At 73.1% G+C, this 112,952-nt stretch carries 102 protein-coding genes and 6 tRNA genes (1 of these 108 cut by a window edge); 50 read left to right on the top strand and 58 right to left on the bottom strand.

Annotation, left to right across the window (positions count from 1 at the left end; genetic code table 11):
- From J4G33_RS07165 to J4G33_RS07240, 16 genes are all read right to left on the bottom strand, one after another.
- A protein-coding gene (locus tag J4G33_RS07165; protein WP_208055271.1) for a dipeptide ABC transporter ATP-binding protein crosses the window boundary here: on the bottom strand, nt 1–22 show its beginning. It extends 1,718 nt beyond the left edge of the window; the window shows 22 of its 1,740 coding nt (coding positions 1–22); it begins with the start codon at nt 20–22; its stop codon lies off the left edge, out of view.
- The gene (locus tag J4G33_RS07170; RefSeq protein WP_307793795.1) at nt 19–921 is read right to left on the bottom strand and encodes an ABC transporter permease; all 903 of its coding nucleotides are present in this window, start codon (nt 919–921) and stop codon (nt 19–21) included. Before J4G33_RS07170 ends, J4G33_RS07165 begins: the two co-directional genes overlap by 4 nt.
- Entirely contained in the window at nt 918–1,973 is a 1,056-nt protein-coding gene (locus J4G33_RS07175; RefSeq protein WP_307793796.1) for an ABC transporter permease, read from the bottom strand. Before J4G33_RS07175 ends, J4G33_RS07170 begins: the two co-directional genes overlap by 4 nt.
- The gene (locus tag J4G33_RS07180; protein ID WP_208055272.1) at nt 1,970–3,679 is read right to left on the bottom strand and encodes an ABC transporter substrate-binding protein; all 1,710 of its coding nucleotides are present in this window, start codon (nt 3,677–3,679) and stop codon (nt 1,970–1,972) included. The genes J4G33_RS07175 and J4G33_RS07180 overlap by 4 nt, the downstream gene beginning before the upstream one ends.
- Nucleotides 3,680–3,797: 118 nt before the next feature.
- Nucleotides 3,798–4,934 (bottom strand): acyl-CoA dehydrogenase family protein, encoded by a 1,137-nt coding sequence (locus tag J4G33_RS07185; protein ID WP_208055273.1) that lies wholly within the window; start codon nt 4,932–4,934, stop codon nt 3,798–3,800.
- A 61-nt stretch (nt 4,935–4,995) separates the two neighbouring features.
- The gene (locus tag J4G33_RS07190) at nt 4,996–6,378 is read right to left on the bottom strand and encodes an LLM class flavin-dependent oxidoreductase (RefSeq protein ID WP_208055274.1); all 1,383 of its coding nucleotides are present in this window, start codon (nt 6,376–6,378) and stop codon (nt 4,996–4,998) included.
- Between the two features lie 53 nt (nt 6,379–6,431).
- Nucleotides 6,432–7,001, bottom strand: coding sequence for an NADPH-dependent FMN reductase (ssuE, locus tag J4G33_RS07195; protein ID WP_208055275.1), 570 nt, complete (start codon nt 6,999–7,001; stop codon nt 6,432–6,434).
- Between the two features lie 619 nt (nt 7,002–7,620).
- A complete protein-coding gene (locus J4G33_RS07200) occupies nt 7,621–8,364 on the bottom strand; it encodes an SDR family oxidoreductase (protein ID WP_208055276.1) in 744 nt (247 codons plus the stop codon).
- The gene (locus tag J4G33_RS07205; RefSeq protein WP_208055277.1) at nt 8,361–9,686 is read right to left on the bottom strand and encodes an aspartate aminotransferase family protein; all 1,326 of its coding nucleotides are present in this window, start codon (nt 9,684–9,686) and stop codon (nt 8,361–8,363) included. Before J4G33_RS07205 ends, J4G33_RS07200 begins: the two co-directional genes overlap by 4 nt.
- 124 nt (nt 9,687–9,810) lie before the next feature.
- Nucleotides 9,811–10,977 carry an ABC transporter substrate-binding protein gene (locus J4G33_RS07210; protein ID WP_208055278.1) on the bottom strand — a complete coding sequence of 389 codons (1,167 nt, stop codon included), beginning with the start codon at nt 10,975–10,977 and terminating at the stop codon, nt 9,811–9,813.
- 94 nt (nt 10,978–11,071) lie between these two features.
- Nucleotides 11,072–11,848, bottom strand: a complete 777-nt coding sequence (locus J4G33_RS07215; RefSeq protein WP_208055279.1) for an ABC transporter permease — start codon at nt 11,846–11,848, stop codon at nt 11,072–11,074.
- A complete protein-coding gene (locus J4G33_RS07220; protein WP_208055280.1) occupies nt 11,845–12,690 on the bottom strand; it encodes an ABC transporter ATP-binding protein in 846 nt (281 codons plus the stop codon). The genes J4G33_RS07215 and J4G33_RS07220 overlap by 4 nt, the downstream gene beginning before the upstream one ends.
- Nucleotides 12,687–13,559, bottom strand: coding sequence for an ABC transporter permease (locus J4G33_RS07225; RefSeq protein WP_208055281.1), 873 nt, complete (start codon nt 13,557–13,559; stop codon nt 12,687–12,689). Before J4G33_RS07225 ends, J4G33_RS07220 begins: the two co-directional genes overlap by 4 nt.
- Nucleotides 13,556–14,587: a TIGR03842 family LLM class F420-dependent oxidoreductase gene (locus J4G33_RS07230; protein WP_208055282.1), complete on the bottom strand. Its 1,032-nt coding sequence runs from the start codon at nt 14,585–14,587 to the stop codon at nt 13,556–13,558. The genes J4G33_RS07225 and J4G33_RS07230 overlap by 4 nt, the downstream gene beginning before the upstream one ends.
- A gap of 11 nt (nt 14,588–14,598) precedes the next feature.
- Nucleotides 14,599–16,017, bottom strand: a complete 1,419-nt coding sequence (gene hydA / locus J4G33_RS07235; RefSeq protein ID WP_208055283.1) for a dihydropyrimidinase — start codon at nt 16,015–16,017, stop codon at nt 14,599–14,601.
- Nucleotides 16,018–16,079: 62 nt separating this feature from the next.
- On the bottom strand, nt 16,080–16,928 hold the full coding sequence (locus J4G33_RS07240) for a nitrilase-related carbon-nitrogen hydrolase (protein ID WP_208055284.1): 849 nt from the start codon (nt 16,926–16,928) through the stop codon (nt 16,080–16,082).
- Between the two features lie 245 nt (nt 16,929–17,173).
- Between J4G33_RS07240 and J4G33_RS07245 the strand changes: the two genes are divergently transcribed.
- The 7 genes from J4G33_RS07245 to J4G33_RS07275 all read left to right on the top strand — a co-directional run bounded on the left by J4G33_RS07245 (nt 17,174) and on the right by J4G33_RS07275 (nt 24,680).
- Complete coding sequence (locus J4G33_RS07245) at nt 17,174–18,550, top strand: aminotransferase class I/II-fold pyridoxal phosphate-dependent enzyme (protein WP_208055285.1); 1,377 nt, start codon at nt 17,174–17,176, stop codon at nt 18,548–18,550.
- Between the two features lie 109 nt (nt 18,551–18,659).
- The gene (locus J4G33_RS07250) at nt 18,660–20,324 is read left to right on the top strand and encodes a GGDEF domain-containing protein (protein WP_208055286.1); all 1,665 of its coding nucleotides are present in this window, start codon (nt 18,660–18,662) and stop codon (nt 20,322–20,324) included.
- A 122-nt stretch (nt 20,325–20,446) separates the two neighbouring features.
- On the top strand, nt 20,447–21,490 hold the full coding sequence (locus J4G33_RS07255) for a putative F420-0 ABC transporter substrate-binding protein (RefSeq protein ID WP_307793797.1): 1,044 nt from the start codon (nt 20,447–20,449) through the stop codon (nt 21,488–21,490).
- Nucleotides 21,487–22,569 carry a putative F420-0 ABC transporter permease subunit gene (locus tag J4G33_RS07260; RefSeq protein WP_372435035.1) on the top strand — a complete coding sequence of 361 codons (1,083 nt, stop codon included), beginning with the start codon at nt 21,487–21,489 and terminating at the stop codon, nt 22,567–22,569. Before J4G33_RS07255 ends, J4G33_RS07260 begins: the two co-directional genes overlap by 4 nt.
- Nucleotides 22,566–23,339, top strand: a complete 774-nt coding sequence (locus J4G33_RS07265) for an ABC transporter ATP-binding protein (RefSeq protein ID WP_208055287.1) — start codon at nt 22,566–22,568, stop codon at nt 23,337–23,339. Before J4G33_RS07260 ends, J4G33_RS07265 begins: the two co-directional genes overlap by 4 nt.
- Nucleotides 23,340–23,358: 19 nt before the next feature.
- Nucleotides 23,359–23,937 carry an HhH-GPD-type base excision DNA repair protein gene (locus tag J4G33_RS07270; protein ID WP_208055288.1) on the top strand — a complete coding sequence of 193 codons (579 nt, stop codon included), beginning with the start codon at nt 23,359–23,361 and terminating at the stop codon, nt 23,935–23,937.
- Nucleotides 23,934–24,680 (top strand): 2,3-bisphosphoglycerate-dependent phosphoglycerate mutase, encoded by a 747-nt coding sequence (locus J4G33_RS07275; protein WP_208055289.1) that lies wholly within the window; start codon nt 23,934–23,936, stop codon nt 24,678–24,680. Before J4G33_RS07270 ends, J4G33_RS07275 begins: the two co-directional genes overlap by 4 nt.
- On the opposite strand, the gene cofE is transcribed toward J4G33_RS07275, so the two are convergent.
- The 4 genes from cofE to J4G33_RS07295 form a co-directional block, all read right to left on the bottom strand.
- A complete protein-coding gene (gene cofE, locus J4G33_RS07280) occupies nt 24,662–25,450 on the bottom strand; it encodes a coenzyme F420-0:L-glutamate ligase (protein WP_208055290.1) in 789 nt (262 codons plus the stop codon). The two genes, J4G33_RS07275 and cofE, sit on opposite strands and share 19 nt — an antisense overlap.
- Entirely contained in the window at nt 25,447–26,490 is a 1,044-nt protein-coding gene (locus J4G33_RS07285) for a TIGR03557 family F420-dependent LLM class oxidoreductase (RefSeq protein WP_372435036.1), read from the bottom strand. Before J4G33_RS07285 ends, cofE begins: the two co-directional genes overlap by 4 nt.
- Before the next feature lie 160 nt (nt 26,491–26,650).
- Nucleotides 26,651–29,194, bottom strand: a complete 2,544-nt coding sequence (locus tag J4G33_RS07290) for an ABC transporter permease (protein WP_208055291.1) — start codon at nt 29,192–29,194, stop codon at nt 26,651–26,653.
- A complete protein-coding gene (locus J4G33_RS07295) occupies nt 29,191–30,045 on the bottom strand; it encodes an ABC transporter ATP-binding protein (RefSeq protein ID WP_208055292.1) in 855 nt (284 codons plus the stop codon). Before J4G33_RS07295 ends, J4G33_RS07290 begins: the two co-directional genes overlap by 4 nt.
- Before the next feature lie 211 nt (nt 30,046–30,256).
- On the opposite strand from J4G33_RS07295, the gene valS reads away from it, so the two are divergent.
- Entirely contained in the window at nt 30,257–32,926 is a 2,670-nt protein-coding gene (gene valS, locus J4G33_RS07300; protein ID WP_208055293.1) for a valine--tRNA ligase, read from the top strand.
- Between the two features lie 3 nt (nt 32,927–32,929).
- Nucleotides 32,930–34,729 carry an AMP-dependent synthetase/ligase gene (locus J4G33_RS07305; protein WP_208055294.1) on the top strand — a complete coding sequence of 600 codons (1,800 nt, stop codon included), beginning with the start codon at nt 32,930–32,932 and terminating at the stop codon, nt 34,727–34,729.
- Between the two features lie 68 nt (nt 34,730–34,797).
- Here J4G33_RS07305 and J4G33_RS07310 read toward each other — a convergent pair whose 3' ends face one another.
- The 6 genes from J4G33_RS07310 to J4G33_RS07335 all read right to left on the bottom strand — a co-directional run bounded on the left by J4G33_RS07310 (nt 34,798) and on the right by J4G33_RS07335 (nt 40,841).
- A complete protein-coding gene (locus J4G33_RS07310) occupies nt 34,798–35,997 on the bottom strand; it encodes a baeRF2 domain-containing protein (protein WP_208055295.1) in 1,200 nt (399 codons plus the stop codon).
- Between the two features lie 124 nt (nt 35,998–36,121).
- Nucleotides 36,122–37,393, bottom strand: coding sequence for an ATP-dependent Clp protease ATP-binding subunit ClpX (gene clpX / locus J4G33_RS07315; protein WP_208055296.1), 1,272 nt, complete (start codon nt 37,391–37,393; stop codon nt 36,122–36,124).
- Between the two features lie 152 nt (nt 37,394–37,545).
- Nucleotides 37,546–38,265, bottom strand: coding sequence for an ATP-dependent Clp protease proteolytic subunit (locus J4G33_RS07320; protein WP_307793798.1), 720 nt, complete (start codon nt 38,263–38,265; stop codon nt 37,546–37,548).
- A gap of 41 nt (nt 38,266–38,306) precedes the next feature.
- Entirely contained in the window at nt 38,307–38,882 is a 576-nt protein-coding gene (locus J4G33_RS07325) for an ATP-dependent Clp protease proteolytic subunit (RefSeq protein ID WP_243758767.1), read from the bottom strand.
- Nucleotides 38,883–39,168: 286 nt separating this feature from the next.
- Entirely contained in the window at nt 39,169–40,575 is a 1,407-nt protein-coding gene (gene tig, locus J4G33_RS07330; protein WP_208055297.1) for a trigger factor, read from the bottom strand.
- 192 nt (nt 40,576–40,767) lie between these two features.
- Nucleotides 40,768–40,841: transfer RNA gene (locus J4G33_RS07335), tRNA-Pro, on the bottom strand.
- Between the two features lie 465 nt (nt 40,842–41,306).
- Here J4G33_RS07335 and J4G33_RS07340 point away from each other — a divergent pair.
- From J4G33_RS07340 to J4G33_RS07395, 12 genes are all read left to right on the top strand, one after another.
- The gene (locus J4G33_RS07340) at nt 41,307–42,872 is read left to right on the top strand and encodes a glycosyltransferase (protein WP_208055298.1); all 1,566 of its coding nucleotides are present in this window, start codon (nt 41,307–41,309) and stop codon (nt 42,870–42,872) included.
- Nucleotides 42,865–44,697 carry a glycoside hydrolase family 26 protein gene (locus J4G33_RS07345; protein ID WP_208055299.1) on the top strand — a complete coding sequence of 611 codons (1,833 nt, stop codon included), beginning with the start codon at nt 42,865–42,867 and terminating at the stop codon, nt 44,695–44,697. The genes J4G33_RS07340 and J4G33_RS07345 overlap by 8 nt, the downstream gene beginning before the upstream one ends.
- A gap of 135 nt (nt 44,698–44,832) precedes the next feature.
- Nucleotides 44,833–46,218 carry a UDP-glucose dehydrogenase family protein gene (locus J4G33_RS07350; RefSeq protein WP_208055300.1) on the top strand — a complete coding sequence of 462 codons (1,386 nt, stop codon included), beginning with the start codon at nt 44,833–44,835 and terminating at the stop codon, nt 46,216–46,218.
- 162 nt (nt 46,219–46,380) lie between these two features.
- A tRNA-Gly gene (locus tag J4G33_RS07355) sits at nt 46,381–46,454 on the top strand.
- A 338-nt stretch (nt 46,455–46,792) separates the two neighbouring features.
- Nucleotides 46,793–47,728, top strand: coding sequence for a cysteine synthase A (gene cysK, locus J4G33_RS07360; protein ID WP_208055301.1), 936 nt, complete (start codon nt 46,793–46,795; stop codon nt 47,726–47,728).
- A 6-nt stretch (nt 47,729–47,734) separates the two neighbouring features.
- Entirely contained in the window at nt 47,735–48,319 is a 585-nt protein-coding gene (gene epsC / locus J4G33_RS07365; protein ID WP_208055302.1) for a serine O-acetyltransferase EpsC, read from the top strand.
- A gap of 480 nt (nt 48,320–48,799) precedes the next feature.
- Nucleotides 48,800–49,639 (top strand): ABC transporter ATP-binding protein, encoded by an 840-nt coding sequence (locus tag J4G33_RS07370; RefSeq protein ID WP_208055303.1) that lies wholly within the window; start codon nt 48,800–48,802, stop codon nt 49,637–49,639.
- 92 nt (nt 49,640–49,731) lie between these two features.
- Nucleotides 49,732–50,781, top strand: coding sequence for an aliphatic sulfonate ABC transporter substrate-binding protein (locus J4G33_RS07375; protein ID WP_208055304.1), 1,050 nt, complete (start codon nt 49,732–49,734; stop codon nt 50,779–50,781).
- A 104-nt stretch (nt 50,782–50,885) separates the two neighbouring features.
- The gene (locus tag J4G33_RS07380; protein ID WP_208055305.1) at nt 50,886–51,806 is read left to right on the top strand and encodes an ABC transporter permease; all 921 of its coding nucleotides are present in this window, start codon (nt 50,886–50,888) and stop codon (nt 51,804–51,806) included.
- A gap of 96 nt (nt 51,807–51,902) precedes the next feature.
- On the top strand, nt 51,903–54,020 hold the full coding sequence (acs, locus tag J4G33_RS07385) for an acetate--CoA ligase (protein ID WP_208055306.1): 2,118 nt from the start codon (nt 51,903–51,905) through the stop codon (nt 54,018–54,020).
- Complete coding sequence (locus tag J4G33_RS07390) at nt 54,017–55,375, top strand: O-acetylhomoserine aminocarboxypropyltransferase/cysteine synthase family protein (RefSeq protein WP_208055307.1); 1,359 nt, start codon at nt 54,017–54,019, stop codon at nt 55,373–55,375. Before acs ends, J4G33_RS07390 begins: the two co-directional genes overlap by 4 nt.
- On the top strand, nt 55,372–55,932 hold the full coding sequence (locus tag J4G33_RS07395) for a CoA-binding protein (RefSeq protein WP_243758769.1): 561 nt from the start codon (nt 55,372–55,374) through the stop codon (nt 55,930–55,932). The genes J4G33_RS07390 and J4G33_RS07395 overlap by 4 nt, the downstream gene beginning before the upstream one ends.
- Here J4G33_RS07395 and J4G33_RS07400 read toward each other — a convergent pair.
- Complete coding sequence (locus tag J4G33_RS07400) at nt 55,907–56,260, bottom strand: MGMT family protein (protein WP_208055308.1); 354 nt, start codon at nt 56,258–56,260, stop codon at nt 55,907–55,909. The two genes, J4G33_RS07395 and J4G33_RS07400, sit on opposite strands and share 26 nt — an antisense overlap.
- Before the next feature lie 14 nt (nt 56,261–56,274).
- Entirely contained in the window at nt 56,275–57,450 is a 1,176-nt protein-coding gene (locus J4G33_RS07405; protein WP_243758770.1) for a PP2C family protein-serine/threonine phosphatase, read from the bottom strand.
- Between the two features lie 95 nt (nt 57,451–57,545).
- On the opposite strand from J4G33_RS07405, the gene J4G33_RS07410 reads away from it, so the two are divergent.
- Nucleotides 57,546–58,790 carry a GNAT family N-acetyltransferase gene (locus J4G33_RS07410; RefSeq protein ID WP_208055309.1) on the top strand — a complete coding sequence of 415 codons (1,245 nt, stop codon included), beginning with the start codon at nt 57,546–57,548 and terminating at the stop codon, nt 58,788–58,790.
- Between the two features lie 54 nt (nt 58,791–58,844).
- Here the strand turns inward: J4G33_RS07410 and J4G33_RS07415 are convergent, their stop codons facing one another.
- Nucleotides 58,845–59,294, bottom strand: coding sequence for a ribose-5-phosphate isomerase (locus tag J4G33_RS07415; RefSeq protein WP_208055310.1), 450 nt, complete (start codon nt 59,292–59,294; stop codon nt 58,845–58,847).
- A gap of 38 nt (nt 59,295–59,332) precedes the next feature.
- On the opposite strand from J4G33_RS07415, the gene J4G33_RS07420 reads away from it, so the two are divergent.
- Complete coding sequence (locus tag J4G33_RS07420) at nt 59,333–61,354, top strand: M13 family metallopeptidase (protein ID WP_208055311.1); 2,022 nt, start codon at nt 59,333–59,335, stop codon at nt 61,352–61,354.
- Nucleotides 61,355–61,400: 46 nt separating this feature from the next.
- Here J4G33_RS07420 and J4G33_RS07425 read toward each other — a convergent pair whose 3' ends face one another.
- The gene (locus tag J4G33_RS07425; RefSeq protein ID WP_208055312.1) at nt 61,401–61,982 is read right to left on the bottom strand and encodes a hypothetical protein; all 582 of its coding nucleotides are present in this window, start codon (nt 61,980–61,982) and stop codon (nt 61,401–61,403) included.
- Between the two features lie 72 nt (nt 61,983–62,054).
- Nucleotides 62,055–62,708 carry a mycothiol-dependent nitroreductase Rv2466c family protein gene (locus tag J4G33_RS07430; protein ID WP_208055313.1) on the bottom strand — a complete coding sequence of 218 codons (654 nt, stop codon included), beginning with the start codon at nt 62,706–62,708 and terminating at the stop codon, nt 62,055–62,057.
- Between the two features lie 159 nt (nt 62,709–62,867).
- Between J4G33_RS07430 and pepN the strand changes: the two genes are divergently transcribed.
- Nucleotides 62,868–65,456, top strand: coding sequence for an aminopeptidase N (gene pepN / locus J4G33_RS07435; protein ID WP_208055314.1), 2,589 nt, complete (start codon nt 62,868–62,870; stop codon nt 65,454–65,456).
- A gap of 58 nt (nt 65,457–65,514) precedes the next feature.
- Here pepN and malQ read toward each other — a convergent pair whose 3' ends face one another.
- Entirely contained in the window at nt 65,515–67,641 is a 2,127-nt protein-coding gene (gene malQ / locus J4G33_RS07440; RefSeq protein ID WP_208055315.1) for a 4-alpha-glucanotransferase, read from the bottom strand.
- Between the two features lie 92 nt (nt 67,642–67,733).
- On the opposite strand from malQ, the gene J4G33_RS07445 reads away from it, so the two are divergent.
- Complete coding sequence (locus J4G33_RS07445; protein WP_208055316.1) at nt 67,734–68,723, top strand: mechanosensitive ion channel family protein; 990 nt, start codon at nt 67,734–67,736, stop codon at nt 68,721–68,723.
- Here J4G33_RS07445 and J4G33_RS07450 read toward each other — a convergent pair.
- From J4G33_RS07450 to J4G33_RS07460, 3 genes are read right to left on the bottom strand one after another with little or no spacing between them, the layout of a single operon-like run.
- A complete protein-coding gene (locus J4G33_RS07450; protein WP_243758771.1) occupies nt 68,699–69,187 on the bottom strand; it encodes a PTS sugar transporter subunit IIA in 489 nt (162 codons plus the stop codon). The genes J4G33_RS07445 and J4G33_RS07450 overlap by 25 nt on opposite strands.
- A complete protein-coding gene (locus J4G33_RS07455) occupies nt 69,184–69,654 on the bottom strand; it encodes a PTS sugar transporter subunit IIA (protein ID WP_307793799.1) in 471 nt (156 codons plus the stop codon). The genes J4G33_RS07450 and J4G33_RS07455 overlap by 4 nt, the downstream gene beginning before the upstream one ends.
- A 7-nt stretch (nt 69,655–69,661) precedes the next feature.
- Complete coding sequence (locus J4G33_RS07460; RefSeq protein WP_208055317.1) at nt 69,662–69,892, bottom strand: PTS sugar transporter subunit IIB; 231 nt, start codon at nt 69,890–69,892, stop codon at nt 69,662–69,664.
- 104 nt (nt 69,893–69,996) lie between these two features.
- Here J4G33_RS07460 and J4G33_RS07465 point away from each other — a divergent pair, with 104 nt between their 5' ends.
- The 3 genes from J4G33_RS07465 (at nt 69,997) to J4G33_RS07475 (ending at nt 72,311) form a co-directional block, all read left to right on the top strand.
- Nucleotides 69,997–70,395 carry a globin gene (locus J4G33_RS07465; protein WP_250443718.1) on the top strand — a complete coding sequence of 133 codons (399 nt, stop codon included), beginning with the start codon at nt 69,997–69,999 and terminating at the stop codon, nt 70,393–70,395.
- Nucleotides 70,392–71,258, top strand: a complete 867-nt coding sequence (locus J4G33_RS07470) for an acyl-CoA thioesterase (RefSeq protein WP_208055319.1) — start codon at nt 70,392–70,394, stop codon at nt 71,256–71,258. Before J4G33_RS07465 ends, J4G33_RS07470 begins: the two co-directional genes overlap by 4 nt.
- Before the next feature lie 81 nt (nt 71,259–71,339).
- Nucleotides 71,340–72,311, top strand: a complete 972-nt coding sequence (locus J4G33_RS07475; RefSeq protein WP_208055320.1) for a DNA topoisomerase IB — start codon at nt 71,340–71,342, stop codon at nt 72,309–72,311.
- Nucleotides 72,312–72,400: 89 nt separating this feature from the next.
- Here the strand turns inward: J4G33_RS07475 and J4G33_RS07480 are convergent, their stop codons facing one another.
- Complete coding sequence (locus tag J4G33_RS07480; protein WP_208055321.1) at nt 72,401–75,004, bottom strand: rhamnogalacturonan lyase; 2,604 nt, start codon at nt 75,002–75,004, stop codon at nt 72,401–72,403.
- A 199-nt stretch (nt 75,005–75,203) separates the two neighbouring features.
- Between J4G33_RS07480 and J4G33_RS07485 the strand changes: the two genes are divergently transcribed.
- Together J4G33_RS07485 and J4G33_RS07490 are read left to right on the top strand one after the other, a co-directional pair.
- Nucleotides 75,204–76,682: an SDR family oxidoreductase gene (locus J4G33_RS07485; RefSeq protein WP_307793800.1), complete on the top strand. Its 1,479-nt coding sequence runs from the start codon at nt 75,204–75,206 to the stop codon at nt 76,680–76,682.
- Nucleotides 76,679–77,215 carry a GAF domain-containing protein gene (locus J4G33_RS07490; RefSeq protein ID WP_208055323.1) on the top strand — a complete coding sequence of 179 codons (537 nt, stop codon included), beginning with the start codon at nt 76,679–76,681 and terminating at the stop codon, nt 77,213–77,215. The genes J4G33_RS07485 and J4G33_RS07490 overlap by 4 nt, the downstream gene beginning before the upstream one ends.
- On the opposite strand, the gene J4G33_RS07495 is transcribed toward J4G33_RS07490, so the two are convergent.
- The 5 genes from J4G33_RS07495 to J4G33_RS07515 form a co-directional block, all read right to left on the bottom strand.
- On the bottom strand, nt 77,164–77,652 hold the full coding sequence (locus J4G33_RS07495; protein ID WP_208055324.1) for an acyl-CoA thioesterase: 489 nt from the start codon (nt 77,650–77,652) through the stop codon (nt 77,164–77,166). The genes J4G33_RS07490 and J4G33_RS07495 overlap by 52 nt on opposite strands.
- Nucleotides 77,649–79,358, bottom strand: coding sequence for a GTPase family protein (locus J4G33_RS07500; protein ID WP_208055325.1), 1,710 nt, complete (start codon nt 79,356–79,358; stop codon nt 77,649–77,651). The genes J4G33_RS07495 and J4G33_RS07500 overlap by 4 nt, the downstream gene beginning before the upstream one ends.
- Nucleotides 79,349–81,199, bottom strand: coding sequence for a dynamin family protein (locus tag J4G33_RS07505; protein WP_208055326.1), 1,851 nt, complete (start codon nt 81,197–81,199; stop codon nt 79,349–79,351). Before J4G33_RS07505 ends, J4G33_RS07500 begins: the two co-directional genes overlap by 10 nt.
- A gap of 80 nt (nt 81,200–81,279) precedes the next feature.
- Nucleotides 81,280–82,962, bottom strand: a complete 1,683-nt coding sequence (gene ettA, locus J4G33_RS07510) for an energy-dependent translational throttle protein EttA (protein WP_208055327.1) — start codon at nt 82,960–82,962, stop codon at nt 81,280–81,282.
- A 60-nt stretch (nt 82,963–83,022) separates the two neighbouring features.
- On the bottom strand, nt 83,023–83,568 hold the full coding sequence (locus tag J4G33_RS07515) for a single-stranded DNA-binding protein (RefSeq protein ID WP_208055328.1): 546 nt from the start codon (nt 83,566–83,568) through the stop codon (nt 83,023–83,025).
- A 148-nt stretch (nt 83,569–83,716) separates the two neighbouring features.
- Between J4G33_RS07515 and J4G33_RS07520 the strand changes: the two genes are divergently transcribed.
- Nucleotides 83,717–84,517, top strand: coding sequence for a sulfite exporter TauE/SafE family protein (locus tag J4G33_RS07520; protein ID WP_307793801.1), 801 nt, complete (start codon nt 83,717–83,719; stop codon nt 84,515–84,517).
- Between the two features lie 24 nt (nt 84,518–84,541).
- Here J4G33_RS07520 and J4G33_RS07525 read toward each other — a convergent pair whose 3' ends face one another.
- Complete coding sequence (locus tag J4G33_RS07525) at nt 84,542–86,038, bottom strand: GTPase (protein WP_208055330.1); 1,497 nt, start codon at nt 86,036–86,038, stop codon at nt 84,542–84,544.
- Nucleotides 86,035–87,684, bottom strand: coding sequence for a GTPase (locus tag J4G33_RS07530; protein WP_208055331.1), 1,650 nt, complete (start codon nt 87,682–87,684; stop codon nt 86,035–86,037). The genes J4G33_RS07525 and J4G33_RS07530 overlap by 4 nt, the downstream gene beginning before the upstream one ends.
- A gap of 176 nt (nt 87,685–87,860) precedes the next feature.
- On the opposite strand from J4G33_RS07530, the gene J4G33_RS07535 reads away from it, so the two are divergent.
- Nucleotides 87,861–87,933 (top strand) — tRNA-Arg (locus tag J4G33_RS07535).
- An 11-nt stretch (nt 87,934–87,944) separates the two neighbouring features.
- Here J4G33_RS07535 and J4G33_RS07540 read toward each other — a convergent pair.
- Nucleotides 87,945–88,748 carry a helix-turn-helix transcriptional regulator gene (locus J4G33_RS07540; protein WP_208055332.1) on the bottom strand — a complete coding sequence of 268 codons (804 nt, stop codon included), beginning with the start codon at nt 88,746–88,748 and terminating at the stop codon, nt 87,945–87,947.
- A 163-nt stretch (nt 88,749–88,911) separates the two neighbouring features.
- Here J4G33_RS07540 and J4G33_RS07545 point away from each other — a divergent pair, with 163 nt between their 5' ends.
- Nucleotides 88,912–89,673 carry an SDR family oxidoreductase gene (locus J4G33_RS07545; protein WP_208055333.1) on the top strand — a complete coding sequence of 254 codons (762 nt, stop codon included), beginning with the start codon at nt 88,912–88,914 and terminating at the stop codon, nt 89,671–89,673.
- Nucleotides 89,674–89,714: 41 nt separating this feature from the next.
- On the opposite strand, the gene J4G33_RS07550 is transcribed toward J4G33_RS07545, so the two are convergent.
- Nucleotides 89,715–90,263, bottom strand: a complete 549-nt coding sequence (locus J4G33_RS07550; protein WP_208055334.1) for a MarR family winged helix-turn-helix transcriptional regulator — start codon at nt 90,261–90,263, stop codon at nt 89,715–89,717.
- A gap of 40 nt (nt 90,264–90,303) precedes the next feature.
- Here J4G33_RS07550 and J4G33_RS07555 point away from each other — a divergent pair, with 40 nt between their 5' ends.
- Nucleotides 90,304–91,287 carry a DMT family transporter gene (locus J4G33_RS07555; protein WP_208055335.1) on the top strand — a complete coding sequence of 328 codons (984 nt, stop codon included), beginning with the start codon at nt 90,304–90,306 and terminating at the stop codon, nt 91,285–91,287.
- On the opposite strand, the gene J4G33_RS07560 is transcribed toward J4G33_RS07555, so the two are convergent.
- Both J4G33_RS07560 and J4G33_RS07565 read right to left on the bottom strand, forming a co-directional pair.
- A complete protein-coding gene (locus tag J4G33_RS07560) occupies nt 91,239–92,078 on the bottom strand; it encodes an undecaprenyl-diphosphate phosphatase (RefSeq protein ID WP_208055336.1) in 840 nt (279 codons plus the stop codon). The two genes, J4G33_RS07555 and J4G33_RS07560, sit on opposite strands and share 49 nt — an antisense overlap.
- A gap of 63 nt (nt 92,079–92,141) precedes the next feature.
- On the bottom strand, nt 92,142–92,948 hold the full coding sequence (locus tag J4G33_RS07565) for a phosphatase PAP2 family protein (RefSeq protein WP_208055337.1): 807 nt from the start codon (nt 92,946–92,948) through the stop codon (nt 92,142–92,144).
- Between the two features lie 197 nt (nt 92,949–93,145).
- Between J4G33_RS07565 and J4G33_RS07570 the strand changes: the two genes are divergently transcribed.
- The 3 genes from J4G33_RS07570 (at nt 93,146) to orn (ending at nt 94,555) form a co-directional block, all read left to right on the top strand.
- Complete coding sequence (locus tag J4G33_RS07570; protein WP_208055338.1) at nt 93,146–93,385, top strand: hypothetical protein; 240 nt, start codon at nt 93,146–93,148, stop codon at nt 93,383–93,385.
- A gap of 342 nt (nt 93,386–93,727) precedes the next feature.
- Entirely contained in the window at nt 93,728–93,895 is a 168-nt protein-coding gene (locus J4G33_RS07575) for a hypothetical protein (protein WP_208055339.1), read from the top strand.
- 18 nt (nt 93,896–93,913) lie between these two features.
- The gene (orn, locus tag J4G33_RS07580; RefSeq protein WP_208055340.1) at nt 93,914–94,555 is read left to right on the top strand and encodes an oligoribonuclease; all 642 of its coding nucleotides are present in this window, start codon (nt 93,914–93,916) and stop codon (nt 94,553–94,555) included.
- A gap of 75 nt (nt 94,556–94,630) precedes the next feature.
- Here orn and J4G33_RS07585 read toward each other — a convergent pair.
- Both J4G33_RS07585 and J4G33_RS07590 read right to left on the bottom strand, forming a co-directional pair.
- Nucleotides 94,631–94,703 (bottom strand) — tRNA-His (locus J4G33_RS07585).
- 71 nt (nt 94,704–94,774) lie between these two features.
- On the bottom strand, nt 94,775–95,698 hold the full coding sequence (locus J4G33_RS07590; protein WP_208055341.1) for an ATP-grasp domain-containing protein: 924 nt from the start codon (nt 95,696–95,698) through the stop codon (nt 94,775–94,777).
- Nucleotides 95,699–95,905: 207 nt separating this feature from the next.
- On the opposite strand from J4G33_RS07590, the gene J4G33_RS07595 reads away from it, so the two are divergent.
- Nucleotides 95,906–96,262: an STAS domain-containing protein gene (locus tag J4G33_RS07595; RefSeq protein WP_208055342.1), complete on the top strand. Its 357-nt coding sequence runs from the start codon at nt 95,906–95,908 to the stop codon at nt 96,260–96,262.
- A 97-nt stretch (nt 96,263–96,359) separates the two neighbouring features.
- Here the strand turns inward: J4G33_RS07595 and J4G33_RS07600 are convergent, their stop codons facing one another.
- A complete protein-coding gene (locus tag J4G33_RS07600) occupies nt 96,360–97,436 on the bottom strand; it encodes an ABC transporter ATP-binding protein (protein ID WP_208055343.1) in 1,077 nt (358 codons plus the stop codon).
- A 52-nt stretch (nt 97,437–97,488) separates the two neighbouring features.
- Between J4G33_RS07600 and J4G33_RS07605 the strand changes: the two genes are divergently transcribed.
- The 5 genes from J4G33_RS07605 (at nt 97,489) to J4G33_RS07625 (ending at nt 101,286) form a co-directional block, all read left to right on the top strand.
- A complete protein-coding gene (locus J4G33_RS07605; protein ID WP_208055344.1) occupies nt 97,489–98,154 on the top strand; it encodes an ABC transporter permease in 666 nt (221 codons plus the stop codon).
- Nucleotides 98,151–98,837, top strand: coding sequence for an ABC transporter permease (locus J4G33_RS07610; protein WP_208055345.1), 687 nt, complete (start codon nt 98,151–98,153; stop codon nt 98,835–98,837). The genes J4G33_RS07605 and J4G33_RS07610 overlap by 4 nt, the downstream gene beginning before the upstream one ends.
- Before the next feature lie 96 nt (nt 98,838–98,933).
- Nucleotides 98,934–99,941, top strand: coding sequence for a glycine betaine ABC transporter substrate-binding protein (locus tag J4G33_RS07615; protein ID WP_208055346.1), 1,008 nt, complete (start codon nt 98,934–98,936; stop codon nt 99,939–99,941).
- 19 nt (nt 99,942–99,960) lie between these two features.
- Nucleotides 99,961–100,458, top strand: coding sequence for a DUF2243 domain-containing protein (locus tag J4G33_RS07620; RefSeq protein WP_208055347.1), 498 nt, complete (start codon nt 99,961–99,963; stop codon nt 100,456–100,458).
- A gap of 24 nt (nt 100,459–100,482) precedes the next feature.
- Nucleotides 100,483–101,286: a cytochrome c oxidase assembly protein gene (locus J4G33_RS07625; protein WP_208055348.1), complete on the top strand. Its 804-nt coding sequence runs from the start codon at nt 100,483–100,485 to the stop codon at nt 101,284–101,286.
- Here J4G33_RS07625 and J4G33_RS07630 read toward each other — a convergent pair.
- Entirely contained in the window at nt 101,232–102,746 is a 1,515-nt protein-coding gene (locus J4G33_RS07630; RefSeq protein WP_208055349.1) for a dihydrolipoyl dehydrogenase family protein, read from the bottom strand. The genes J4G33_RS07625 and J4G33_RS07630 overlap by 55 nt on opposite strands.
- Before the next feature lie 135 nt (nt 102,747–102,881).
- On the opposite strand from J4G33_RS07630, the gene J4G33_RS07635 reads away from it, so the two are divergent.
- Complete coding sequence (locus J4G33_RS07635; RefSeq protein ID WP_208055350.1) at nt 102,882–105,239, top strand: ATP-binding cassette domain-containing protein; 2,358 nt, start codon at nt 102,882–102,884, stop codon at nt 105,237–105,239.
- Nucleotides 105,240–105,411: 172 nt separating this feature from the next.
- Here the strand turns inward: J4G33_RS07635 and J4G33_RS07640 are convergent.
- The 3 genes from J4G33_RS07640 to J4G33_RS07650 form a co-directional block, all read right to left on the bottom strand.
- Nucleotides 105,412–105,484: transfer RNA gene (locus J4G33_RS07640), tRNA-Lys, on the bottom strand.
- A 102-nt stretch (nt 105,485–105,586) separates the two neighbouring features.
- Nucleotides 105,587–105,853 carry a hypothetical protein gene (locus J4G33_RS07645; protein ID WP_208055351.1) on the bottom strand — a complete coding sequence of 89 codons (267 nt, stop codon included), beginning with the start codon at nt 105,851–105,853 and terminating at the stop codon, nt 105,587–105,589.
- A 154-nt stretch (nt 105,854–106,007) separates the two neighbouring features.
- Nucleotides 106,008–106,304, bottom strand: coding sequence for a GroES family chaperonin (locus J4G33_RS07650; RefSeq protein ID WP_208055624.1), 297 nt, complete (start codon nt 106,302–106,304; stop codon nt 106,008–106,010).
- Between the two features lie 129 nt (nt 106,305–106,433).
- On the opposite strand from J4G33_RS07650, the gene J4G33_RS07655 reads away from it, so the two are divergent.
- The 4 genes from J4G33_RS07655 to J4G33_RS07670 all read left to right on the top strand — a co-directional run bounded on the left by J4G33_RS07655 (nt 106,434) and on the right by J4G33_RS07670 (nt 108,647).
- Complete coding sequence (locus J4G33_RS07655; RefSeq protein ID WP_208055352.1) at nt 106,434–106,901, top strand: peroxiredoxin; 468 nt, start codon at nt 106,434–106,436, stop codon at nt 106,899–106,901.
- A 72-nt stretch (nt 106,902–106,973) separates the two neighbouring features.
- Nucleotides 106,974–107,054: transfer RNA gene (locus tag J4G33_RS07660), tRNA-Leu, on the top strand.
- A 91-nt stretch (nt 107,055–107,145) separates the two neighbouring features.
- The gene (locus tag J4G33_RS07665; protein WP_208055353.1) at nt 107,146–107,601 is read left to right on the top strand and encodes a DUF4383 domain-containing protein; all 456 of its coding nucleotides are present in this window, start codon (nt 107,146–107,148) and stop codon (nt 107,599–107,601) included.
- A 227-nt stretch (nt 107,602–107,828) separates the two neighbouring features.
- The gene (locus J4G33_RS07670; protein ID WP_208055354.1) at nt 107,829–108,647 is read left to right on the top strand and encodes an ANTAR domain-containing response regulator; all 819 of its coding nucleotides are present in this window, start codon (nt 107,829–107,831) and stop codon (nt 108,645–108,647) included.
- A 34-nt stretch (nt 108,648–108,681) separates the two neighbouring features.
- Here J4G33_RS07670 and J4G33_RS07675 read toward each other — a convergent pair whose 3' ends face one another.
- The 4 genes from J4G33_RS07675 to J4G33_RS07690 are packed head-to-tail and all read right to left on the bottom strand — an operon-like array spanning nt 108,682 to nt 111,364.
- Nucleotides 108,682–109,278: a DUF3618 domain-containing protein gene (locus tag J4G33_RS07675; RefSeq protein ID WP_208055355.1), complete on the bottom strand. Its 597-nt coding sequence runs from the start codon at nt 109,276–109,278 to the stop codon at nt 108,682–108,684.
- Nucleotides 109,275–109,706 (bottom strand): phage holin family protein, encoded by a 432-nt coding sequence (locus J4G33_RS07680; protein WP_208055356.1) that lies wholly within the window; start codon nt 109,704–109,706, stop codon nt 109,275–109,277. The genes J4G33_RS07675 and J4G33_RS07680 overlap by 4 nt, the downstream gene beginning before the upstream one ends.
- Complete coding sequence (locus J4G33_RS07685; protein WP_208055357.1) at nt 109,703–110,458, bottom strand: hypothetical protein; 756 nt, start codon at nt 110,456–110,458, stop codon at nt 109,703–109,705. The genes J4G33_RS07680 and J4G33_RS07685 overlap by 4 nt, the downstream gene beginning before the upstream one ends.
- Before the next feature lie 24 nt (nt 110,459–110,482).
- Nucleotides 110,483–111,364, bottom strand: a complete 882-nt coding sequence (locus tag J4G33_RS07690; protein ID WP_208055358.1) for a manganese catalase — start codon at nt 111,362–111,364, stop codon at nt 110,483–110,485.
- Between the two features lie 318 nt (nt 111,365–111,682).
- Here J4G33_RS07690 and J4G33_RS07695 point away from each other — a divergent pair, with 318 nt between their 5' ends.
- A complete protein-coding gene (locus tag J4G33_RS07695; protein ID WP_208055359.1) occupies nt 111,683–112,447 on the top strand; it encodes a GAF and ANTAR domain-containing protein in 765 nt (254 codons plus the stop codon).
- A 91-nt stretch (nt 112,448–112,538) separates the two neighbouring features.
- Nucleotides 112,539–112,949: an STAS domain-containing protein gene (locus J4G33_RS07700; RefSeq protein ID WP_208055360.1), complete on the top strand. Its 411-nt coding sequence runs from the start codon at nt 112,539–112,541 to the stop codon at nt 112,947–112,949.
- Nucleotides 112,950–112,952: the final 3 nt, after the last annotated feature.

Below are 112,952 nucleotides of genomic sequence, written 5' to 3' on the forward strand. Positions count from 1 at the left end.
CGTCGGTCAGGGCGAGGGTCATGAGGGTGCTCCTTCGAGTCGTTGCTGGAGGGTGCGGCCGAGGGTCGTCAGGGCGACCGCGACCGCGACGATCGCGAGGCCGGGCACCACCTCGAGCCACCACGCCGTCGTGACGTACATGCGCCCGGCCTCGAGCAGGGCGCCCCACTCGGGGGACGGGGGCGCGACCCCCATGCCCAGGAAGGCCAGGCCCGAGGCCCACACGATCGACTGCCCCACACCGAGGGTCGCGATCGCGAGCAGCGGGCGGACGGCGTTGGGCAGGACGTGCTGCAGCACGACGCGGTGGCGCGGGTGCCCCAGTGCCGCAGCAGCCTCGACGTACGGCTCGCGCCGGACCGCGAGGACCTGCCCGCGCACCATCCGGGCGTACCCGGGCGCGGAGCCGATCCCGACCGCGATCACGAGGGTCGCGCTCGACGGCCCGCGCACGGCGACCAGGAGCAGGGCCAGCAGCATCACCGGGAAGGCGAAGGCCACCTCGAGGGCCCCGCCGATGACCCGGTCCGTCACCCTGCCGCCGAGGCCCGAGGCGACGCCGAGGGTCACCGCGAGCGCCATGGCCAGGGCGGTGGCACCGAGACCGATCGTCAGGGACTCGCGGGCGCCGTGGACCACCCGGGTGTACAGGTCCCGGCCGGACTGGTCGGTGCCCAGCAGGTGGGTCGCCGAGGGGGACTGCAGCGCCTGGTCGAGCCGGATGGCCGTGGGGTCCCCGGGGGCGAGGAGCCCGGGGGCCAGGGCGGCGACCGCGACGAAGCCGAGCACGGCGAGGGACAGCAGGGTCGCGAGCCGGGGAGGTCGCGCGGACGCGAACCCGGCGCGGGCCCTGTCGGTCAGGGTCGCGGGGCCCGCGGGGCCCGCGGTGCTGGGGGTGGTCGTGCTCCCGGGGGTGGTCACGGTCGCCTCCTCGGGTCGATGACGGTGTAGGCGAGGTCGACGAGCAGGTTCGCGACCACGTAGACGAGGGCCACGAAGATCACCACGCCGCCCACCACGGGCAGATCCCGGGAGTCGACGGCGGTCACGAGCACCTGGCCGAGGCCGGGGCGGGAGAAGACCGACTCGGCGATGACCGCCCCGGACAGCAGCGAGCCGAGGGCCCAGCCCGAGAGGGTGACCGCCGGGACCACCGCGTGACGCAGGGCGTGGCGGACCCGGACGGCGGCGTCCCCCATGCCGCGGGTGCGGGCCGAGAGGACGAAGGGCTGCTCGAGCACGCGGTCGAGCTCGTCCCGGGTGGCCTGCCCCAGGAACCCGGCCAGCGGGATGGCGAGGGTCAGCACCGGCAGGACCGTGGCGGCCAGGTCCGTCCCGCCCATGACCGGGAACCATCCGGCCTGGACCGCGAGGACGACGAGCAGGATCACCCCCAGCCAGTAGTGCGGCAGGCTCGCGGCGACGGCCTCGAGCCCTGAGCCGAGCCCCGCGATCCAGCGTCGCCGTCCGGCGGTCGCCAGAACGGTGATCAGGGACAGGACCCAGGCCAGGACCAGCGCGCCGAGGGCCAGCTGGACGGTGGGCAGGATCTGGCCCCCGATCACCTGGGTGACCGGCTCGTGCTGCTGGAACGAGGTCCCCAGGTCGCCGCGCAGCAGGCCCCCCACGTAGCTCCCGTACTGCACCAGCACAGGGTCGTCGAAGCCGAAGCGGGCGTTGATCGGCGCGAGCTCCTCGGGGGTGCGCTCGATCGCCTCGCCGGTCTGGAGGTTGAGCAGCAGGGTCGCGCGGTCCCCGGGCAGGAGGGTCTGGACGGCGAACACCACCGTGGCCGCACCGAGCAGCACGAGCGCAGCACCGAGCACCCGGCTCACCAGCCGTGTCAGGACCGCACGCGGCGAGGTGCGGCGTGGGGTACCGGAGGGCTCCGGGCCCCGCGGCGCCTCGCCCGTGCCGCCGCCTGGGGAGGCCTGGTCGGGGCGCTCCGTCGGCAGCGTCGTCGGGGCGCTCACTCGACGAAGTGGGCGTCGTGGAACACGGGCTCACCCTGCGAGTCCTCGAGCCACACGTCCCGGAGCTCGGGGCCGACGGCGATCGAGGTCGTCTGGGTGTAGAGGCCGATGCTCGCGGCCTGGTCGCTGATGATCTGCTGGGCCTGGCCGTAGAGCCGGTCCTGCTCGGTGGGGTCGAGGGTCGAGTTCGCCTCGACGATGATCTCCTCGAGCTCGGGGTCGTTGTAGAAGCTCGAGTTGCTGAAGTTGGGGCTGTCCTCGAGGTGCTGGCGGAAGGTGATGTGCAGGACCCCAGCGGTGGGGCTGGTCCAGTAGCCGGGCTTGGCGTCGTAGGTCTCAGGGCCCGAGTACTTCCCGGAGAAGAGCTCTTCACGGGTGGCTGGGACCAGGGTGACTGCGAAGCCGGCGGCCTTGGCCTGGTCCTGGATGTTCTGCAGCACCGTCGTGCCCTCGGCGGTGATGATCGAGCCGGCCCCGTAGACGATGCTCACCTCGAGGCGCTCGCCCTCGCGGGTCCGGACCCCCTCGGCGTCGACCTCGGTCCAGCCGGCCTCCTCGAGGAGGGCGACCGCCCGGTCGAGGTCGTAGGGGTAGTCGTCGGCGGCCTCGGCGTTGTAGCCGGGTGTGCTCTGGCTGATCGACCCGTTGCCCTCGTAGGGGATCACCCCGTGAAAGGCGCTGGTCACCGCAGCCTCCCGGTCGGTGCCGAAGGCGAAGGCCTGCCGCACCAGACGGTCGGCGAAGGGGCCCTCCACCGTGTTGAGCCCCAGGGCCACCGGACGGCCCGGGGTGATGTACTGCTGGACGTCGAACCGGGCCTCGGCCACCTCCCACTGGGGCGTCGGGACGTCGTACACGACGTGGGCCTCTCCCGTCCCCAGCGCACCGAACCGCGCGACCGGGTCGTGCACGAAGCGCCACTCGATCCCGTCGACGTAGGCGGGTCCCTGGTGCAGGGCGTTCTCGGGGGCCCAGTCGTAGTCGGGGTTGCGGGTGAAGTGGACGGCGTCCCCGCGGTCCCAGCCCTCGACCACGAAGGGCCCGCTGCCGATGGGCGCCTCGCAGATCTCCTCGTCCGGGCGCTCGAGGGAAGCCGGGGACTGGATGCCGAAGTACGCCTGGGAGAGGGCCGGGAGCAGCGGGGCGTAGGGCTCGGTGAGCGTGATCTCCAGGGTGACCGGGTCGATCGCCCGGCTGTCGGCGTAGTACCGCGCCAGGTACGCCGCGACGGTGCTGTTCCCGCCCTCCTCGAGCCAGTACTCGAGGTTGCGGCTCACCGCTGCGGCGTCCAGGGCCGTGCCGTCGGTGAAGGTGACCCCCTCGGCGAGGGTGAAGGTCCAGGTCAGCTGGTCCTCCGAGACCGTCCACGCGGTCGCGAGCCAGGGCACGATCTCGCCGTCCTCGGCCTGGGAGACCAACGAGTCCAGGACCTGCCGGGACAGGTAGGCCTGCTGGACCCAGCCGCCGTAGAGGCAGGGCGGCTCCTGGTCGTGGGCGTACACGATGGTGCCGCCGTCGACCCGGGTCGTCGCCTCACCGGGGTCGGCGCCGGTCGCGGTGGTGCCGCAGGCTGCGAGGGCCACCGGCAGCAGGAGGCCGAGACCGGTTGCCCGACGCGCGCGCCGGGACGGATCAGGTCGGACCCGGCGTTCGTGCCCGGTGAGGGCCGGGTCCGGACGGAGGGTGGTGCTCAGGGTCGGGTACATCGGATACTGCTCCTTGCGTGGAAGGCACCGGCCCCTCGGGGCGGGTGCTGCGTGACCGCCGGCGGCTACCGGCGGGACAGGCGTCGGGTGGACTGCCAGGTCCACCCGACGCCGCTGCTCAGCCCTGGGTGGGGCCGAAGCTCGTCGCGTGCGGGCAGGACCCTGCGGGGCCGGCCCTCGTCGAGGCGGTCACCTCGGGCCCGAGGCCCGCCGCACCTCGCGCGGCCTCGGCGACCCGGGCGACGAGGTCCTCCCGGTCCCCGGGAGTCACGGCACCAGGGATCAGGACGAGATCCTCGAGGAGGTCGCCGGCCCGGTCGGCGAGGGTCGTGACGTGGTCGAGCAGGGCGAGCAGACCGTCGTCGGTCCTGGGCCCCCCGGCCGCGGAGGTCCCGCGCAGCACGGCCCGCGCGGCACCGAGGTGCAGGTTGACCTCCACCAGCTCGAGGGCGAGGGGCGTCAGGGGGCGGTACGGCCGCGGCCGCTGCTCCTTCTCGACCCGGCCGAGGGCCGCCGACCACGGCAGGACCACGCGGTCCACCGTCACGCCGCCCTCCCCCGCGCCCCCGGGACGGGCCTGGACGGCGGTCTCGTCGAAGGTGAGGCCGTGATGGCGGGCGGGCACCAGTGCGAGGACCGGGTCGGCGTGGCCAGCGACCGTGGCACCGAGCCAGATGACGTCGCCGGCTGCGGCCCCCGTCGAGCTGGCCGACCACCCCGAGAACTCCAGGTCCAGGCCGGTGTCGAAAGCCACCAGGCCGCCCTCGCGCAGGTCGATCGCGGCCCCGAAGAACCACCCCGCACGGGTCGAGTTCGCGAGGATCTCCTCGGCCTGTCCGGCGGTCCCCTGGAAGGCGGGCAGACCGGACCACACGTAGTGCTCGCCCAGCGCGCGCCCGACGGACCCGTCGGCCTCGGCGATCCGGCGCACCGCGCGCAGGGCGGTCCCCCAGCCCAGCCCGGCGGCCCCCTGCGCCACCGGGCCGAGCAGGGTGACCAGGCCCGCGCGCCGGAGCAGGCCGACGGCGTCCCCCAGATCACGGGCACCGCCGGGTCCGGGAGCGGTGGCCTCGATCAGCGCCGCGACCTCCTGGACCCGGCGCGACCAGCCCGGGAGCCCGCTCGGCGCAGGCGGTGCGCAGCCCGTCCCAGCCGGTGGACCGGCCTCGGGTCGAGGTTCGGCGAGGCTGCTCCTGGGTGATCGGGCACCGTGACGGCACTGTCGTCGTGCGGTGGTGGTGCGGGTCCTGCTCATGGTTGCCCCCTGCTCTCGTGGCCCCTCGGGGCCAGGTCGGTGCCCCTGAGGGCGCGTTCCCTCAGCCGACGGGTTCGACGGCGGGCCGGTGGGTCGCGGCCGGGTGGTCCGGCAGCGCGCGGGCGTTCCCCGTGCCGAAGAGCCGCTCACGGAGGGTCTCCTCGGGGGTGTAGGCCGTGCGGTAGCGACCACGGCGCTGGAGCTCGGGGACGACGAGGTCGACGAAGTCCGCGAAGGTCGCAGGCGAGAGGTGCTGGATGAGGTTGATCCCGTCGGCGTCGGTGCCGTCGATGATCTCCTCGATCCGGTCGGCGACCTGCTCAGGGGTCCCCGCCACGAAGAACGTGTTGTTCTCGGGCCGCGAGAGGTGCTGCACGAGCTCGCCGACCTTCTTGCGGTCCTCACCCTCGGACCACATCCGCTCGAAGGTCTGCATCGCGTCCCCGCCGCGGTACTCGAGGTAGGAGTCGGTGTCGTCCCCCGAGAGGTCGATGCCGGCCCAGCCGCTGAAGAGCACCAGGTGCCCCTCGACGTCGCGGTGCTCGACGAGCAGGGCGATCTTCTGGTCGACCTCGGCCTGGGTGCGGCCGACGACCACCTCGACGCCGATGAAGGCCTTGACGTGCTCGGGGGATCGCCCTGCCTCGACCGCGAGCCGACGCAGGTCCGCGATCTCCTCGCGGGCCTGGGCGTCGTCCCGGGGCAGGAGGAACACGGCCTCGGCGTGCCGAGCCGCGAAGGCCTTGCCCCGGCTCGAGGTCCCCGCCTGGTAGAGCACGGGCGTGCGCTGGGGCGAGGGCTCGGACAGGTGCGGGCCGGCCACCTGGAAGTGCTCGCCCTCGAAGCCGATCTCGTGGACCTTGTCCGGGTCGGTGTAGGTGTGCTCGGCCCCGTCGAGCACCACGGCGTCGTCCTCCCAGGAGGACTCGAGCAGCCGGTACACGACCTCGAGGTACTCCTCGGCGATGGCGTAGCGCTCGTCGTGCTTGACCTGCTCGGGCAGGCCGTAGTTCCGCGCGGCGTCGGGCAGGTAGCCGGTGACCACGTTCCAGGCCAGGCGGCCCCCGGTCAGGTGGTCCAGGGTCGAGAGCCGTCGGGCGTGGCTGAAGGGTGGCTCGTAGCTCGTGCTCGAGGTGACCGCGAAGCCCAGGTGCCTGGTGACAGCGGCCATGGCCGGGACGACGAAGGCCGGGTCGATGTTCGGGACCTGCATGCCGGCCTTGAGGGCGGCTCGACGGTCGCCGCGGTAGGTCGTGTAGGTGCCGACGACGTCGGCCAGGAAGACCGCGTCGAAGAGCCCGCGCTCGAGCAGCTGGGCGAGGTCGGTCCAGTAGCCGAGGTCCTTGTACTGGGTGCGACGGTTGCCCGGTACCCGCCACAGACCGTGGTTGATGTGCCCCGGGGTGGCCATCTCGAAGGCGTTGACGTGGATCTGCTTGGTCATGGCTGTCTCCTGGTGGTGACGGTCTCGGCAGGGTGGGGCGTGGTCGGGGGCGGTCAGGCGGTCGCGGCGGCGAGGGCGCTGAGCTGAGCGTCCGGCGACCGCAGCTCGGCGCGGAACGCGGCGCTCGTGCGGTCCAGGCAGGCGATGGTCGCGTCGTCGACGATGACGGGCCCGCCCGAGCGGTGGTCGATGTGCGCGTCGAGGACGAAGCGACCGGTGGTGATGTGCCGGGCCCCGAGGGACACGAGCACGGGCCGCAGCGAGTAGTCGATCGCGAGCAGGTGCGCGACGGTGCCCCCGGTCGCCAGCGGCAGCACCGCCTTGCCCTGGAGCGCCGACTGCGGGAGCAGGTCGAGGAAGACCTTGAGCAGCCCCGAGTAGGAGGCCTTGTAGATCGGGGTCGCGACGACCAGGGCGTCCGCCGCGATGACGGCGCGGACCGCCGCAGCGATCGACGGGTGAGCCGTGTCGGCCGTGAGGACCGCCTCGGCAGGAAGGTCCCGCAGGTGCAGGACCTGCACCTCGTGGCCCTCGGCGACGAGGTCGTCGGCCACGTGACCCGCGAGGGCCGCGGTCCGCGAGACCGTGGAGGGACTGCCGGTGAGGATGAGGACGGAGGCCATTCGATCTGCCCTTTCGAACGGTGCGGCTGTCGCCGCGAGGGAGGTGCCGGGATCTTTCGGGTACAGCTGGGTAGGGCCATGTGGTCCGGGTGCGGCCGGGACCGGCGGGGCGCTCGGGTACGTCGGAGCGCTCGCCGTGGTCGGCCGAGAGGCACGTCGAGAGCCGACCGCGACCGGGCGTCAGAGCCCGGCGACGGGGTCGGCGCGTGCGCGCAGGGGTGCGTCCGTCGAGGGAGGCAGGGTGGGGCGGGAGCCGCGGCTGACCGGGAGCTGCCGACGCTGTCGTCGACGCCTCAGCGACGGACGCGCGAGTGCGTCAGTCGACCGGATCCGGTGGGGCGAGCCGTCTCGCCGGGCGTCGTGTCAGAGACAGGACGACGCCGAGGCTCCCGCGGGCATGCACATTCGCGCCGCGACGATGTCGCTGGGCACGAGAAGCAGCCGGGCGGGAGTCATGTCACGACTGTGACAGGCCATCCATGACGTGGGAACCCTCGTCCCACGATCCGGGACGTTGGTCCTGGTTCGTGGTCGGCGGGGGCGGTCCCCTCGCCGGAGACCGGGGCGGCCGTCGGGCCTCGACCTCGAGGACCCACGGCCGCCCCGAACCTCGCGCCGCTCAGGCCCGCCGGGCGATCTGGGTGTTCGAGACCTGTGCCCGCGGCCGGACCACCAGGGTGTCGATGTTGACGTGGTGCGGGCGCGTCAGCGCGAAGGCGATGACGTCGGCGACGTCCTCGGCCAGGAGCGGCTCGTACCCCTCGTACACCTTCGCCGCGCGCTCGGCGTCCCCGCCGAACCGCACGAGGGAGAACTCCTCGGTCGCGACGTTGCCCGGGGCGATGTCGATGACCCGCACCGGCTGCCCGATCAGCTCCAGGCGCAGCGTGGTGGTGAGCATGCGCTCGGCGTGCTTGGCACCGGTGTAGCCCGCCCCGCCCTCGTACGGGGCGATCCCCGCGGTCGAGGTCACCACGAGCACGTCGCCCCGCCCGCTGGCGACGAGCTGGGGCAGCAGGGCCTGGGTCACGCGCAAGGTCCCCAGGACGTTGACCTCGTACATCCGCCGCCACGTCTCGGGGTCCGCCTCGGCCACCGGCTCGAGACCGATCGCGCCCCCCGCGTTGTTCACCAGCGAGGTCACGCCCCCCGTCTGCTCGAGGTGCGCCGCGAGGCGGGCGACGTCCTCCGCGACCGTGATGTCAGCCGCGAAGGGCTCCGCCCCTGTCTCCGAGGCGAGCTCGGCGAGGCGCTCGGCGCGTCGGGCGACGGCCACGACGGCCCACCCCTCGGCGCGCAACCTCCTGACGGTGGCGGCGCCGATGCCCGAGGAGGCGCCGGTGACGACGGCACGTGGGTTCATGGGTGGAGCTCCTTCTCGATCTGGGTCAGGGCAGCGTCGTACACCTCGAGGGCCTCGTGCACCTCGGCGTCGGTCACGACGCAGGGGGGCACCACGTGGACGCGGTTCTCGGCGACGAAGGGCAGCAGCCCCCGCCGGGTGAGGTCCGTCGTGAGGGCGCCGACCGCGGGCGCGGCGAGCGGTTCGCGCGTGGTGCGGTCCGCGACGAGCTCGAGGGCCCAGAAGACCCCCACCCCCCGGACCTCACCGACGACGAGATGCTTCTCGGCGAGGGCCGCGAGCCCCGGACCGAGCACCTGGGCGCCGATGCGGGCCGCGTTCTCGACGATCCCCTCCTCGGCCATGGCGTCCAGGGTCGCGACGATCGAGGCCATCGCGAGCGGGTGACCCGAGTAGGTCAGCCCCCCGGGGAACACGCGGTCCTCGAAGGTGGCGGCGATCTCGTCGGAGAGGAGCACGCCGCCCACCGGGACGTAGCCCGAGTTGACCCCCTTGGCGAAGGTGATGAGATCGGGGCGCACGTCGTGGTGCTCGAGGGCGAACCACGACCCCGTGCGACCGAACCCGGCCATCACCTCGTCCAGGACGAGGGTGATCCCGTAGCGCTCGGTCAGCGCGCGCACCCCGGCCAGGTACCCGGGTGGCGGGACGAGCACCCCGCCGGTGCCGACCACCGTCTCGAGCAGGACTGCGGCGATCGAGCCCGGGCCCTCGGCCTCGATGACCCGCTGGAGGTGGTGCAGGGCGCGCTCGGTCTCCTGCTCGGGGGTCGTGGCCCAGAAGTCGCTGCGGTAGAGGTACGGCCCGAAGAAGTGCACGTGGCCCCGGGCGTACTCGTTGGGCACCCGGCGCCAGTCCCCGGTCGCGACCACCGCGGCGCCCGTGTTGCCGTGGTAAGAGCGGTAGGCCGAGAGCACCTTGTCCCGCCCGGTGTGCAACCGCGCCATCCGGATCGCGTTCTCGTTGGCGTCGGCCCCGCCGTTGGTGAAGAACACCTTGTGGAAGCCCTCAGGGGCCCGCTCGGAGATCCGGCGCGCCGCCTCGCCACGCACCCGCACCGCGTGGGCCGGGGCGATCGTCGCGAGCTCGCCGGCCTGGGCCTGGATGGCTGCGACGACCCGCGGGTGCTGGTGCCCGACGTTGAGGTTGACCAGCTGGCTCGAGAAGTCCAGGTACCGGCGTCCCCCGGCGTCCCACACCTCCGTCCCGCGCCCGTGGTCCACCACCATCGGGGCCAGGTCCCCCTGGGCCGACCACGAGTGGAAGACGTGCGTGCGGTCGAGCCGCCGGGCCGTCTCGCCGGCGTCGTCGATGTCGTTCATGTCCCAACCATTCCAGAGCAGTGCAGGGCAGGGTGGGACCCACCGGCTGGCCGTGACCGACCGTGGGCCCCACCCCGAGGGGCTCGGCAGCGCGACGCCGAGGAGGCGTCGACGTCGCTGCTGGTCAGGCGCCGCCCGGGTTCAGCGCGACCTCGATCGGCTCGAAGTCCTCGCCCACCACGTCCAGGCCCTCCTCGGCGAGCTCGGCCAGGGCCTGCTCGACGTACTCGTTGGTGTACGCGTCCTCGGCGGGCTCCTCGGAGATGATCGTGGCCCCGGTCTCGTTCGAGGTCTCGAGGGCCATCGCGACGGTCGCCTCCCACGCGGCCGGGTCGATCGTGCCGATCCCGCCGGTCGAGCTCGGCCAGATCAGCTTGTTGACCTCGTTCGTCATCCACAGCTGGTGGCTGGCACCGAGGGTCGACCCCGCAGCCGTGACCGTCTCGGCCGCGGCCGCGGCGTCGTCCCGGGCGTCGATCCACCCGCGGATCGAGGCCTTGAGGAACTTGACGGTGGTCTCGGCGTACCCGGGGTCGGACTCGAGCCGCTCGGCGTCGGCCCAGATCGCGTCCTGGAGCATCGCCGTGCCGACCTCGTTCCAGTCGATCACGACGAAGTCCTCGGGCTGGTACAGCTCACCCGTCTCGGGGTTCTCGGCCTCGAGGAGCTGGGCGTACTCGTTGTAGGTCATGGCCTGGGCCGCATCGATGTCGCCGGCCAGGAAGGCGTTCATGTCGAAGGCCTGCTGGACGATCTCGACGTCCTCGACCCCTGCCTGGTTGAGCCCGGCGAAGAGCTCCCACTCGTTGCCGTAGCCCCAGCTGCCGATGACCTTGCCGTCGAGGTCCTCGACGCTCTCGATGCCGGCGTCGGCGAAGGCGACCTGGAGGGTGGCCGACCGCTCGAAGATCTGGGCGACGTTGACGACGTCCGCGCCCTGCTCGATCGTGCCGAGCACCTTGGGCACCCAGGCGATCGCGTAGTCGACCTCGCCGCCCGCGAGCGCGTCCTGGGGGACGATGTCACCTCCGCTGGGCAGGATCTCGACGTCGAGGCCCTCCTCCTCGTAGTAGCCGGCCTCGAGAGCGGCGTAGTAGCCCGCGAACTGCGCCTGGGTCAGCCACTGCAGCTGCAGGCTCACGGGGGTGAGCGCCTCGGTGCTCTCCCCCTCGGTGCTGGGCGAGTCCGCGCCGCCACCGTCCTCGTCCGCGACCGTGCACCCGGCGAGCACGAGCGCCGCCGCGAGACCGACAAGTCCCACCCGGGTGGGGGTCCGCCTGTGGTTCGTCATGTCAACCCTTCCCTTGCCTCTGCTGTGCCTGCGTGCCTGCTGATGACCGACCGACCTGGCGTCCTCGACAGGTGGACCTCTGGGGGTGGCGACGTCACCGCGCCCGTGGTCCCGCACGGCGTCGCACGAGGTGCTCGGCCGCGAGGGTGACGCCGTAGAACGCGAGCCCGACGAGGATCCCGCCGACCACGAAGGCCCAGGCCCGCGCGTAGTTGCTGCCTGCGGCGGCGGTGGTGATGAAGGATCCGATGCCCGTGCGTGGCCCGCCGAAGTACTCCGCGACGATCGCCGAGATCACCGCGAGGGAGGAGGCCAGACGCAGCCCGGTGAACACGAAGGGCACGGCCGTCGGCACCGTGACCGTGACCGTGGCCTGGCGCGGGGTCGCCCCGTAGGCCCGCATGAGGTCGCGGTGGACCGGCCGCACCTGGCGCAGGCCGCGCGTGGTGGTGACGAAGACCGGGACGAAGGCAGCGATGGCCGCGACGATGACGCGAGCGACCTCCGAGGCGGCGCCGTACATCGTGTAGAGCACGGGGGCCAGGGCCACGATCGGCACGACGGCGAGGCCCGCGACGAAGGGCTGGAGCATCCGGTCCGCCGACGGGAGCAGGCCCGCGACCACGGCGACCGCGACGCCGGTCAGCGCTCCGAGGAGCAGCCCGAGCAGCGAGTTGCCGCCGGTCACGAGGATGGCCGAGCTGATGGTCGGCCACAGCGCCACGAGCTCGGAGCCGATCGCGCTCGGGCTGGGCAGCAGGAAGGCCGGGACCTGCCCGACGACGACCACCGTCTGCCACGCGGCCAGGAGGGCCACGAGGAGCAGCACGGGGGGCAGGCCCCGGGCTGCGGCGGTGCGCGCAGCCGTCATCGCAGCTCGACCCCCTGGGCCGGGGCGGGCGAGCCGTGGTGCAGGGCCTCGCGCACCCGGGTCACGGCAGCGAAGTAGGCCGCGTCCTCCCGCAGCCCCTCGTCGCTGCGGGCCGCCCGGGTCAGGTCGATGTCGACGACCTCGCGGATCCGCCCCGGGCGGGCCGACATCACGACGACACGGTCGGACAGGAACACCGCCTCGGGGATCGAGTGCGTCACGAAGACGACGGCGGCCCGGGTCTCGGCGCAGATCCGCACCAGCTCACCCTGCAGCCGCTCGCGGGTCATCTCGTCGAGGGCACCGAAGGGCTCGTCCATGAGGAGCAGGCTGGGCTCCTCGGCCACGGCCCGAGCGATCGCGACCCGCTGCTGCATGCCCCCCGAGAGCTGGTCGGGGTAGTGGTCGGCGAACTCCGCGAGCCCGACCAGCTCGACGAGGTAGTCGGCGCGTTCCCGGCGCGCGGCCCGGCCGGTGCCGTGCATCGCGAGGGGCAGCTCGATGTTCGCCCGGACGGTACGCCACGGCAGCAGGCCCGCCTGCTGGAAGGCGATGCCGTAGTCGTGGGCGAGCCGCGCCTGCTCGGCGGTGCGGCCGAAGACCTCGATGGTCCCGGCGCTGGGCCGGTCCAGGTCCGCGATCAGACGCAGCAGGGTGCTCTTGCCGCAGCCCGAGGGTCCGATGAGGGAGACGAACTCCCCCGCACCGACGGTCAGGTCGACCCCGTCGAGGGCGGTCACCGTCCCGGCCGAGCCCTGGAACACCCGGGTCGCCCCGGTCACCTCGACCGCGACGGCACCACGGGGGTGCTCCTCGCGCTGCGGAGCGGTCTGGGTGGTCATGCGCTCACCTCCACACGGCGGAACCTCGACAGGGGCAGGCCGATCAGCGCCACGAGACCAGCGACGACCAGGCCGAGCAGGACGGCGCCCAGCAGCGGGGCCCAGGGCTTGGCCGGGTCGCTGCTCGCGAAGTTGGCGAACTCGAGGATCATCCGGCCCAGGCCGCCGGGGATCCCGGTCGCGACCTCCGCGACGACGGTGCCGACCACGGCGTTCGCCGCTGCGAGCCGCAGGGCGGGCAGCAGGTGGGGCACGCTCGCGGGCAGGCGCAGCCGGAGCAGGGTCGCCCACCAGCCCGCGCCGTAGGAGCGCATGAGCTCGACGTGGATCGTGTCCGGGGACTGCAGCCCACGCAGGGCACCGACCGCCACGGGGAAGAAGGCCAGGTAGGAGGCGATCACCGCGACCGACATCCAGGGCTCCCACTCGACCGGGCCGAGGTAGAGCCTGCTCCCCCAGCCGCGCACCAGCGGCGCCAGGGCGATGAGGGGGATGGTCTGGCTGAGGATCACCAGCGGCAGCACGGCCGACTCGACCACACGCAGCCGCTGCATGCCCAGGGCCAGCAGGATCCCGACGGTGACGCCGAGGAGCCAGCTCAGCAGGGCGATGCCGAAGCTGAACGCGCCGGCCGCGAGGACCGCCCGGGCCAGGCTCGGGGCACCGGGGGCGGCGGTGAGCGGGTCAGCCAGCCGGCTGAGGATCTCCCAGGTGTGCGGCATGGCCAGGTCGCTGGTCCGCGGCAGCACGCGGGCCTCGCCGATCGACCACCCGTCCGCCGGACCGAGCCACTTGTAGAGCTCCCACACCACGGCGAGCAGCACGAGGGTGGCCAGGCCCAGCGCGGCGCCGGCCAGGCGACGGGTCATGCGGTCGCCACCACGTGCTCGCGCATCGCGGGGATGATGCGCTCGCCGTACATCCGCAGGGTCTCCTCCTTGTTGTCGTGCTGGAGGTAGCCCGCGAACTGGGTCACGCCGAGCTCCCGCAGGGCCTCGAGCTTCTCGACGTGCTCGCGCGGGCTCCCGAGCAGGCAGAACCGCTCGACGATCTCGTCGGGGACGAACGTGGCGTGGCTGTTGCCGGCCCGGCCGTGCTCGTTGTAGTCGTAGCTCTGCCGGCCCTCGATGTAGTCGGTCAGGGCCTTCGGGACGCTCGAGCCCGACCCGTACTTGGTGACGATGTCCGCGACGTGGTTGCCGACCATCCCGCCGAACCATCGGCACTGCTCGCGCATGTGCGCCCGCTCGGCCGGGGAGTCCCCGTTGCCCACGTACATGGGGGCGGCCACGCAGAACCTGACCGAGTCCGGGTCCCGGCCGGCCCTCTCGGCCGAGTCCCGCACGGCCTTGATCATCCAGGCGGCGATGTCCGGGTCGGCCAGCTGGAGGATGAAGCCGTCGCCGACCTCCCCGGTGAGCTTGAGGGCCAGCGGCCCGTACGCGGCCACCCACACCTCGAGCTCGGAGCCCGCGCTCCACGGGAAGCGCAGCGTGCGGTCGTTGACCTCGACCGCACGGTCGTTGGCCAGCTCGCGGATCACGTGGATGGACTCGCGCAGGGTGGCCAGGTTCGAGGGCCGCCCGTTCAGGGTGCGCACCGCGGAGTCCCCCCGGCCGATGCCGCAGACCGTGCGGTTGCCGTACATCTCGTTCAGCGTCGCGAACAGCGAGGCCAGGACCGTCCAGTCCCGGGTCGCGGGGTTGGTGACCATCGGTCCCACCACGACCTTGCGGGTCGCCGCGAGGATCGCCGAGTAGATGACGAAGGGCTCCTGCCAGAGCAGGTGCGAGTCGAAGGTCCAGACGTGGCTGAACCCCTGGGTCTCGGCCTGGCGGGCGAGCTCGACCGTGCGCGAGGCGGGGGGGTTCGTCTGCAGGACGACGCCGAAGTCCATGGTGGTGCTCCTCAGATCAGGTACTGGGACAGGCCGCGCTTGACGAACTGCCCGTGGCCGGGCCGCCCGTGGTACCCGGCCTCGTCGACGAGGACCGAGCCGCGCGAGAGGACGACGTCGACGTGGCCGTCGATCTCGAAGCCCTCCCAGGCCGAGTGGTCCATGCTCATGTGGTGGGTCTTGCCGAGGCCGATGCTCGTGTGGCCCTGCGGGTCGTAGACGACGACGTCGGCGTCGGCCCCGGGGGCGATGACCCCCTTGCGGCCGTACATGCCGAACATCCGGGCCGGGGTGGTCGAGGTGATCTCGACCCACCGCTCGAGGGTGATCTCCCCCGTCACGACCCCCTGGTACATGAGGTCCATGCGGTGCTCGACCGAGCCGATGCCGTTGGGGATCTTGGAGAAGTCGCCGACGCCGAGCTCCTTCTGGCCCTTCATGCAGAACGGGCAGTGGTCGGTCGAGACCATCTGCAGGTCGTTGGTGCGCAGGCCTTGCCACATGTGGTCCTGATGCCCCTCGGCCCGCGAGCGCAAGGGGGTCGAGCACACGTACTTGGCCCCCTCGAAGCCCGGCGCCCCCAGGTGCTCCTCGAGGGACAGGTAGAGGTACTGCGGGCAGGTCTCGCCGAAGACGTTCTGGCCGCGGTCCCGGGCGATCGCGAGCTGCTCGACGGCCTGCTTGGCGCTCACGTGCACCACGTAGAGCGGTGCGCCGGTGAGGTGGCCGAGCATGATCGCGCGATGCGTGGCCTCGGCCTCCATCTGCCACGCGCGGGCGACCCCGTGGTAGTACGGGTCGGTCTTGCCCTGGGCCAGGAGCTGCTCGACGAGCACGTCGATCGCGGGACCGTTCTCGGCGTGCATCATCGTGAGCAGGCCGAGGTCGGCGGACTTCTGCATCGCCCGCAGGATCTGGGCGTCGTCGCTGTAGAAGACCCCCGGGTAGGCCATGAACAGCTTGAAGCTGGTGATCCCCTCGTCGACCAGGGAGTCCATGGCCGCGAGGGAGTCGGCGTCGACCCCGCCGATGATCTGGTGGAAGGAGTAGTCGACCGCGCACTGCCCGGCCGCCTTGGCGTGCCACGCGGCGAGCCCGTCCTGGACCCGCTCCCCGGCGCGCTGGACCGCGAAGTCCACGATCGTCGTCGTCCCGCCCCAGGCCGCGGCCCGGGTGCCGGTCTCGAAGGTGTCCGAGGCCGCGGTGCCACCGAAGGGCAGCTCCATGTGGGTGTGGGCGTCGATGCCGCCCGGGACGACGTACTTGCCGGTCGCGTCGATGACGCGGTCGACGCCGACGGCGAGGTCGTGGCCCAGCAGGGTCGAGCCTGGGCTCAGGACGGCGGCGATGGTCTCGCCGTCGACCAGGACGTCGGCCTGGGTGCGACCGGTCGCGCTCACGACCGTGCCGCCCGTGATGAGGGTGGTCATGGGGTGTCCTCCGGGGTCAGACGCTCAGGGGCCAGGGCTGGTCGACCCGGGCCGCTCGACGATCAGGGCGCGACGATCTCGCCGTAGGCGTCGGGGCGGCGGTCGCGGAAGAACTGCCAGCGCTCGCGCACCTCACGGATCTGGCCCAGGTCCAGGTCCCGGATGATCACCCCGGCCTCGGTCGAGCTCGCGACCTCGCCCACGTAGCTGCCGTCGGGGCCGACGACGTACGAGGAGCCGTAGAAGGCCACAGCCTCGTCGCCGTACTCGTTGGTCTCGGCCCCGACGCGGTTGTTCGCCGCGACGAAGTACCCGTTGGCGATCGCCGCGGCGGGCTGCTCGATCTCCCAGAGCTTGTTCGAGATGCCGGGGGCCGTGGCGTTCGGGTTGAAGACGATCTGCGCGCCGGCGAGGCCGAACATGCGCCAGCCCTCGGGGAAGTGGCGGTCGTAGCAGATGTTCACGCCGATGCGGCCGACCGCGGTGTCGAAGACGGGGTACCCGAGGTTGCCGGGACGGAAGTAGAACTTCTCCCAGAACTTGGGCAGGTGCGGGATGTGGTGCTTGCGGTACTTGCCGAGGTAGGTGCCGTCGGCGTCGACCACGGCCGCGGTGTTGTAGAGCACCCCGGGCTGGTCCTCCTCGTAGACCGGCAGGACCATGACCAGGCCGAGCTCCTTGGCCAGGGCCGCGAAGCGCTCGACCGTCGGGCCGGGGACCGACTCGGCGTAGGCGTAGTACGCCGGGTCCTGCGTGATGCCGAAGTACGGCCCGTAGAACAGCTCCTGGAAGGCGATGACCTGGGCGCCCTCGGCCGCGGCCGTCCGGGCGTACTCCTCGTGCCGGAGGATCATCGACTCCTTGTCCCCGGTCCACGGGGTCTGGGTCAGGGCTACGCGCACCACGCTCATCGTTCCTCCGGTCGGTCACGGTTCGTCCGGGGCTCCAGGAGGGCGGTCCGCGCTCCCGGGCCCCCTCGCCAGGTTTGTTATCCTGGCCCTTGAACATTTCTCCGTGGTTTCGCGGAGGACCCCGACCGTTTCCCGGGCGTAAACCTTCGCGACCGCCCCAGCCGCCCGCACCGTGGGCTGCGTCCGACCGCGCGAACCTGGCCGGGGTGAGCATCCCCTGCCCACCCCAGGAGGGAGGAGCCGTCGTGGGAACGACCCTTGCGACCGTCGTCGCCGCGATCGAGGACCCGACCCCGCGCGAGATCGCCGCAGCCATCTCCCGGCTGGTGCACGACGGCACCCTCGCCGCGGGCACCCGGCTGCCCACCGTGCGCTCCCTGGCCGGGGCCCTCGGCGTGAGTCCCGCGACCGTGAGCAGCGCCTGGCAGGCCCTGGCCGAGGTGGGCGTGCTGGCCTCGCGCGGACGGGCCGGCAGCCACGTGCTCGAGCAGACCTCCTGGCTCCCGCCGCGGTACCGGGACCTGGGCGCAGGTCATGGCGGAGCCGGCCTGGACCTGTCCACCGGAACCCCCGACCCCGCCCTGCTGCCCGACCTCGGCGCCGTGCTGTCCCGGCTCGGCTCCCGCGCGCTCACGACGAGCTATCTCGACACCCCGGTGATCCCGCCCCTCGAGGAGCACCTGCGCCGCTCCTGGCCGTACCCGGTGCAGTCCGTCACGGTGGTCGACGGCGCCCTGGACGCCATGGGGCGCTGCCTGGACCTCGTGCTGCGCTTCGGAGACCGCGTGGTCGTGGAGGACCCGACCTTCCCTCCGCTGCTCGACCTCCTCGACCAGCTCGGGGCCGAGCAGGTCCCCGTCCCCCTCGACGAGGAGGGGATCCGCCCCGGGGCGCTGCGCCGGGCCCTGGACCTGTCCCCCGCGGCGGTGGTCCTCCAGCCTCGGGCGCACAACCCCACCGGCATCTCGACGAGCCCGGCCCGGGCCCGCGAGCTCGCGCGCGAGATCGACCGTCATCCCGAGGGGCACCGCGTCGTGGTGATCGAGGACGACCACTCCGGGGAGATCGCCACGGCCCCTGACGTCTCCCTCGGCACCCACCTCGACCGCGTGCTGCACGTGCGGTCCTTCTCCAAGTCCCACGGCCCCGACCTGCGCATCGCGGCGCTCGGCGGCCCCACCGCCCTGGTCGACCGCGTCGTCGCGCGCCGGATGCTCGGCCCGGGGTGGACGAGTCGCATGCTGCAGCAGATGCTCCTGGAGCTGCTGACCGGCAGCGAGGGCCGCGACGCGGTCGCCGAGGCACGGCACGCCTACCACTCGCGCCAGCGCCGCACCCGGGCCGCCCTCGCCGAGCACGGCATCCCCCTCGGCGCCGGGGACGGCATCAACCTCTGGCTGCCGGTCGCCGACGAGCAGACCGCCCTGCTCCGGCTCGAGGCCGCCGGGATCAGGGTCGCCCCCGGTCACCCGTTCCGCGTCGGGCCGCTGGCCGAGGCCCCGGGCGCCCCCCTCGCAGGTCACCGGCCCGAGGAGCCAGGACCGCACGTGCGGGTCACGGTGGGTCGGCTCCGGGAGGACGTCGAGCAGGTCGCCCGGGCGCTCGTCCTGGCGGCACGCTGAGAGCGCATGATCACCCGCTCAGGCTGCTCATCTCCCCGCGGCCGCCGCCGATGAGCAGACGAGAGAAGAGCGTGCCGGACCGACGTCGCGCCTGTGCGAGGAGGGTGAGATGTCCGCGGTGAACGAGGAGGACGTCGTCACGACCGACGTCCTGGCCCCCGACTGGGCAGACCTCGAGGAGGAGCTCGCCTTCCTGTGCGACTCCGACGCGCACCGCTGCGCGGCCACCGCCACCGCGGCCCTCGCCCGGGCCCGGGCCCTGGGGGACGAGGACGCCGAGATGCGCGTCTCCTACTACCTGGCCGTCGCCCACCACCTGCTCAGCCAGGACGCCCCGGCCCTCGAGGCCGCGGCGCGCACGGTCGAGCTCGCCGAGGCCCACGAGGACCTCGTCTGGCAGTCCCGCGCGCTCTCCGTGCGCGGACTCGTCCACCACGAGCTCGGCGACCTCGAGGACGCCGTCGACCTGCTCACCCGGGCGGTCGAGCTCCGTCGGGAGTCCGGGGACGCCGCGGGCACCGCCGAGGTCCTCAACAGCCTCGGCACGGTGTACACCGCGACCACCCGCTTCGCCCCTGAGGCAGCCCAGGTGCTGACCCAGGCACGCCACCTGTGGCTCAGCTCCGGTGACGCCGACCGTGCGTCGATCGCCCAGACCAACCTGGCCCGCACCTCGGTCGCGATGAGCGCGCGGCTCGCCGCGACCAACCCTCGCGGCGCGAAGGCCGCGGCACGCAACGCCCTGCGGATCGCCCAGCAGGCCATCGAGGAGGCCGACGCCGCCGGCCTCAGCCGCACCGGGGTGGACGCACGGATCGCCGCAGCCGGGGCCCACCTGGTGGCCGGGGACCTCGACCGGGCCGAGAGCGTGATCGCCGCGACGGGCGAGATGCTCGACCGGTTCCCCAGCCCCCGCCAGCAGCTCATGCTGCACCGGGTCCGCAGCCAGTGGTTCGTCCGGGCCGGCCGATGGGACGAGGCGGTGCTCGAGGCCTGCGACGGCCTGGACCTCGGCGAGGAGCTCGACCGTCCGGCCGAGCGGGTCGAGCTGCTCCGCACCCTCGTCGAGGCCCACGAGGGCCGCGGCGACCTCGAGGGGGCCCTGCGCATCCTGCACGAGCTCCACGACCACACCGTCTCCCAGCACGAGGCCGTCGCCGAACGTCGCGCGGTCCTGCTCAGCTCCCGCATGGAGGTCGAGCGCGCCGAGCGCATGGCCGAGACCGAGCGTCGACGCGCCGCCGCCCTCGAGGAGCACAACGCCCGGCTCGCCCACGAGGCGAACCACGACGCCCTGACCGGCCTGGCGAACCGGCGCGCCCTCGACCAGACCCTCGAGGCGTGGGTGGCGGAACGCACCCAGGCCTTCGCGGTCGCCCTGATCGACATCGACCACTTCAAGCTCGTCAACGACACGTGGTCCCACCAGGTCGGCGACGACGTGCTGGCCCGGACCGCCGGGGTGCTCCGGCAGGCGGTGCGCAGCCACGACCTGGCCGCCCGCTACGGGGGCGAGGAGTTCGCGATCCTCCTGGCGACCCCCGACGTGCGCGCGGCGGCCGACGCCTGCGAGCGGATCCGGGGGGCGGTCGAGGCGCTGACCTGGGACAGCATGCCGGGGCATCGCCTCACGATCAGCGTCGGCCTGACGGTCTCGACCGAGCACTGCACCCCCGAGCACCTGCTCGCCCGCGCCGACGCGGCCCTCTACGAGGCGAAGACCACCGGGCGGAACAGGGTCCGGGTGACCTCGCCCGACCGCGTCGTCCTCTAGGCTGGACGGGTAGCGGACCCCGGGCCCCTCTTGGCCCCGGACGAGCGGCCTGGACCTGGGCCGTGGTCCCGGTCGGCCCCTTGACCCGACGCGCACCCCACCCTCCTCCCCCTGGAGCCCCCGTGCCCGTTCGCCTGCCCCTCCGCCTGACCGCGCCCCGTCCCGCCCGCCGCGCCGCCCTGGGCCTGGGCGCGCTGGTCGCGGGCAGCGCCCTGCTCGTCGCCTGCTCGAGCTCTGCCGAGGAGGGGACGCCCGACGCCCCGGCCCCGGCCGCCTCGCTCACCTCCTACCCCGTGACGGTCGACAGCTGCGGGACCGAGGTCACGCTCGAGGAGGCCCCCGAACGCGTCGTGGCGATCAAGTCCAGCGCGATCGAGATGGTGCTCGCCCTGGGCGCCGGAGACCGGCTGGTGGGCACGGGCTTCGCCGACGGCCCGGTCCCCGCGGACCTCGCCGAGGCCGCCGCCGACCTGCCGGTGCTCTCCGACGAGGTCCCCGCGGCCGAGGTGGTCCTCGAGACCGAGCCCGACCTCGTCTATGCCGGCTGGGAGTCGAACTTCTCGGCCGAGGGAGCCGGCGAGCGCGGGATGCTCGCCGAGCTCGGCGTCGCGACCTACGTCTCGCCCGCGGCCTGCAAGGACCCCGCCTACCAGCCGGACAGGTTGTCCTTCGAGGACGTCTTCGCCGAGATCACCGAGGTCGCGACCCTGCTGGGCGTGCCCGAGGCCGCCGAGGAGCTCGTGGCCGCGCAGCAGGCCGAGCTGGCCGCCGTCCCCGCCGACGACCGTGGCCTGACGGCGCTGTGGTACTCCTCGGGCACCGACGTGCCGTACGTGGGCGCGGGGATCGGCGCCCCCCAGATGATCCTCGACGCGGTCGGCCTGGAGAACGTCGCCGCCGAGGTCGAGGACACCTGGACCTCCTTCGGGTGGGAGGAGGTCGTCGCGGCCGACCCCGACGTGATCGTGCTGGTCGACGCCGCCTGGAACACGGCCGAGCAGAAGCGTGAGCTCCTCGCCGGCAACGCGGCGACGGCGAACCTCGAGGCGGTGCGCGAGGAGCGGTACCTCGAGATCCCCTTCCCCGCGACCGAGGCCGGGGTCCGCAACGTGGCCGCCACCGCGGAGCTCGCCGAGCAGCTGGCAGCCCTCGACCTGACCCCGTGACCCCGTCCGAGGGCAGCGCCGGGGCGGCGACGGGCCGCGGGAGGCTCCCGGCGTGGGCGGCGACCGTCGCGGCGGCGCTGCTGCTCGTGCTGAGCGTGACGATGGCAGTCACCGTCGGCCCCGCCGAGATCGCCCCGACCGACGTCTGGCGCTCCCTCGTGGACCACGTGCGCGCGGCCCTGGGCGCCACGGTCGACCCGACCGCCACCCTCGGCCTGCTGCACGACGGCATCGTGTGGGACCTGCGCATGCCGCGGGTGCTGACCGCGGCGGCCGTGGGCGCCGGGCTCGGCGTCGCGGGGGCCGTGATGCAGAGCCTGACCCGCAACCCGTTGGCCGACCCGTACCTGCTCGGGCTCTCCTCGGGGGCCTCCCTCGGAGCTGTCGCCGTCCTCGTGCTCGGGGTGGGCGTGCTGCTCCCGGTGGCCGCCTTCGTCGGAGCGGTCGCCGCCCTCGCCGCGGCGCTCACCCTCGCCGGGTCCTTGGGCACCATCACCCCGGCCCGCACGGTGCTGGCAGGCCTCGCCGTGGCCCAGCTCTGCGCGGCCGGGACCTCGTTCGTCATCTTCTGGTCCGCCACCGGGGACTCCTACCGCGAGATCCTCGGGTGGCTGATGGGATCCCTCGGCGGGGCCACCTGGAGCTCGGTCGCGATCTCCCTGGGCGCCGTCGTCGTGCTGCTGCCCGTCCTGCTCGCGAGCGCGCGGACCCTGGACGCCTTCGCCTTCGGCGACACCGCGGCCGCAGCCCTGGGCATCGGCGTCGGGCGCACCCGCTGGGCGCTGCTCACGGTCGTGGCCCTGCTCACCGGCGCCCTGGTCGCGGTCAGCGGGGCGATCGGGTTCGTCGGGCTGATCCTGCCGCACGCGGTGCGGCTCGTGGTCGGCGCCGCCCACCACCGGGTGCTGCCGCTGACGGCCCTGGTCGGCGCCTCGTTCCTGGTGTGGGCGGACACGGCGGCGCGGACGGTCTTCGAGCCCCGTGAGCTGCCCGTCGGGATCGTGACGGCCTTCCTCGGCGCACCCGTCTTCGCGCTGCTGCTCTGGCAGCGACGCAGCGCGAGCGGGGACCTCGCATGAGCCTCCACCTCGACCACCTCGCCTGGTCCGTCGAGGGGCGCCTCGTGGTCGACGACGTCGACTGCACCCCGCCGCGGGGTGCCCTCACCGGCCTGCTCGGGCCCAACGGGGCCGGCAAGTCGAGCCTGCTGCGGCTGGTCGCCGGGGTCCAGCAGGCAGCCCACGGCGCAGCGCTCCTGGACGGCACCGACCTGCTCACCATGCCGCGCCGAGCCCGTGCCCGCCGGGTGGCCCTGGTCGAGCAGGAGTCGAGCGCCACCGCGCCGCTCTCGGTCCGCGAGGCCGTGCTGCTGGGGCGGACCCCGCACGCCTCGCGCTGGGGCGGCTTCACCGCGCAGGACCACGCGGCCGCGACCCGGGCCATCCAGGAGGCCGGGGTCCAGGCCCTCGCGGCCCGCCGCCTCGCGACCCTCTCGGGCGGTGAGCGTCAGCGCGTGCACCTCGCCCGCGCCCTGGCCCAGGAGCCCGACCTGCTGCTCCTCGACGAGCCCACGAACCACCTCGACGTGCACGCCCAGCTCGACACCCTCGCGGCCGTCGCGGGCCTGACCGCCCGAGGGGTCACGGTCCTCGCCGCCCTGCACGACCTGAACCTCGCGGCGGCGGCCTGCGACCACCTGGTGCTCCTCGAGGCCGGGCGGGTCGTGGCAGCGGGCGGGGTCGAGCAGGTGCTGCGGCCCGAGGTGCTCGAGCCGGTGTACCGGGTGCGGTGCCTGGTCCTCGAGCACCCCGAGACAGGGCGACCGGTCCTGACCTTCGCGCCACGGTGACGGGTGGCACCATGGACCCATGGCTGCCCCCCTCTGGATGACCGGTGACCCCGAGGCCGACCGGCTGCTCGACGAGAACCCCTTCGCCCTGCTGGTCGGCATGCTGCTCGACCAGCAGGTGCCGATGGAGACGGCCTTCGCAGGCCCGCAGAAGATCGCCGAGCGCCTGGGCGGCTTCGACGTCGAGCGCATCGCCCGCGCCGACCCCGAGGAGTTCGCCGCGCTGTGCGCGACCCCGCCCGCCGTCCACCGGTACCCGGGATCCATGGCCGGTCGGATCCAGGCCGTGGCCACGGCCGTCCTCGAGGAGTACGCCGGGGACGTGACCCGGCTCTGGTCCGAGGGCGAGCCCGACGGCCGCGAGGTGCTGCGCCGTCTCAAGGCCCTGCCCGGCTTCGGCGAGCAGAAGGCACGGATCTTCCTGGCCCTCCTGGGCAAGCAGCGCGAGGTGCAGCCGACCGGCTGGGCGGAGGCCGCGGGGGCCTACGGCGAGGAGGGGGCCCGCCGGTCGATCGCGGACGTGACCGACGAGCAGAGCCTGCTCGAGGTCCGGGCGACCAAGAAGGCTGCCAAGGCCGCAGCCCGCGGCAGCCGGTGACCGGCGTCCTGCTGCTGCTGCGCCACGGCCAGAGCACCGCCAACGCGAGCAAGACCTTCACGGGGCTCCTGGACGTCGGGCTGACCGAGCTGGGCTCCGAGCAGGCCCGCGCCGCGGCCCACCTGATGACCGCCGACGGCCTGCGGCCCGACGAGGTCGTCACCTCGCCGATGCGGCGGGCGGCGCGCACCGCCGAGCTCGCGGTCGCGGCCGGCGGGTGGCAGGACGTCCCGCTGCGCTCCTCGTGGCGGCTCGCCGAGCGGGACTACGGCAACCTGACCGACGTCCCCAAGGCCGAGGCTCGCGCGGCGCTCGGCCCCGAGGCGTACCTCTCGGTGCGACGCACCCTGCACGGCTCGCCGCCGCCCGCGAGCGCCGACCAGGCCGCGGGCTGGGGGGCGGCGTACACCGATCCCGGCTCGGGCCTGCCTCAGCCTGGGGCCGGGGAGTCCCTGCACGACGTCGTCGAGCGGGTCAGGCCCGAGTGGCAGCGGCTGCGCGTCGCGCTCGACGAGGGCCGCACGGTGCTCGTCGTCGCGCACGGGAACTCGCTGCGGGCCCTGTGCCTCCTGGTCGACGACCTGAGCGAGGACGAGGTCCGTGAGCTCAACCTCCCCGCAGGGCACCCGCTGCGCTACGACCTGACCGCCGAGGGTGCCGTGCTCCCCCGGGGCGGCGCCTACCTCGACGCGGACAGCGCTCAGCGCGAGGCCGAGCGCATCGCTCACGAGGGCGGCACCTGACCGAGCGAGGCGAGGGCCGCGGCCCATCCTGCGGCGTAGGCCTCGGCACTGCCCTGGGCGAACATGTCCTCGGGGCCGAGCCGGACGAGGGCGCGGGCCCCGGGGCCGTCCTCGGGCGTGACGTGCCCTGACCCACGGACGACGGCGACCGGACGCCCGGCGGTCTTGCCCTTGGTGAGCTCGGCGGCCGCAGCGAGCTCGTCCGCGACCGCAGCCATGGTCACCGCGAGGGGCCGCCCGTGGGTGTCCACTCCCCCGCGCAGGTCCTCGAGCACGCGGACCCCTGCGGCACCGATCGCGAGGTCGGTCTGGCCGTGCCGCCAGGGCCGCCCGGCGGTGTCGGAGACGAGCACCCCGAGCCGGGCGCCGAACCGGGCCTCGAGGCTGCGCCGCAGCGCCCGGGCCGAGGCGTCGGGGTCGAGCGGGAGCAGCAGGACGGTGCCCTCGGGGGTGTTCGAGGCGTCGACCCCGGCCGCGGCCATGACCAGGCCCAACCGGTTCTCGACGATCCGGGTGACCCCGCCGGGGTGCTCGCGCGAGGCCACGACGCGGACGGTCTCCGCCGTGATCGCGGCCTCACGGTCCGCCGCGGCGACGACCCGCCCCTCGGCCTTGGAGACGACCTTGCTCGTCACCACGAGGACGTCGCCGTCGACCGGCGGTCCGTCCGGGTGGCCCGTGGCGAGGGCCTCGCCCAGCAGGGCTCCGAGGTCGTCCCCGGGCCGGACCTCGGGGACGCCGTCAGGCGCCCAGACGGTGAGGCGGCTCACCGCGAGAGCTGCGGGAGCACGTCCCGTCCGAAGACCTCGATCCACTCGCGCTGGTTGCGGCCCACGTTGTGCAGGTAGATGCGGTCGAACCCCAGGTCGACGTACTTCTGGATCGCGGCCCGGTGCTCGTCCGGGTCGGCCGAGACGACCATCCGGCCGGCGAAGTCCTCGGGACGCACGAGCTTGGCCATCTGCTCGAAGTCGTGCGGGGAGCGGATGTCCCCCTTGGGGAACTTCATGCCGCCGTTGGGCCACTCGGTCAGCGCGTTGGTCATCGCCTGCTCGTCGGTCTCGGCCCAGGACATGTGCACCTGGAGGACCTTGGGCATGGTCGACGGGTCCTTGCCTGCCTCGCGGGCCCCGGTGTCGAAGCGGTCGAACAGCCCCGAGATCTTCTCGAGGGGCGCCCCGACCGTGATGAGACCGTCGGCGTGGCGGCCCGCTCGCTTGGCGGTGACCGGGCCGGCGGTCGCGACGAGGATCTCGGGCGGGGTCTCGGGCATGGTCCACAGGCGGGTCGACTCGAGCTTGTAGAACGGGCCCGAGTGCTTGACGTCCTTGCCGGCGATCGAGGCCGCGAAGAGCTTGTTGATGATCTCGATGGCCTCGAACATGCGGTTGATGCGCTCGGGGGCCTCGGGCCAGTAGCCCGCCACGATGTGCTCGTTGAGGGCCTCCCCCGATCCCAGGCCCAGCCAGTGCCGCCCCGGGTACATCGCGGCGAGGGTCGCCGAGGCCTGGGCGACCATCGCCGGGTGCCACCGGAACGTGGGGGCCGTGACCCCGGGGCCCAGGTCCCCGACGGTCCGCTCGCCCAGGGCCGAGAGCACGTTCCACACGAAGGCGCTCTGCCCCTGCTGGGGCACCCACGGCTGGAAGTGGTCGGCTGCCATGACCCCGGAGAAGCCGTGCTGCTCGGCCAGCACCGAGAGCTCGATCACCTCGGTGGGGTGGAACTGCTCGAGCATGGCCGCGTACCCGATCGTCAGCCCCGACGTCGCCGACCCCGACCCCGACCCCACCAGTCCAGACTCCGTCACTGCCGCCACCTCACGTCTGCTCGTGCCGCACGTCTGCTCGTGCTTCGCGGGCGCCCGGCCGGGCCCCGGCACCGACACTATCCGCCGTCGTGTCACGGCGGCGTTTCGTGGGATGGGTCACCCGACCGCGGGGACCCCCACGGCCGGGCGACCAGCGCCCTCACTCGTAGGACACCGCGTCCAGGACGTCGAGGCGCGCCGCCCGCACCGCGGGCCACACGGCGGCCAGCACCCCCACGACGACGGCGAGCCCGAGGACCACCCCCAGCTGGGACCACGGCACGACCAGGGTCGTGAGGCCCTCGTCGGCGTAGACCGTAGGCAGGGTCGCCGCGAGGCCCACCCCGATCCCGACCCCGAGCAGAGTCCCGAACACGGCGGTCAGCACCGACTCGATCGTGACCACCGTCGCGAGCTGGAACCGGCCGAGCCCGACCGCGCGCAGCAGCCCGATCTCCCGGGTGCGCTCGGCGATCGACAGCGCCAGGGTGTTGACGATGCCCAGCACCGCGATGACGATCGACAGGCCCAGCAACGCGTAGAGGATCACCAGGATCTGGTCGACCTGGTCGGCGATCTGGTCGGCGAACTCCTCGTTGTCGAGCACCGTGACCACCACGTAGGGCGTGATCACCTCGGTGATCGCGGCCCGCACCTCCTCGACCTCGGCCCCGGTGGCCAGCGTGATGAACACCGAGTCGATGACGGACTGCCCCGCGGGCACGAGCTCGCCGTACTGCTCCTGCGCGAGCACCAGCGGCACCCCGATGGCGCGCGAGTCGATGATCGCCCCCACCGTGAGGCTCAGGGTCCCGGCGGCACCGCGGACCTCGAGCTCGTCGCCCACGGCCCAGCCCTCGTCCTCGGCCGTGCCGCGCTGGACCGCGACCTCGCCGTCCGCGAGGCTCTCCAGAGCCCCCTCGACGACGGTGATGTCGAGGGCGCGCGTGAAGATCCCCGCCTCGACACCGATCGCGGTGCGCGCGTCGCCGTCGACGGTGACCGTCGCGACCTCGAGCAGGTCGGCCGCCCCGACGCCGTCGACCTCGCCGACCTCGCGTGCCGCCTCGGCAGGCACCGCCATCGTGGCCGACTGCAGGAGCAGGTCCGCGGTGGACTCGTTCTCGACGATCGCGCGGGTCGAGGCCTGGGTCGAGGTCGCGAGCACGGCCGCGGCCCCGACCAGCGCCATCCCGATCATCAGCGCCCCCGCGGTGCTCGCGGTCCGACGCGGGTTGCGGGTCACGTTTCCCCGCGCGAGGCCACCGAGCGGGCGCAGCGCCAGGACGGCGGGGGCGGCCAGCACCCGCAGGGCCGCCGGGACCACCGTCGGCGCGAGGAGCAGGGTTCCGATCACGACCCCGGCCGCCCCGGCGCCGAGCAGCATGCCCGGCTCGTCGAGCTCGCCCAGGGTCGCGACCGCGACGGCCGCCACCCCACCGGCGAGGAGGAGCCCGCCGACGACAGCACGGATCACGGACCCACGGTCGTGCGCCGCGACGTCGTCGCGCATCGCCTCCACGGGCGGGGTGAGGGCCGCGCGCCGAGCGGGGACCGCCGCGGCGGCGACGCTCACCACGGTGCCGATGAGCACCGACACCAGCACCGTGAAGCCGTCGAGCGGGATCTGACCCGACAGCTCCATGCCCATCCGGGCGAAGACCTCGCGCAGGCCTGCCACGAGGCCGACCCCCGCGCCGACGCCCAGGGCGGAGCCCAGCATGCCGACGACCAGGGCCTGGACCAGGATCGAGGTGAAGACCTGGGCGGGTGAGGCACCGATGGCCCGCAGCATGGCGAACTCGCGCTGCCGCTGACGCACGGTCATCTGGAAGGTGTTGGCGATGATGAAGGCACCGACGAAGAGCGCGATCGCGGCGAAGACCAGCAGGAAGGTCGAGACGAAGCCCAGGATCTGCTCGACCTGTGCCCGTGTCTCGTCCCGCACCGCCTCCCCCGTGGCGACCTCGGCGTCGAGCCCGTCGAGGGTCGGGCCGAGGGCCGCCCGGAGGCGCTCGACCACGGCCTCCTCGTCGAGGTCGCCCTCGGCGTAGACCGCGATCGAGGTGACCAGACCCTCCGGGGCGAAGACCTCGGTGGCGGTCACGGGGTCGAGGAAGACGATCGTCGCCCCGGCGACCGGGGCGCCGAAGGAGACCTCACCCACGACGTCGACCGGCGTGAGCTCCCCGCCCAGCACCACCTGCGCGCTGTCCCCCACGGCCAGACCCGAGGCCTCGAGGGTCGCCGTCTCGAGCGCCACCTCGCCCAGCCCGGTCGGCGCGCGGCCGGCCACGAGCTCGGTCGAGGGCTCCTCGGGGTGCAGGGCCAGAGCGAAGCTGGGCGGTCCGTTGCCCGCGGCCACGGCGGTGCCGTCAGCACCGACCAGCACGATCGGTCCGGTGATCTCGGGCAGGGCGGTCCCGATGCCGTCGACGGCCGCGACCTCCTCGACCAGGTCCAGGGGCACCCCGGTCCGCACCGCCGCCATGTCGGCGCTCGCGGCCGCAGCGATCTGCTCGGCCCCGCGCACGTAGGCGTCCCCCACGGTCGAGGTCTCGACGAGCTCGGAGAAGGTGCTCGACATCATCGTGCGCAAGGAGAACGTCCCCGCGACGAAGGCGACGCCGAGCAGCACCGCGAGCACCGAGAGCAGGAAGCGCCCGAGATGGCTGCGGATGCCCCGCAGCGCGACCCGCGTCACCGCGGCACCGGGCCTGCGGCGTGCCGGGCCCCGGCGGTCCCGGGCGCTGCGTGGCCCGAGGGCCTGGCGAGGGAGGCGTCGTGGTCGGCGGCCTCCCGGCCGGCACCCAGGTCGCGCAGGGCGTCAAGCACGGTCTCGGTCGTGGGCTGCTCGAGCTCGCCCACCAGGCGACCGTCGGCCAGGAACAGCACGCGATGCGCGTAGGAGGCCGCGGTCGGGTCGTGGGTGACCATGACGACCGACTGCCCCAGCTCGTCCACCGAGCGGCGCAGGAAGCCCAGCACCTCGCCCGAGGAGCGCGAGTCGAGGTTGCCGGTGGGCTCGTCGGCGAAGACGACCGCCGGTCGGGAGACGAGGGCGCGCGCGCACGCCACCCGCTGCTGCTGCCCGCCCGAGAGCTCGGTGGGCCGGTGGTCCAGGCGGTCCCGCAGGCCCACCGCGTCCACGACCGTGTCGAACCATGCCCGGTCGAGGGTCCCGCGGGCGATGTCGAGGGGCAGGGTGATGTTCTCCTCGGCGGTCAGGGTCGGGATGAGGTTGAAGGCCTGGAACACGAAGCCCAGGCGGGTGCGCCGCAGCCGGGTGAGGCGCCGCTGGCTCATCCGGCCGACGTCCTCGCCGTCGACCATGACCGTGCCCGCGGTCGGGGTGTCGAGCCCGGCCATGCAGTGCATGAGGGTCGACTTGCCCGAGCCCGAGGGCCCCATGATCGCGGTGAGCTCCCCGCGTGCGAAGTCGACGTCGACCCCGTCCAGGGCCCGCACCGCCGCCTCACCCTTGCCGTAGGTCTTGACCAGGCCCCGGGCCGAGGCGATCTGCCCCTCGCCTGAGGTGTCCACCAGTGCGCGCATGTGCTTCCCGTCCCTGTGATCGTGCTGTCGTCCCCATCCTGGCCGAGGACGGTGGCCCGCGGGCATCGGGGATCCCCCCGAGACTCCCCTGGTCCGGCGCCCGGCGCACTCAGGTCCCGCTCGGGGTCGTGGCCCCGGTTGCGGTCCTGGTCCGGGACCGCGCGTGGGACGTGGCCGCAGCGTGCGCGGGGTTCTGGGAGAATCGCCGACCATGAGCGACCAGCACCCCACCACCGCCAGCACCCCGACGTCCACGCCGTCGTCCCGGGTACCGGACAAGGTGAGCCTCGAGGGGCTCGAGGAGCGGTGGGGCAGCGCCTGGCACGAGCAGGGCACCTACTCCTTCGACCGCACGCGGACCCGTGACGAGGTCTACTCGATCGACACCCCGCCCCCCACCGTCTCGGGCTCGCTGCACGTGGGCCACGTGTTCTCCTACACCCACACCGACCTCGTCGCGCGCTTCCAGCGAATGCGCGGCAAGGAGGTCTTCTACCCCATGGGGTGGGACGACAACGGCCTGCCCACCGAACGTCGGGTGCAGAACTACTACGGCGTGCGGTGCGACCCGACCCTGCCCTACGAGCCCGGCTACGTCCCGCCCCACGAGGGTGGCGAGGGCAAGAGCATCAAGGCCGCCGACCAGGTCCCGATCAGCCGACGCAACTTCGTCGAGCTGTGCGAGCGCCTGACGGTCGAGGACGAGCAGCAGTTCGAGGCCCTGTGGCGGCGCCTGGGCCTCTCGGTCGACTGGTCGCACCACTACCAGACCATCGACGCCCGCTCGCGGGCCGTCGCCCAGAAGGCCTTCCTGCGCAACCTCGCCCGCGGCGAGGCCTACCAGGCCGAGGCCCCCGGGCTGTGGGACGTGACCTTCCAGACGGCGGTCGCGCAGGCCGAGCTCGAGCCGCGCGAGTACCCGGGGCACTTCCACCGGATCGCCTTCCACCGCCCCGACGGTGAGGCGGTCCACGTCGAGACCACCCGGCCCGAGCTCGTCCCCGCGGTCGTGGCCCTCATCGCCCACCCCGACGACGAGCGCTACCAGCACCTGTTCGGCACCACCGTGCGCTCCCCGCTCTTCGACGTCGAGGTGCCCGTCCTGGCCCATCCCATGGCCGAGCCGGACAAGGGTGCCGGCATCGCGATGTGCTGCACCTTCGGGGACCTGACCGACGTCCAGTGGTGGCGCGAGCTGCAGCTGCCGACCCGGTCCGTGCTCAGCCGCGACGGCCGGCTCGTGCGCGAGACCCCCGAGTGGATCGACTCGGAGGCCGGCCGCGCGCACTACGCCGAGATGGCCGGCAAGACGACGTTCTCGGCGCGGACGGCCGTGGTCGAGGCCCTGCGCGCGAGCGGGGACCTCGACGGCGAGCCCACGCCCACCCAGCGCATGGCCAACTTCTTCGAGAAGGGCGACAAGCCGCTCGAGATCGTGACCTCGCGCCAGTGGTACGTGCGCAACGGCGGGCGCTCCGAGGGGGCCGGCGCGGGCCTGCGCGAGGCCCTCCTCGGCCGCGGGCAGGAGCTCGCCTTCCACCCCGACTTCATGCGGGTGCGCTACGAGAACTGGGTCGGCGGGCTCAACGGTGACTGGCTGATCTCACGGCAGCGGTTCTTCGGCGTCTCGATCCCGCTGTGGTACCCGGTGACCGCGGACGGCGAGGTCGACCACGAGCACCCGATCCTCCCCGACGAGGCCGTGCTGCCGGTCGACCCGAGCAGCGACGTCCCGGCGGGCTACACCGCCGACCAGCGCGGTGAGCCCGGCGGGTTCGTGGGTGAGGCAGACGTCATGGACACCTGGGCGACCTCCTCCCTGAGCCCGCAGATCGCCGGGGGCTGGGAGCACGACCCTGACCTCTTCGAGCGCGTGTTCCCGATGGACCTGCGCCCCCAGGGCCAGGACATCATCCGCACCTGGCTCTTCTCGACGGTGGTCCGCTCCCACCTCGAGCACGGCTCGCTGCCGTGGAAGCACGCGGCGATCTCCGGATGGATCCTGGACCCCGACCGCAAGAAGATGTCCAAGTCCAAGGGCAACGTCGTGACCCCCATGGGGCTGCTCGAGGACCACGGCTCGGACGCCGTCCGGTACTGGGCGGCCTCCGCCCGCCTGGGCACCGACGCGGCCTTCGAGGTCGGCCAGATGAAGATCGGTCGACGGCTCGCGATCAAGGTGCTCAACGCGAGCAAGTTCGCCCTCGGGTTCGGCGCCGCCGAGGCGGGCACCCCCGAGCCCTCGGCAGTCGTCGAGCCCCTCGACCGCGCGATGCTCGCCGGGCTCGCCGAGGTCGTGGAGAAGGCCACGGCCGCGTACGAGGCCTACGACCACACGCGGGCCCTCGAGCTGACCGAGACCTTCTTCTGGACCTTCTGCGACGACTACCTCGAGCTGGTCAAGGACCGCGCCTACGGCAGCGGTGACGTGACCCCCACCGAGGCGACGTCCTCCGCCCGCGCCGCCCTGGCCATGGCCCTCGACACGCTGCTGCGGCTGCTCGCCCCGGTGCTGCCCTTCGCGACCGAGGAGGTCTGGTCCTGGTGGCGCGAGGGCTCGGTGCACCGTGCTCCCTGGCCGACGAGCGACCTGCTGCGCCAGGCCGCGGCCGGGACCGACTCGGCCCACCTCGAGGTGGCAGGTCGCGCCCTCGCGACCCTGCGCAAGGTCAAGTCCGAGGCCAAGGTCTCGATGCGGACCCCCTTCCTCCGCGCGACCCTGGCGGTCCCGGAGACCAGGCTCGCCCTGGCCGAGGCCACTCTCGCCGACCTCCGCTCGGCGGGCCGCGCTCCGACCCTGACCCTCGTGGACGACCCGGGGCTGACCGACGCCCCGCAGATGCAGGACCACGAGCTCGCCGCCCCCGAGCCCAAGGGCTGAGCGGTGCAGGAGAACCACTCCCCGAGCCTGATCACGACCGACCCGGCGATGTCGATACCCGGGTTGCTCGCCGCGCGGCTCGAGCGCGCCCCGGACAGCACCCTCGTCGAGCGGAGCTCGGCCCTGGGCTCGGCCTGGACGCCGATGAGCACCCGGTCCTTCGTCGACGAGGTCACCGCGGTGGCCAAGGGCCTGGTCGCCCGGGGCGTGGAGCCGGGCGACAGGGTCTCCATCATGAGCCGGACCCGGTACGAGTGGACCCTGCTCGACTTCGCGGTCTGGGCCGTCGGCGCGGTCCCTGTGCCCGTCTACGAGACCTCGTCGGCCGAGCAGGTGGCCTGGATCCTCTCCGACGCGGGGGTCCGGCTCGCCGTGGTCGAGACGGCCGCCCATGCCGCCGTCACCGAGACCGCCCGGACAGGGCTCACGACCCTCCAGGACGTGCTCGTGATCGACGAGAACGCCGTGGCGACCCTCGTGACCGAGGGCCGCACGGTCGACGAGGAGGAGATCGAGCGCCGCAGTGCCCTCGCCGGGATGGACGACCTCGCGACGATCATCTACACCTCGGGGACGACGGGCCGCCCCAAGGGGGTCGAGCTCACCCACGGCAACTTCGTCAGCCTGACCCTCGAGGGGGTGGCCGGCCTGGGCGAGGTCGTCGCCCCGGGGTCGCGCACCCTGCTCTTCATGCCGCTCGCCCACGTCTTCGCCCGGTTCATCCAGGTGCTCTGCATCCCCTCGGGGGCCGTGCTCGGCCACACGGCAGACACCAAGAACCTCATCGCGGACCTCGGCACCTTCCGGCCGACCTTCATCCTCAGCGTCCCCCGGGTCTTCGAGAAGGTCTACAACTCGGCCGAGCAGAAGGCTGCGGCGAGCCCGGTACGGCTGCGGCTGTTCCGGTGGGCCGCCCAGACCTCCATCTCCTTCTCCCGGGCCCAGGACGAGCCCGGGGGCCCCGGCATCGGTCTGCGTGCCCAGCACGCCCTCGCCGACCGGCTGGTGCTGAGCCGGCTCCGGGCCGCCCTCGGAGGGGCCGCCGAGTACGCGGTCTCCGGCGGGGCTCCCCTGGGCGAGCGCCTCGGGCACTTCTTCCGAGGTCTGGGCCTGCAGGTCCTCGAGGGGTACGGCCTGACCGAGACCACGGCGCCGACCGCGGTCAACCGTCCCGGCGCGACCCGCATCGGCACGGTCGGCCCGCCCTTCCCCGGGGCGGCGGTCCGTATCGCCGAGGGCGGGGAGATCGAGGTGAGCGGGGCGCACGTCTTCCGCGGCTACCACAACAACCCCGAGGCCACGGCCGAGGCCCTGCGCGAGGGATGGTTCCGCACAGGGGACCTCGGCAGCCTCGACGCGGACGGCTACCTGACCATCACCGGTCGCAGCAAGGAGATCATCGTCACCGCGGGCGGGAAGAACGTCGCCCCCGCGATGCTCGAGGACCGGCTGCGGGGCCACCCGCTGGTGAGCCAGGTCGTGGTCGTCGGGGACGGTCGGCCGTTCATCGGCGCCCTGGTGACCCTGGACGCCGAGATGCTGCCGGGGTGGCTCGCGGGGCACGACCTCCCGCCGATGGACCTCGCGACCGCTGCACGGAGCAACGCTGTCCTCGCAGCCCTCGACCGTGCCGTCGAGCGCACCAACGAGGCGGTCTCCCGCGCCGAGTCGATCCGCAAGATCACCGTGCTCCCGGCCGACTTCACCGAGGCGAACGGCTACCTCACGCCCTCCTTGAAGATCCGCCGGGCTGCGGTCCTGCGCGACTTCACCGAGGAGATCGACGCGCTGTACGCGCGCTAGGCCCACGACGGCGGCGGGTCGGACGGCAGGGACCGGCCGACCCGCCGCAGGTCAGGAACGGTCCGCGATCAGTGGTGACCCTGACGGTGGGAGTCCTCGGTGTAGCTCGGTGCGGCCTCGTGAGGGGTCGCTGCGTCGGACCAGCGCAGCAGGGCGGCCACGCCGTCCACCAGGTCCACGCTCCCCTCGAGGGCGAACGTGACCCCGGCGTCCTGAGCGAGGGCGGCGCGCAGGATCGCGACGTCTGACCGCATCTGCCGGGCGTCCTCCTCGCGTACCCCGAGCGCGTCGAGCTCGGACCGCCGCGCGGCGATCTCGAGAGGACCAGGGCCGACCCAGAGCTCGCCGTCGCCGAGCTGGGCCGGTGCGCCCGCCGCGTCCTCGAGGATCACGAGCTCGGAGACCTGCCCACGCCGCAGGACGTCCAGGACGTCCCCGAGCGAGGTGACGGCGCCGGCACCGCGTCCGAGGCCCTCGCGCAGCCGGTCGGCGACGCCCTCCCGGCGTCGCGCGCGGTAGGCCTCGACCACGCGGTGCAGGTTCTCGGCGAAGGCATCCTCCTTGACGCCGTCGGCCCGGGACCCGCCGGGCACGTCCACGAGGATCTCGGAGGTCGGGCGCCCGACCGCGTCGCGGATGAGCGCGACGGCCCGGACGTCCCCGGTGATCATGACGAGCTCAGGTCGGTGCTCGACGACCGCGCGGTCCAGCTCGGTCGCGACAGCCTCGGCGTTGCGCTCCCAGGAGTCCTCGACCCGCGACTGCATGCGGCGGTGGGACCATCCCCCTGCCCGCACCTTGTGCAGCACGTCGTGGTCACCTTCGACGTGCTCGAGCTGCTCGTCGGGCCGATGGCTGTCGGTGCCCGACCAGGAGAGGTCGGCGCCCTGCCGGTCGACCTCGACGAGCAGGTAGCGCACGGCCTCGTCCGCGGCCTGGGCGGCTGGCATCAGGGCGGGGACCCCGTCGTGGAAGGCCTCGTCCCGGGCCGGGGCGTCCGCGAGGACCCGGTCGAAGAGGATCTTCTCCCCCGCCGCGACGACGAAGCGTCCGTGGCGACCGGGCACGTGGGTGGGCCGCAGCACCGCCTCGGCGACGGCGGCGAGGGTGGCCTCGGGAGCCCCGTCCTGCTCGAGGGAGCGACGAAGCCCCTGCCAGCGGTTCTTGACGTCACGGTCCCCGGCCTCGTCCGCCCGGGTCACGTCCAGGCTCACGGTGGTCAGGGGGCCGCGGTGGTCCAGCAGCGGCTTGAGCGAGTCGAGCTTCATCGAGCACCTCACGATCGGATCGAGGAGGCCGGCGGCTACGCCGACCTGTCGTTCCCTCTCCACCCTGGTTCACCGGGGCGCAGAACGCCACCCCGCAGGGCCGCTGACCCGAGGACGGGCCTGCTCAGGCCGACTTCTCCCGCGGCGTGCGCTTGGCGTCCTTCTCGCGGGGCACGATCGTGGGGTTGACGTTCTCGAGCACGACGTCGCGGTCCACGACCACCCGCGCGACGTCGTCACGGCTCGGCACGTCGAACATGACCTGCTGGAGGACCTCTTCGAGGATCGCCCGCAACCCGCGGGCCCCTGTCCCGCGGAGCAGGGCCTGGTCGGCGATCGCGTCGAGGGCGTCGGGGGTGAACTCGAGCTCGACGCCGTCGATCTCGAACATCCGCTGATACTGCTTGACGAGGGCGTTGCGCGGCTCGCTGAGGATCCGCACCAGGGCCGAGCGGTCCAGCGGGGACACCGTGGTGATCACGGGGACACGGCCGATGAACTCGGGGATGAGCCCGAACTTGAGCAGGTCCTCGGGCATGACCTCCCCGTAGACGTCGGTGTCGTCCGCCGAGTGGAGCGGGGCGCCGAAGCCGATGCCGCGCCGGCCGGCCCGAGAGGTGATGATCTCGTCGAGACCGGCGAAGGCCCCCGCGACGATGAACAGGACGTTCGTCGTGTCGATCTGGATGAACTCCTGGTGCGGGTGCTTGCGCCCGCCCTGCGGCGGGACCGACGCCGTCGTGCCCTCGAGGATCTTGAGGAGGGCCTGCTGCACGCCCTCGCCCGAGACGTCGCGGGTGATCGACGGGTTCTCGCTCTTGCGGGCGATCTTGTCGACCTCGTCGATGTAGATGATCCCGGTCTCAGCCTTCTTGACGTCGTAGTCAGCGGCCTGGATCAGCTTGAGGAGGATGTTCTCGACGTCCTCGCCCACGTAGCCGGCCTCCGTGAGGGCCGTGGCGTCGGCGATCGCGAACGGGACGTTGAGCATCTTCGCGAGGGTCTGGGCGAGGTACGTCTTGCCGCACCCGGTCGGCCCGATGAGCAGGATGTTGGACTTGGCGAGCTCGACCTGCTCGGCGTCGCCCTTGGCAGCCTCACCGGCCTGGACCCGCTTGTAGTGGTTGTAGACCGCGACCGCGAGGGACCGCTTGGCGGGCGACTGGCCGATGATGTACTGCTCGAGGAAGTCGAAGATCTCGCGGGGCTTGGGCAGCTCGACCATGCCCACCTCGGTGGCCTCGGCCAGCTCCTCCTCGATGATCTCGTTGCACAGGTCGATGCACTCGTCGCAGATGTAGACCCCTGGGCCTGCGATGAGCTTCTTGACCTGCTTCTGGCTCTTGCCGCAGAAGGAGCACTTGAGCAGGTCCGCGCCGTCTCCGATGCGTGCCACTGCACTCTCCTTCCCGGGGCCGCCGACGGCGGCCCTCACCTCCACCATTGCACACCACGGTGGTCCTGCTGTCAGCACGACCGGCCGGACCGGGCGTGTCCTTCACCCGGTCCGGGCCCCGCGTCGTGCTGCGAGGCCCGGACCGGACGGGCTCAGGCCTTCGGCTGGGCCGTCTTGCGGCTCTCGAGGACCTGGTCGACCAGGCCGTAGTCGAGGGCCTGTGCTGCGCTGAGGATCTTGTCCCGCTCGATGTCCTGGCGCACCTGGGCGACGTCACGACCCGTGTGCTGAGCGATCGTGTCCTCGAGCCACTCACGCATGCGGATCAGCTCGTTGGCGTGGATCTCGATGTCCGAGGCCTGCGCGTAGCCACCCCCCTCGAGGGCGGGCTGGTGGATCAGCACGCGGGCGTTGGGCAGCGCCAGGCGCTTGCCCGGCGCCCCGGCCGCGAGCAGCACCGCCGCGGCCGAGGCCGCCTGCCCGAGGCACACGGTCTGGATCTCGGGCTTGATGTACTGCATCGTGTCGTAGATCGCCGTCATGGCCGTGAAGGAGCCGCCGGGCGAGTTGATGTACAGGATGATGTCGCGGTCCGGGTCCTGGCTCTCGAGGACGAGGAGCTGGGCCATGACGTCGTCCGCCGAGGCGTCGTCGACCTGCACGCCGAGGAAAATGATGCGGTCCTCGAAGAGCTTGGTGTACGGGTCCTGGCGCTTGAAGCCGTAGGCGGTGCGCTCCTCGAACTGGGGCAGGACGTAGCGCGAGGACGGCGCGCCGTGCGGCATCGCGGGGGCGCCGGCGGGCGAGGCTGCCCTGCCGAAGCCGCCGGCGAGGGCCGACGCGCGGGAGATGAACTGGTGCTCGGTGCTCACGGGGTGCTCCTCGATGTCTGGGTGGGCTGCGGGGGCTCGGCTCAGGAGCCGGTGCCGCCGCCTCCGCTGACCGATCCGGCATGGGTGACGACGTGGTCGATGAAGCCGTACTCGAGCGCCTCGGGGGCCGTGAACCACCGGTCCCGGTCGGAGTCGGCGTTGATCTGGTCGACCGTCTTGCCGGTCTGCTCGGCGATGAGCTCGGCGAGCACCTTCTTCATGTGCAGGATGAGCTCGGCGTGGATGCGGACGTCGGTGGCCGTGCCACCGATCCCGCCCGAGGGCTGGTGCATCATGACCCGCGAGTGCGGGGTGGCGTAGCGCTTGCCCTTCGCCCCCGAGGAGAGCAGGAACTGCCCCATCGAGGCCGCCATGCCCATCGCGACGGTAGCGACGTCGGGCTGGATGAACTGCATCGTGTCGTAGATCGCCATCCCGGCCGTGATCGAGCCGCCCGGGGAGTTGATGTAGAGGAAGATGTCCTTCTCGGGGTCCTCCGCCGCGAGCAGCATGAGCTGCCCGCAGATCGCGTTGGCGTTCTCGTCACGGACCTCCGAGCCGAGCCAGATGATGCGCTCGCGCAGCAGACGGTTGTAGATCGTGTCGTTCAGGCCCATGCCCGAAGCGTCTCCCCGCGCGGCGCGCGGGGGCTGTGCGTGGCCTGTCATCTCGTTCACGGCTCTCCCTCGTCCAGCCTGCCCCGGGCGGCTGTGGCCCGGGTCCTCAACGTGTCCAGCGACCCTAACGCGCTGCGCGCGGCGGGTCGGGCCCCGGCGGGGCCGTTTCGCTGACGGCGCACGCGCCGCGCACCCGTCGCGGGCCTCCCTCGAGCTGCTCCGGTGACGCCGCAGGGCCCCGGCCGACGAGCGTCCGGGGCCCTGCGTGCGGAGCGAGGAGCCTCGCTCAGGCCTTGGCGGCCTCGTCCTCCTCGGCCGGGACGTCCTCGGCGGGCCCGTCGGCCTCGGCCTGGGCGGCGGCGACAGCGGCCTCGACCTCGGCCTGCGCCGCCGCGACGGCGTCCTGGGCATCGTCCTCGTCGGAGCCGATGAACTCGGTCAGGTCGACCTCGGCTCCCGAGCCGTCGACGACCTTGACCTGGCGCAGCGCCACGGCCACGGCCTTGGAGCGGCCGACCTCGGCGACCATCGCCGGGATCTGGCCCTGCTCGTCGACCGTCTTGATGAAGGTGTTCGGGTCCATCTGGTACTGCCGCGAGGCGTTCACCAGGTACTCGAGCAGCTCGTTCTGGGCCACCTTGACCTCGAGCTTCTCGGCGAGGGTGTCCAGGAGGATCTGCGTCGCGAGGGCCTCGCGCGCCTGCTCCGTCACCTCGGTGCGGTGCTCCTCGTCCTCGAGGCGGCTCTCGGACTCGAGGTGGCGGTGCACCTCGGCCTCGACGACCCCGTTCGGGATCGGGATCTCGAGGTCACCCTGGAGCTTCTCGAGGAGCAGGTCCCGGGCCTGGACCGCCTGGTCGGAGGCCTTGGCCTTGCTGGCCTGCTCGCGCAGGTCCGCACGGAGCTCGTCGATCGTGTCGAACTCGCTCGCGAGCTGGGCGAACTCGTCGTCGGCCGCGGGGAGCTCGCGCTCCTTGACGGAGGTGGCGGTCACCGTGACCTGGGCGTTCTGGCCCTCGCGGTCCCCCCCGGCGAGGGCGCTCTCGAAGGTCGTGGTCTCCCCGGCCGAGAGCCCGACGAGGGCGTCGTCGAGCCCCTCGAGCATGTTGCCCGCGCCGATCTGGTAGGAGATCCCGCTGACGGAGTCGACCTCCTCGCCGTCGATGGTGGCCTTGAGGTCCAGCACGACGTAGTCGCCCTCGACGGCCGGCCGGTCGATGCCCACCAGGGTGCCGAAGCGCTCGCGCAGCGCGTCCTGGCGCGCGTCGACGTCGGCCTCGGTGACCTCGACGTCGTCGACCGTGAGGGTGAGGGAGTCCAGGGCGGGGAGCTCGATCTCAGGACGCACCTCGACCTGCGCGGTGAAGCTCAGGCCACCCTCGGGGTCGGTGAGCGCAGGGATCTCGGTGACCTCGATCTCGGGCTGGCCCAGCGGGCGCAGGTCCGCCTCGGTCACGGCCTGGCGGTAGAAGCCGGCCATCCCGTCGTTGACGGCGTGCTCGATGACGGCTGCGCGGCCGACCCGCTGGTCGAGGATGCGCGGCGGGACCTTGCCCTTGCGGAAGCCGGGGATCTGAACCTGCGAGCCCATGTGCTGGTACGCGTGGTCGATGCTCGGCTTCAGCTCGTCGTGGGACACCTCGACGGTCAGCTTGACCGTGGTGGCATCGATGGTCTCGACGGCGCTCTTCACAGCAGTGGTCTCCAACGGCTCGGATCGTCTCCACCGGGTCCTCCCGGCGGTGCGGGAGCGAGGACCGTTCGCCGATCCCCGCTCTCCAGGGGCGTGCAGGCACGCAGGAGCGGCGCGCACGGCCCGTCGATCCTACGGCACGCCCGTGCGCGGCGCCGACCTCGCCGCCGTGGGGCCCGCACCGGCACTGGGTCGGGATGACAGGATTTGAACCTGCGACCTTCCGCTCCCAAAGCGGACGCGCTACCAACCTGCGCCACATCCCGTGCCCGAGCAGCCTAGCCGCCCGCATCCGCGGCCAGCAGCGACCCGCACCGTCGCCGGACGGCGCCCGGTGCCGCCGGTGGCCTCGGATGCCGAGGAGATCCCGCCCGACTCCTGCCCTTCCCCGGGCCGACGGCCGCCGCCCTCCCAAGATCGATCTCACATGCTGGAGTTAACTCTGTGCTCCATCTGCGTGAACAGGCACGCGAACTGTCCTGATTTGCCCGAGGACTAAACGGCCGATCCGGACACCCCCTCAAGATCACCCGATTCATGCCTTGACCTGCGTCTTGAGTTCCTCGACCCGGGGTCACAGGATGTGTGACACCGCCAGGGTCCACCGGGCGGGACCGGTCACGACGAGCCACTGCCTGCCTCGACTGACCTCTGCCCGGGCCCTGCCCGACCCCCCTCGCCGACGGCGCCGAGAGAACCCACCAGCAACTCCGGCCCGCGAGGGGACCCCTGTGTTCATCTTCCTGCTGCAAGTGCGGCACATGCTCGGCGACAGCAACGAGTACTACCTGTTCGCGGCCTTCTCCGCCCTGGTCTGGCTGCTCTGGATCCTCAAGGTCGTCCTGTCCCGGCGGTACCGCCCGTTCGTGGCCGCGCACCACGAGACGACCAGCGTCGTCGTGCCCGTCGTCGACGAGCCCGAGGACCTCTTCCGCGACGTCCTCGGCCGCATGGTCGAGCAGCAGCCGGGCGAGATCATCGTGGTGATCAACGGGGCCCGCAACCCCGTCCTCGAGGCGGTGTGCGAGGAGTTCACCCCGCTCGTCCGGTGGGTGCACACGCCGATCCCCGGCAAGCGCAACGCCGTCAAGATCGGCACCGAGCTGTCGCGGTACGACATCACCGTCCTGGTCGACTCCGACACCGTCTGGACCCCGGGCGCCCTCGAGGAGCTGGTCAAGCCCTTCGCCGACGACCGCGTCGGCGGGGTCACGACCCGTCAGCGCATCCTCGAGCCCGAGCGCAGCTGGATCACCCGGTGGGCGGACTGGCTCGAGAACACGCGCTCGCTCTACTCGATGCCGGCGCAGAGCGTCCTCGGGCAGGTCGGCTGCCTGCCCGGCCGCACGATCGCCTTCCGCCGCAACATCCTCATCCGCGTCATGGACCGGTTCATGACGGAGAAGTTCCTGGGTGTCTTCCTCGAGGTCTCGGACGACCGCACGCTGACGAACCTGACCCTCAAGGAGGGGTACCGGACGGTCTACCAGCACACGAGCCTCGTCTACACGGACGCCCCGCTCAAGATCAAGAAGCTCTTCAAGCAGCAGCTGCGGTGGTCGCGGGGGTCGCAGTACAACACCCTGCGGATGATGCCGTGGATGCTCGGGCACGCGCCCTGGCTGGCGGTCTTCTTCATCGCCGACATCCTGCTGCCGTTCCTGCTCATCGGGACCATCGTCGGCTGGATCTACCGCGCCGTGTCGGGCACCGGGATCAACTTCTACCAGGCCATCCTCGAGACCTACGGCACCCAGGTGGGCTGGGTGTGGGTGATCGGGCTCATGATCGCCTCCTCCGTGCTGAGCATGTCGATCCGCCAGATCCGCCACCTGCAGGAGAAGCCCTCGGACTTCTTCCGCCTGCCGATCTTCATCATCACCGCGACCTTCTTCCTCATGCCGGTGCGCCTGATCGGCTTCTTCCGCCTGGGCCACGTGAGCGGCTGGGGCACCCGGGCCGGGGCGTACGCGGGCGGTGGGGTCGAGCCCGTCACGGACCGCTCCAGCGACGCCCTGCTGGACGAGCTCGAAGGGCTCAGCCAGGACGCACCCGTGGACGTGGTCGACCGGCCGGTCGTCGCACGCGGCACCGACCCGGCCCCCGCCCCTGCGGGGGACCGTGCCGCCCCCGGCCTGGACGGGGTCGCCGTCGCGACCCGTACCCGGCGCGAGACGCGCACGGCCCCGGCTCCGGCCACCGCCCCCGCGAAGTCCCGGCGGTGGAACCCGCTCGCCGGCATCCCGTACCTGATCGGCTTCACGATCTTCTTCCTGGAGGCACTCCTCTATGTCTGAGACCACGACCACCCAGTTCCACCCGAGCCAGTGGTGGACCAGCTCAGGCCTGAGCGCCAAGGGGAAGATCGGCACGGCTGCGGTCGCCCTGAGCCTGCTCCTCGTCACCGCCGTCGTGTGGACCTCGCCCACGATCGACATCAGCTCGGCCGACGAGCTCCTCAGCGTCGAGATGACCGAGGAGGAGCGCCTGCGCGCCGAGGTCGCCCAGCTCCGAGCCGAGCTCGACGCCCAGGACGAGAGCGACTACGTCGCGCTGCTCGAAGGGCCCCAGGAGGGCAAGGACTCCGGCGCGCTGCTCGCGCCGCCGGCGACCTCGCGGTCGGGGTCCCGGTCCGGTGACTCCGGGTCCTCGGGCGCAGGCACCACGACCGCGGGCTTCTCCGGGTCGGGCACCAGCTCCTCGGGCGCCCCGGACTCCTCGGGCGCGCCGGGGGGCGGGGCCTCGTCCTCGGACGGACCTGCCAACCCGAGCAACCCGCCCCTGCCCGACGGGCCGAGCACCCCTCCCGCCACGCCGGGCAAGCCCGGCACGCCGAAGCCCAAGCCCGTGACCGCGCCCTCCAAGGCCGAGCTCGTGTCCCCCTCGGAGCGCTACTACGGGATGTACACCGCGCAGTCCCCCTTCAACTGGGCCGTCTTCGACGACGTCGCCAGCAAGACGGGGGTCCTTCCGGACCTCGTCGGCTACTTCGACGGCTGGGACCGCAACTTCCGGCCGCACGCCGTGACCCGCGCCTGGGAGCGGGAGATGCTCCCCGTGCTGACCTGGGAGTCCCGCCCCTTCTCGGCCGCGAACGACCAGGTCAACGAGCCCGACTACTCGCTGCCCAAGATCATCGACGGTGAGTTCGACAGCTACCTGCGCCGGTACGCCCGCGACGTCGCCGCCCTCGGTCTGCCGCTGGGGATCCGCCTCAACCACGAGATGAACGGCGTCTGGTACCCGTGGTCGGAGGTCGACGGCCAGGGCAACTCGATCAACGGCAACAGCGAGGGCGACTTCGTCGAGATGTGGCGCCACGTGCACGACATCTTCGAGGAGGAGGGCGCAGGGGACCTCGTCATCTGGATCTGGGCTCCCAACATCGTCAACAACCTGCCCGCGGCCCTCCAGGGCCCCGCGACCCTCGAGCGCCTGTACCCCGGGGACGAGTACGTCGACTGGGTGGGACTCTCGGGGTACTACCGGCCGCCGTACCGCGCGGACCAGACGCCGACCTTCTCGTACACCTTCGACCGCAGCCTGGACCAGCTCCGTGACCTGACCGACAAGCCCATCCTCCTGGCCGAGATCGGCGCCTCCGAGGTCGGCGGGCAGAAGCCGGCGTGGGTGACGAGCTTCTTCGAGGGGCTCACCCAGCCCAAGAACGCCGACGTCCTGGGGTTCGCCTGGTTCAACCTCGCGGTCACGACCTACTCGGGTGGTGAGCGGGTGACCAACGACTGGCGGGTCGACTCGCGGCGGGACTCCCTCGCGTCCTTCGTGCGCGGCCTCGCGGACCCCCGCACGCGGATGGGCGGCTCGCCCTTCCCTGCGGTCGCCGCGGCATCGGCACCGGTCGAGGCCCCTCCCGCCGAGGTGGGGACCGCCGCGTCCCCTGGCCTTCCGGCCGACTCCTCCACAGAGGACGAGGACGCAGGACCGGAGGCCGGCCGACCCGCCGGCGAGGACGGGGCACCGGCCGAGGACGCCACGGCCTCGGAGCGCGAGGGCGCGGAGGACGACGAGGGCACGGACCCCACCGGGGACGAGGAGACGGCCCGGGCCCCGGCACCGACCGCGACCCCCGAGGCAGCAGCCACCGCCGGGGCCCGGCCATGAGCGGGTCCGTCGGGGCGAGGGCCGTCCTCGACCCCCGTCAGCCCCGACGCTCTACCACCCGCACGACCACCCGAACCACTCAGCCGCGGTCCGTCACCGGCCGCACCTGCACCACCGCACCCACTGGAGGCTCCTGTGCCTGACCGTCCTGCTCCTGCCCGCAAGTCCACCTCCCGCACCTCGGCCAAGGCCACGCAGCCGCCACGGCTCAGCGTCATCGGCACCGGCTACCTCGGTGCCACCCACGCCGCCGCGATGGCCGCCCTGGGCTTCCAGGTCGTCGGTTTCGACACCGACCCCACCAAGGTCGCGGCCCTGAGCCTGGGCAAGGTGCCGTTCTACGAGCCCGGGCTCGACGAGCTCCTGGTCGAGCAGGTCGAGAGCGGTCGCCTGCGCTTCACCTCCGACGTCGCCGACGCCGTGGCCTCCTCCGACGTGCACTTCGTGTGCGTGGGGACGCCCCAGCAGGCCACGAGCCATGCGGCGAACCTGAGCCACGTGGAGGCCGCGGTCCGCGCGGTGGCCGAGAACCTCGTCGGGGACGCACTCATCGTCGGCAAGTCGACCGTGCCCGTGGGGACCGCCAGCCGGCTCCGTGGGCTCCTCGCCGAGACCGCACCGGCGGGGGTGCGGGCCGAGCTGGTCTGGAACCCCGAGTTCCTGCGCGAGGGCAAGGCCGTCCAGGACACCCTGCACCCGGACCGCGTCGTCGTCGGCGGGGCCAGCGCCCGCGCCGAGGAGCTGCTGCGCACGGTCTACGCCCAGCCCGTGGCCGAGGGAGCCCCCTTCATCAGCTGCGACCTCCCGACGGCCGAGCTGGTCAAGGTCAGCGCCAACGCCTTCCTCGCGACCAAGATCTCCTTCATCAACGCGATCGCCGGGGTCTGCGAGGCGGCGGGGGCCGACGTGACCGTCCTGGCTGACGCCCTGGGGCACGACGTGCGGATCGGTCGGCAGTTCCTCGACGCAGGTCTCGGTTTCGGCGGCGGCTGCCTGCCCAAGGACATCCGGGCCCTGATGCACCGTGCGGGCGAGCTCGGGGCGCACCACGCCTCGCGGCTGCTCCAGCAGGTGGACGAGATCAACATGGGCCAGCGCGAGCGCGTGATCGCCATGGCGACGGAGGCCTGCGGCGGCTCGGTCCTGAACCGGCGCATCGGCGTGCTCGGGGCAGCGTTCAAGCCCGACACCGACGACGTGCGCGACTCCCCCGCGCTCAACGTCGCCGCGGCCCTGCACCTGCGGGGCGCCCAGGTGACGGTCTTCGACCCGCAGGCCTCGGACACCGCCCGCCGGACCTTCCCGACCCTCGGTTACGCGGCCTCGGCCGAGGACGCCGTCCAGGGCACCGACGTGGTGCTGCTGCTGACCGAGTGGCCCGAGCTGGTCGCGCTGGACGCCGGGCGCCTCGCGGCCCTCACGGCCACCGCCCGGGTGATCGACGCCCGCGGCAAGCTCGACGCCCAGGCGTGGCGGGCCGCGGGCTGGGAGTTCACGGGCCTCGGCCGGATCGCAGCCTGACGCCGTCCTCCGGTCCCGACCGAGCGGGACCGCGAGGTCGGCCTGGACGCAGACCCAGGCTCTCGGGCGCCGGGGCGGCTACGGCCCCCCGGCGCTCGGGCGTGGGCACCGGCCTGCACCGGGTACCCTGGTGCGCGCCGTCCTCGGGTGACCGGGGGCAGTGCGGGCGTAGCTCAATGGTAGAGCCCCAGTCTTCCAAACTGGCTACGCGGGTTCGATTCCCGTCGCCCGCTCCACGGACCGTCGTCATTGCCGACGGCGCGTCCTAGCCGCTAGCGTCAGTCATCCCACGACGACGGAAGGACCAGCGATGACCCTCGCCACCTCCGTCCTGGTGCGCGCCGTGGTCGGCGCCCCGTCGTGTCGGTGTCTGTAGAGCGCTGGCCCTGACCCCTGCGGTCACCCTGCCGTCCCGCGACGGCCCACCAGCGCTCGGCCCCGTGCGCGCCCCCGGCGCCGACCTGCAGCCCGAGGCAGGACCCTGCAAGATCGTCCAGGTGGAATGCCCACGCCCGGACGACCGTTCCACCCGACGACCACCGCGCCCCAGGCGCCCAGTGAGACGAGGACTTCCATGGCCCGCATCTACGACGACGTGACCGCGCTCGTTGGCAACACCCCTCTGGTCCGCCTCAACCGCGTGACCGAGGGCGCCGGCGCGACCGTCGCCGCCAAGCTCGAGTTCTACAACCCGGCGAACTCGGTCAAGGACCGCATCGGCGTGGCGATCATCGACGCCGCCGAGGCCTCGGGCCAGCTGCCCGCAGGCGGCACGGTGGTCGAGGCCACCAGCGGCAACACCGGCATCGCCCTCGCGATGGTCGGCGCCGCACGGGGCTACGACGTCGTGCTGACCATGCCCGAGACGATGTCCAAGGAGCGTCGAGCCCTGCTGCGGGCCTTCGGTGCCGAGCTCGTGCTCACCCCGGGGGCCGAGGGCATGAAGGGCGCCGTGGCCAAGGCCGAGGAGATCGTCGGCCAGCGTCCGGGGGCCGTCCTGGCCCGGCAGTTCGCCAACGAGGCGAACCCGGCGATCCACCGCGCGACGACCGCCGAGGAGATCTGGGCGGACACCGACGGCGCGGTCGACATCGTCGTGGCGGGCATCGGCACGGGCGGCACCATCACGGGCGTGGGGCAGGTGCTCAAGGAGCGCAAGCCCGGTGTGCAGATCATCGCCGTCGAGCCGGCCGAGTCCCCGATCCTCAACGGGGGCCAGCCCGGCCCGCACAAGATCCAGGGCATCGGCGCGAACTTCGTGCCCGAGATCCTCGACACCTCGGTCTACGACGAGGTCATCGACGTGGACGCCGAGACCTCGGTGCGGGTCGCCCGGGACACGGCGGCCCGCGAGGGCCTGCTGGTCGGGCTCTCCTCGGGTGCCGCGATCCACGCCGCGGTCGAGGTGGCCAAGCGCCCCGAGAACGCGGGCAAGCTGATCGTCGTCGTCGTGCCGTCCTTCGGCGAGCGCTACCTGACGTCGATCCTCTACGCCGACCTCCTGGACTGAACCCGCATGCTGCGCCTGCGCCGCTTCCTCGCCCTCCTGGGTGAGGACCTCGACGCCGCCCGACGACGGGACCCCGCCGCTCGGTCGCGCACCGAGGTGGCCCTGGGCTACCCGGGGGTCCACGCCGTGTGGGCGCACCGTGTCGCGCACCGCATGTGGCGCGAGCCAGGCCTGCGCCTGCCCGCCCGCCTGCTCTCGCAGGCGGTGCGGGCGGCGACGGGGATCGAGATCCACCCGGGGGCCCAGCTCGGTCGGCGTCTGTTCATCGACCACGGGATGGGTGTCGTCGTCGGCGAGACCTCCCTGGTGGGCGACGACGTCGTGCTCTTCCACGGAGCGACCCTGGGCGGCCGGGCCATGCGCCGGGGCAAGCGGCACCCGACGCTGGGGGACGGCGTGGTGGTGGGGGCCGGGGCCAAGATCCTCGGCCCCGTGTGGATCGGGGACGGCGCCCAGATCGGCGCCAACGCGGTCGTCGTCAAGGACGTCCCGCCGGGGTCCGTCGCGGTCGGGGTCCCGGCCGTCGTGCGGCAGCGCCCCCAGCACTCGCCCGTGGCCGACCTGGTCGAGGACCCGGCCATCTACATCTGAGCCTTGCGCCCGGCGCCGGCGTCCCACCGCCACCGGCGCACCTGGACCGACCGGTCCTCGAGCCCGCCTCCTCGGAGGCGGGCTCTCGTCGTCTCGGCATGTGAGCAGTTCGTTGTCCACCCCTTGCCACACGGCCGCCGACACGGTTACCGTCACAGCGCAGTCTTAAGGACTGAACGAACCGTCTCACTGGGTGGGACCTACGAGGGAAGGAGGCCTGCGCCGATGCTCTGTCACCGTGACATGACGATGGCGCGGCCGATGCTGCCCTCGATGTGTGGCTGCATGCCACGCGCTGGCGCCTGACGCGCTGCCCGCTCCCCCGAGCCCGAGCAGACGTCCGGTCCGACGACGGACCTAGGTGGCCAGCGCACCTCCCCCGCCCCGCCCGCACGCATCCCCGTGCCCGGTGAGCCGGCCGGCCCCCTGCCCTGGAGCCTCGTCGCGCTGCGTCGGTCGCGCCGTCTCCGAGGACCTCTCATGGCGATCACCTCCCCCACCACCGTCCGGACCCACCCCGCGCACCCGGTCTCGATCCGCGACGTCGGCCGGACCTTCCCGGCCCGTGACCGCGGCGGGCGCGACACCCCCGTCCTGGCCGGGGTCGACCTCGAGGTCGAGGCCGGCGAGATCGTCGCCCTGATCGGTGCCTCGGGCTGCGGCAAGTCGACGCTCCTGCGCCAGATCAGCGGTCTCGACACCCCGACAGCCGGGCAGATCCTCGTCGACGGGACGCCCGTGCGCGGCACCGACGAGCGCTCCGCGGTCGCGTTCCAGGAGCCCCGCCTGCTGCCCTGGCGGACCCTGGCCCAGAACGTGGCCCTCGGGCTCCCGCGCGGCACGGACAAGGCCGCGGGCCGCCAGCGGGTCGCCGAGCTGCTCGAGCTGGTCGGTCTGGGCGAGTGCACCCAGTACCGCCCGCGCCAGATCAGCGGCGGCATGGCCCAGCGGACCTCCCTCGCCCGCGCCCTGGCCCGCAACCCCGGCGTCCTCGTCCTCGACGAGCCCTTCGGTGCCCTCGACGCCCTGACCCGCCTGCGCATGCAGGACCTGCTCCTCGACGTGCACGCCGCCGAGCCGACGACCGTCGTCCTGGTCACCCACGACGTCGACGAGGCCCTCTACCTGGCTGACCGCGTCGTGCTCCTCGGTCGGCCCGAGGGGGCACCTCGCGGCACGGCGAGCACGGTCCGCACGATCGTCACGGTCCCCGGCACCCGGCCGCGCGACCGTGGCGACGCCGAGCTCGCACACCTGCGCGCCGGGCTCCTCGAGGGCCTCGGCGTCCATGCCCACCACCAGACCACCCCGACGCCGTGACCCACCGCGCCGTGGTCCGGCACCACCCCCGCACCTCGCACGGCCGACCGGCCGCGCGACCCACCAGCACGACCACCACGAGAGGGACCCTCATGAGGATCCGCACCGCACTGTCCGTCACCGCGACGACCGCCGTCGCCGCCCTGATGCTCAGCAGCTGCGCTGCCGGTGAGGGTTCGGCGACCACCGACGACGCCCCCGCCCCCGGCACGACCACCGAGGGCGGCTGGAGCGCCGACACCCTCGACATCGACTTCGCGACCTACAACCCGCTCAGCCTCATCATCAAGGAGGAGGGTTGGCTCGAGGAGACCCTCGGCGAGGAGGTCACCGTCACCTGGACCCAGTCGGCGGGCTCGAACAAGGCCAACGAGGCCCTGCGTGCCGACGCGATCGACGTCGGCTCCACGGCTGGCTCGGCCGCGCTGCTGGCCCGCGCGAACGGGTCGCCGATCCAGACCATCGGGATCTACACCCAGCCCGAGTGGGCCGCGATCGTCGTCCCGACCGACTCCGACATCGAGTCCGTCGAGGACCTCGCCGGTCGGTCGATCGCCGCGACCAAGGGCACCGACCCGTACTTCTTCCTGCTGCAGACCCTCGAGGAGCACGGCCTCGAGCTGGGCGACGTCGAGGTGCAGAACCTGCAGCACGCCGACGGCCGCGTGGCCCTCGAGAACGGCTCGGTCGAGGCGTGGGCCGGCCTGGACCCGATCATGGCCGACAGCGAGGTCAACGGCGGTACCGAGCTGATCTACCGCAACATCGACTTCAACACCTACGGCTTCCTCAACGCGACCGAGTCCTTCATCGAGGAGTCCCCCGACCTCGCCCAGGTCGTGCTCGACGCCTACGAGAAGGCCCGGGCCTGGGCCCTGGAGAACCCCGAGGAGACGGCCCAGATCCTCGCGGACGTCGCAGGCATCGACCTCGAGATCGCCGAGAAGGTCATCATCGAGCGCACCGTGATCGACCTGGACCCGGTCCCGGGCGACGCCCAGCGCGAGGTCCTCGAGGTGGTCGGGCCGATCTTCGTCGACTCGGGGGACGTCTCCTCGCAGGACCAGATCGACGAGGCCCTCGACACCCTGTTCGACGACACCTTCGCCTCCGCGGCGGACCCGTCGACCATCGCGGACTGACCGCGACCTGATCCCGTGCCGGGAGGCGGTGGGCCTCCGGGCGCCTGACCTCCTGGCACGGGATCGACCCACCGCACGTCGAGCAGGGGCAGAAGGAGCCGATCATGACGATCCTCGGGAGCACCGGGACCGGACCCGTCGTCGACAAGGACGGCAGGCCGCTCCGCGCGTTGAACCAGTTCGACACGAGGGGCGACCAGCCCGTCGACCCGTCCTCCGGCGACACAGGACGCCCGTCCCCGGCCCGCCGGTGGAACCCTCTCGCCACCCGTTGGGGACGGGTGGGCCTCGGCCTCGTCGTGCCGGCCCTGCTGCTGGCCCTCTGGCAGCTCGCGACCTCGGTGCTGGGGGTGTTCGCCCCGCACCAGCTGCCGGCCCCGACCGCCGTCTGGCAGGCCGCCGTCGAGCTCGCGACCTGGGAGGTGGGGCCGACGTTGTGGGAGCACCTCCAGATCTCGACCCAGCGCGTCCTCCTCGGCTTCGCCCTCGGGTCTGTGCTCGGGCTCGCGGTGGGCGCCCTGGTCGGCCTCTCACGGCTCGGCGACGCCCTGCTGAGCGGGACCTTCGGGGCGGTCCGCGCGGTGCCCTCGCTCGGCTGGGTGCCGCTGCTCATCCTGTGGATGGGCATCAACGAGGACTCCAAGGTCACGCTCATCGCGATCGGCGCCTTCTTTCCCGTCTACACCACCGTCGCCTCGGCCCTGAGGCACGTCGACCAGCACCTCGTCGAGGCCGGCCGGGCCTACGGCCTGCGCGGGACCTCGCTGCTGCTCCGGGTCCAGCTCCCCGCCGCGACGCCGGCCGTGGTCTCGGGCCTGCGACTGGCCCTGGCCCAGTCGTGGCTGTTCCTGGTGGCGGCCGAGCTCATCGCCTCCTCGATGGGTCTGGGCTTCCTCCTGATGGACTCGGCGAACAACGGCCGGACCGACAGGATCCTGCTCGCCCTCGTGATGCTCGCGCTCATCGGCAAGCTCACCGACGCCCTCATCGGCGTCGTCGAGAAGCGCCTCCTGCGCCGCTTCTGACTCGCCCGCCCACCTCCCAACCTCGTGTCAGAACGCGGGATACCCAGGGGTATCCCAGCGTCTGACACGAGATGACGACGACCTGAGACGAGCGCGATGACCAGCACCACGGCCCGCACCTCCGCGGCCACCGGCCCGACGATCACCAACCTGCTCACCGAGGCGCGCACGGTCCCTGCTCCGGCAGGTCAGTGGAACGTCAGCCCCTCGGACCACGCCCGGCTGCTCGCCGAGGCCGAGGCCGACCACGTCGCCTTCTGGGAGCGGGCGGCCGAGCGCCTCGAGTGGGCCGAGCCCTGGCACACCGCCCACACCTGGAGCCCCGCCGTCCCCGACCCCGAGGACCCCGAGCGGCTCACCGTGCCCGAGGCCACCTGGTTCTCCGGCGGGCGGCTCAACGTCGCCGTGAACTGCGTCGACCGCCACGTCGCCGCAGGGCGCGGGGACAAGGTCGCGCTGCACGTCGAGGGCGAGCCCGGGGACCGGCGCAGCTACACCTACGCCGAGCTGCAGCGCGAGGTGTGCCGGGCCGCGAACGCCCTGACCGACCTGGGCGTCGTCCGCGGGGACCGCGTCGTGGTCTACCTGCCCGTGCTGGCCGAGACGGTCGTGGTGACCCTCGCCATCGCGCGGATCGGCGCGATCCACTCGCTCGTCTTCGGCGGGTTCTCGGCCGAGGCCGTCCGCTTCCGCGTGCAGGACACCCGCGCCAAGCTCCTGGTGACCAGCGACGGGCAGTTCCGGCGCGGAGCAGCCGTCCCCACCAAGGCCACCGCGGACGAGGCGGTCGCCGGCCTCGACCACGTCGAGCACGTGCTGGTCGTCCGTCGCACCGGCGAGCAGACCCCCGAGGTCCCGTGGACCGAGGGGCGCGACGTGTGGTGGCACGAGGCCGTCGAGACCGCCTCCCCGGAGCACGAGGCCGAGGCCTTCGACGCCGAGACCCCGCTGTTCATCATCTACACCTCGGGCACGACCGGGAAGCCCAAGGGCCTGGTGCACACCAGCGGCGGCTACCTCACCCAGGCCTCCTGGACGCACTGGGCGCACTTCGACGCCCGCGAGGACGACGTGCACTGGTGCACCGCGGACCTCGCCTGGGTCACCGCCCACACCTACGAGATCTACGGCCCGCTCTCCAACGGCCTGACCCAGGTGATCTACGAGGGCACCCCGAACACCCCCCACACCGCGCGCCACCTCGAGATCATCGAGCGCTACGGCGTGACGACGTACTACACGGCCCCCACCCTCATCCGCACCCTGATGACCTGGTTCCCCGACGGGCTGCCGCCCGAGCACGACCTCTCCTCGCTGCGCCTGCTCGGCACCGTCGGCGAGTCGATCAACCCCGAGGCCTGGGTGTGGTTCCACCAGCAGATCGGTCAGGGTCGGGCCCCGATCGTCGACACCTGGTGGCAGTCCGAGACCGGCGCGACGATGATCGCCCCGCTCCCGGGGGTCACGACCCTCAAGCCCGGCTCGGCCACACGACCGCTCCCGGGCATCTCGGCCCTGGTGGTCGACGAGCAGGGCCATGAGGTGCCCCGGGGCGAGGGCGGCTTCCTCGTGGTCGACCGCACCTGGCCGGGCATGGCCCGCACCATCTGGAACGACCCCGAGCGGTACCGGGACGCCTACTGGTCACGCTTCGCCGAGCAGGGCTACTTCTTCGCCGGGGACGGCGCCCGCTACGACGCCGACGGCGACATCTGGCTGCTGGGCCGCGTCGACGACGTCATCAACGTCTCCGGCCACCGGCTGTCGACCATCGAGATCGAGTCCGCCCTGGTCTCCCACCCGGCGGTCGGCGAGGCAGGGGTCGCCGGGGTCGAGGACCCCACCACCGGCCAGGCCATCGCCGCCTTCGTGATCCCCGCCCGCACGACCGCCGCGCCCGACGACGCCGCGGCCTGGGTCCGGCACGCCGCCGAGCTGACCGAGGCGCTGCGCGCCCACGTGGCCCGGGAGATCGGCCCGATCGCCAAGCCTCGGGACGTGGTCGTCGTGCCGGACCTGCCCAAGACGCGGTCAGGGAAGATCATGAGACGGCTGCTCGCCGATCTCGTCGCGGGAGGCACCCTGGGAGACGTGACCTCCCTGCAGGACGCCCGCGCCGTGAGCCGCATCGAGGCCGTGCTCGCCGCGCGGTCCGCCGCGGGCTCCAGCCCCGCCAGCCCGACCAGCCCGACCACCACCGAGGAGTCCACGTGACCGAGGCCGCACCCGAGCGCCGCTGGGGGTTCCGCACCCGGGCCCTGCACGCCGGCGGGGTCCCTGACGCCGCGACCGGCGCCCGCGCCGTGCCGATCTACCAGACCACCTCGTTCGTGTTCAACGACACGGCCGACGCCGCGAACCTCTTCGCCCTGCAGAAGTACGGGAACATCTACTCGCGGATCGGCAACCCCACGGTCGCTGCCTTCGAGGAGCGGATGGCCTCCCTCGAGGGAGGCATCGGTGCGGTCGCGACCGCCTCGGGGATGTCCGCCGAGTTCATCACCTTCGCGGCCCTCGTCGGCGCCGGGGACCACGTGGTCGCCTCGGCCGGGCTCTACGGCGGCACGGTGACCCAGCTCGACGTGACCCTGCGCCGCTTCGGCGTCCAGACCACCTTCGTGCCCGGCACGGACCCCGCCGACTACGCGGCGGCGATCCGGCCCGAGACCAAGGTCGTCTACGCCGAGGTCGTCGCCAACCCCTCGGGGGAGGTCACCGACCTGGCTGGGCTCGCCGAGGTGGCCCACGCCGCGGGGCTGCCCCTCGTGGTGGATGCCACCCTGGCCACGCCCTACCTGTGCCGGCCGATCGAGCACGGGGCGGACATCGTCGTGCACTCGGCCACCAAGTTCCTCGGGGGGCACGGCACCACCCTCGGCGGCGTGGTCGTCGAGAGCGGCCGGTTCGACTGGGGCAACGGGAAGTTCCCGCAGATGACCGAGCCCGTGGCCTCCTACGGGGGCGTGAGCTGGTGGGAGAACTTCGGTGAGTACGGGTTCCTCACCAAGCTCCGGTCCGAGCAGCTGCGGGACATCGGACCGGCGCTCTCGGCCCAGTCGGCCTTCCAGCTGCTGCAGGGCGTCGAGACCCTGCCCCAGCGCCTGGACGCCCACCTGGCCAACGCCCGCGTGGTGGCCGAGTGGCTCGAGGCCGACCCCCGCATCGGGTACGTCACCTGGGCCGGGCTGCCGAGCCACCCGCACCACGAGCGCGCGGCCCACTACCTCCCGGCGGGCCCCGGCGCCGTCTTCGCCTTCGGCCTGCGCGGCACGGAGACCGTCGCCGCGCGGGACGCCGGGCGCACCTTCATCGAGGCCCTGCAGCTCGCGAGCCACCTCGCGAACATCGGCGACGCACGGACCCTGGTGATCCACCCCGGCTCGACCACCCACCAGCAGCTGACGGTCGAGCAGCTCGCCGCGGCCGGGGTGCCCGAGGACTTGGTGCGGATCAGCGTGGGCCTCGAGGACGTCGAGGACATCCTGTGGGACCTCGACCAGGCCCTGACGGCCGCGGTCGGGCCCGCCGACCAGCACGTCGCACCGAACGCCGACGAGGTGACCGCATGACCGAGTCCTGCGCCCTGCCCGGGGCCCCCACGACCAGCGGTGCCGACGCCTCGGGGGCAGCCGGCGACGCCGCGCTGACCCGCACGTGGACCGGCCCGAGCGCCCCCGCGCGCCTCGACATCCTGCGCCGCACGCGCTCGATCGCGATCGTGGGGGCCTCGGCCAACCCCTCGCGGGCGAGCTACTTCGTCGCGACGTACCTGCTGTCCTCGTCACCGTACGAGGTCTACTTCGTCAACCCCCGGGCCACCGAGATCCTGGGGCGTCCGGTCTACCCGTCCCTCGACGCGCTGCCCGTGGTCCCCGACCTGGTCGACGTGTTCCGTCGCCACGACGACCTGCCCACCGTGCTCGACGAGACCCTCGCGGTGGGAGCCCGCACGCTCTGGCTGCAGCTGGGCTCCTGGCACGAGGAGGTCGCCCGGCGGGCCGAGGACGCGGGGCTCGAGGTCGTCATGGACCGGTGCGTCAAGATCGAGCACGCGCGCTTCCACGGCGGTCTCCACCTCGCCGGGTTCAACACCGGCGTCATCAGCTCGCGTCGGGCCCTGGGCTGAGGACGGGCGGGGACCAGCGCGCCTCGCGCAGGTCCACCCGCTCCCCCACGGCGTCCGGGCCAGCGCCGCCCCGCAGCGGGCAGCCCTCCTCGTGCAACCGGCGCAGCGCCTCGGCGCGGTGCCGGGCGGGGGGCTCCCCCGCGGCGTTGACGACCCGCCACCACGGCACGCCGCCACCGGCCCGGGCCATCACCTGCCCGACCTGACGGGCCCCACCTCGCCCCAGGATCTCGCGCAGCACGGCTGCGACGTCCCCGTACGTCATCACCCGGCCCGCCGGGATCGCGTCCACGAGGTCCAGGACCTCCTCGAGGTACTCCTCGTCCACCGCGCCGACGCCCCTCAGGTGCGGTGCACGAGGATCAGCGCACGGTCGTCGCCCTCCCCGGCGCGCACGCCGGCGACCACCGCGTCGGCCCCGCCCGACCGGGTCGCGACCACCCGCTCGGCCTCCCCCATCAGCCGGTCGATCCCCAGCTCGACGTCGTGCCCCGGGCTCTCGACCAGACCGTCCGTGTAGAGCATCAGCGTGTCCCCGGGCTGGATCACCCCCTCGTGCACGGCGAAGACCGGCGCCACGACCACGCCGAGGGCCGGCCCGCCCGGCGTCTCGACGGTCTCGATGACCCCCGAGCCGGCGTGCAGGTGGACCGCCGGCGGGTGACCCGCGGTCGAGACCCAGAACTGCCCCGTGTCGAGCCGCACCGCGAGGTGGATCGCCGTGGCGAAGCCCTCGGGCCAGCGCTGGGCCAGCAGGTACCGGTTCGCGGCAGGCAGGAAGGCGTCCCTGGGCATCGCGCCGAGCAGGCCGCCGAACGCCCCCGAGAGCAGCAAGGAGCGCACGCCGGCCTCCTGCCCCTTGCCCGAGACGTCCACGAGGACGATCTCGAGCAGGGGCGAGCCGGGGGCGTGCGAGGCCACCACGAAGTCTCCCGAGAACGCCTCGGCGTAGGCCGAGCGCACCACGCTGTCGACCCCCCAGCCCTCGGGCAGGTCCGGGATGCGACCGTGGGCGACGAGACGGTCACGCAGGTCGACGAGCATGAGGTCACTCGTGGCCCCCTGCAGCCCCAGGCGCTCGCGGCTGCGCACGAAGGCGACCCCGAGGACGACGGCGAGCAGGATCACGGCGTACCGCGCCGGGCTGAAGGCCTCCTCGTCGAGCAGCTCGAGGGTCAGCACCAGGCCGAGGACGACCACCCCGAGGGTGGTCATCGCCCAGGCCCGCAGGACGAAGACCCCCATCAGGAGCACGAGCAGCACGACCGACGAGGGGACCCAGGCCGGCAGGAGGGCGATCCCGAGGGCCGCGAGCACCGCGAGGGCAGCCAGGACGAGCGTCGTGGAGATCTGGCGGGCCCGCGGGGAGTTCCGTGGGCCGCGGACGACCCGCCGCAGCGCGCGCCGGGCCGAGCGCGCGGCGCCCCGCGCCCGCGGTCCGGGACCGCGGACGGTGCGCGGTGAGCCCGGACGCGCCTGGCGGGTCCGGCGGGGACCGGACGGTGCAGCGACGGTCATGCGGCGAGGCTACCCAAGCCCGCCGACGCGGCCCGTGCGGCACCCCGGACGGAAATGCGCGGGCCTGCGGGCCCGGCCTCGGCCACGATGGACCCATGAGCACCCTGCCCGCGGGCTACCGCGCCGTCGACGTCCCTGAGAGCCGCCGCGACCACCTCCTCGAGGTCGACACCTGGGCCTTCCCCGGCGCGCTGACCGACGACCAGGTCCGCGCGCTGCCCGTGCCGCTCACCTGGGAGCGCACCCGCGGCGTCGAGGCGCCGGACGGCGAGCTCGTCGCGAGCCACGCCTCCTACCCCTTCAGCCGCTTCCCGGTCCCCGGGGCCCGCATCCCCGTCTCGGGGCTGACCTGGGTGGGGGTGCACCCGGGGCACCGTCGGCGCGGCCTGCTGCGTTCGATGATCACCGAGCACGTGAGCCGCAGCCTGGCCCGGGGCGAGGCGGTGTCGGCGCTCTTCGCGGCCGAGGCCCCGATCTACGGGCGCTTCGGCTACGGCCTGGCGGCCCGCGACCTGCGGCTGAGGATCCCGCGCGGTGCCGCCCTGCGTGACGTGCCGGGCGCCGAGGGGGTCCGGGTGCGCGTCGAGCGCCTGGACCCGTCCCGGCACGGTGCGCTGCTGCACGAGATCCACGGGGCCGTCGAGAGACCAGGCTGGGCCACCCGCGAGACCGAGGCCCTGCGCGAGACCTTCCTGGCAGACCCCGAGCCGCTGCGGGACGGCGCCGAGTCGGTCCGGGTGCTGCTCGCCGAGCGCGACGGCCGGACCGTCGGGTACGCCCTGTTCCGGCGTCGCGCGGCCTGGGAGGTCCCCGGGCCCCGTGGGACGGTCAGGGTGCGCGAGGTCGTCGCCCCCGACCCGGCCGTGGCACGCGCCCTGTGGGGGGTGCTGCTCGACCTGGACCTCACGGCGACGGTCGAGACAGGGATGCTCGCCCCCGACGACGCGATCACCCACCTGCTGGTCGACCTGCGCGGCGCCGAGCCCCGCACGACCGACAACCTCTGGGTCCGCGTGCTCGACGTCCCCGCGGCCCTCGCGGCTCGCCGCTACGCCGCCCCGGTCGACGTCGTGCTGGAGGTCACCGACGCGCTGGTGGCGGGCAACCAGGGACGATGGCACCTCCAGGGCGGACCAGACGGCGCGCAGGTCCGGCGGACCGAGGCCGCACCCCAGCTGGCCCTCGACGTGCGCGAGCTGGGCGCGGCCTACCTGGGGGGCAGCTCGTTGACGAGCCTGGCCGGCGCCGGCCTGGTCAGAGAGCTCGAGCCCGGGACCCTCGCCCCCGCGGCGACGGCCCTCGGCTGGCCCGACGCGCCGGTGTGCAGCTGGGTCTTCTGAGGGGCTGCGTCTTCTGAGGCCCTGCGTCTTCTGACAGGCTGGGTCCTGCCGAGCCTAGCGACGGGCCTCGTAGTCGGCGAGGAGGTCGATGCGGCGCTGGTGGCGCGGGTCCCCGCTGAAGGGCTCGGCGAGGAAGGCCTCGACCATCGCGACGGCGTCGTCGACCGGGTGCTGGCGGGCACCGATGGCCAGCACGTTGGCGTCGTTGTGCGCCCTGCCGAGCCGGGCGGTGTCGACGTTCCAGGCCAGGACCGCGCGAACCCCGGCGACCTTGTTGGCCGCGATCTGCTCGCCGTTGCCCGAGCCGCCCAGCACGATGCCCAGGCTCCCGGCCTCGGCCACGACGGCCTCCCCGGCCGAGATGCACATCGGCGGGTAGTCGTCGAGAGCCTCGTAGCTGTGGGCCCCGTGGTCGACGACGTCGTGGCCGGCGGCCTGCAGGTGCTCGAGGAGAGCCACCTTGAGCTCGTACCCGGCGTGGTCGGCGGCGATGTGGATGCGCATGGGTCCATCCTGCCGCACCGGCGGCCTAGCCTGGGTGCATGACGACGACTGATCAGGCCACGTCGGCCGCGGGCGCCTCCCCCCTGCGCAGCGGCATCGACCTCACCGCCCTCGACCCCACGATCCGTCCTCAGGACGACCTCTACCGGCACGTCAACGGGCGGTGGATCGAGGGCCACGTGATCCCTGAGGACCGTGCGATGGACGGTGGCTTCCGACGCCTGCACGACGAGGCCGAGGAGCAGGTCCGCGCGATCATCGAGGAGCTCGGCGCCGGGGCCGTCGACGGCGCGCCGGGGAGCCCCGCCGGGCAGGTGGGCGCCCTGTACGCGAGCTTCACCGACGTCGAGGCCGTCGAGGCGGCCGGGCTCACGCCGCTGCGTGACGAGCTGGCCGCGGTGGATGCCGTGACCGACCGCGAGGCCCTGACCCGCGTCCTGGGGTCGTTGCAGCGCACCGGGGCGGCCGGGGCCCTGGCCTTCTGGGTCGACAACGACGCCAAGGACCCCGAGCGGTACGTCACCTACCTGCACCAGGACGGTCTGGGCCTGCCCGACGAGTCGTACTACCGCGAGAACCAGTACGCCGAGATCCGGGACGCCTACCGCCGGCACGTCGCCCGGATGATCGACCTGGCCGCGGCGGGCCCGGTCGACGGGGCCACGCAGGCCGACCTGGTCGTCGACCTCGAGACGGCCCTCGCCGCCGCGCACTGGGACGTGGTCAAGGACCGCGACGCCGACCTGACCTACAACCCGATGAGCCTGGCCGACCTCGTCGAGCGCGCCCCGGGCTTCGACTGGGTCGCCTGGGCCGCCGCCCTCGAGGCCCCGGACGGGGCGCTCGACTCCCTCGTGGTGCGCGAGCCCGAGTTCGCCGAGACCTTCGCCCGGCTGTGGACCGAGCGCCCGGTCGCGCAGTGGCAGGCCTGGTTGCGGTACCACCTCGTCACCTCCCGCGCCCCCTACCTGCCGGCCGCCGTGGTCGAGGCCAACTTCGACTTCTACGGGCGCACGCTCACCGGGGCCACGGCCCTGCGCGAGCGCTGGAAGCGCGGGGTGTCCCTGGTCCAGGGGGCCCTCGGCGAGGCCGTGGGCCAGGTCTACGTCGACCGCCACTTCCCGGCCGCGCACAAGCAGCGCATGCTCGAGCTCGTCGACTACCTCGTCGAGGCCTACCGCGAGTCCATCACCACGCTGGACTGGATGGGGGCCGAGACCCGCGACCGCGCGCTGGCCAAGCTCGACGCCTTCACCCCCAAGATCGGCTACCCCGACCGCTGGAAGAGCTACGAGGGCCTCGAGATCCGCGCGGACGACCTGGTCGGCAACGTGCGCCGGGCGCACGCGTTCGAGCAGGACCGAGAGCTGCGCAAGATCGGCCGACCGGTGGACCGCGACGAGTGGTTCATGACCCCGCAGACGGTCAACGCGTACTACAACCCGGGCATGAACGAGATCGTGTTCCCCGCGGCCATCCTCCAGCCGCCCTTCTTCGACCCCGAGGCCGAGGACGCGGTCAACTTCGGCGGGATCGGAGCCGTGATCGGCCACGAGATCGGCCACGGCTTCGACGACCAGGGCTCGAAGTACGACGGCGCGGGTCGCCTCGAGGACTGGTGGACGGCCACCGACCGGGCTGAGTTCGAGAAGCGCACGGCGGCCCTCGTCGAGCAGTACGCGGCCTTCTCCCCGGTCCAGCTCGCCGACGGCGAACGGGTCAACGGCGCCCTGACCATCGGCGAGAACATCGGCGACCTCGGCGGGCTGTCGATCGCCCTCAAGGCCTACCGCATCGCGCTGGGACGCCCGCTCGACCAGGCCCCCGTGGTGGACGGCCTGACCGGCGTCGAGCGTGTGCTGCTCGGCTGGGCCCAGGTCTGGCAGTCCAAGGGCCGCGACGAGGAGGTGCGGCGCCGGCTCGCGACCGACCCGCACTCCCCCAACGAGTTCCGGTGCAACGGGGTGCTGCGCAACCTCGACGAGTTCCACGAGGCGTACGGCGTGCAGCCCGGTGACGCGCTCTACCTGGCCCCCGAGGAGCGCGTGCGCATCTGGTGACAGCAGGTCCGGGTGGCTCTCTCGGGAGCCACCCGGACCTGGGCGGTCAGGGGAACAGGCTGTAGCCAGCGCGGGCGAGGGAGAAGCCGCTGCCGCTCTCGTCGTGGCGGCAGGTGACCCCGTTGCGCGAGCTCTGGCAGGTCATCTGGCCCACCGTGCTCGCCTCGCCGTAGTCCAGCTCGGGCAGGTCCGCCGGGGCCGAGACCTCGCCGTCGACGCAGGGGAACGTGGTCTGCTGACCCGCCTCGATGCGCAGCACGTTGCCCGCGGTGCCCTCGCACCCCTCGGGCGGGTCCACCGCGCCGAAGGTGAAGCTGATGATCGAGCAGGTCGCGCTCGTCTCGTCCATCTCGCAGAAGATGTTCCCGCTCGGCAGGACGAAGGCCTCGATCAGCTCGGCGTCCTCGGCCTCCTCCGGGGCGGAGGGCTCGGGCGAGGCCTCGGCCTCACCCGGGTCGGACGTGCCCGGGGCGTCGTCGGCGGCGCCGTCGGAACGGTCGGACAGCGCCATGACGCCGACCACCACGAGGGTGAGGACCAGGATGACGTCGATCACGAGGAAGGTCGTCAACCAGGGCCCGAGGGCCCGACGGGGTCGACGCCCCGAGGCGCTCTCCTGATCCGACATCCGCTCTCCTCCTCCTGACGCACCGGCCACGGAAGCATGTCATGCCGCCGCGGCCGGTGCGAAGGCCGCAGATCAGTCGAACACGGGCCCCTGGGTGCGGGTGCGCTTGAGCTCGTAGAACCCGGGCACCCCGGTCATCAGCACCAGCCCGTCCCACAGCCGCCCGGCCTCGTCGCCCTTCGGGGCAGGGGTCATCACCGGGCCGAAGAAGGCGACGCCGTCGATGGCCACCACGGGGGTCCCGACCTCGTCTCCCACGAGCTCGATGGCCTTCTGGTGGGAGGCGCGGAGGGCGTCGTCGTGAGCGTCCGAGGAGGCGGCCTCGACCAGCTCGGCGGGCAGACCGACCTCGGCGAGGGCCTCGGCCACCACGGCCATGCGCTCGTCGGACCGGCCACCCGGGTGCAGGCGCCTCCCGATCGCGTCGTAGAGGGGCTTGAGCACCTCGTCGCCGTGGGCGAGCTGCGCCGCGGTGAGCACGCGCACCGGGCCCCAGGCCTCGTCCATCGAGCGGCGGTAGCCCTCGGGCAGGTCACGGCCCTCGTTGAGCACGGCGAGGCTCATCACGTGCCAGCGCACCTCGACATCACGGACCTTCTCGACCTCGGTCATCCACCGCGAGGTCATCCACGCCCACGGACAGATCGGGTCGAACCAGAAGTCGGCCGTGACGCGCTCGCGCACGGTCTCCTCGGGGGCGGTCAGGGTCTCGGTCGCAGCACTCATCGCGGGCCTCTCATCAGGGGTAGTCCGTCCTGGGGACAAGGACGCGGGCCGCAGGGGCATTCCCTCCGGTCGCTGCACCCGGCCCATCCCGGGCGCGCCGCCGGGCCGGTGCGTGCAAGGATCGTTCGACGATCCGTTCACCCGACGAGGAGCCCTGCCGTGCCCGCTGAGAACCTGACCCGCGCCGAGGCCCGCGAGCGTGCTGCCGTCGTCGACGTACGGTCCTACGACGTCGCCCTCGACCTGACGACCGGGGACACCACCTTCGGGACGACGACGGTCGTGCGCTTCGACGCGACGCCGGGCTCGAGCACCTTCGTGGACCTCATCGCACCCCGGGTCCACGACGTCGTGCTCAACGGCCGACACCTCGACGTGGCCGAGGTCGTGGCCGACTCGAGGATCGCTCTGGCGGACCTCGCCGCGGAGAACGAGCTCCGCGTGGTCGCCGAGGGCGCCTACATGAACACCGGCGAGGGCCTGCACCGCTTCGTGGACCCCGTCGACGGCGAGGTGTACCTGTACTCGCAGTTCGAGGTCGCCGACTCGCGCCGCGTCTTCGCGGTCTTCGAGCAGCCCGACCTCAAGGCGACCTTCTCCTTCGCGGTCACGGCCCCCGCCCACTGGACGGTCGTCTCGAACTCCCCGACCCCCGAGCCGCTGCTCATCACCGCGGAGGAGTCACCTGTCGCGCGCTGGTCCTTCGCGCCGACCCCGCGCATCTCCAGCTACATCACCGCGATCGTCGCGGGCCCCTACCACCGGGTCGACGACGAGCTCACGAGCAGCGACGGGCGCGTCATCCCCCTGGGCGTGCTGTGCCGCGCCTCGCTGGCCGAGCACCTGGACCCCGAGAACATCCTGGACATCACCCGGGCCGGCTTCGCCTTCTACGAGAAGGCCTTCGACATGCCGTACCCCTTCGCCAAGTACGACCAGATCTTCGTCCCCGAGTTCAACGCCGGGGCCATGGAGAACGCGGGGGCGGTCACGTTCCTCGAGAACTACGTCTTCCGGTCCAAGGTGCCCGAGGCCACCGTCGAGCGGCGCGCGGTCACGATCCTGCACGAGCTCGCCCACATGTGGTTCGGCGACCTGGTGACGATGCGCTGGTGGGACGACCTGTGGCTCAACGAGTCCTTCGCGGAGTACGCCTCGACCCTGGCCGCCGCCGAGGCCACGCGGTGGACCCAGTCCTGGACGACCTTCTCCTCGCTCGAGAAGTCCTGGGCCTACCGGCAGGACCAGCTGCCCTCGACCCACCCGATCGTCGCCGACATCAACGACCTCGAGGACGTCGAGGTCAACTTCGACGGGATCACCTACGCCAAGGGCGCCTCGGTGCTCAAGCAGCTCGTCGCCTGGGTCGGTCAGGAGGAGTTCTTCGCCGGGGTCCGTGCCTACTTCGCCAAGCACGCCTGGGGAAACACCGAGCTGCGTGACCTGCTGGTCGAGCTCGAGGCCACCAGCGGGCGTGACCTGGCGCCGTGGTCCGCCGTGTGGCTCGAGCAGGCCGGCGTGACCCTGCTGCGCCCCGAGATCGAGGTCGACGACGAGGGCACCATCACCTCCTTCACGGTGCGCCAGGAGGTGCCCAAGGACCACCCGGTGCAGCGTCCGCACCGCCTCGCCGTGGGCGGCTACGACCTGGTCGAGGCCCCCGACGGCTCGACCAGGCTCGAGCGCGTGGTGCGGGTCGAGCTCGACGTCGAGGGCAAGAAGACCGCGGTCCCCGAGCTGGTCGGCCGCCCGCGCCCCGACCTGGTGCTGGTCAACGACGACGACCTGGCCTACGCCAAGATCCGCCTCGACGAGCACTCCCTCGCGGTGGCCACGACCAACCTGCACTCCTTCTCCGACTCCCTGCCCCGCACCCTGGTCTGGGGTGCGGCGTGGGACATGACGCGGGACGGCGAGCTGTCGGCGCGGGAGTTCGTCGACCTGGTCCTCGCCAACATCGCCCACGAGACGGACTCCTCGGTGGTGCTGGTCCTGCTGCGCCAGCTCGCGCTGACGGTCGACCTGTACGTCGCCCCCGAGCACCGGTCCGAGGTCTCGGCCCGCACGGCCAACCGGCTGGTCGAGCTGGCCCGCGCGGCAGAGTCCGGCAGCGACGCCCAGCTCCAGTTCATCAAGGCCTTCGCGGCGCGGGCGACCACGGAGGACCAGCTCGACGCCGTGGCGGCGCTGGTGGACGGCAGCACCGAGCTGCCGGGGCTGTCGGTCGACACCGACCTGCGCTGGGAGCTGCTGACCAGCCTCGTCGCGGGCGGACGGGCAGGGCTGACCGACATCGACCGGCAGCTCACGCAGGACCCGACGGCCACCGGCGAGCGCGCCGCCGCAGCAGCGCGGGCCGCGATCCCGACCCCCGAGGCCAAGGCCGAGGCCTGGGCAGCCGTGGTGGACCGCGAGGACCTGGCCAACGCGGTGCAGACCTCGACCATCGCCGGGCTGAGCCGGGTCCACGACCGCGGCCTGCTCGTGCCCTTCGTCGAGCCGTACTTCGCCGGGCTCGAGGAGGTCTGGACCTCGCGGACCAACGAGATGGCGCAGAACATCGTGATCGGGCTGTACCCGACCCAGCTCGCCGGGACCCAGGGCTCGCACGGGGTCGACGTCCTCGCCCGGACCGACGAGTGGCTCTCCGACCTCGGGGACCGGCACCCGGCCCTGCGTCGCCTCGTGATCGAGAACCGCGACGGCGTCCGTCGGGCGATCGCCGCCCAGGAGCGGGACCGCGGCTGAGACCCCGGGGGGCAGGGCGTGAGCCTCGCGGCCACGCCCTGCCCCGTGGCGGTCGGCCTCAGTGCCGCAGGGCGGCGACCAGGGAGCGCAGGCGGGGGTTGTCGAACAGCTCGTCGACCAGGACGAGCCGCTGGGCGGAGTCCGCGAGCGGCACGCGCCAGTTCGGGTACTCCTGATCGGTTCCGGGCTGGTTCTGCGCGCGGCGCTCGCCCACCGCGTCAGCCAGGGAGACGCCGACGAGGACAGCCGGCGAGGACAGCACGAGCCGGTGCAGGGCCTCGACGACCTGGCGCTCGGAGGGGTCCGCGCCGACCAGACCACGCTGCGCGATGACGTCGAGCATCTGCTGACGCTCGGCCCGGGCGTCAGCGCGGACCTTCTCGACCGGCTCGGTGAGCAGCCCCAGCTGGTCTCGCAGGTCGACGTGCTCACCGGCGAGGTAGCCCGCCGTCGGGGGCAGGTCGTGGGTGGTGACCGTGGCGAGCGCGAGACGCCGGTAGTTCTCGGGGGGCATCGGCTGGTCGTCCTCGCGCTCGAACCACAGCACGGAGGTGCCGAGCACACCGCGATCGGTGAGGTAGTCCCGCACCCACGGCTCGAAGACGCCGAGGTCCTCCCCGATGACGACCGCTCCGGCGCGCTGCGCCTCGAGGCAGAGGATGCCGATGAGGGCCTCGTGGTCGTAGCGGACGTAGGCGCCCTCCTGGGCGCCCCGGCCGCGAGGGATCCACCAGAGCCGGAACAGGCCGATCACGTGGTCGATGCGGATGGCCCCCGCGTGCCGCAGCACGGTGCGAAGCATGTCGCGGTACGGCCGGTACCCCGCGCGGGCCAGGCCCTGCGGGCTCCACGGGGGCTGGGACCAGTCCTGGCCCTGCTGGTTGTACATGTCTGGCGGGGCGCCGACCGAGACACCCTGGGCCAGCACGTCACGCATCGACCAGGAGTCCGCCCCCTCGGGGTGCACCCCCACCGCGAGGTCGTGCATGATGCCGAGCCGCATGCCCCCCTCGCGGGCGGCGCGCTGGGCGGCCGCGAGCTGGTCGTCGGCCAGCCACTGCAGCCAGCAGTGGAAGGTGATGCGGTCCGCGAGCTCGGTCCGCAGGCGGGCCACGAGCTCCGAGCCGCGGTCGTCGGCCTCAGCGGGCCACGGCTGGCCCTCGAAGTGCTCGGCCAGGGCGCACCAGGTCGCGAAGTCCTCGAGCCCCTGGCCCTGCTCGGCGCGGAAGGCGGCGAACCGCGCCTGGCGGGCGGCCGATCGCGGCGCCGCATAGACGACCTCGAGGGCCACCCTCTTGGCGGCCCACACGGTGTCCCGGTCGATGGGACCCGGGTCGGTGCTCAGCGGTCGCGCCACCTCGGCCTGCCACTCGATCAACGAGCGCTCGGCCACGGGGAGGTACGCGGTCTCGGGCACGTCCTCGACCCGCAGGTAGAGCGGGTTGACGAAGCGACGGGTGGTGGGCAGGTAGGGCGAGGGGGTGAGGGGAGGCATGGGCTCGGCCGCGTGCAGCGGGTTGATCAGCACGAAGTCCGCACCGCAGCGGCGGGCAGCCAGCCAGGCCATCTCCCCCAGGTCCGCGAGGTCACCCACCCCCCAGGACTGGTGCGAGCGCACCGAGTACAGCTGGGCCATGAGACCCCAGCCACGGGTCTCGCCGACTCCTGCCGGCAGCTCGAGGCGGCCGGGGGTCACCACGACCTCGCAGGCGGCCCGGGTCCCGTCGCTGTCGACGACCAGGGTGTGCCAGCCGAGGGGCAGGTCGGTCGGGAGGTCGAGGGTCGCGCGCCCGACCGTCCGTCCGTCGACGGTGCGCGGGGGGACGTAGACGTCGGCCTGCTCGACCGGGCGGCGACCGCCCCCGGCCTCGGGGTCGACCTCGAGGTGCGCGGTGACCGGTGCCCCGTCCTCGACGTGCACCGGGACCTGGACGGTCGCGCCCTCACGGACCACCACGACGGGCGGCAGCACGTGACGCCAGGGCTCGTCCTCGGCCTCGGCCAGAGCGAGGTCCACGCGCTCGGGGGACGAGGCGTCGACCCCCAGGGCGGCGAGCACGCTCACCAGGGTCTCGGTGGAGACGAAGCGGTGCCCACCACCGAAGTCCCAGAAGTCGGGCACGACGCCGTGGCGCGCCGCGAGGGCGAGCAGGGGCTCGGGCAGGGCGGCGGTCGTCTCTGGCACGCCTCGATCCTGCCAGAGCCCCGCCAGTCCGCACCTGCGCGCGCCGCGCGGACCGACGTGAACCTCGCAGGCCGCCGAACTACCCTGCCCGCATGGACGACGCCCCCGCACCCGTGACCTGGATCCAGGAGTTCCTCGACTGGTTCCTCGGAGCCCCGCTGCAGACCCTCATCGCCATCGCCGCCGCCGTCGTGCTCCTCGCGGTGGCCCGGTGGCTCGTGGCCCGGGCCGTGCGCTCGATCGTCGAGGGCGGGGCCTCGGTGCGGTCCAAGGCGGGCAACCTGCTCACGCGGGCGGGGGCCGGCAACCTGGCCGCCGAGTCCAACCCGCTGCTGGTCGCCCGGCGCGTGCAGCGGGCCGAGACCATGGGCTCGGTGCTGCGCTCGACCGCTGGCCTCGTCGTCGGGATCATCCTGCTGACCGCGCTCGCCAACATCTACGGCTGGGAGCTCGGGCCGCTGGTCGCCTCGGCGGGGGTGGTGGGCGTGGCCCTGGGCTTCGGTGCGCAGACCCTGGTCAAGGACTTCCTGTCGGGAATCTTCATGCTCGTCGAGGACCAGTACGGGGTGGGCGACGTCGTGGACCTCGGCGAGGCCTCGGGGGTGGTCGAGGCGATCGGTCTGCGGGTGACGCAGATCCGCGACCTCTCGGGGACGCTCTGGTACGTGCGCAACGGCGAGGTGCTGCGCGTGGGGAACATGACCCAGGGCTGGTCGAAGGCCCTCGTCGAGGTCCTGGTCTCCCCCGACGCCGACGTCCCCCGCGCCACCGCCCTGCTCCGCACGGCCGCCCAGGAGGTCGCCGAGCACGAAGAGCTGGGCAGGCTCCTGCTCGCCGAGGCCGACGTCACGGCCTACGAGGACCTCACGGCCGAGGGGGTGCGGCTGCGACTCATGGTCAAGACGGCCCCTGCCCAGCAGTGGCTCGTCCAGCGTGAGCTGCGGGCCAGGATCCGCGACCTGTTCGCGGCCGAGGGGCTGCCCCTGGCCCTGCCGCGACGCGAGGTGCTCGTGGAGCGGGACGCCCCCGGGCCCGTCGCCGAGGGAGCTCCCACCCGTCAGGACCAGAGCAGCACGGGCTGACCCTCGCTCACCCGGTCCCCCGGTCCCACCAGACGCAGCACGTCGTCGACCCGGGCCTGCAGGGCCACGACCGGGGAGACGGTCGGCCGGCCCCCCGCGCGCACCTGCGCCGGGCTCCAGGCCAGCATGGGCTGCCCGGCGTGGACGAGCTCACCGTTGCCGACCACGGCGCCGAACCCGACGCCGTCGAGCTGAGCGGTCCGCAGGCCCAGGTGCACGAGCACCGCCCGGCGGTCGTCCACCTGGACCACGGCGGCGTGGGGGTAGAGGCTCATCAGGCGTCCGTCGCACGGGGCGACGACCACCACTCGCCCGCCGTCAGCCGGCTCGTCGGGCAGGATCGCGAGGCCGGGTCCGATGATCCCGTCGGCGAAGACGGGGTCGGTCACCTCGGCGGCGGCGACCACGGTGCCGCCCAGCGGTGCGACGACCTGGACCGTCGGGCTGGTCGGCCGACCGGTCAACGGTCCCCCGGGGACCAGCGCAGCAGCGGGGTCCCCCCGGCCACCACGGTCCCCACCGGGACGAGGCGCTCGACCGTCTCGGGGTCGGCCTCGACCGCGATGACCGGGCACAGGGCCGAGAGCCCTCGGGCGGTGACGTCGTCGGGCCGCCACCGCACGACGGGGGCGCCGGCCGTGACGGTCGCGCCGCGCCGCGCCAGGGTCGTGTACCCCTCCCCGCCGAGGCTCACGGTCTCGATACCGAGGTGCACCAGCACCCCGTGCGTCCCCGAGGTCACGACGAAGGCGTGGGGCTGGAGGGTCGACACGACGCCCTCCACCGGGGCGACGGCCGCCTGGACCCCCGTCGTCGGGCGGATCGCGGCACCAGGGCCGACCATGGCCTGGGCGAAGACCGGGTCCGGGACGTCGGCGAGGTCCAGGACCGTACCGGCCACAGGAGCCAGCACGGTCAGCGTCCGTGCCACGACGAGCTCAGCGCAGGTCGTCGATGTCCGAGGCGAGGGTGTCGGCCTCAGGCCCGACCACGACCTGGACCACACGCCCCGACCGCACGACACCGAACGCGCCGGTGGCCTTGAGCGCAGCCTCGTCGACGAGGGCCGGGTCCTCGAGCTCGACCCGCAGGCGGGTGATGCACGGCTCGAGGTCGACGACGTTGCCATCGCCTCCGAGGGCCGCGAGGATCTGCTCAGCCTTGCTCATGGTGGCCTCCTGGGAACGCGATGCGGGGACTGCTCCTACCGTCACACAGTAGTCACTCCCACGCACCGGGACGGCCCTGCGCCCGCGTGCGCGACAATGGCGCGGTGAACCCTCCTGACTCCTTCTACGCGAGCGTGGGCGGGGCCGAGACCTTCCGCCGTCTCGTCGAGGTCTTCTACGCCGAGGTGGCCCAGGACGAGGTGCTCGCCCCCATGTACCCCGAGGCCGACCTCGGGCCCGCGGCCGACCGTCTGCGCCTCTTCCTCGAGCAGTACTGGGGCGGGCCGACGACGTACAGCGACGAGCGCGGGCACCCCCGTCTGCGCATGAGGCACGCCCCCTTCCACGTCAACCCCGACGCCCGGGACCGGTGGCTCGCCCACATGCGGACCGCCGTCGAGAGCCTCGACCTCCCGCCCCTGCAGCACGCCACGCTGTGGGACTACCTCGAGCGGGCCGCCCACGCCATGGTCAACACCTTCGAGGAGACCCCACCACGATGACCGCCCCTGATCCCATGCGTCGCGTCCTGGACGTGCTCGACCTCGAGGTCCTGGACCCCGACACCTTCACGGGCGGGAGCCTGCCCAAGCCGGGGGGCCGGGTCTTCGGTGGCCAGGTGCTGGCGCAGTCCCTCCTCGCCGCGGCCCGCACCGTCCCCGAGGACCGCCTGCCCCACTCCGTCCACGGGTACTTCCTGCGGGCCGGGGACGTGCGCGAGCCGATCACCTTCGCGGTCGAACGGATGCGCGACGGCAGGTCCTTCAGCGCGCGGCGCACCCACGCCCTGCAGCGCGGCGAGCCGATCCTGTCGATGATCACCTCCTTCCAGGTCGACCAGCCCGGCCTCGAGCACGCAGACCCGCCGCCGACCTCGGTGACTCCTCCGGAGGAGATCCCGAGCGCGGCCGACCTGCTGGGGGCGATCGACCACCCCGTCGCCGCCTTCTGGACCGAGTCCGCGGCCTTCGACCTGCGGCACGTGGGCTCGCCCGTCTACCTCGGTCCGGCCGAGGAGCGCACCGACCGCCAGATGGTGTGGATGCGTGCCCGGGGCCCCGTGCCCGAGGGCCAGGCCATGCACCGCGCCCTGCTGGCCTACGCCTGCGACCAGGTGATGCTCGAGCCCGTCCTGCGCCGGCACGGCCTCACCTGGGCGACGCCGGGCCTGTCGATGGCGAGCCTGGACCACGCGATGTGGTGGCACCGCGAGGTGCGGGTCGACGAGTGGCTGCTGTACGTGCAGTCCGGACCCAACGCCCACGGCGGCCGCGGCCTGGGGGCAGCCCGGGTCTACAGCCAGGACGGGGTGCTGGTCGCGACCATCGCGCAGGAGGGCATGGTCCGCGTCCCCGAGGAGGACTGACCTCGCACCTCGCCCGCGCAGGGCCCGCCCGGTGCCACCGTTCGTCGCGCCGTCCCGGGGCCGACGGGTGACACTGACGCCATGCCACGCCTGCGCCGGGTGCGTTCGACCGATCCGGGATGGACCCGACGCCGTCACGGCCGCGGGCTCCTCTACCTCGACGAGCGCGGGGAGCGGATCGGCGACCCCGAGCTCCTGGCCCGGTGCACCGACCTGGTCATCCCCCCGGCCTGGCGGGACGTGTGGATCTGCCCGTTCGAGAACGGCCACATCCAGGCCATGGGCACCGACGACGCCGGGCGTCGGCAGTACCTGTACCACCCGGCGTGGCGGGCGCGGCGCGACCGGGCCAAGCACGAGCACGTGCTCGAGGTGGCCCGGCGCCTGCCCCGAGCACGACGCCGGGTGGTCGCCGACCTCGCGCTGCCGGGGGTACCCAAGGAGCGGGTGCTCGCCCTGGCCTTCCGGCTGCTCGACGACGCGTACTTCCGGGCTGGCGGGGAGTCCTACGCCCGGGACAACGGCTCGTACGGGCTGGCGACGGTGCGCCGCGAGCACGTGCAGGTCGACGCCGAGGGGGTGCGCTTCTGCTACCCGGCCAAGTCGGGCCAGCAGCGCGAGACCGTCGTCGAGGACCCCGAGATCCGCGAGCTGGTCCGTGAGCTGAAGGACCGCGAGGACGAGGACCCCGAGCTGCTCGCGTGGCGCGACGAGGACGGCTGGCACGACATCACGACGGCGGATGTGGTGAGCATGGTCAAGGCGCTGCTGGGGCCCGAGGCGCGCCCGAAGGACTTCCGCACGTGGCATGCCACCGTGCTCGCAGCCGCGGGTCTCGCCGAGCACGAGGTCCCGCGGGCCGAACGCGCCCGACGGCGCGTCGTCGCCCAGGTGGTGCGCGAGGTCGCCGAGGAGCTCGGCAACACCCCGGCGGTCTGCCGGGCCTCGTACATCGACCCCCGCCTGATCGACCTCTGGGAGCGGGGCCAGACCATCGGCCGGCGCCGGACCCGCGGCGGGGCCGAGCGCGCGGTCATCGCGCTGCTCTCGTGACGTGACGGGCCGGCCCACCGCACGGCGGACCGGCCCGTCTGCTCGGTCCGGGACCCAGGCCCTGGCGGGCCGGGGTCACGGACCGCCCGTCACCGCCCCAGCTGGGTGATGAGCGTCTGGACGCGGTGACCGAGCACGGACTTCGCCTCGTCGCTCACCTGCCGCCCCGTGCTGCGGTCCAGGGTGCGCTCGAACCGCTCGAGGGCGCGCACCGCCTGGTCCACCCGACCGGCGTCGAGGTGACGCTCGGCCTGGCGCAGGCTCGCCTGGAGCACCTTGTCGGTCGGCCGCTTGACCTGCCCGTCCTCGACGTACCCGTCCAGCAGCGCCGAGAGCGCCTCGAGGCCGCCGGGGGCCCAGTACTCGGGCAGCGGCACCTGGGACCAGTCGAGGTCCGAGGCGAGGTAGAAGCTCGTGTAGGCCGGCTGGTTGTAGACGGTCTGCTGACGCGCGATCTCGGCCCGGTACTGCGGGTCGTGCATCAGCGTGTAGAGCTTGCGGTCGGTCACCTCGGTCGAGAGGTAGATCCGGATGGCGCTGCTGTCCAGGGTCCGGACCAGGAGCTCCTCGCGCCAGTCACCGAAGACGTCGGCGACGAGGGACGGGTTGCCCTTGGTCCAGTTGTTGGTCGCCGTGCCCTCGGCGCTCAGCAGGGTCCCCCGCTGCCAGTCGTCGATCGTGGGCGTGACCACGGTCTCTGTGGCTGTGCCGTTGACCACCTGGGTGGTCATGTCAGCCGCCCATCGGATGGTCTGGTTGGTCCCGGGGATCGAGTCCGAGACCACCTCGCCCTGAGGGGTGTGCAGCCCGAGCGCCCCCGAGCCACCAGGCATGCTCGCCCAGGCCTCGATGCCGCGCGAGTCGGGCAGCACGTCGCCGACCATCCCGCGCCCCGTGTCCCGTCCGGAGTACGTGCCCCAGAGGACCTCACCCGTGGCGGCGTCGAGCATGGCCATGCCGTACGGCGCCCAGGCCCCGCCCTCGAAGACCATGAAGGCTTCTATGCCCTCGCGGTCCGGGTCGAGCTGACCCACGTGCATCGCGTCGCCGTGTCCCAGCCGGGCCATCTCCCCGGGCGCTGCGCTGCCCTCGGGCATCTCGGCGAAGGCGCTGTAGAGCAGGCTGCCGTCGTGGTCGATGGTCGCCGCCCCGTAGACGATCTCGTGCTTGCCGTCCCCGTCGACGTCGGCCGCGCTGAGCGAGTGCTGGCCCTGGGTCGTGATGGTGCCGAACTCCGGGTCGGTACCGTCCACCCCGTGCGGCCCGTCGTTGAACGGGTTGCTCATCGGGGTCCAGCCGCTGTCCACGTCCCAGACCTCGCGCAGGCGCTCGCCGTCCCAGTCGTAGGCGACGATCGTGGAGCGCGTGTAGTAGCCGCGGGCGAAGATCGCCGAGGGGCGCTGGCCGTCCAGGTAGGCCACCCCGGAGAGGAACCGGTCGACCCGGTTGCCCGGCTCGATGCGGGACATCGCGTAGTCCCCCCACATGAGCCCGTCGTCGTGCCGCTCGGGGGTGTACGGGATGGTCTGGAGCTCGGCCCCCGTGAGGCCGTCGAAGACGGTCAGGTACTCGGGGCCGTCGAGGATGAACCCTTCGAAGGCACGGAGGTCGTTGCGGGCGCTCCGGCCAGGGGCGTACTCGTCCATGAAGTAGTCGGTGAGCGCCTCGGCGTCCTGGCGGGACAACGGGTACTCGTGCTCGGGCTCGATGCCGAAGGCCTCCTCGAGGGTGGCCGGCCAGCTGCCGTCGACCACCTCGGGGTGCTCGTGCCAGCCGAGGAACATCTCGACCACGTGCTCGTAGTAGTCCTCGGCGCTCTTGCGGTAGTCGTCCTGGTGGGAGTAGCCCGCCTCGACGTCCTCGTCGGGCATCGTGACGAAGGCCGCCGCGCCCGGCTCGCCGTCCTCGTAGGCGACGGTGCGGGTGCCGGGGGCCGTCTTCATCATCATCTCCGAACGGCCGTCACCGTCGAAGTCGTAGACGAGGAACTGCGTGTAGTGCGCCCCGGCGCGGATGTTCACGCCCAGGTCGATCCGGTGCAGCAGCTCGCCCTCGAGGGTGTAGGTGTCGACGTACACCGGTCCGGTGTAGCCGACCTGGGAGACGTCCCTGGAGTTGGACGGGTCCCACTTGACGACGAACTCGTACCGCCCGTCCCCGGTGACGTCCCCGACGCTCATGTCGTTGGCCGCGTAGGTGTACTCCTCGCCGGACGGGGTGACGCCGCCGTCCGGACGCTGCAGGGGCAGGTCGTAGTACTCGTCGGCCCACGGGGCGACCTCGTCGCTGAGGTCGACCTCGTGGCCGTCGACCACCGCGGCGACGCGGTAGGTCGCGGTGCCGTCCGCACCGGGGTCGAGGTGGTTGGTGCTGTCGGTCACGGTCGCGATGCGCTCACCGTCGCGGTACACGTGGAAGTCGGCCCCGGTGAGGCCCCCCTCCCCGTGAGCGGTGGCCTCGTGACCGAGCAGCCGCCAGCTCAGGTGCACGCCGTCCTCGGTGGTCGCGGCGACCAGGCCACGGTCGAGATGCTCGAGCTGGAGGGCGTCGACCCCGCTCGGCGCCCCGCCGGGCGGTCCGTGCTTCGGGGGCTTGGCGACCGCGGTCCCTGCCGCTGTCGTGACGAGCAGGGCCGCGCAGGCGGCACCGGCGACGACACCGCGTCGCAGGGGGCTCGTGCTGAGAGAACTCATCGTTGAATCCTTCGGCTCGTGATGGACCCCGGCGGGTTGTAACGATTCACCTCTCGGTCATCGGGCTTGTAACGATTCATCCGGGGTCCTGTGACGGTAACGAGAGGGGCCTCGGTGGGTCAAGACCCCACCCGTCCCGGTGGTGGCCCGGGCCCGCCGGGGAGAGCATGGGGAGCATGCCGACCACCACCCCGCGTCCGTGAGCCGCCTCGTCGCCGTCACCGGGGTCACCGGGTACGTCGGGGGGCGCCTGGTCCCCGAGCTGCTCGACGCCGGCTTCGCGGTCCGTGCGATCGCCCGCGACACCTCGCGGCTGCGCGGGCGCCCGTGGGCCGGGGAGATCGAGCCCTTCTCGGCGGACGCCGCGGACCCCGACCAGATCCGTGCGGCCCTCGAGGGCGTCGAGGTCGCGTACTACCTGATCCACTCCCTCGGCTCGGGGCGCCGCTTCGAGGCACGGGACCGACGCACCGCGCTGACCTTCGCCCAGGCGGCACGCGAGGCGGGGGTGCAGCGCATCGTCTACCTGGGTGGGCTCGCCCCCGACGTCGAGAACCTCTCCCCGCACCTGGAGTCGCGCAAGGAGGTGGGCGAGATCCTGCTGGCCTCGGGGGTGCCGACGACGGTGCTGCGGGCCGCGGTGATCCTCGGCTCGGGGTCCGCCTCCTTCGAGATGATGCGCTACCTCACCGAGCGGCTGCCGGCCATGACCACCCCGCGCTGGGTCGACAACCGCATCCAGCCCATCGCGGTGCGGGACGTCCTGCGCTACCTCGTCGGCAGCGCCGACATGCCCCCCGAGGTGAGCCGCACCTTCGACATCGGCGGCCCCGAGGTCCTGACCTACCGCGAGATGATGCAGCGCTACGCGGCCGCGGCCGGGCTCCCCCGGCGGATCATCATCGGCGTCGGGGTGCTCACCCCTCGGCTGTCGAGCCTGTGGGTGTCTCTCGTGACCCCCGTCCCCGCGCCGCTCGCCCGACCCCTGGTCGAGTCCCTGGTGCACGAGGTCGTGTGCCACGAGCACGACATCGCCCGCCACGTCCCCGACCCGCCCGAGGGTCTGCTGCCCTTCGACGAGGCCGTGCGTCTGGCCCTGCAGCGCATCCAGGACGCCGACGTCGCGACGCGCTGGTCCTCGGCCTCGGTGCCTGGGGCCCCGAGCGACCCGCTGCCGAGCGACCCGGGGTGGGCCGGCGGCTCGCTGTACCGCGACGAGCGCACCACCCAGGTCGACGCCTCGACCGATGCCGTGTGGTCGGTCCTCGAGTCCCTCGGCGGGGAGCGCGGCTGGTACTCCTGGCCCCTGGCGTGGCAGGTCCGCGGGATCGTGGACCGGATCTCGGGCGGGCCCGGCCTGCGTCGCGGTCGGCGCGACCCGTCCCGCCTGATGGTCGGCGACGCGGTGGACTTCTGGCGGGTCGAGGAGGTCGAGCCCGGTCAGCTGCTGCGGCTGCGCGCGGAGATGCGCGTCCCGGGGCTCGCGTGGCTCGAGCTCTCGGTCAGCGAGGGTGAGCGACCTGGCACCTCGGAGCTGCGCCAGGTCGCGATCTTCCACCCGCACGGCCTGGTCGGCCAGCTCTACTGGTGGTCGGTGGCCCCGTTCCACGGCGTGGTCTTCGGCGGGATGCAGCGCGGCATGAAGGCCGAGGCCGAGCTCACGACCGAGCCGTCGTGAGCCACGCCGAGGGGCTCCCGGTCCTGCGCGCGCCGATGCGGTCGCGGCTCGACGAGGTCGATGCGGCGGCCGCGGTGGAGCGGGCGCTCGCCCTCGGTCTGTGCGGCATCGGCGGGCGTCTCGCGCGGGCCCCCGCCGACCTGGCCGAGGCCTGCGCCCTCGTGGCCGAGCAGCACGACGAGCGGACGGCGCGGCGGCTCGAGCGCTTCGCGGCGGAGCCCGCGGGGGCCTTCGTGTGGACCCGCACGGGCGAGGGCCTGTTCGCGGTGGGGAGGCTGACGGGCCCCTGGCGCTACGATGCGTCGGCCGACGCCCGTGCCCTCGACCTGGTGCACGTGCGTGACTGCGCCTGGGCCGAGGCCCTGCTACCTGCCGCGCAGACCCCGGCGCCGGTGCTGGCGACCTTCGCCCGGGGCGGGCGCAACCTGCAGCGCGTGCACGACGGCGGCGTCGCGGCAGCCTCCGCCCGGGCCGTCGAGGCTCAGGATCGGCGCGGGGACCGGCGACGCATGGGCACAGGCTCCTCGAGGTAGGGCTCCCACGCGGCGCGCTCGACCTCGTCGATCCGGCGCGGGCGTCCGGTGGTGGCGTCGAGCAGCACGAGGGTGGTCGAGGCGTGGACGTAGACGGTGCGGGTCCCCTCGACCTGGGCCGTCACCTGGTAGCAGACGTCCAGGCTCGCCCCGCCCAGGTGCCCGATCCACATCTCGACGGTCACCGGGTCGCGTCGGTAGCCGAGCGGGAGCAGGTACTCGATCTCCGACCGGGCGACGAGGGTGTGGGTCGTGGCCCCCGGGCCGGCGTCGAGTACGGCCGTGGGCCAGAGACCGGCGTCGCGGGCCTCGGCGTGCCGCCAGAAGGCAGCGATGCGCGCCTCCTCGAGCAGCCGCAGCACGGCCACGTTGTTGACGTGCCCGTAGGCGTCGAGGTCGGCCCAGCGCACCGCGACGGGGACGTTCAGGCGGCTCATCGGGCTCCTCGGCGGGCTGGACGACGGGACGCGCGACGTCCAGGGGCGGCGGCGCGCTGGGCGGCCTCGCGGCACTCGTCGACCTGCGCGAGGACCTGGGTGACGGGGGCCTGGACGTGGTCGTGGGCCACCGTGGCGATCGCTGCGTGCAGTCGACGGGCGGCACGCCGGGCCCGACGGCGGGCGCCCACCACGGTCCCGAGCCGGGAGAGGCCCGCGACCACGAGGCCGAGCAGCGCTCCCCCGACGGCGGCGAGGGTGGGCCAGGGCACCTCCCCCCAGCGGGGCGGGTCCGGGACGGGGATGCGCAGGGCGTCCAGCCCGGCGAGCCCCGCGAGCCAGAGGCCCCCGAGCACGGCGACCGTGAGCAGCAGCCACTGCAGGGCACCGACCCCCTGCCACCAGGTGGGGCGTCGGGGGCGGAGCACCTCGGTGCCGGCGACCGCGCGGTCCAGGGCGTCGGGCAGGTCCCCCGCCTCGGCGGCGTGCCGTGCGGCCAGGGCCCAGGGCTCGGGCACCCCGACCGAGGCGGCATCGACGTAGTCACGGACCGCGGTGCGCGCCCGCGCGGCCTCGGCTGCACCGGTCGGCGGCAGGGAGGTCCGCCCCAGGTCCGGTCCCTCGACCGGGCGCGACGGGGCCTGGTCTCGCGAGGACCGGGAGCGGCCCAGGTGCAGGCGCCGGAGCGGGTCTGCCCGGCGGCGCGCCAGCCAGCGCAGCGGCGGCCATCCGGTGGCCAGCCGCCCCTCGAGGAGCCAGGACCCGCGGACCGCCGCGACGACCTGCGGCACCCCCGCGGCGTGCTCGAGGGAGGCGACGAGCTCGGTCACGGCCGGGGCGGTCGTGGGCCGCGGGTCACCGCAGTGCTCGAGCACGCTGCTGGCCGCGGCGGTCACGTCGGCCTCGAGGCGCTGCCGGGCGGCCTCGCGGCGCAGCGCTGCCTCGTCGAGCAGGGCCACCAGGTCGGCGACGCCCTCGCCGGTCTGCGCCGAGGTGGTGAGCACCCTCGCGCTCCCGAGGCCGTCCTCGTCGAGGAGGCGGAGCAGGTCCTGCCGGCAGGCCTCGAGCTCCTCGGCGGCCAGCCGGTCCACCTGGTTGAGGACCACGACGACGACCGCTGCGTGCCCCGCGAGCCCGCGGAGGTAGCGCTCGTGCACGGCCGCGTCGGCGTACTTCTGCGGGTCGACGACCCACACCATGAGGTCCACCAGGGCGACGAGGCGCTCGGCCTCGGTGCGGTGGGCGGCCACGACCGAGTCGTGGTCGGGCAGGTCGAGGACCACGAGCCCGTCGGTCGCGAGGTCGAGGACTTCGGGCCTGCTGCTGGGTGCACTGGCGCTGGCCGGCGTGCCGTGGTCGGCGCCCGGGCGATCGAGGTGGTGACGGCGCCGCACGCCCAGCCAGTCGAGCAGGGGCCCGGCGCCCTCCGGACCGCGGACCACGGCGAGGGGCTCGGCCGTCGTGGGGCGCAGCACCCCCACGGGGGCGAGGTCGGCGCCGGTCACGGCGTTGACCAGGGAGGACTTGCCCGAGCCGGTGGACCCGGCGAAGGCGACGACGGTGTGCTGGTCCGAGAGCCGCATCCGCTGCCCGGCCCGGGCCTCGACGGCCTGGACCTGCCCGAGGACCTCCACGGGCAGCACCTCGCGACCTGCCCGCACCGCGACGGCGAGGGCGTCGAGCCGCTCGGCGAGGCTCACTGCCACAGCCGCCTCCACCACGCCAGCAGGCCACCGGCCTCGGGGTCCTCGACCCGCCCAGGTGCGGCGGGGTCGATCACCGGGCGGCGGGCGGTGCGCGGCCCGGAGGGGCCGCCGCTGTCGGTGCCGAGGCCCGCGGCACGGGCAGCCTCGGCCAGCTCGTGGGCGGTCGTGCGCAGGGGGTCACCACTCGGACCCGTGAGGCTCGCGCGCTCGAGGTCGAGGGCCCGGACCCGGGTCGTGAACCTCGCGGCCTCGTCGGCGAGGAGCCGGCCCACCCGGGCGTCGAGGTCCTCGTGGGCCGTCCGGGTGAGCCGCCGCACGGCGTCGTCGCCGAAGACCGCCTCGAGCAGTCGCTGGCCGAGCACGGCGGCGCCCCCGGCGACCCCGAGCTCGGCGGCGGTGAGACCGCCGGTCGAGGCGAAGATCGCCACCATGAGTGCCGCACCGAGGCCGTTGACGCCGAAGGACAACGCCCGTGCGGTCACGCGCCGGTCAGCCCCCTCGGAGGAGACGAGCTCCAGGACGGCCCCCTGCCACGCGCGGACCTCGGTGGAGGTGCGGTCCCGCAGGTCGCTCGACGCGCGGCTCAGGGTGGGGTCGTCCAGCAGCCGGGTACCGGCCGGGTCGGCTCGCCATGCGGCATGCACCTGCTCGGCCGCCTCCTCGGCGACGTCGACCACGAGGTCGACCAGGCCGCTGCCGATGGCCTGGGCGACGGGCTCGGGGGCGGGCCTGCCCCGCAGGAAGGCCGTGGCGCGGTCCCGCCAGGAGCTCACCCTCGTCTCGAGGGCCCGCAGGAGCTCTCCGGTGCCGACGAACTCCTGCCAGCGGGCCAGCACCTCGCCGCGCAGCATGGTGCCGTCCGAGGTCGCCTCGTGGACCTGGGCGTGGGCCCGCGCGTAGGTGCTGGTGGCGACCTGACCGAGGTGGCTCGCGTGGGCCGCCTGGTCGTCGGCGGCTGCAGCGAGGCCCGGCAGCACGGCGACCACGTCGGCCACCGCCCCGCTCACGGTGCGGCGCAGCACCTCGTCACGGGCCTCGGCGTCCTCGGCGATCTCGCGGAGCCATCGGTCCAGGTCGGCGACGGCCGTCGGCGGGAGCAGGCCCTCGGCGAGGGTCTGCTCGTCGACCGCGGCGAGGTGGGCGCTGACCAGGCCTCGCTCGTCGAGCATCCGAGCGAGGTCGGCGACGACCGCCTGGTGCGCCCCGGGCTCGATGCGGTTGAGCACCACGGTCACGGCGGCTCGGCGCCGGGCGGCGGCGGCCAGCAGGTCCCAGGGCACGGCGTCGGCGTAACGGGCGGCCGTCGTGACGAAGACCCAGAGGTCGGCCGCCCCGAGGAGCTCCTCACCGAGCCGACGGTTCGCCTCGACCACGGAGTCGATGTCGGGGGCGTCGAGGACGGCCAGGCCGCGCGGGATGCCGGGGTGCCCCACGAGGCGCAGCGCGTGACCGTGGGCCTCGGCCCCGGTGACGCGGGGCAGGCCCGGCAGGATCCGGTCGCTCGTGAACCAGGCGGCGTCCGTCGGGTGGTGCACGAGGACCGGTGACCGGGTGGTGGGCCGCAGGACTCCCGCGGGGGTCACCGGGGTGCCGACGAGGCTGTTGACCAGGGTGGACTTGCCGGCCCCGGTCGAGCCACCCACGACGGCGAGGAGCGGCGCCCCGGCCTGCCGCACCCGGGGCAGCAGGTAGTCGTCCAGATGGTCGGCGAGCCGGGCGCCCTCACGCCGCGCGAGGTCGGCACCGGTCAGCTCGAGGGGCAGCCGCAGGTCGCCGAGGGCGGTGCGCACCCCGGCGAGGGCCGAGACCAGGCGCTGGGCCTGCTCGGGACTCGCGACCATGCCGCCTCCTCGTCGGTGCCCGCCGGTCCGCGCCAGGCTCCCGGCCGGGGCCTGGGTCGGGACCCGGCCGGGAGCAGGCGTCAGTCGCGGGTGAGCTTGCGGTACGTCACCCGGTGCGGGCGCGCGGCGTCGGCCCCGAGGCGCTCGACCTTGTTGGCCTCGTAGGACTCGAAGTTGCCCTCGAACCAGTACCAGTTCGACGGGTTCTCCTCGGTGCCCTCGTAGGCCAGGATGTGCGTCGCGACCCGGTCGAGGAACCACCGGTCGTGCGAGACCACCACGGCGCAGCCGGGGAACTCGAGCAGGGCGTTCTCGAGGGAGCCCAGGGTCTCGACGTCAAGGTCGTTGGTGGGCTCGTCGAGGAGCAGCACGTTGCCGCCCTGCTTGAGGGTCAGCGCGAGGTTGAGGCGGTTGCGCTCACCACCGGACAGCACCCCCGCGGGCTTCTGCTGGTCGGGGCCCTTGAAGCCGAAGGCCGCGACGTAGGCCCGCGAGGGCATCTCGACGTTGCCGACCTTGATGAAGTCGAGCCCGTCGGAGACGACCTCCCACAGGGTCTTCTTGGGGTCGATCCCGCCACGGGACTGGTCCACGTAGGAGAGCTGGACGGTCTCGCCGACCTTGAGGTCCCCGCCGTCGAGCTCCTCGAGACCCACGATCGTCTTGAACAGCGTCGTCTTGCCGACGCCGTTGGGGCCGATCACGCCGACGATGCCGTTGCGGGGCAGGGTGAAGGACAGCCCGTCGATCAGCACACGGTCGTCGAAGCCCTTCGTCAGGTCCTTCGCCTCGATGACGACGCTGCCCAGACGCGGGCCCATCGGGATCTGGATCTCCTCGAAGTCCAGCTTCCGGGTCCGGTCGGCCTCGGCAGCCATCTCCTCGTAGCGGGCGAGACGGGCCTTGGACTTGGTCTGGCGCCCCTTGGCCGAGGAGCGCACCCACTCGAGCTCCTCCTTGAGGCGCTTGGACAGCTTGGCGTCCTTCTTGCCCTGGACCTCGAGGCGGGCCTGCTTCTTCTCGAGGTAGGTCGAGTAGTTGCCCTCGTAGGGGTAGAGCCGGCCGCGGTCGACCTCGGCGATCCACTGGGCGACGTGGTCGAGGAAGTACCGGTCGTGGGTCACGGCCAGGACGGCGCCCTCGTACTGCGAGAGGTGCTGCTCGAGCCAGAGCACGCTCTCGGCGTCGAGGTGGTTGGTGGGCTCGTCGAGGAGCAGCAGGTCAGGCTTCTCGAGGAGGAGCTTGCACAGGGCCACGCGGCGGCGCTCACCACCGGACAGCACCGACACGTCGGCGTCCGGCGGTGGGCACCGCAGCGCGTCCATCGCCTGCTCGAGCTGGGCGTCGAGGTCCCACGCGTTGGCGGCGTCGATGGCCTCCTGGAGCTTGCCCATCTCCTCGAGGAGAGCGTCGAAGTCGGCGTCGGGCTCGGCCATCAGCGCAGAGATCTCGTTGAAGCGGTCGAGCTTGGCCTTGATCTCGCCCACCCCTTCCTCGACGTTGCCGAGAACGGTCTTCTCCTCGTTGAGCGGGGGCTCCTGCAGCAGGATGCCGACGGTGTATCCGGGCGACAGCCGTGCCTCACCGTTCGACGGCTGGTCGAGCCCGGCCATGATCTTGAGGATCGTCGACTTCCCGGCGCCGTTCGGGCCGACGACGCCGATCTTCGCCCCCGGGTAGAAGCTCATGGTGACGTCGTCGAGGATCACCTTGTCGCCGTGCGCCTTGCGCGCCTTGTACATGGTGTAGATGAACTCAGCCACGATCGGGTCTGCTCCAAGCGTCGGACGGGCGGCGCAGCTGCGCCTGGACCACCCGTCAGCCTACGGCGTCAGGGCCGCCACGTCCTCGGACGTCCGCGCCTCGTCCTGCTCGGCCGGCACCTCCCACGGGTCGACCTCGCCCGCGCCGTCCTCCGTGCGGCTGCGCGCGAGCTCGTCGTCCTCGGGCGGCCCGGCGTCCTCGGTGCCGGTCGTGCCGTCCGTCGTCGCGCCCGCAGAGCCGCTCGTGTAGGTGCGCCGGGTGAACTCCGAGCGCCCTCGGGTGAGGTCGTGGCCGACCGCAGTGATCTCGAGGGTCAGGCCGGTGCGCGGGCCGTTCTCCCCGATCCACTCCTCGGTGCGCAGCTTGCCGTGCACCACGACGGGGTCGCCCTTGTGCACCGAGGCCGCGACGTTGAGGGCCACGTCCCGGAACGCCTTGGCCGTGAACCACTCGGTGCGACCGTCGGTCCACGTCCCCTGCCTGCTGTCGAACCACCGCGGGGTGGTCGCGACGCGGAAGCTCGTGAAGGGCACCCCGTCCCCGACCACCTCGCGCGGGGTCGACGCCGCCCACCCGACCACCGTGACCATCAGCTCGTTCGCCATGTCCGTCTCCGTCCGTCCCGAGCCGGCCTCTCCGGCTCTGCGACGAGCCTCGGCTCCCGGGACGGGGCACGACGGACGGGTCCGGCCACCCTGGGGACGGGCCTGCCCGGGTCAGCCTGTGGACATCGGCGCCGGTAGCGTGCCCCACGTGCCAGACACACCGGACCAGGCTGCTCCTGCGGCCCGCCCTCCCCTGCCCGTGCTGCGCCTGGCCCTCGTCGGGGTGGTCGGCGGGCTGCTGTCGGGGCTCTTCGGGGTGGGCGGCGGCATCCTCATGGTTCCCCTGCTCATCGGGCTCGCCCACATGGATCAGCGCCGGGCGGCCGCGACCTCGTTGGTGGCGATCCTGCCCACGGCCGTGGTGGGGAGCATCACCTACGGGCTCAACGGCGAGGTCGACCTGGTCGCGGGCCTGCTGGTGGCCCTCGGCGGGGTGGTCGGGGCGAAGGTCGGCACGCTGCTGCTGCGCCGTCTCCCTCTGGGCTGGCTGCGCTGGATGTTCGTCGCACTGCTCGTCGTCGTCGCGGTGCAGCTGGTCCTGGTGGTGCCGAGCCGCGGTGCGGAGATCGCCATCACGCCGTGGGTCGGCGTGGCGATGGTCCTGGTCGGCGTGCTCGTGGGCATCACGGCCGGGCTCTTCGGCATCGGGGGCGGGGTCATCACCGTCCCAGCGCTCATCGTGCTGTTCGGCGCGGGTGACCTGGTGGCCAAGGGGACGTCCCTGCTCGTCATCATCCCCACCGCCGTGGTCGGCACGTGGAGCAACCTGCGGGGCGGTCTGGTCGACCTCCGTGCGGGGGCGGTCGTCGGCCTGACGGCGACCCTCACCTCGTTCGGTGGCGTCGCCCTGGCCTTCATCATCCCCGCCCAGGTGTCGAGCGTGCTGTTCGCGATCCTCGTGCTGGGCTCGGCGGTCCAGCTCGCGATCCGGGCGTACCGGCTGCGCTGAGCAGCACCCGCAGAGGGCAGAACCTCAGACGGACGCGACCTCACGCACGGCGCGGTGGTCGGCCAGCACGACGATGCTCGGCCGGGCGAGGCGGGTCTCGACCACCTCGGCGAGAGCAGCCCGGGAGGCCTCGGCGAACTGCTCCGAGCGACGCCGTCCGGCGCCGCGCTCCGCCCGCGCGGCCAGGCCCCAGGCACCGGCAGCCAGCAGGAGGCCGGCACCCCCGGCCACCGCGGCGAGGGTCGCGGTGTCCGTCCACCCCTGCGCCCCGGCGACCGCGCCGACGACCACCCCGGCGACGACGAGAGCAGCGAGCCCGACGAGCACGCCGAGGGTGCGCCACACCGAGGCGGCCCGGGACCGGACCGGTTCGGCGACGACCTCAGCAACGGCGGCCCCCACGGCCGAGGTCAGCTCGGTGAGGGGTGCGACCTGCTCGTCGAGGCGCTCTCGCCAGGGCTCGGGCAGCCCATGCCCGACCCGTTCGAGCCAGGTCCGGCGGACGAGCTCGACGTGGTCGCCCTGCGCCGGCCCCGCCGCGACGCGTCGGCTGCTCCGCCCGGCGTCCCGTGCGGCGTCGATCGCCCCCGGCAGCCCGACCGCGTAGGCCAGCGCGTCGGTCGCGGCCACGCGCGGCAGGGCGTCCGCGTCGAGCTCCTCGGTCCCCACGGCCCGGCGCAGCTCCCGGGCGGCGTCGTCGAGCTCGGAGGCGGCCCGCACCTCGGCGATCCCGCGCCGCTCGACCGCATCCGCGAGGACCCCGCGCAGCACGGGCAGGCCGACACCGGTCCGGGCTGAGACCGCGTGCACGCCGACGCCCTCGAGGCCGTCCTCGCGCAGCAGCCGGTCGACGTCACGCATGAGGGCTGCCTGGGCGTCGACGGGGACGGTGTCGATCTGGTTGAGCACCACGAGCATCGAGGCCTCGTGCCCCACGAGGTGGCGCAGGTAGCCGGTGTGCAGGGCGTCGTCGGCGTACTTCTGGGGGTCCACGACCCAGACCAGCAGGTCGACCTGCGGAAGCAGACGGTCCACGACGGCGCGGTGCTCGGCCTCGATCGAGTCGTGGTCGGGCAGGTCGAGGAGCACGAGCCCGCGCAGGTCCGCCTGGGTGTCACCGTCCAGGGCGCTCTCCCGCTCGATGCGGCGGTCCGTGGAGACCCCGAGCCAGTCGAGCAGCGGGGTGGCGTCCTGGGCCCACACGCAGGCCGTGACCTGCGAGGTCGTCGGACGGCGGACGCCCACGTCGGCGAAGTCGAGCCGTGCCAGGGCGTTGAACAGGCTCGACTTGCCCGAGCCGGTCCCCCCGACCAGGGCCACGACCGTGCGGTCCACACCGAGGGCGAGCCGGCCGCGCACCTCGGTCAGGGTGCGGCGCACGCGGGCGGTCGCCTCGTCGGGCATCGCCAGCAGCGCCCGCTCGAGGGCGACCTCGATGCGGTCGACGCGGTCGAGCAGCGCTGAGGTCCGCTCGCCGCTCACCACGAGGGTTCCCTGGTCGGCGAGGTTCTTCTCGGTCATGTGAGCCCCTTGAGGACGGCGAGCCGCAGCCGCAGGAGGGAGGCGGCGTCGTCGGCAAGATCGGGGTCGACGAGCGCGGTGAGGGCAGGCTGCGCGCCGGCCCGGCACTGCTCGACGGCCCGTGCGGTCAGGTCGCGGCGCAGGGTCGCGGCGGCCTCGCGCGCCGGGTCACGGCCGACGGCGCCCTCGAGGACGATCCGGGCCGAGCCCAGCCCCGCGGCGGCCGCGGCGACGAGCGCACCGGGGCCGTCCGGCCCCGTCGCACGGACCAGGCGGGCGAGTCGGCGGGCCGCGGCCTTGTCGGGCTCGGCGAGGGCCGTGGCGACGGTGCGGGCGGTCTCGAGCCACCCCGCGGCGGCTGCGTCCGCCGAGGTCATGGTCGTCGCGGTGTCAGGGGTGGTGCTGGTGCCGCCCACCACGAGGTCCAGGACCCCGCGGGCACCGGGCTGGGTCGTCGTCTCGAGGGCGGTGACGACGGCCAGCTCGGCCCGGCGTCGGCACCCGGCGAGGGCCATCCCCGCGGACCGTCGCAGCTCGAGGGTGATGGACGCGAGGGCCTCGACGCGCTCGTCGCGACCACGCCGTGAGGTCCAGCCGGTCAGCGGCCCGCCTCCGCTCGCGAGGGATGCCCAGGTGCCGCGCACCGGGCCGTCGGCCACTCCTGCGGTCTCGACCTCGGCACGCTCGGCGACCGAGCCGGCGGCCTGCTCGATCAGTGCGGTCAACGCGGTCCGGGCGTCGACCTGCGCCTGCACGGCCTCGGCGAGCCCGGTGACCCACGGGCGCAGCGCCTGCAGCGAACCGCGCTGGGTGCGGGCGATGACCGAGCGGGCGCGGTCCGGCCCGGCCACCATGGCGAGCCACCGGCCGATCGGCGCGACGACCTTCGCGTCGAGCATGCCCTCGTGGGGACCGGCGTCGGGGACGAGGAACAGCGGGACGGCCGCCATGCCTCGCGCGCGCAGCCTCCCCATGAGGTCCCCGCGGACGGCCACCAGGGCGTCGTCGGGCACGCGGTTGAGGACCATGGCCATCGAGGTGCCGCGCTCGGTGGCCCGGTCGAGCACCTCCCAGGGCAGGGCGTCGCCGTAGCGCGCCGCCGTGGTGACGAAGAGCCACAGGTCCGCGGCCTCGAGCAGGCGGTGGGCGGTGCTGCGGTTGGAGGTGAGCAGCGAGTCCAGGTCGGGGGCGTCGACCAGGGCGATGCCCCGCGGCACGGCCCCGTGCGGCACCACGTCGACGATCTCCAGGAGGGGGTGCTCGGCGAGCAGGGCGGCGTCGTCGGGGTGGTGGGCCAGGACGGGGCGTCGCGTGGTGGGGCGGAGCACCCCGGCGGCGCTCACCTCGGTCCGCAGCACCGAGTTGACCAGGGTGGACTTGCCGGCGCCCGTCGAGCCGGCGACCACCACGATCGCCGGGGCGGAGAGCTCGCGCAGGCGGGGCAGCAGGTGGTCGTCGAGCTGGTCGAGCAGCCGACGGCGCTGGTCCTCGGCCTCGGTCACGCCCTCGAGGGGCAGCGGGAAACGGGTCGCGGCGACGTCACGGCGCAGGTCCGTGACGGCGTCGAGCAGGGAGGCCTGGGCCCGGGGTCGTCCGGTGTCACGCTGGCCCCCGGCTGAGGCCTCGGTCGCGGGGTACGTGATCACCCCCTGATCCTCCCGTGACGAAGGCACCCAGGCCAACCGCGCGCGCCGCGCACGCGCAGCGGATCGCGCACCCGGAGACCCGACGACGGCGTGGGGCCGCGTAGCCTTGGACCCGGCGACACCGCTCCCTGCGGTCAGGCCCGGTTCCCCGGGCGACCCGGTGCGGCCGTGGCCCGGCCCCCGTAGCTCAGTGGATAGAGCATCGGACTTCTAATCCGCAGGTCGCAGGTTCGAATCCTGCCGGGGGCGCCGAGGCCTGATCACACCGTCGTCTCGGCGTGCAGCCGCAGCAGTGCCATCGCCTCGGCGGTCGGGGTGCCGGGTTCGGCGTCGTAGATGATGACCTGCTGCCCGGGGGCGCCCGGGACGTCCAGGGCCTCGTAGGTGAGGGACAGGTCACCGACCACGGGATGACGCAGCCGCTTGGCTGCGTGGGACTTGCCCCGCACGTGCTGCTGCGCCCACAGCGCCCGGAACTCCTCGCTCGAGGCGGCGAGCTCGGCCACGAACGGCTCGAGGACGGCCGCGGGCACGCGCGTGGCGTTGTGCCGCAGCGCCGCGACGGTGCTGTGGGCGGCCCCCTCCCAGTCCCGGTAGAAGGTGCGGCCTGCCGGGTCCTGGAAGACGGCGCGCGCGAGGTTGTCGCTGGCCGTCAGCGGGCTGAGCAGGGCGCGGGCGAGGGCGTTCGCAGCCAGGATCTCGAGGGTCCCGTCGAGCACGAAAGCGGCCTGGTCCGGCCACCGGTCGAGCTGCCGGGCGAGCTCGGGGCGGACGTGGTGTGCGGGCGCACCGACCGGTGGGGCGTACCCGGAGAGGTGGAAGAGGTGCTGGCGCTCGTCCTCGGCGAGGTCCAGGCCACGGGCGAGCGCCTCGACGACCTGCGCCGACGGCCGCCGCTCCCGCCCCTGCTCGAGCCGCGTGTAGTAGTCGACGCTGACCCCGGCGAGGACGGCGACCTCCTCGCGCCGCAGCCCTGCGACGCGGCGTCGCCCACCGCGCGGCAGCCCGAGAGCACCAGGGTCGAGCCGTGCGCGGAGGGCCTGGAGGAACTCACCCAAGGTCATCCTCCGAGCGTAGGTCCGCGGGTCGTGGCTGTCCTGGTCCTGCTGCACCCCCTCTCGTGCACCTCGGCACGGCCCGGCCTGGTTGCCGTGCGCGATGCCCGCGACGGTGGAGGTCCGGTGCCATCGCCACCCAGGGCGTGGCACGTCAGCCGAGGAGGACCCCATGACCTCTGTCACGACCGAGCCCACGTCGCGGGCGGACCGCAAGGTCGTCCTGATCACCGGAGCGTCGAGCGGGATCGGGGCCGCGACCGCCGTCGCGCTGGCTGCCGAGGGCCACGCCGTCGTGCTGGGCGCACGTCGCGCCGACCGGCTCGACGGCCTGGTGGCCGAGATCCGCGCCGCGGGCGGCACGGCCGCGGCGGTGCACCTGGACGTGACGAACCGGGCCGACCTGCAGCGCGCCGTGGCCCACGCCGTCACCACCTTCGGCAGCCTCGACGTGCTCGTCAACAACGCCGGCGTCATGCCCCTCTCGGCGTTGAGCGAGGGCAAGGTCGAGGAGTGGGACTGGATGATCGACGTCAACCTGCGCGGGGTCCTGCACGGCATCGCGGCCGCCGAACCAGTGATGCGGCGGCAGGGGTGGGGGCACGTCATCACCGTCGCCTCGACCGGCGCGCACGAGGTGGTCCCGACCGCAGCGGTCTACTGCGCCACGAAGTACGCGGCGTGGGCCGTCAGCGAAGGGCTGCGCGTCGAGTCCGGGCCCTGGCTCCGGGTCACGACGATCACCCCCGGTGTCGTCGAGTCGGAGCTCGCCGAGACCATCTCGGACGACGCGGCCCGCGAGGCGATGGAGGCGTACCGCGCCGCGGCGATCCCGGCGGCCGAGGTGGCCGCCGCCATCCGGTTCGCGATCGACGCGGGGAAGGACGTGGACGTCAACGAGATCATCCTCCGCCCGACCGCGCAGCGCCCCTGAACCCTCGGGCCCCGGGGCTCAGGCCTCGGTGGCCTCGGGGGTCAGCCGGGCTCGACCCGACCGAGCCAGGCAGCGAGCAGGCCCTCGAGCTGGGCAGCCTCCTGCGCGCTGAGGGTGTCCAGCAGGCGGCGCTCGTTGCGCATGTGGTCGGCGAAGGCCTTGTCGATGAGCTCCCGCCCGGCGACGGTCAGTCCGACGACCCGCCCGCGCCCGTCCTCGTCGGCCTGCCTCCGGGTCACGAGGCCAGCCTCCTCGAGGCGGTCGACCCGCTTGGTCATGGCCCCGGTGGTCACCATCGTGAACCGGGCGAGCTCCCCCGGGGCACGCTCGAAGGGCTCCCCCGCGCGGCGCAGGGTGGCCAGCACGTCGAACTCCCCCTCGCTCAGGCCGTGACGGCGGTAGACGACGCACAGCTCCTCGGTGAGGTGGGTGCCCAGGCGGTGCAGCCGGCCGATGACCCCCTGCGGTGAGACATCGAGGTCTGGTCGCTCGCGAGCCCACTCGGCCTGGATGCGGGCGACGTGGTCGGGCGTGCTGTCGGGCGCCCTGTCGACCGCGGTGCCGGGGCCGGCGACGTGTGATCCACCCATGGACGACACCATACCTTCCAAGGAAGCTATAGTGTCTTCCATGGAAGCTACCTGGCGCTGGGTCCTCGTGACCGCGATCGCGCCGATCTCCTGGGGCAGCACGTACTACGTGACGCGCGAGTTCCTGCCGGTCGACCACCCGCTCACCGGCGCGGCGATCCGCGCCCTGCCGGCCGGGCTCCTGCTGCTGGCCGTCTGCCGACGGCTCCCCCGCGGCTCCTGGTGGTGGCGGTCCCTCGTGCTGGGCACGCTCAACATGAGCGCGTTCTTCGCCCTCGTCTACCTCGCGGCCCAGCTGCTCCCCACCAGCGTGGCCTCGGTGATCATGGCGACCTCCTCGGTGGCGATGATGCTCGTGGCCTGGGCCCTGCTCGCCGAACGACCCGGACTGCTGCCCGCCCTCGGGGCGACCCTCGGCATCACCGGCGTCGCCACGATGTTGCTCACGGGCGCGGAGTCGGTCTCGACGGGCGGGGTCCTCGCCTCGGTCTCGGCGATGCTCATGTCCTCGGTGGGGTACGTCCTGGCCAAGAGGTGGAGCGGTCAGGTCCCCGTCCTCGCCTCGACCTCGTGGCAGCTGGTCGCGGGCGGCCTGATCCTCGTCCCCGTGGCCCTCGTGGTCGAGGGGCCACCGCCCGCCCTCGACGCCCCGGCGGTCCTGGCCTTCGCCTACGTGAGCGTGATCGCCACCGCCGTGGCCTTCGCCGCGTGGTTCACCGGGCTGCGGCACCTCACGGCCGGCACGGTCGCGCTGATCGGACTGCTCAACCCGGTGACCGGAGTGCTCCTCGGCACCGCGCTCGCGGCCGAGAGCCTGACCCTGCGCCAAGGAGCGGGGGTCGCGCTCGTGCTCCTCGGCATCGCTCTGGGTCAGCCAGCCGCCACCCGCCGGTGGCACCGCAGGGCTCCCGTCTCGGGTGCGGGGGCGGCACCGCCGGACGAGCGGGTCGCGGCCCGGGCCCCCGACCGCCCCGCTCAGCCCTGCTCGACCAGGAGCACCACGACGGCGAGCAACCACACGTAGACCGCGAACACCCGGAACCGTGCGGCGTAGAGCAGACGCAGGACGAGCACGAGCGCAACGGTCCCGGAGACCGCACTCACGACCACCCCCACTCCCAGGCTCCACCAGGGGACCTGCGTCACCTCACCCGTGGCGAGCACGTCGAGCGCCTGGATCAGGGTCGCCGCAAGGATCGTGGGGATGGCGAGGATGAAGCTGAACTCGGCGGCCTGCTTCCGCTTCATGCCGAGCGCGAGGCCAGCGGCGATGGTCAGCCCGCTCCGGCTGAGCCCCGGGAGCAGGGCGAGCGCCTGCGCGAGGCCCACACCGACGGCCTCGCGCGACCCCGGGACCTCGATCGTGCCGGCAGCCGCCCGGTCCGACCACCACAGGACGACGCCCGTGAGGACCAGCATCCCGACGATCACGGACGGGCTCCCGAAGACCGCCGGGGCGACCTCCCGGACCGCCAGGCCCACGACCCCCGTGACCGCCGTACCCAGCACGATCATCAGCAGGAACCGCTGAGCCGGCCCTCGGCCGGCCCGGGTGGCCGGGTCCCGGTGCTCGGACACGGCCTGACGGCCGATCTCCACCAGACGATGGCGCAGGACGACGGCGATCGAGACCAGCGTGCCGACGTGCAGCACCAGGTTGACGAGGATCGCCTCCGAGGAGTCGGGGTCGGGCACCTCGACCCCTCGGGACTGCAGCCAGTGCTGCGTCAGGGCCAGGTGGCTGCTCGAGCTCACCGGGACGAACATGAACACGCCCTGGACGAGCCCCAGCAGTGCGGCGATCTCGGGGCTCATCGAGCTGAGCCCGGCAGGAGGCCGGTCGGGTACGAGCGGTGCGAGATCGCGGTCATGCCCACCTCAGGTCACCGCCGGTCCGGGGCCGGGGTCCTCGGCAGGTTCCGAGGTCGCGGTCTTGCGGGCCGCGTGGATCGCGCGCCGCCGGTCCAGCACGATCACCCCACCCAGCACCGCGAGCGCGAGGGCCATCGAGGCCACCACGTCGCTGACGAAGTGGTACCCCAGGTAGAGCCGGCTCATGGCCACCAGCAGGATGCCCAGGGCCGTCCCGGCAAGCCAGAGGAGCAGGGCCGGGACGGACGGCCGCCGGATCCACAGCAGGTACCCCAGCACCAGCAGGAAGGTCGCGGCGCCGATGGTGTGCCCCGAGGGGAAGGAGTAGGTGGTCTCGACCCCGGCGACGGTCATCGAGTCCACCGGGGGACGGGGACGGGCGATCACGCTCTTCAGCGCGAGGGAGATGAGTGAGGAGGCGACCATCGCCCCGGTGAGCAGCACGGCCGGCCACCAGGCGCGACGCAGGGCACCCCACAGGATCGCGGTGACCGCGATGAGCACGGGCAGGACCACCGGGCCGGACACCGTCGAGACGAGGGTCAGGAATCCGGTCACGGTGTCGGTGCGTGCCTGCACCAGGAACTCGAGGGCAGGCTCGTCGAGGAGGGCGAGGTCGTCGTTCTCCTGGACCGCGTCGAGCACTCCGATGAACCCTGCGGTCCCCAGCACGACGAAGGCCAGGCCGACGACGACGGCGAGCTGCGGCACCAGGGCCGGGTGGTCCGCCCGCGCACGACCGACCGCCGCACGGACGCGGGCACGCCGGCTCGACGGCGAGGAGGTCACGGGCGTCGGGGAGGGCGCGGGCATCGCACGAGCATCCCAGGAAGGCCGCGTCGTCGCCGCACGAGGCTCGTCAGGGACGCGCCGTCGCGCAGGAGACGCGACGGTGCGTCCGAATAATCCCGTGCGCGCACGGCCCGGGGACTGGGACCGTGGACCTACCGCGGTGGAGGACCTGGCCCGTCCTCGGTCCCTGTCCAGCACACCCTCTGTGGAGCACCACCATGCATCCGTCGACCCTGTACGACGTCGCCGTGCGCGAGCACGAACGCGTCATCGCCGACCGTGCCCGCGCGCACCAGGCCGCCCCGTGGCGGTCCGAGCGCCCGCGCACCACCACCACTCGCGTCCGGACCTTCGTCCGGCGCCACCGCGCCCGGGCCACCTCGGCCCCGGCGCTCCCCGCTCGGCGGCCGGCCGCAGACCCGCGGCCGGCCGCCGACGGCCACCTCGCCCTGTCCTGACCCGCTGCCGACCACGGCCCTCGCGCTGGTCTGCCCGACGCACGGGCGCCCTGCCTGCCGCCGCTGGTCGTCGTCTGGGACGATGCCGTCCATGACGCCGACCGCCGCCCGCCCCTGATGGGGCGCCACGCAGCGGGCCCGCCACCGGCCACCCCGCCTCGGGGCCCGTCACCACAGGGCCCGTCGTCAGAAGGTCCGTCGTCGCAGAGCCCGCCCTCCCTCAGCCTGTCGACCTCCAGCCCGTCAGCTGCCGGCCTACCACCCGGGCCCGGCCCCGCCCCGTCCGCAGCTGCCCCGCCCCGCGCGCGGCTCGACGGCCTCGACGTCGCCATCCTCATCACCTTGACCGCGCTGCCCGTCGGGGGAGTCCTGCTCTGGGCAGGCGCGGGATGGTTGGTGGCCGTGGCGGCCGTGCTCGGGACAGCGGTCGTCGTGCTCGTCGCGGTCCGGGTGAGCACCCCGCGGGACCCCGCACGCACGGCACGCCGTCGGGGCGGCCGCCGGGGCTGACCCCGTACAGTGACGCGGGTGAGCCCTGCCCCCGCCCCCAACGACCGGATCGTCTGGATCGACTGCGAGATGACCGGCCTCGACCTGTCCCGCGACGCGCTCGTGGAGGTGGCCGCCGTGGTCACCGACTCCGAGCTGAACGTCCTGGGTGACGGGGTCGACGTCGTCATCACCCCGCCGGTCGAGGCCCTCGAGCAGATGGACCCCTTCGTGCGGACCATGCACACGACCTCGGGCCTGCTCGAGGCGCTGCCGGGGGGCACCACCCTCGCCGAGGCCGAGCAGCAGGTGCTCGACTACCTGCGCGCGTGGATCCCCGAGGCGGGCAAGGCCCCGCTGGCCGGCAACTCGGTCGGTACCGACAAGGCCTTCCTCGAGCGGGACATGCCCGGCCTGGCCGGTCACCTGCACTACCGGATCATCGACGTGTCCTCCGTCAAGGAGCTCGCCCGCCGCTGGTACCCGCGCATCTACTTCGCCTCCCCCGAGAAGAACGGCGGGCACCGCGCCCTCGCCGACATCCTCGAGAGCATCGACGAGCTGCGCTACTACCGCGCCGCGATGCTCGTCCCGCAGCCCGGCCCGGACTCCGCCACCGCCAAGAAGGTCGCGGCGCAGGTCATGGCGAGCACCGTGCGGTCAGGCTTCAACGCTCCCTGACTGGACGACAGAACGAGGCCCGAGGCTGCCTCGCGGATCTTCTCCGCGAGGCGGCCTCGGGCCTCGTTCGTACGGGGTGGCTAACGGGACTTGAACCCGCGACCCCCTGGACCACAACCAGGTGCTCTACCTGCTGAGCTATAGCCACCATGATCTGTGGTGAGATCGTCACCGCGGACCGCCGAGAAGTCTACCCGCTCCCCCGGGGTGCTCCCGACCTCAGCGCGCGCGGGCCATGATCGCGTCGGCGAACCGGTCCAGCGCACCCTCGGCGAGCTCGAGGAACATCGACGGCTCGACCAGCTCGAGCTCCATGAGGACGGGCTCGTCCTCGTCGTTGCTGACCACGTCGACCCGGGCGTAGAGGAAGGTCGAGGCGTCCGCGACGTCGGCCTCGACCGAGAGCAGCCGGGCCGCTGTGTCGATGATCGTGCGGGCCACGGCGATCTCGGACGCCGAGGCGCTGCCCGAGCGCATCGTCTCCTCCTTGTAGACGCCCTCGACGCCGACGTCGGGGCCGTCGAGCATGGCCTCCTTGACCACCGAGTGCGAGTACTCCCCCGCGACGAACACGTGGGCGCGCTCGCCGTGGGTGTCGACGCTGGTCAGGTAGCGCTGGACCATGACGGTCCGGTCCTCGCGCAGCAGTCGCCGGGCGTGCTGGATGGCCAGGCCGCGGGAGTTCGCGTCGATCGCGGTGTAGCGCCCGGTGTCCCGAGAGCCGGCCGAGACGGCGGGCTTGATCACGAAGTCGCCGTCGGCCGGGAAGCGGGTGTGCAGGGCGCGGGAGGTGAGGTTGCGCTCGGGCTCGAGCCACATGGTGGGCACCACGCCCACCCCAGCCTGCTCGAGCTCGCGCAGGTAGTGCTTGTCGGTGTTCCAGCGGATCACCGAGATCGGGTTGGCGAGCCTCGTCACGGCCTCGACGCGGGCCACCCACTCGAGGAACTCCTCACGGCGCTGGGCGTAGTCCCAGGTGGAACGGACGACGACCAGGTCGTAGGAGGCCCAGTCGATCGATGCGTCGTCCCAGACGGCAGGCTCGGCGGTCGCGCCGCGCGAACGGAGCGCCTCGAGCAGGGGGACGTCCCCGGTGTCGAGGTCGGGCAGGGCGGAGCAGGTGGCCAGTGCGATGCGTGTCACGTGGCGACACTAGCCGCCAACCCCGCCGACCGGGTGAAACCGGAGCGTCAGATCCCCCCGTGGAGCCCGCACCCCCTCCCCCACAGTGCCGACCACCCCGATCTAGGGTTGGATCTCTCGAGGGGGTCGACTTCTTGATGCGACCACGGAGGGACGAAGACGCCGATGAGCGAGACGACAGGTCACGCACGCGACGAAGGATCCGGGATGAGCCTGCGCGAGCTGCCGGACAGCTCGCTGGTCGAGGCCTGGGGGGAGATCGACCTCGCGGTCCGGCACGCCGTCGGGCCGCTGTGCCAGGTGGTCGCCGACCGCGCCCTGCCGGTGGTGATCGACGCTCAGGGGATCACCTTCATCGACTCGACGGGCATGTCCATCCTCGTGCGGATCGCGCGAGATGCCGAGTCCGGTGGCTACCCGGTCCGGCTGCGCAACGCCCCGTGGATGCTGCGCGAGCTGCTCACGATCACCGGCGTCGACCAGCTCCTGCCCTTCACGGACGAGGACGACGAGGTCGACGAGGCCGCGGGCGCCCCCAGGACCGACGACCGCGAGCAGTCCTGACCCGGTCGCGCAGGTCGGGCTGACGGCCCGCGCCACCCGTTGCCCGCGAGGGCCGCACGCGCCGCGAGGTGCACGGTCGAGGCCTGCGCCGGGGTGATCACACCGCGCGTGTCCGGGGCTCGTCCTCGACCGGCTCGTCCTCGACCGGCTGGGCCTCGACGAGGCGGCGCAGGGCACCGAGCAGGCTGTCAGCGGTGACCACGCCGACCTGCCCCTGCCCCTGAGCGTCGGCGACGGCCACCTCGCCACCCCCCGAGGCCGCCAGGGCGGCGAAGGCCTCGTCGAGCCGGGAGCCGACCCGCAGCGGGGCCGCGGGGGCCAGGCTCGGCACGCGGGTCACGGGCGTGAAGTCGGGGAGGGCGGGCACGACATCGGCCGGGGTCACCTCACCGATCGCGAGCAGCCGGACCGCGCGGCCCTGACCGACCAGGTCCTCGACCATGGGTCCGGCAGGCCGGGCCAGGAGCTCGACGGCGTCCCCGAGCTGCTCGAGGCGCCCCCCTCGGGCGAAGACGGCGACCCTGTCCCCCAGGCGCACGGCCTCGTCGACGTCGTGGGTCACCAGCATGACCGTGGTGCCGAGCTCGCGCTGGATGCGCCAGAACTCCTGCTGGAGCCGGCGCCGCCCGGCCGGGTCGACCGCGCCGAAGGGCTCGTCCATCAGGAGCACCGGCGGGTCCGCCGCGAGGGCCCGGGCCACGCCCACGCGCTGCCGCTCGCCACCCGAGAGCTGGTGCGGGTAGCGGCGGGTGTAGGTGTCGGGGTCCAGGCCCACGAGCTCGAGCAGCTCCCCGGTGCGCCGCTTGGACCGAGCCCGGTCCCAGCCCAGCAGGTCCGGGACGGTGCCGATGTTCTGGCCCACGGTGCGGTGCGGGAAGAGGCCCACGTGCTGGATCACGTAGCCGATGCGGCGCCGCAGCTCGACGGGGTCGGTGCTGGCGATGTCACGCCCCTGGACCACCACGCGCCCCGAGGTCGGGTCCACCAGGCGGTTGACCATGCGCAGGGTGGTGGACTTGCCGCACCCGGACGGGCCCACGAGCACCATGAGCTCGTGCTCGCGGACCTCGAGGTCGAGGTGCTCGACGGCGACCGTGCCGTCGGGGTACTCCTTGCGCACCTGCTCGAACCGGATCACCGGCTCACCGGTGGCGACGGGCCGCTGGGAGCTCATGCGTGGCGACGCTACACCGCGGGATACCAGGGTTCGCGGTAGCGTCCCGTCGATGGAACCGGTCGCGAACCCCTGGTTCTCCTGGTCCTACGTGGAACGGAACTGGGGAGACATCACCACGGCCGTCAGCCAGCACACCACCCTGACGATCCAGGCCATGGTCATCGCCTTCGCGATCGCCCTGCCGCTCGCGGTCCTCGCCCACGGGCGGCCACGGGTCGCGACCGCGGTGCTCGGGGCCACGGGGGCCCTCTACACGATCCCCTCGCTGGCCCTCTTCGCGATCCTCGCCCCGTTCACCGGGATCGGGCGCACGACGGTCCTCATCGGGCTGGTCGCCTACGCACTGCTCATCCTCGTGCGCAACATCGTGGTGGGCCTCGAGGGCGTCGACCCGGACGTGCGGGACGCCGCCCGCGGGCTCGGCTACGGACGGGCCCGGATGCTGCTCACCGTCGAGCTGCCCAACGCCCTGCCCGCCGTGATCGCCGGCCTGCGGGTCGCGACCGTCTCGACCGTGGCCCTGGTGACGATCGGCGTGGTGGTGGGCTTCGGCGGGCTGGGGCAGCTGATGTTCCGCGGGTTCAACAGCAGCTATCGCGCCGAGATCGTCACCGCGACGGTGCTGACGGTGGCCATCGCGGTGATCGCGGACCTGCTGATCCTGGCCCTCGGTCGTCTGATGACGCCGTGGACCCGCACCGGGAGGACCGCATGAACGACTCGGTCATCGAGCAGGCCTTCCGCTGGCTCAACGACCCGCTCAACTGGACGGGACGCAACGGGATCCTCGAGCGGACCGGCGAGCACCTGGGCATGTCCGCCCTGGCGGTGCTGCTCGCCGCTGCCGTGGCCCTGCCGGTGGGGGTCTGGCTCGGTCACCGGCGGAAGGGCACCGGCCTCGTCGTCGTCGTGGCGAACGCGTCGCGGGCCCTGCCGACCTTCGCCCTCCTGCTGATCTTCGCCTCGACGGCGATCGGCTTCGGCAACCGCCCGACCGTGCTGGCGGTCGCCATCTTCGCGATACCCCCGATCCTCACCAACGCGTGCGCGGGACTGCTCGACGTCGACGCCGACGTCCGCGACGCTGCCCGCGGCATGGGCATGTCCGGGCGCCGCTCCCTGCTGCTGGTCGAGATCCCCCTCGCCCTGCCGCTGATCGCTGCGGGGATGCGCACCGCCGTCGTGCAGGTCATCGCGACCGTCACCCTGGCCGGGCTGGTCGGGGGCGGCGGCCTGGGTCCGCTCATCGTCACAGGGCTCGGTACCCGGCGCTTCGGCGAGGTGCTCGCGGGGGGCCTGCTCGTCGCAGCGCTGTGCCTCGTCGCCGAGGTCGTCATGGCCGGGGTGCAGCGCCTGGCGACCCCCGCCCCCATGCGATCGATCGTTGTCAGGACGTGACCTTGGACGGCCCCCCACCGGTTGCCGACCGGGACGTGCCCGGGATCGAATGGTCGACGGCGCGAAGTGCGCCCTCGACCGATCTGGGAGATCTCCGTGCGCGTACCCCGCCCCGTCCTGGCCGCCGCTGCGGCCGGCGCCCTGCTGCTCGTCTCAGCCTGCGGGGACGCAGGCTCCTCGGGCACCCAGCCTGAGCCCGAGGCCGGTGGCTCGACCGAGGAGAGCCTCGAGGTCTGCGAGGCCATCGCCGGTGAGGAGCTAGTCGTCCTCGAGGACGACCTGGGCCTGCAGACCGTCGACAACATCATCCCTGCGGTCAACGCCGAGGCCGTGGCCGAGGACGACCAGATGATCGGCCTGCTGGACCAGGTCTCTGCGGCCCTCGACACCGACGTCCTCATCAGCCTCAACCGTGCCGTCGACGTCGAGCGCCAGACCTCGACCGAGGTCGCCGCCGAGTTCCTCGAGACCGAGGGCCTGGCCGAGCAGGAGGAGGTCGGGGAGGGCGCGAGCGTCGTGGTCGGCGCCGGCAACTTCTCCGAGAGCGCGACCCTGGCCGAGCTCTACGCAGGGGTGCTGCGGGCCGCGGGCTACGAAGCGTCCACCCAGACCATCGGCAACCGTGAGACCTACATGCCTGCCCTGCAGGACGGCACCCTCACGGTGATCCCCGAGTACGTCGGCACCGCGACCGAGTTCATCAACCAGACCGTCAACGGGGCCGACGCCGAGGCCGTGGCCAGCTCGGACCTCGAGGCCACGACCGCGGCCCTCACCGAGCTCGGCGCGGAGGTCGGCCTCGTCTTCGGTGAGCCCTCGGCCGCCCAGGACCAGAACGCCTTCGCCGTGACGACGGCCTTCGCCGACGAGTACGGCGTCAGCACCCTCAGCGAGCTCGCCGAGAGCTGCGCCATCACCCTGGGCGGTCCGCCCGAGTGCCCCGAGCGTCCGTTCTGCCAGCCCGGCCTCGAGGAGGTCTACGGGCTCGAGATCGACGAGTTCACCTCCCTCGACGCCGGCGGCCCGCTGACCAAGACCGCCCTGCAGCAGGGTGAGATCGCCGTCGGGCTGGTGTTCTCCTCCGACGCGGCCCTCGGGGCCTGATCCGCGCGGGCGTCACCGGATGACGCACGACGAGCGCAGCGACCACGGACTCGACCACCGACGTTCGGTCTGGGTCGCTGCGCTCATCGGCGTCGGCGTGATGGCCGCCGTGGATGAGATCGTCTTCCACCAGATCCTCGCCTGGCACCACTTCTACGACCGGTCCACCTCTGACGTCGCACTCCTGTCCGACGGCCTGCTCCACGCCGCCGAGCTGGTCGCCCTCGTCGCCGGGATCTTCCTCATGGCCGACCTCTCCCGTCGGCAGGCCCTCTCCTGGCCCTCGGCGTGGGGCGGCTTCCTCCTCGGTGCCGGAGGCTTCCAGCTCTTCGACGGAATCGTCACCCACAAGGTGCTCCAGCTCCACCAGGTGAGGTACGACGTCGACCTGCTGCCCTACGACCTGGCGTGGAACCTCGCGGGCGGCGCGCTCCTCGTCTTCGGGGTGATCCTCGTCGCGCGGGCCGGGCGGTCCCTGCGCCGGACCTCCGGGGATCACGTCCGGCACGAGGACTGACATGCCCGGCCGACGACGGTGACGGTGACCTGGTGGGAGCCGATGATCCTCGGCTGCGCCCTGCTCGGGCTCTACCTCGCGGTCCTCCTCCGACGGCCCTCGACCCTGCCGAGGTGGCCCCGGCGGCGGCTCGCGGCCTGGGTCGTGGGGGTCCTCGTCGTCGCGGTCGCGCTGAGCCCACCGCTCGCCGACCTCGCGCGGCTGGACCACCGCGCGCACATGGTTCAGCACCTGCTCCTCGGCATGTACGCCCCGATCGTCCTCGTCTTCTCAGCCCCGGTGACCCTCCTGCTCGGGACGCTGCGCCCGGCAGACGCCCGGCTCCTCGCGCGCGGTCTGCGGTCGCCACCGGTCCGGACGCTGACCCACCCGGTCACCGCGGCGGTCCTCAGCGTGGGCGGGCTCTTCGCGCTGTACCTGACCCCGCTCTACGGGCTGACGCAGGTCCACGCAGGGGTGCACGGCCTCGTGCTGGCCCACCTCCTCCTGGCGGGCTACGTGTACACGTGGTCCATCGCTGGCCCAGACCCCGCCCCGCACCGTCCCGGGCTTCTCACCAGGGTGGCCGTCCTCGTCCTGGCCGCCGGGTCTCACGCCTTCCTCGCACGGCTGCTGCACGCGCAGGCCGTCCGAGGAGCAGATCACCACTCAGGTCACGGCGGGACGCAGGCGGACGCCGACGGGGCCTCCATGGCCACCGCAGCCCAGTGGATGTACTACGGAGGTGACGGGGCGGAGATCCTGCTGGCCGTGATGCTCTTCAGCTGGTGGTATCAGAGCCCGTACTCCTCCAGGAGACGCAGCCACACCTCGCTGACGGTCGGGTAGGGCGGGACCGCGTGCCACAGCCGGGGCAGCGGCACCTCGCCGACCACGGCGATGGTCGCCGCGTGCAGCAGCTCGGCGACCTCGGGCCCGACGAAGGTGGCCCCGAGGAGCACCTCTCGCTCGGTGTCGACCACGAGGATCGCGCGGCCCTCGACCTCGTCCCGGGCCAGCGCGGCCCCCGCCACCGACGAGAACGGCACCTCGACCCGCCGCACTGCGTGGCCTGCCTCGACGGCGGCCGCCTCGGTCAGCCCGACCGAGGCGACCTCGGGGCGGGTGAACACGACCTGGGTCAGGGCGCCGTGGTCGGCCGTCGCCCGGTAACGGCTCCACGCCGGCTGCTCCCCCGCGGCCGCCGGCTCGACGTGACCGTCGGCCTCCTCCTGCGCGGCAGCACCGAACCGCGCCGCGATGACGTCCCCGGCGATCCGGGCGTCGTACTTGCCCTGGTGGGTGGTCGCGACCCTGCCGGTGACGTCCCCGACCGCGTACAACCAGCCCTCGGGGACCGCGGCGACCCGCAGGCTGTCGTCGACCGTCACGGGGGCGCCGGGCTCGAGCCCGACGGTCTCCAGGCCGAGGTCACCGCTGCGCGGGCGTCGTCCGGTCGCGACGAGCACCTCCGCGGCCGTGACGACTCCTGCCTCGGTCTCGACCTCGACCCCCGACCCGCGGCGGGTGACCCGGGTCGGGGTGGTGCCGAACCGGACGTCGACGCCGCGGGTCCGGAGGCCCGCTGCGACGGCCTCCCCGGCCGCCGGTTCCATCGAGCCGAGCAGCCGCTCGCCCCGGACGAGCACGGTGACCGTCGACCCCAGGTCCGCGTAGGCCGTGGCCATCTCGGTAGCCACGACGCCCCCGCCGAGCACCACGAGCGAGTCCGGGACCTCCTGCGCCGCCGTGGCCTCGCGGCTCGTCCACGGCTGCGCCTCGGCCAGGCCCGGGATCTCGGGGGTGACGGGCTCGCTGCCGGTCGCCACGACGACCGCGCACCGGGCGGTGATCGTGGTGGCCTGACCCTCGTGGTGCACCTCGACCGTGCGCGGCCCCGTCAGGCGGGCGTGGCCGCGCACCAGGTCGATGCCCGTGCTCTCGAGCCACTGCACCTGGCCGGCGTCGTCCCAGCTGCTCGCGAAGGAGTTGCGCCGCGCGAGCACCGCGCCGACGTCCAGCATGCCGGTGACGCCCTGCGCCGCACCGTCGACCGCACGGGCGGCCTCGAGCACGGCCCCGGGACGCAGCAAGGCCTTCGAGGGCATGCAGGCCCAGTAGGAGCACTCCCCCCCGACCAGCTCGGCCTCGACGACGACGACGGTCAGGCCGCCGCGACCGGCCCGGTCGGCGGCGTTCTCCCCCACCGCCCCGCCACCGAGCACGACGACGTCGTAGGTGCGGTGGTCGGTCTCGGTGGGTCCCGAGCCGGTGGACGCGGAGCTGGCGGGTCCTGGCGAGCTGGTCATCGTTTCCTCCACGGTGGGCGACGAGAGACATCGTCGCGCTGCGGGGCGCCGGGCGCACCCCCACCCTCCCGTCGGGCCGCTGCCAGGGCGAGGCCGGCCCTAGGCAGCGTCAGACGCCCGTGGAAGGATCCCGCTGTGATCCAGGACACCTCAGCTGCCGACAGCCATGACCTCATCCGGGTGCAGGGCGCGCGCGAGAACAACCTCAAGGACGTCAGCGTCGAGATCCCCAAGCGTCGGCTCACGGTCTTCACCGGGGTCTCCGGGTCCGGCAAGAGCTCCCTGGTCTTCGGCACCATCGCCGCCGAGTCCCAACGGATGATCAACGAGACCTACAGCGCCTTCCTCCAGGGCTTCATGCCCTCCCTGGCCCGACCCGACGTCGACCTCCTCGAGGGGCTGACCACCGCGATCATCGTCGACCAGGAGCGCATGGGGGCCAACGTCCGCTCGACCGTCGGCACCGCCACGGACGTCAACGCCCTGCTGCGCATCCTGTTCAGTCGGCTCGGCACCCCGCACATCGGCTCGGCCCAGGCCTTCTCCTTCAACGTCGCGTCGATCAGCGGCTCGGGCCGGGTCAAGCTCGACAAGGGCGGCCAGCAGACGAGCGAGGTGCGCAGCTTCTCGGTCACCGGCGGCATGTGCCCGCGCTGCGAGGGCATGGGCCACGTGAGCGAGGTGGACGTGAGCCAGCTGGTCGACGAGACCAGGTCCCTCGAGGAGGGCGCCATCACGGTGCCGGGGTACAGCGCCGACGGGTGGTACGGGCGCATCTTCGGCGCGGTCGTCCCCGCCGACGTCCCCGTCTCGACCTTCACCGCGAAGCAGCGCCAGGAGTTCCTCTACGGCGAGCCCCGGAAGATCAAGGTCGACAACATCAACCTGACCTACGAGGGGCTGGTCCCCCGGATCCAGAAGTCGATGCTCTCCAAGGACGTCGCGAGCCTGCAGCCCCACATCCGCGCCTTCGTCGAGCGGGCCGTGGCTTTCACCACCTGCCCCGACTGCGACGGCACCCGCCTGAGCGAGGCCGCACGGTCCTCGAAGATCCGGGGCATCAGCATCGCCGACGCCTGTCAGATGCAGATCAGCGACCTGGCCGCATGGGTGCGCGACCTCGACGAACCGAGCATGGGCCCGCTCCTGACCGGCCTGCAGCACACCCTCGACTCCTTCGTGGAGATCGGCCTGGGCTACCTGTCCCTGGACCGCCCGGCCGGCTCGCTGTCGGGGGGCGAGGCTCAGCGCACCAAGATGATCCGCCACCTGGGGTCCGCGCTCACCGACGTGACGTACGTCTTCGACGAGCCGACGATCGGGCTGCACCCGCACGACATCCAGCGGATGAACGACCTCCTGCTGCGCCTGCGGGACAAGGGCAACACGGTGCTGGTGGTCGAGCACAAGCCCGAGGCGATCGCGATCGGCGACCACGTGGTCGACCTCGGTCCGGGCGCCGGGACCGCTGGCGGCGAGGTGGTGTTCGAGGGCACCGTGGCGGGACTCCGGACGAGCGGCACCCTGACCGGACGGCACCTGGACGACCGCTCCTCCCTCAAGGGTTCGGTGCGCGAGCCCACGGGCACCCTGGAGGTCCGCGGGGCCACCAGCCACAACCTGAAGGAGGTGGACGTCGACATCCCGCTGGGAGTCCTGGTCGTGGTCACGGGGGTGGCCGGCTCGGGCAAGAGCTCGCTGATCCACGGCTCGGTCTCCGGCCGCGACGGGGTGGTCACCGTCGACCAGGGGGCCATCCGCGGTTCCCGGCGCAGCAACCCGGCGACGTACACCGGGCTGCTCGACCCGATCCGCAAGGCCTTCGCCAAGGCCAACGGCGTCAAGCCCGCACTGTTCAGCTCGAACTCCGAGGGCGCCTGCCCCGTGTGCAACGGGGCGGGGGTCATCTACACCGACCTGGGGGTCATGGCCACCGTCGAGTCGCCCTGCGAGGAGTGCGAGGGCCGGCGGTTCCAGGCCTCGGTGCTCGAGTACCGGCTCGGCGGGCGGGACATCAGCGAGGTGCTGGCCATGCCGGTGACCGAGGCCGAGGCATTCTTCAGCGCCGGCGAGGCCCGCACCCCCGCCGCCCACACGATCCTGGACCGGCTCGCCGACGTCGGGCTCGGCTACCTGACTCTCGGCCAGCCTCTGACCACCCTCTCAGGAGGCGAACGCCAACGGCTCAAGCTCGCCACCCAGATGGCAGGCAAGGGCAGCGTCTACGTCCTGGACGAGCCCACCACGGGACTGCACCTGGCCGACGTCGAACAGCTGCTCGGACTGCTCGACCGTCTCGTGGACTCAGGCACCTCGGTGGTCGTGATCGAGCACCACCAGGCCGTCATGGCCCATGCGGACTGGATCATCGACCTGGGGCCCGGCGCCGGGCACGACGGCGGCCGCGTCGTCTTCGAGGGCCCCCCGGCGGACCTCGTGGAGGAGGGCACGACCCTGACCGGCCAGCACCTCGCGGCCTACGTGGGGCGGTGAGGGCCGGGACCTCACCGCGAGAGGCCCTGGACCCGGGGCGTCCCAGCCTGACCCGGTCCAGCCCAGCAGACGGAGCACCCGTCGGCCCTGGCGACCATGATCGGACCCCTCGCCGAGCTGCACGACGAAGGGCCCCTCTTCCGCGTTTCCGCAGATGAGGGGCCCTTCACTGTGCGCCATCAGGGACTCGAACCCCGAACCCGCTGATTAAGAGTCAGCTGCTCTGCCAATTGAGCTAATGGCGCGCGGTGCATGAGGCTACCACCGGCTTGGGGTTGGTGCGAAACCGGCGATCGGCAGCCGCCCGGGACCCGCTGGGGCCTCGCGCAGGCGTCGGTCCTCGATGCTCAGCCGGAGGCGTCCCCGTTCTCCTCGCCGGGCTTCTCGGCCTCGCGGGACTCGTCCTCGCCCTCCCACCAGGCGACGTCGGGAAGACCCTCGTCCTCCAGGATCTGAGGCGACGCCGGGCCGCTGGGCACCGCGAGGTCAGCCAGCAGGGCCAGCGGCACGTGCTGGCTGAGCAGGCTCATGACCTCCTGAGAGGCCTCGTCCTCGGGCACGGTCGAGGAGTCGACCTGGTCTTCGTCGTGCGGGGTGATCTTGTCGACGACCACGCGGCCACCTCCGTTCTGCCCCCGACCACCGGTCTGGGGCTCTCCAGGGACAACTGCACCATCCAGGGGCCCGTTCCGCAACGGTGACGCGCGAGCATCACCCCGTCGGCGGCACAGGACGCCAGGCTGCGGCCTGACTCGTGCAGGCCGGGGACTACAGGTAGAGGCCGGTCCGCTGACCAGTGGCCTCGGGCTCTGCGACGCCGTGCAGGTCCCGCTCGCGGAGCAGCACGTAGTCGGTGCCGTGCAGCTCGACCTCGGCGCGCTCCTCGGGGTCGAAGAGCACCCGGTCCCCGCGGGAGACCTGGTGCACGTGCGGACCGGTCGCGACGACCAGCGCCCACGCGAGCCGCTTGCCCACCGAGGCCGTCGCGGGGATGACGATCCCCGACGTCGAGAGCCGCTCGGAGGACTCGGCATCCATCTGCACCAGGACCCTGTCGTGCAGCATCCGGATCGGCGGGTGGTCCCCCGGCCGGGGGCTGGAGGCAGGCGGGCCGGGGGGCGGGGGCGAGGGATCGGGCGTGCTCACCCGCGCACGGTACTCGGTACGCTGGGCCCCCCGTCACGAAGGAGAACCATGCCGCGCCTCAGCCCCGGTGACCTCGCCCCCGACTTCACCCTGCCGACGGCCGACGGCGGCACGATCACCCTGTCCCAGATGCGCGGCCAGCGTGTGGTGATCTTCTTCTTCCCCGCGGCCATGACCCCGGGGTGCACCACCCAGGCCTGCGACTTCCGTGACTCCTTCGAGACCCTCCAGGCCGCGGGGTACACCGTGCTCGGCATCTCCCCCGACCCCGTGCCCCGGCTGGACGAGTTCACCCAGAGTGCCGAGCTGACCTACCCCCTGGCCTCGGACGTCGACCGGACGGTGCTGACGGCCTGGGGGGCCTTCGGCGAGAAGAAGCTCTACGGCAAGACCGTCGAGGGCGTCATCCGCTCCACGGTGGTCCTCGACGAGGAGGGCAAGGTCCAGGTCGCGCAGTACAACGTGCGGGCCACGGGACACGTCGCCAAGCTCCGCCGAGACCTCGGCATCTCCTGAGCATGAGGCCGGGCGCCTGCTCCCCAGCTGGCGGGTGCCCCGGCCAGGGCACGAGCCCTAGGCTCCTCTTGAGCGCGAGTGGCGAAATGGCAGACGCGCCAGGTTTAGGTCCTGGTGCCCTCGGGCGTGCGGGTTCGACTCCCGCCTCGCGCACTTCCTCCGCCCCCTTGCATCTCTCTAGCAGATGCGGTGCGGGTCAGACAGTCACACCCTGGGATGACCTACTCGATCCCAGGAGGTCCAGATGTCTCAGCAACCCACCCGCCCCGCGACCCAGGGCACACGCCCCGACCGGGCGCCGTACCAGTGGCTCGCCCTCGCCATCGGTGCGATCTACCTGCTCATCGGCGCCGTCGGATTCTTCGTCACCGGCTTCGACGGGTTCACCGAGCACGACCACTCCCAGACCCTGCTCGGCTTCGCCATCAACCCGCTGCACAACATCGTGCACCTGCTGATCGGTGTGCTCGGCGTCGTGATGTGGAGCAAGCGGTCGAGCGCCAGGGCCTACGGATGGCTCCTCGCGATCGTCTATGGCGCGACCTCCGTCTACGGCCTGATCGTCGCGGACGACCCGGACCTGAACATCCTCAACATCAACGGGGCGGACAACGGTCTGCACATCGTCAGCACCCTGGCCGGCCTCGCGATCGCGCTGTGGCCCGACAAGGACCGCCGGGCCGGCTCCAACCGCACGTGACCCTCGGCCGGACCACCGGCCGCTGATCACCCGCGCCCGCTCGTGGGCGGGCCGCACGACCGACGCAGGCAAGGCGTCGCCCCGGAGGGATCGCCGGGGCCGCCTTGTCGGCGCGCCTGGGCGGTCCCTCCGGCTCGAGTGGCGCCGCCGGCCGACCTGGGTCACCGTAGGCGAGTCACGGTGAGGAAGTCGCGCGTGACCGGATCGAACGTCCGGAGCACCCGCCCATGACTACCCTCGGCACGACACCCCCCGCCCGACCGCGCCACGACCTCGGTTCGACCCTCCTGGCACTCCTGGCAGCGCCCCACGCCGACCTCTCGGACTTCGCGCGGGGGGTCGCCCGCTCCCTCACCGCCGAGCTCGGGACGCCCTACGGCATCGGCCTCACGCTGCGGCACCACGAGGGCGTCGACATCGCCGGGTGCAGCGACGCGACCACGGAGTGTGAACGCGCACTCGACCACGAGGGCGGCTCACCCGCCGCGGCCGTCCTCGCCCGGCGCCAGGCCGCGGTCGTCACCGACATGGCGAGCGCACCGTGGCGGGCCTGGGGCACCGTCGCGCTGCGCCGGGGCTTCCGGGCGGCAAGCATCGTCCCGTCCACCACGACGACCGGGACCGCCCTGACACTCACGATCTACTCCTGCGTGCCCCCGGAGGCGTGGCCGTCAGACGGGCCCCCACGGGATGCCGCCGCCCTGGCCGAGGACGTCGCGCACGCCCTCTCCCTCCGTCAGAGAGCGGAGCACACCCGGCGCTCGGTGGAGGACCTGCGCACCGCGCTGGACACCCGCGCCGTCATCGACCAGGCCCTCGGCGTCCTCATGGCGCGCGACCGTTGCAGCGCCGACCAGGCGATGAACGTGCTGCGCAAGGAGGCCGGCCGACGGCAGGTCAAGCTCCGCACCCTCGCCGGGCACATCGTCGAGCACGTCAGCGGGCGCCCCGCGCAGAAGGGCACCCACTTCCAGGACCGGACGACCGTGGGCGCCGGTCGAGCGGTCCGGCCCCGCCCGGCAGCACGGGGCGACCGCGCGTCCTGAGCGCGGCCGCCCCGTCCTGGTCAGCTCCCCTCCGTCAGCCCTGGCCGCGCGACTCCTGCACCTGCTCCTTGGCCTGGGTCGCGTCGCCCCGCAGACCCTGCGCTGCGTCCGCGCCGTCCTCCTTGAGGGTCGTGGCCGCCTCGCGTGCGCGCTCCTGGACAGCGGACACCGCCTCCTGAGCGGGGGCGCGCAGGTCGTCGACCACCGACGAGGCCGCATCCTTGAGCTGGTCGGAGTGCTCCGAAGCCTTCTCCTTGAGCTGGGTCGCCGCGTCGCGCTCGGCCTTGCTCGTGGGCAGCAGCGAGCTCGCCAGCCACCCCACACCGAACGCGATCAGCCCGGCGGCGAGCGGGTTGCCCTCCGCCTTCTCCCGCAGGGTGCTCTGCAGGCCGTGCGCGACCTCCCCGGGCGAGGAGCTCTCCTGCTGCTTGCTGCGGACCGACTCCTTCGCGTCGTGGGCGCTGCCCATCACGCGTTCCTTGACCGAGCCCACGGCGCCGCGCACCTGCTCGGTCTTGCGGTGCGCGATGCTGCTGGGGCTCACCTTGTCCTCGAGGGCGTCCACGTCGTGGCTGAGGTCAGCGCGCGTCCGCTCGATGTCGGCGCGAATCTGGTCCGGGTCGGTGCTCATCGGTTTCTCTCCTCGTGTCCTTGCAGTGCGTCAGGGATCTTCTTGGCCGTCTCCATCGTGCGAGGGGCGCCCTTGATCTCCGTGATCTCGGCACGACCCTTGAGGGCGAGCACCGCCGCGACGGCGCCCCAGATGACGGCGACGACCAGGGCCGACCAGCCCAGGTCGATCAGGTGACCGAGCCCCCACCAGAGGGAGATCGACAGGAACACGAGGACCATGTGACCGGCGACGCCGGCGCCGGTCAGCATCCCGGCCCCCTTCCCAGCCCTCGTGGCCGACTCGGACAGCTCGGCCTTGGCCAGGGCGACCTCCTGACGCATCAGCGTCGAGACGTCCTCGCTGATGCGTCCGAGCAGCTCACCGAGGCTCGGCTGCTCATGGCCGTTGCTGCCCGTCCCGGTACCGACGCCAGGGGTGGAGCTCATGGCGTCCTCCGCTGCTCGAGACCCGAGACAGGCTCACCTGTCGCCGTGCCGACCCCGTGGCCGGACGGTGCCGTACCAGCCGGCGTGCTGGCGATCGGGGCCCGCCCGGGCGCCGAGGCGGCCGGCGACGTGCCCGCCGGCGGTACTCCGGGGGTGGAAGGAGCGCCCGGGGCCCGGTGAGCCCCGCCCTGACCCGTGCTGGCCTGACCCGTGCTGCCGAGGGCGTGGTCCCCGGCGTCCTTCGCCGGCGCGTCCTTGACGCCGCGCGTCAGGCGCCCGGCAAGGAGCCCCAGACCGGCCGCGACCGCGAGGAACGCCCCCGGCCGACGTCGCGCGAAGTCCTTGACCTCGTCGACGAGGGAGCCGGGTTCGCGGTCCTCGAGCCAGCCCGCTGCGGCGTCCGCCCGCGAGGCCACCTGCCGAGCGAGGTCGGCACCGAGCCCACCGCCGTCCTCGGCGCTGTCGGCCATCGAGCCGAGCTCGCTGCCCAGGCCGCGCAGGCCCTCGGCGACCTTGGTCTGCTGGGTCCCTGCCTGACCGACGAGCTCGACCCGTGCCTGCTCGAGGAGGTCCCGGGCCTGGCGGCCCGCCTCCTTGGTCACCTCGCCGGCCTCGGACCGTGCCTCGCCGGCCAGCCCACGGGCCGAGTCGGCAGCGCTGTGCGCGACACCCTCGGCCTGCTCCCGCGCCTCCTGCTTGGTCGAACCCTGGGTCCCGCCCGCAGACCGGCTCCCGCTGGTGCTGTACGTCATGATGTCTCTCCCTCGCAGATCAGGTCAGTCTTTCTTGAGCTTGTCCTGCACCGTGCCCGCGGCCTTCTCCACGACGTTCGGCAGGTCCGTGGTGCCGTAGAACCGGGCGTCGGGCCGGGTGGGCGGCGGCATGGGCACGCCCTTCTCCGGGGTCTCGCGGTAGCTGAACTCGCCGTTGCCGTCGGGGGTCGGACCGCTCGCCCACGAGCCCTCGGCGGCATGCTTGCCGTCGGAGAAGTTGATGTACTCGTAGGACACGTCGGTGGCCTCCTTGCGCTGAGGGAAGTTGCTGGGCACGGGCAGCTGCTCGTAGCCCTCCTCCTGCAGCTCCTTGGCCGCCGCGATCCACTGGTTCTGGTGCATCGTGTCTCGGGCCAGCAGGAACGACAGCAGGTCCCGGACCCCGGCGTCATCGGTCATGTGGTAGAGCCGCGCGACCTGCACGCGGCCCTGCATCTCGGCGTTCGCGTTGGCGGTGAAGTCGGCCAGCAGGTTGCCGCTCGCGGTGACGTACCCCGCCGACCACGGGTTGCCCATGCTGTCGACCGGGCGGGCCCCGGCCCCGGCGACGATCGCGTGCTGCAGGTCCGTCCCGCCGAGGACGGCGGCGACCGTGGGATCGTCCTGGATGGCCTTCTCGGTCGCACCGACAGGGGCCTTCTCGAGCAGCTGGGCGATCATCGTCGCGAGCATCTCGACGTGGCCCATCTCCTCGGCACCGATGCCGAAGAGCAGGTCGCGGTACTTGCCGGGCATGTGGGCGTTCCACGACTGGAACCCGTACTGCATCGCCACGGTGATCTCGCCGTACTGCCCGCCGAGCACCTCCTGGAGCTTGCGGGCGTAGACGGCGTCGGGACGGTCGGGGCTGGCCTTGTGCTGGAGCTCTTGACGGTGGAAGAACATGGGAGACCTCCGATGTGCGGCCCTCGGGCCTGCGGACCTCGCTGTGGTACCCGAGGTCTCGGAGGTGGCGCGCAGGATGGCCGCGCCGCCCTCGAGATCTCGAGGATTGCGCCGACACGTTTCCTGCGTCGGTCCTTCTCTTCTCCGCCGTGGCCGTCTCGGCCTGCGGTGCCCTCACGCTAAGCAGGTCCGGGTCTGCCCGCCACCGGAGGTCTCGAGATGCCCGGTCGCCCCCGTGCGCGCACCATGGAGGCTCACGCAGACCGGTCCGAGGGAGGCAGGACGACGGCGCCTCGCCCACGCCCCGACGGAGGACCCATGAGCATCGGTGAGCCCACCACCCGGACGTCGCCGCGGTCCGACCGGTCCCCCGACCCCGCGGGCGCCGGCCTCCAGGATCTCGCGCTCGACACCGCAGACGTGCAGGAGTTCCTCGACCGGCTGGTGGTGCTCACCGCCGAGGCCCTCGACGGTCGGGTCTCGGCGGGGATCACGCTCGCCCGGGCGCGGCGCGAGGTCACGGTCGCCAGCAGCGACCCGAGCACCTCGCGCTACGACGAGCTCCAGTACGGGCTGAACGAGGGTCCCTGCCTGACCGCCCTCCGCGCGGGTACCGAGGTGCTCGTGCCTGACCTCGCCTCGGAGGACCGCTTCCCGAGCTACCGCGAGCACGCCCTCCCCCTCGGGCTGCGGTCGTGCCTCGCCGTGCCGCTCGCCGGTGACGACCGAGCTGCCGGGGCCCTGAACATGTACTCGAGGGAGCCAGGGACCTTCGACGAGGCCACCATCGCGGTCGCGCGGCAGTTCGCCGGCGAGGCCGCACGCGCCCTGCGGCTCGCGATGCGCCTCGCCCAGCAGGCCGAGCTCACCGACCAGCTCCGGACGGCGCTGGGCTCGCGGGCGGTCATCGACCAGGCGATCGGGGTGATCATGGCCCAGAGCCGCTGCGGACCCGAGGCCGCCTTCGAGGTCCTGCGCACCGCGTCCCAGCACCGCAACGCCAAGCTGCGCGACCTCGCCGCCGAGATCGTGACCGCCGTGGCGCTGACGCCGGTCGCGGCCGAGGGCCACGACCGGACCTGAGCCGCACATCGGCGACACCCGCACCCCGACCGTCTACAGTCGACACAGGTCCAGCAGCGCGGCCCGCCCATCACCCTGCCCGCGGAGGCCCATGCGCCACGACCAGAGCCCCGGAACGCCCCCCGAGGGCGAGGGCTCGGTCGTCCTCTTCCTCACGAGCTCTCGGGCCCGCCTCGTGCTCAGCGGGGAAATCGATGTCACCCTGCGCGGAGAGATCGGCGAGGCGATGGACGAGGCCCTCGAGGCCTCGCTCCCGATCGAGATCGACACCCGTGGCGTGACCTTCATGGACTCCTCCGGGGTCTCGATGCTCGCACGGCTCTCGGCCCGCGCCCCGGATCGGCTCCAGCTGATCGATCCCCCCGAGCAGGTCCGCTTCCTGCTCGACCTCACACGCATCGGACAGCTCGTCGACATCGTCGAGGCCGATCCGGGCTTCCCCTTCGACCCCGACCCCGACCCCGGCGTCCCGGCCGGCGGAGTCGACCGCGCCGCAGACTGACCG

Source organism: Actinotalea soli (genome assembly GCF_017565425.1).
Classification (GTDB): domain Bacteria; phylum Actinomycetota; class Actinomycetes; order Actinomycetales; family Cellulomonadaceae; genus Actinotalea; species Actinotalea soli.

Bases quoted from the DNA above. Each gene is read 5' to 3' on its own strand.
- J4G33_RS07190 (WP_208055274.1), bottom strand. From the start codon at position 6,378: ATGACCAAGCAGATCCACGTCAACGCCTTCGAGATGGCCACCCCGGGG.
- J4G33_RS07540 (WP_208055332.1), bottom strand. From the start codon at position 88,748: ATGACCTTGGGTGAGTTCCTCCAGGCCCTCCGCGCACGGCTCGACCCT.
- J4G33_RS07545 (WP_208055333.1), top strand. From the start codon at position 88,912: ATGACCTCTGTCACGACCGAGCCCACGTCGCGGGCGGACCGCAAGGTC.
- J4G33_RS07680 (WP_208055356.1), bottom strand. From the start codon at position 109,706: ATGAGCTCCACCCCTGGCGTCGGTACCGGGACGGGCAGCAACGGCCAT.
- J4G33_RS07650 (WP_208055624.1), bottom strand. From the start codon at position 106,304: ATGCTGCACGACAGGGTCCTGGTGCAGATGGATGCCGAGTCCTCCGAG.
- J4G33_RS07375 (WP_208055304.1), top strand. From the start codon at position 49,732: ATGAGGATCCGCACCGCACTGTCCGTCACCGCGACGACCGCCGTCGCC.
- J4G33_RS07475 (WP_208055320.1), top strand. From the start codon at position 71,340: ATGCCACGCCTGCGCCGGGTGCGTTCGACCGATCCGGGATGGACCCGA.
- J4G33_RS07425 (WP_208055312.1), bottom strand. From the start codon at position 61,982: ATGTCGGATCAGGAGAGCGCCTCGGGGCGTCGACCCCGTCGGGCCCTC.
- J4G33_RS07415 (WP_208055310.1), bottom strand. From the start codon at position 59,294: ATGCGCATCCACATCGCCGCCGACCACGCCGGGTACGAGCTCAAGGTG.
- J4G33_RS07480 (WP_208055321.1), bottom strand. From the start codon at position 75,004: ATGAGTTCTCTCAGCACGAGCCCCCTGCGACGCGGTGTCGTCGCCGGT.
- J4G33_RS07225 (WP_208055281.1), bottom strand. From the start codon at position 13,559: ATGACCCGTCGCCTGGCCGGCGCCGCGCTGGGCCTGGCCACCCTCGTG.
- J4G33_RS07395 (WP_243758769.1), top strand. From the start codon at position 55,372: ATGACCGAGTCCTGCGCCCTGCCCGGGGCCCCCACGACCAGCGGTGCC.
- J4G33_RS07250 (WP_208055286.1), top strand. From the start codon at position 18,660: ATGTCCGCGGTGAACGAGGAGGACGTCGTCACGACCGACGTCCTGGCC.
- cysK (WP_208055301.1), top strand. From the start codon at position 46,793: ATGGCCCGCATCTACGACGACGTGACCGCGCTCGTTGGCAACACCCCT.
- J4G33_RS07560 (WP_208055336.1), bottom strand. From the start codon at position 92,078: ATGAGCCCCGAGATCGCCGCACTGCTGGGGCTCGTCCAGGGCGTGTTC.
- J4G33_RS07265 (WP_208055287.1), top strand. From the start codon at position 22,566: ATGAGCCTCCACCTCGACCACCTCGCCTGGTCCGTCGAGGGGCGCCTC.
- epsC (WP_208055302.1), top strand. From the start codon at position 47,735: ATGCTGCGCCTGCGCCGCTTCCTCGCCCTCCTGGGTGAGGACCTCGAC.
- J4G33_RS07410 (WP_208055309.1), top strand. From the start codon at position 57,546: ATGAGCACCCTGCCCGCGGGCTACCGCGCCGTCGACGTCCCTGAGAGC.
- J4G33_RS07550 (WP_208055334.1), bottom strand. From the start codon at position 90,263: ATGGGTGGATCACACGTCGCCGGCCCCGGCACCGCGGTCGACAGGGCG.
- J4G33_RS07605 (WP_208055344.1), top strand. From the start codon at position 97,489: ATGGAACCGGTCGCGAACCCCTGGTTCTCCTGGTCCTACGTGGAACGG.
- acs (WP_208055306.1), top strand. From the start codon at position 51,903: ATGACCAGCACCACGGCCCGCACCTCCGCGGCCACCGGCCCGACGATC.
- J4G33_RS07565 (WP_208055337.1), bottom strand. From the start codon at position 92,948: ATGCCCGCGCCCTCCCCGACGCCCGTGACCTCCTCGCCGTCGAGCCGG.
- J4G33_RS07695 (WP_208055359.1), top strand. From the start codon at position 111,683: ATGAGCATCGGTGAGCCCACCACCCGGACGTCGCCGCGGTCCGACCGG.
- J4G33_RS07610 (WP_208055345.1), top strand. From the start codon at position 98,151: ATGAACGACTCGGTCATCGAGCAGGCCTTCCGCTGGCTCAACGACCCG.
- J4G33_RS07180 (WP_208055272.1), bottom strand. From the start codon at position 3,679: ATGTACCCGACCCTGAGCACCACCCTCCGTCCGGACCCGGCCCTCACC.
- J4G33_RS07220 (WP_208055280.1), bottom strand. From the start codon at position 12,690: ATGACCACCCAGACCGCTCCGCAGCGCGAGGAGCACCCCCGTGGTGCC.
- J4G33_RS07460 (WP_208055317.1), bottom strand. From the start codon at position 69,892: ATGAGCAAGGCTGAGCAGATCCTCGCGGCCCTCGGAGGCGATGGCAAC.
- J4G33_RS07270 (WP_208055288.1), top strand. From the start codon at position 23,359: ATGGCTGCCCCCCTCTGGATGACCGGTGACCCCGAGGCCGACCGGCTG.
- J4G33_RS07380 (WP_208055305.1), top strand. From the start codon at position 50,886: ATGACGATCCTCGGGAGCACCGGGACCGGACCCGTCGTCGACAAGGAC.
- J4G33_RS07700 (WP_208055360.1), top strand. From the start codon at position 112,539: ATGCGCCACGACCAGAGCCCCGGAACGCCCCCCGAGGGCGAGGGCTCG.
- J4G33_RS07185 (WP_208055273.1), bottom strand. From the start codon at position 4,934: ATGAGCAGGACCCGCACCACCACCGCACGACGACAGTGCCGTCACGGT.
- J4G33_RS07345 (WP_208055299.1), top strand. From the start codon at position 42,865: ATGTCTGAGACCACGACCACCCAGTTCCACCCGAGCCAGTGGTGGACC.
- J4G33_RS07525 (WP_208055330.1), bottom strand. From the start codon at position 86,038: ATGACCGAGAAGAACCTCGCCGACCAGGGAACCCTCGTGGTGAGCGGC.
- J4G33_RS07620 (WP_208055347.1), top strand. From the start codon at position 99,961: ATGACGCACGACGAGCGCAGCGACCACGGACTCGACCACCGACGTTCG.
- J4G33_RS07685 (WP_208055357.1), bottom strand. From the start codon at position 110,458: ATGACGTACAGCACCAGCGGGAGCCGGTCTGCGGGCGGGACCCAGGGT.
- J4G33_RS07470 (WP_208055319.1), top strand. From the start codon at position 70,392: ATGACCGCCCCTGATCCCATGCGTCGCGTCCTGGACGTGCTCGACCTC.
- J4G33_RS07595 (WP_208055342.1), top strand. From the start codon at position 95,906: ATGAGCCTGCGCGAGCTGCCGGACAGCTCGCTGGTCGAGGCCTGGGGG.
- J4G33_RS07445 (WP_208055316.1), top strand. From the start codon at position 67,734: ATGGACGACGCCCCCGCACCCGTGACCTGGATCCAGGAGTTCCTCGAC.
- J4G33_RS07295 (WP_208055292.1), bottom strand. From the start codon at position 30,045: ATGCGCGCACTGGTGGACACCTCAGGCGAGGGGCAGATCGCCTCGGCC.
- J4G33_RS07215 (WP_208055279.1), bottom strand. From the start codon at position 11,848: ATGACGGCTGCGCGCACCGCCGCAGCCCGGGGCCTGCCCCCCGTGCTG.
- J4G33_RS07310 (WP_208055295.1), bottom strand. From the start codon at position 35,997: ATGAAGCTCGACTCGCTCAAGCCGCTGCTGGACCACCGCGGCCCCCTG.
- ssuE (WP_208055275.1), bottom strand. From the start codon at position 7,001: ATGGCCTCCGTCCTCATCCTCACCGGCAGTCCCTCCACGGTCTCGCGG.
- J4G33_RS07430 (WP_208055313.1), bottom strand. From the start codon at position 62,708: ATGAGTGCTGCGACCGAGACCCTGACCGCCCCCGAGGAGACCGTGCGC.
- J4G33_RS07240 (WP_208055284.1), bottom strand. From the start codon at position 16,928: ATGAGCGTGGTGCGCGTAGCCCTGACCCAGACCCCGTGGACCGGGGAC.
- J4G33_RS07570 (WP_208055338.1), top strand. From the start codon at position 93,146: ATGCATCCGTCGACCCTGTACGACGTCGCCGTGCGCGAGCACGAACGC.
- J4G33_RS07205 (WP_208055277.1), bottom strand. From the start codon at position 9,686: ATGAACGACATCGACGACGCCGGCGAGACGGCCCGGCGGCTCGACCGC.
- J4G33_RS07630 (WP_208055349.1), bottom strand. From the start codon at position 102,746: ATGACCAGCTCGCCAGGACCCGCCAGCTCCGCGTCCACCGGCTCGGGA.
- J4G33_RS07505 (WP_208055326.1), bottom strand. From the start codon at position 81,199: ATGGTCGCGAGTCCCGAGCAGGCCCAGCGCCTGGTCTCGGCCCTCGCC.
- J4G33_RS07515 (WP_208055328.1), bottom strand. From the start codon at position 83,568: ATGGCGAACGAGCTGATGGTCACGGTGGTCGGGTGGGCGGCGTCGACC.
- J4G33_RS07420 (WP_208055311.1), top strand. From the start codon at position 59,333: ATGACGACGACTGATCAGGCCACGTCGGCCGCGGGCGCCTCCCCCCTG.
- J4G33_RS07655 (WP_208055352.1), top strand. From the start codon at position 106,434: ATGCCGCGCCTCAGCCCCGGTGACCTCGCCCCCGACTTCACCCTGCCG.
- valS (WP_208055293.1), top strand. From the start codon at position 30,257: ATGAGCGACCAGCACCCCACCACCGCCAGCACCCCGACGTCCACGCCG.
- J4G33_RS07665 (WP_208055353.1), top strand. From the start codon at position 107,146: ATGTCTCAGCAACCCACCCGCCCCGCGACCCAGGGCACACGCCCCGAC.
- J4G33_RS07370 (WP_208055303.1), top strand. From the start codon at position 48,800: ATGGCGATCACCTCCCCCACCACCGTCCGGACCCACCCCGCGCACCCG.
- J4G33_RS07230 (WP_208055282.1), bottom strand. From the start codon at position 14,587: ATGGACTTCGGCGTCGTCCTGCAGACGAACCCCCCCGCCTCGCGCACG.
- J4G33_RS07210 (WP_208055278.1), bottom strand. From the start codon at position 10,977: ATGACGAACCACAGGCGGACCCCCACCCGGGTGGGACTTGTCGGTCTC.
- J4G33_RS07600 (WP_208055343.1), bottom strand. From the start codon at position 97,436: ATGAGCTCCCAGCGGCCCGTCGCCACCGGTGAGCCGGTGATCCGGTTC.
- J4G33_RS07325 (WP_243758767.1), bottom strand. From the start codon at position 38,882: ATGGGCCTGAACGACACGATCTACAACCGTCTGCTGCGCGAGCGCATC.
- J4G33_RS07495 (WP_208055324.1), bottom strand. From the start codon at position 77,652: ATGAGCCGCCTGAACGTCCCCGTCGCGGTGCGCTGGGCCGACCTCGAC.
- J4G33_RS07200 (WP_208055276.1), bottom strand. From the start codon at position 8,364: ATGAACCCACGTGCCGTCGTCACCGGCGCCTCCTCGGGCATCGGCGCC.
- hydA (WP_208055283.1), bottom strand. From the start codon at position 16,017: ATGACCACCCTCATCACGGGCGGCACGGTCGTGAGCGCGACCGGTCGC.
- J4G33_RS07675 (WP_208055355.1), bottom strand. From the start codon at position 109,278: ATGAGCACCGACCCGGACCAGATTCGCGCCGACATCGAGCGGACGCGC.
- J4G33_RS07555 (WP_208055335.1), top strand. From the start codon at position 90,304: ATGGAAGCTACCTGGCGCTGGGTCCTCGTGACCGCGATCGCGCCGATC.
- J4G33_RS07670 (WP_208055354.1), top strand. From the start codon at position 107,829: ATGACTACCCTCGGCACGACACCCCCCGCCCGACCGCGCCACGACCTC.
- J4G33_RS07690 (WP_208055358.1), bottom strand. From the start codon at position 111,364: ATGTTCTTCCACCGTCAAGAGCTCCAGCACAAGGCCAGCCCCGACCGT.
- J4G33_RS07405 (WP_243758770.1), bottom strand. From the start codon at position 57,450: ATGACCGTCGCTGCACCGTCCGGTCCCCGCCGGACCCGCCAGGCGCGT.